The organism is Methylocystis sp. H4A, from assembly GCF_015709545.1.
In the GTDB taxonomy this organism is placed as follows: domain Bacteria; phylum Pseudomonadota; class Alphaproteobacteria; order Rhizobiales; family Beijerinckiaceae; genus Methylocystis; species Methylocystis silviterrae.
The window spans coordinates 131,274-236,798 of the sequence record NZ_JADNQY010000026.1 but is presented as its reverse complement, the minus strand read 5'-3'; the positions used below and the strand labels follow the sequence as shown (position 1 = coordinate 236,798).

133 protein-coding genes and 1 pseudogene (1 of these 134 cut by a window edge) are annotated in these 105,525 nt (G+C 61.2%); 89 read left to right on the top strand and 45 right to left on the bottom strand.

The window, feature by feature from the left end:
- Positions 1-331, top strand: the 3' end of a protein-coding gene (locus IYW40_RS14315) for a L,D-transpeptidase (RefSeq protein ID WP_196400998.1). Its footprint begins 419 nt before the window's first position; the window shows 331 of its 750 coding nt (coding positions 420-750); its start codon lies beyond the left edge, outside the window; it ends in the stop codon at positions 329-331.
- 130 nt (positions 332-461) lie between these two features.
- Here IYW40_RS14315 and IYW40_RS14310 read toward each other — a convergent pair whose 3' ends face one another.
- Positions 462-1,517, bottom strand: a complete 1,056-nt coding sequence (locus tag IYW40_RS14310; protein ID WP_196400997.1) for an alkene reductase — start codon at positions 1,515-1,517, stop codon at positions 462-464.
- A 211-nt stretch (positions 1,518-1,728) separates the two neighbouring features.
- Here IYW40_RS14310 and IYW40_RS14305 point away from each other — a divergent pair, with 211 nt between their 5' ends.
- The gene (locus IYW40_RS14305) at positions 1,729-2,418 is read left to right on the top strand and encodes a hypothetical protein (RefSeq protein WP_196400996.1); all 690 of its coding nucleotides are present in this window, start codon (positions 1,729-1,731) and stop codon (positions 2,416-2,418) included.
- Positions 2,419-2,727: 309 nt separating this feature from the next.
- Here the strand turns inward: IYW40_RS14305 and IYW40_RS14300 are convergent, their stop codons facing one another.
- Positions 2,728-3,147, bottom strand: a complete 420-nt coding sequence (locus tag IYW40_RS14300) for a DUF3617 family protein (protein ID WP_196400995.1) — start codon at positions 3,145-3,147, stop codon at positions 2,728-2,730.
- 216 nt (positions 3,148-3,363) lie between these two features.
- On the opposite strand from IYW40_RS14300, the gene IYW40_RS14295 reads away from it, so the two are divergent.
- A complete protein-coding gene (locus tag IYW40_RS14295) occupies positions 3,364-3,963 on the top strand; it encodes a pentapeptide repeat-containing protein (RefSeq protein ID WP_246720806.1) in 600 nt (199 codons plus the stop codon).
- A 143-nt stretch (positions 3,964-4,106) separates the two neighbouring features.
- Positions 4,107-4,946, top strand: coding sequence for a cytochrome c (locus IYW40_RS14290; RefSeq protein ID WP_246720805.1), 840 nt, complete (start codon positions 4,107-4,109; stop codon positions 4,944-4,946).
- A gap of 1 nt (position 4,947) precedes the next feature.
- Here the strand turns inward: IYW40_RS14290 and IYW40_RS14285 are convergent, their stop codons facing one another.
- Positions 4,948-5,817, bottom strand: a complete 870-nt coding sequence (locus IYW40_RS14285; RefSeq protein ID WP_246720804.1) for a serine protease — start codon at positions 5,815-5,817, stop codon at positions 4,948-4,950.
- A 326-nt stretch (positions 5,818-6,143) separates the two neighbouring features.
- Here IYW40_RS14285 and IYW40_RS14280 point away from each other — a divergent pair, with 326 nt between their 5' ends.
- The 12 genes from IYW40_RS14280 (at position 6,144) to IYW40_RS14225 (ending at position 16,558) form a co-directional block, all read left to right on the top strand.
- On the top strand, positions 6,144-8,018 hold the full coding sequence (locus IYW40_RS14280; RefSeq protein ID WP_196400992.1) for a methanol/ethanol family PQQ-dependent dehydrogenase: 1,875 nt from the start codon (positions 6,144-6,146) through the stop codon (positions 8,016-8,018).
- 110 nt (positions 8,019-8,128) lie between these two features.
- Entirely contained in the window at positions 8,129-9,034 is a 906-nt protein-coding gene (gene moxJ / locus IYW40_RS14275; protein WP_196400991.1) for a methanol oxidation system protein MoxJ, read from the top strand.
- Between the two features lie 35 nt (positions 9,035-9,069).
- Positions 9,070-9,651 carry a cytochrome c(L), periplasmic gene (moxG, locus tag IYW40_RS14270; protein WP_196400990.1) on the top strand — a complete coding sequence of 194 codons (582 nt, stop codon included), beginning with the start codon at positions 9,070-9,072 and terminating at the stop codon, positions 9,649-9,651.
- A gap of 69 nt (positions 9,652-9,720) precedes the next feature.
- Complete coding sequence (locus IYW40_RS14265) at positions 9,721-10,011, top strand: methanol dehydrogenase [cytochrome c] subunit (RefSeq protein ID WP_018406704.1); 291 nt, start codon at positions 9,721-9,723, stop codon at positions 10,009-10,011.
- A gap of 130 nt (positions 10,012-10,141) precedes the next feature.
- Positions 10,142-11,173 carry a MoxR family ATPase gene (locus IYW40_RS14260; RefSeq protein WP_196400989.1) on the top strand — a complete coding sequence of 344 codons (1,032 nt, stop codon included), beginning with the start codon at positions 10,142-10,144 and terminating at the stop codon, positions 11,171-11,173.
- Positions 11,170-12,015, top strand: coding sequence for a DUF58 domain-containing protein (locus IYW40_RS14255; protein WP_196400988.1), 846 nt, complete (start codon positions 11,170-11,172; stop codon positions 12,013-12,015). Before IYW40_RS14260 ends, IYW40_RS14255 begins: the two co-directional genes overlap by 4 nt.
- Before the next feature lie 8 nt (positions 12,016-12,023).
- A complete protein-coding gene (locus tag IYW40_RS14250; protein WP_196400987.1) occupies positions 12,024-12,917 on the top strand; it encodes a nonribosomal peptide synthetase MxaA in 894 nt (297 codons plus the stop codon).
- On the top strand, positions 12,914-13,915 hold the full coding sequence (locus tag IYW40_RS14245) for a vWA domain-containing protein (RefSeq protein WP_196400986.1): 1,002 nt from the start codon (positions 12,914-12,916) through the stop codon (positions 13,913-13,915). The genes IYW40_RS14250 and IYW40_RS14245 overlap by 4 nt, the downstream gene beginning before the upstream one ends.
- Positions 13,912-14,520, top strand: a complete 609-nt coding sequence (locus IYW40_RS14240) for an MxaK protein (protein WP_196400985.1) — start codon at positions 13,912-13,914, stop codon at positions 14,518-14,520. The genes IYW40_RS14245 and IYW40_RS14240 overlap by 4 nt, the downstream gene beginning before the upstream one ends.
- Positions 14,520-15,524 carry a VWA domain-containing protein gene (locus IYW40_RS14235; protein WP_196400984.1) on the top strand — a complete coding sequence of 335 codons (1,005 nt, stop codon included), beginning with the start codon at positions 14,520-14,522 and terminating at the stop codon, positions 15,522-15,524. Before IYW40_RS14240 ends, IYW40_RS14235 begins: the two co-directional genes overlap by 1 nt.
- Positions 15,521-16,045, top strand: coding sequence for an SRPBCC family protein (locus IYW40_RS14230; protein WP_196400983.1), 525 nt, complete (start codon positions 15,521-15,523; stop codon positions 16,043-16,045). Before IYW40_RS14235 ends, IYW40_RS14230 begins: the two co-directional genes overlap by 4 nt.
- Before the next feature lie 135 nt (positions 16,046-16,180).
- On the top strand, positions 16,181-16,558 hold the full coding sequence (locus IYW40_RS14225; RefSeq protein WP_246720803.1) for a hypothetical protein: 378 nt from the start codon (positions 16,181-16,183) through the stop codon (positions 16,556-16,558).
- 6 nt (positions 16,559-16,564) lie between these two features.
- Here the strand turns inward: IYW40_RS14225 and IYW40_RS14220 are convergent, their stop codons facing one another.
- Positions 16,565-17,197: a response regulator transcription factor gene (locus IYW40_RS14220; RefSeq protein WP_175094107.1), complete on the bottom strand. Its 633-nt coding sequence runs from the start codon at positions 17,195-17,197 to the stop codon at positions 16,565-16,567.
- Between the two features lie 109 nt (positions 17,198-17,306).
- On the opposite strand from IYW40_RS14220, the gene IYW40_RS14215 reads away from it, so the two are divergent.
- The 3 genes from IYW40_RS14215 to IYW40_RS14200 all read left to right on the top strand — a co-directional run bounded on the left by IYW40_RS14215 (position 17,307) and on the right by IYW40_RS14200 (position 20,026).
- Entirely contained in the window at positions 17,307-18,695 is a 1,389-nt protein-coding gene (locus tag IYW40_RS14215; RefSeq protein ID WP_196400982.1) for an ATP-binding protein, read from the top strand.
- Positions 18,696-19,225: 530 nt separating this feature from the next.
- Positions 19,226-19,495, top strand: coding sequence for an usg protein (locus IYW40_RS14205; RefSeq protein WP_123174873.1), 270 nt, complete (start codon positions 19,226-19,228; stop codon positions 19,493-19,495).
- Positions 19,496-19,504: 9 nt separating this feature from the next.
- On the top strand, positions 19,505-20,026 hold the full coding sequence (locus IYW40_RS14200) for a hypothetical protein (protein WP_246720802.1): 522 nt from the start codon (positions 19,505-19,507) through the stop codon (positions 20,024-20,026).
- A 230-nt stretch (positions 20,027-20,256) separates the two neighbouring features.
- On the opposite strand, the gene nifA (IYW40_RS14195) is transcribed toward IYW40_RS14200, so the two are convergent.
- The gene (nifA, locus tag IYW40_RS14195; RefSeq protein ID WP_196400981.1) at positions 20,257-22,005 is read right to left on the bottom strand and encodes a nif-specific transcriptional activator NifA; all 1,749 of its coding nucleotides are present in this window, start codon (positions 22,003-22,005) and stop codon (positions 20,257-20,259) included.
- 787 nt (positions 22,006-22,792) lie between these two features.
- Between nifA (IYW40_RS14195) and IYW40_RS14190 the strand changes: the two genes are divergently transcribed.
- Complete coding sequence (locus IYW40_RS14190; RefSeq protein WP_123174874.1) at positions 22,793-22,999, top strand: TOBE domain-containing protein; 207 nt, start codon at positions 22,793-22,795, stop codon at positions 22,997-22,999.
- A 24-nt stretch (positions 23,000-23,023) separates the two neighbouring features.
- Here IYW40_RS14190 and IYW40_RS14185 read toward each other — a convergent pair whose 3' ends face one another.
- Together IYW40_RS14185 and IYW40_RS14180 are read right to left on the bottom strand one after the other, a co-directional pair.
- The gene (locus tag IYW40_RS14185) at positions 23,024-23,449 is read right to left on the bottom strand and encodes a group III truncated hemoglobin (RefSeq protein WP_175094102.1); all 426 of its coding nucleotides are present in this window, start codon (positions 23,447-23,449) and stop codon (positions 23,024-23,026) included.
- A gap of 44 nt (positions 23,450-23,493) precedes the next feature.
- Complete coding sequence (locus IYW40_RS14180) at positions 23,494-23,931, bottom strand: response regulator (protein WP_196400980.1); 438 nt, start codon at positions 23,929-23,931, stop codon at positions 23,494-23,496.
- 516 nt (positions 23,932-24,447) lie between these two features.
- On the opposite strand from IYW40_RS14180, the gene IYW40_RS14175 reads away from it, so the two are divergent.
- From IYW40_RS14175 to IYW40_RS14145, 7 genes are all read left to right on the top strand, one after another.
- Positions 24,448-26,934: a TonB-dependent receptor gene (locus tag IYW40_RS14175; protein WP_196401067.1), complete on the top strand. Its 2,487-nt coding sequence runs from the start codon at positions 24,448-24,450 to the stop codon at positions 26,932-26,934.
- 11 nt (positions 26,935-26,945) lie between these two features.
- On the top strand, positions 26,946-27,629 hold the full coding sequence (locus IYW40_RS14170) for a Fe2+-dependent dioxygenase (RefSeq protein ID WP_196400979.1): 684 nt from the start codon (positions 26,946-26,948) through the stop codon (positions 27,627-27,629).
- Between the two features lie 5 nt (positions 27,630-27,634).
- Positions 27,635-28,318 (top strand): Fe2+-dependent dioxygenase, encoded by a 684-nt coding sequence (locus tag IYW40_RS14165; protein WP_196400978.1) that lies wholly within the window; start codon positions 27,635-27,637, stop codon positions 28,316-28,318.
- Positions 28,315-29,127: a tonB-system energizer ExbB gene (gene exbB, locus IYW40_RS14160; protein WP_196400977.1), complete on the top strand. Its 813-nt coding sequence runs from the start codon at positions 28,315-28,317 to the stop codon at positions 29,125-29,127. The genes IYW40_RS14165 and exbB overlap by 4 nt, the downstream gene beginning before the upstream one ends.
- Before the next feature lie 3 nt (positions 29,128-29,130).
- A complete protein-coding gene (gene exbD, locus IYW40_RS14155) occupies positions 29,131-29,556 on the top strand; it encodes a TonB system transport protein ExbD (protein ID WP_196400976.1) in 426 nt (141 codons plus the stop codon).
- Positions 29,553-30,344 (top strand): TonB family protein, encoded by a 792-nt coding sequence (locus IYW40_RS14150; protein ID WP_196400975.1) that lies wholly within the window; start codon positions 29,553-29,555, stop codon positions 30,342-30,344. The genes exbD and IYW40_RS14150 overlap by 4 nt, the downstream gene beginning before the upstream one ends.
- Positions 30,345-30,598: 254 nt before the next feature.
- Positions 30,599-30,763 carry a NepR family anti-sigma factor gene (locus tag IYW40_RS14145; protein ID WP_210327291.1) on the top strand — a complete coding sequence of 55 codons (165 nt, stop codon included), beginning with the start codon at positions 30,599-30,601 and terminating at the stop codon, positions 30,761-30,763.
- 211 nt (positions 30,764-30,974) lie between these two features.
- On the opposite strand, the gene IYW40_RS14140 is transcribed toward IYW40_RS14145, so the two are convergent.
- The 3 genes from IYW40_RS14140 to IYW40_RS14130 all read right to left on the bottom strand — a co-directional run bounded on the left by IYW40_RS14140 (position 30,975) and on the right by IYW40_RS14130 (position 32,268).
- Positions 30,975-31,163 carry a hypothetical protein gene (locus IYW40_RS14140; RefSeq protein ID WP_196400973.1) on the bottom strand — a complete coding sequence of 63 codons (189 nt, stop codon included), beginning with the start codon at positions 31,161-31,163 and terminating at the stop codon, positions 30,975-30,977.
- A gap of 169 nt (positions 31,164-31,332) precedes the next feature.
- Entirely contained in the window at positions 31,333-31,530 is a 198-nt protein-coding gene (locus tag IYW40_RS14135; protein ID WP_124739796.1) for a CsbD family protein, read from the bottom strand.
- Between the two features lie 273 nt (positions 31,531-31,803).
- Positions 31,804-32,268 carry a J domain-containing protein gene (locus tag IYW40_RS14130; protein ID WP_196400972.1) on the bottom strand — a complete coding sequence of 155 codons (465 nt, stop codon included), beginning with the start codon at positions 32,266-32,268 and terminating at the stop codon, positions 31,804-31,806.
- A 227-nt stretch (positions 32,269-32,495) separates the two neighbouring features.
- Between IYW40_RS14130 and IYW40_RS14125 the strand changes: the two genes are divergently transcribed.
- The 3 genes from IYW40_RS14125 to IYW40_RS14115 all read left to right on the top strand — a co-directional run bounded on the left by IYW40_RS14125 (position 32,496) and on the right by IYW40_RS14115 (position 34,944).
- Entirely contained in the window at positions 32,496-32,966 is a 471-nt protein-coding gene (locus IYW40_RS14125; protein ID WP_196400971.1) for an SRPBCC domain-containing protein, read from the top strand.
- 57 nt (positions 32,967-33,023) lie between these two features.
- On the top strand, positions 33,024-34,130 hold the full coding sequence (locus IYW40_RS14120; protein ID WP_196400970.1) for an aminotransferase class III-fold pyridoxal phosphate-dependent enzyme: 1,107 nt from the start codon (positions 33,024-33,026) through the stop codon (positions 34,128-34,130).
- Between the two features lie 172 nt (positions 34,131-34,302).
- The gene (locus IYW40_RS14115; RefSeq protein WP_246720801.1) at positions 34,303-34,944 is read left to right on the top strand and encodes a hypothetical protein; all 642 of its coding nucleotides are present in this window, start codon (positions 34,303-34,305) and stop codon (positions 34,942-34,944) included.
- 32 nt (positions 34,945-34,976) lie between these two features.
- Here IYW40_RS14115 and IYW40_RS14110 read toward each other — a convergent pair whose 3' ends face one another.
- The 3 genes from IYW40_RS14110 to mtnC form a co-directional block, all read right to left on the bottom strand.
- Complete coding sequence (locus IYW40_RS14110) at positions 34,977-35,225, bottom strand: hypothetical protein (protein ID WP_244434944.1); 249 nt, start codon at positions 35,223-35,225, stop codon at positions 34,977-34,979.
- 127 nt (positions 35,226-35,352) lie between these two features.
- The gene (locus IYW40_RS14105) at positions 35,353-35,682 is read right to left on the bottom strand and encodes a 2Fe-2S iron-sulfur cluster-binding protein (protein WP_196400968.1); all 330 of its coding nucleotides are present in this window, start codon (positions 35,680-35,682) and stop codon (positions 35,353-35,355) included.
- Positions 35,683-35,740: 58 nt separating this feature from the next.
- On the bottom strand, positions 35,741-36,427 hold the full coding sequence (gene mtnC / locus IYW40_RS14100) for an acireductone synthase (RefSeq protein WP_196400967.1): 687 nt from the start codon (positions 36,425-36,427) through the stop codon (positions 35,741-35,743).
- A gap of 218 nt (positions 36,428-36,645) precedes the next feature.
- Here mtnC and IYW40_RS14095 point away from each other — a divergent pair, with 218 nt between their 5' ends.
- Positions 36,646-37,272 carry a class I SAM-dependent methyltransferase gene (locus IYW40_RS14095; RefSeq protein WP_196400966.1) on the top strand — a complete coding sequence of 209 codons (627 nt, stop codon included), beginning with the start codon at positions 36,646-36,648 and terminating at the stop codon, positions 37,270-37,272.
- Between the two features lie 18 nt (positions 37,273-37,290).
- Here the strand turns inward: IYW40_RS14095 and IYW40_RS14090 are convergent, their stop codons facing one another.
- Positions 37,291-39,318 (bottom strand): thioredoxin domain-containing protein, encoded by a 2,028-nt coding sequence (locus tag IYW40_RS14090; protein ID WP_196400965.1) that lies wholly within the window; start codon positions 39,316-39,318, stop codon positions 37,291-37,293.
- A gap of 206 nt (positions 39,319-39,524) precedes the next feature.
- The gene (locus IYW40_RS14085; RefSeq protein WP_196401066.1) at positions 39,525-39,827 is read right to left on the bottom strand and encodes a hypothetical protein; all 303 of its coding nucleotides are present in this window, start codon (positions 39,825-39,827) and stop codon (positions 39,525-39,527) included.
- 329 nt (positions 39,828-40,156) lie between these two features.
- On the opposite strand from IYW40_RS14085, the gene IYW40_RS14080 reads away from it, so the two are divergent.
- The 12 genes from IYW40_RS14080 to IYW40_RS14025 all read left to right on the top strand — a co-directional run bounded on the left by IYW40_RS14080 (position 40,157) and on the right by IYW40_RS14025 (position 51,370).
- Complete coding sequence (locus tag IYW40_RS14080; protein WP_175094078.1) at positions 40,157-40,636, top strand: hypothetical protein; 480 nt, start codon at positions 40,157-40,159, stop codon at positions 40,634-40,636.
- Positions 40,637-40,886: 250 nt separating this feature from the next.
- Entirely contained in the window at positions 40,887-42,671 is a 1,785-nt protein-coding gene (nifA, locus tag IYW40_RS14075) for a nif-specific transcriptional activator NifA (protein ID WP_246720800.1), read from the top strand.
- A gap of 230 nt (positions 42,672-42,901) precedes the next feature.
- Positions 42,902-43,096 (top strand): 4Fe-4S binding protein, encoded by a 195-nt coding sequence (locus IYW40_RS14070; protein WP_018406744.1) that lies wholly within the window; start codon positions 42,902-42,904, stop codon positions 43,094-43,096.
- A 26-nt stretch (positions 43,097-43,122) separates the two neighbouring features.
- A complete protein-coding gene (locus IYW40_RS14065; protein WP_196400964.1) occupies positions 43,123-43,878 on the top strand; it encodes a 4Fe4S-binding leucine-rich repeat protein in 756 nt (251 codons plus the stop codon).
- A 12-nt stretch (positions 43,879-43,890) separates the two neighbouring features.
- A complete protein-coding gene (sufB, locus tag IYW40_RS14060; RefSeq protein WP_123174896.1) occupies positions 43,891-45,378 on the top strand; it encodes a Fe-S cluster assembly protein SufB in 1,488 nt (495 codons plus the stop codon).
- A 27-nt stretch (positions 45,379-45,405) separates the two neighbouring features.
- The gene (sufC, locus tag IYW40_RS14055) at positions 45,406-46,164 is read left to right on the top strand and encodes a Fe-S cluster assembly ATPase SufC (RefSeq protein ID WP_018406747.1); all 759 of its coding nucleotides are present in this window, start codon (positions 45,406-45,408) and stop codon (positions 46,162-46,164) included.
- Positions 46,165-46,167: 3 nt separating this feature from the next.
- Positions 46,168-47,490, top strand: a complete 1,323-nt coding sequence (gene sufD, locus IYW40_RS14050) for a Fe-S cluster assembly protein SufD (protein WP_196400963.1) — start codon at positions 46,168-46,170, stop codon at positions 47,488-47,490.
- Positions 47,491-47,957: 467 nt separating this feature from the next.
- Complete coding sequence (nifB, locus tag IYW40_RS14045; protein WP_123177378.1) at positions 47,958-49,469, top strand: nitrogenase cofactor biosynthesis protein NifB; 1,512 nt, start codon at positions 47,958-47,960, stop codon at positions 49,467-49,469.
- A gap of 34 nt (positions 49,470-49,503) precedes the next feature.
- Entirely contained in the window at positions 49,504-49,728 is a 225-nt protein-coding gene (locus tag IYW40_RS14040; RefSeq protein WP_014892097.1) for a 4Fe-4S binding protein, read from the top strand.
- A gap of 10 nt (positions 49,729-49,738) precedes the next feature.
- Positions 49,739-50,077 carry an iron-sulfur cluster assembly accessory protein gene (locus IYW40_RS14035; RefSeq protein WP_196400962.1) on the top strand — a complete coding sequence of 113 codons (339 nt, stop codon included), beginning with the start codon at positions 49,739-49,741 and terminating at the stop codon, positions 50,075-50,077.
- An 11-nt stretch (positions 50,078-50,088) separates the two neighbouring features.
- The gene (locus IYW40_RS14030) at positions 50,089-50,622 is read left to right on the top strand and encodes a tetratricopeptide repeat protein (protein WP_196400961.1); all 534 of its coding nucleotides are present in this window, start codon (positions 50,089-50,091) and stop codon (positions 50,620-50,622) included.
- A complete protein-coding gene (locus IYW40_RS14025; RefSeq protein ID WP_196400960.1) occupies positions 50,612-51,370 on the top strand; it encodes a 4Fe4S-binding leucine-rich repeat protein in 759 nt (252 codons plus the stop codon). Before IYW40_RS14030 ends, IYW40_RS14025 begins: the two co-directional genes overlap by 11 nt.
- 55 nt (positions 51,371-51,425) lie before the next feature.
- Here IYW40_RS14025 and IYW40_RS14020 read toward each other — a convergent pair whose 3' ends face one another.
- Positions 51,426-52,262 (bottom strand): folate-binding protein YgfZ, encoded by an 837-nt coding sequence (locus IYW40_RS14020; protein ID WP_196400959.1) that lies wholly within the window; start codon positions 52,260-52,262, stop codon positions 51,426-51,428.
- A 508-nt stretch (positions 52,263-52,770) separates the two neighbouring features.
- Here IYW40_RS14020 and nifH (IYW40_RS14015) point away from each other — a divergent pair.
- The 9 genes from nifH (IYW40_RS14015) to fdxB all read left to right on the top strand — a co-directional run bounded on the left by nifH (IYW40_RS14015) (position 52,771) and on the right by fdxB (position 61,424).
- Positions 52,771-53,658, top strand: a complete 888-nt coding sequence (gene nifH, locus IYW40_RS14015) for a nitrogenase iron protein (protein ID WP_196400958.1) — start codon at positions 52,771-52,773, stop codon at positions 53,656-53,658.
- A gap of 79 nt (positions 53,659-53,737) precedes the next feature.
- Positions 53,738-55,240: a nitrogenase molybdenum-iron protein alpha chain gene (nifD, locus tag IYW40_RS14010; protein WP_018406757.1), complete on the top strand. Its 1,503-nt coding sequence runs from the start codon at positions 53,738-53,740 to the stop codon at positions 55,238-55,240.
- A gap of 66 nt (positions 55,241-55,306) precedes the next feature.
- Complete coding sequence (gene nifK / locus IYW40_RS14005; protein ID WP_196400957.1) at positions 55,307-56,866, top strand: nitrogenase molybdenum-iron protein subunit beta; 1,560 nt, start codon at positions 55,307-55,309, stop codon at positions 56,864-56,866.
- Between the two features lie 78 nt (positions 56,867-56,944).
- A complete protein-coding gene (gene nifE / locus IYW40_RS14000; RefSeq protein WP_196400956.1) occupies positions 56,945-58,615 on the top strand; it encodes a nitrogenase iron-molybdenum cofactor biosynthesis protein NifE in 1,671 nt (556 codons plus the stop codon).
- A gap of 4 nt (positions 58,616-58,619) precedes the next feature.
- On the top strand, positions 58,620-59,996 hold the full coding sequence (gene nifN, locus IYW40_RS13995; RefSeq protein ID WP_196400955.1) for a nitrogenase iron-molybdenum cofactor biosynthesis protein NifN: 1,377 nt from the start codon (positions 58,620-58,622) through the stop codon (positions 59,994-59,996).
- Between the two features lie 19 nt (positions 59,997-60,015).
- Positions 60,016-60,411, top strand: coding sequence for a nitrogen fixation protein NifX (gene nifX / locus IYW40_RS13990; RefSeq protein ID WP_123174907.1), 396 nt, complete (start codon positions 60,016-60,018; stop codon positions 60,409-60,411).
- 9 nt (positions 60,412-60,420) lie between these two features.
- Complete coding sequence (locus IYW40_RS13985) at positions 60,421-60,891, top strand: NifX-associated nitrogen fixation protein (RefSeq protein WP_196400954.1); 471 nt, start codon at positions 60,421-60,423, stop codon at positions 60,889-60,891.
- Positions 60,892-60,899: 8 nt separating this feature from the next.
- Positions 60,900-61,100 carry a CCE_0567 family metalloprotein gene (locus IYW40_RS13980; RefSeq protein WP_124739816.1) on the top strand — a complete coding sequence of 67 codons (201 nt, stop codon included), beginning with the start codon at positions 60,900-60,902 and terminating at the stop codon, positions 61,098-61,100.
- A gap of 24 nt (positions 61,101-61,124) precedes the next feature.
- A complete protein-coding gene (gene fdxB / locus IYW40_RS13975) occupies positions 61,125-61,424 on the top strand; it encodes a ferredoxin III, nif-specific (RefSeq protein WP_014892110.1) in 300 nt (99 codons plus the stop codon).
- Between the two features lie 55 nt (positions 61,425-61,479).
- Here fdxB and IYW40_RS13970 read toward each other — a convergent pair whose 3' ends face one another.
- The 4 genes from IYW40_RS13970 to IYW40_RS13955 are packed head-to-tail and all read right to left on the bottom strand — an operon-like array spanning position 61,480 to position 63,427.
- Positions 61,480-61,794 carry a hypothetical protein gene (locus IYW40_RS13970; RefSeq protein ID WP_026222706.1) on the bottom strand — a complete coding sequence of 105 codons (315 nt, stop codon included), beginning with the start codon at positions 61,792-61,794 and terminating at the stop codon, positions 61,480-61,482.
- Positions 61,795-61,796: 2 nt separating this feature from the next.
- Positions 61,797-62,051, bottom strand: a complete 255-nt coding sequence (locus tag IYW40_RS13965) for a hypothetical protein (protein ID WP_026222707.1) — start codon at positions 62,049-62,051, stop codon at positions 61,797-61,799.
- A 15-nt stretch (positions 62,052-62,066) separates the two neighbouring features.
- A complete protein-coding gene (locus tag IYW40_RS13960) occupies positions 62,067-62,921 on the bottom strand; it encodes a sulfurtransferase (protein ID WP_196400953.1) in 855 nt (284 codons plus the stop codon).
- Between the two features lie 50 nt (positions 62,922-62,971).
- The gene (locus IYW40_RS13955) at positions 62,972-63,427 is read right to left on the bottom strand and encodes a hypothetical protein (RefSeq protein ID WP_196400952.1); all 456 of its coding nucleotides are present in this window, start codon (positions 63,425-63,427) and stop codon (positions 62,972-62,974) included.
- A gap of 144 nt (positions 63,428-63,571) precedes the next feature.
- Between IYW40_RS13955 and IYW40_RS13950 the strand changes: the two genes are divergently transcribed.
- Positions 63,572-65,176, top strand: a complete 1,605-nt coding sequence (locus IYW40_RS13950) for an FAD-dependent oxidoreductase (RefSeq protein WP_196400951.1) — start codon at positions 63,572-63,574, stop codon at positions 65,174-65,176.
- Positions 65,176-65,634: a Rieske 2Fe-2S domain-containing protein gene (locus IYW40_RS13945; RefSeq protein ID WP_196400950.1), complete on the top strand. Its 459-nt coding sequence runs from the start codon at positions 65,176-65,178 to the stop codon at positions 65,632-65,634. The genes IYW40_RS13950 and IYW40_RS13945 overlap by 1 nt, the downstream gene beginning before the upstream one ends.
- A gap of 250 nt (positions 65,635-65,884) precedes the next feature.
- On the opposite strand, the gene IYW40_RS13940 is transcribed toward IYW40_RS13945, so the two are convergent.
- The gene (locus IYW40_RS13940; RefSeq protein ID WP_196400949.1) at positions 65,885-66,475 is read right to left on the bottom strand and encodes a hypothetical protein; all 591 of its coding nucleotides are present in this window, start codon (positions 66,473-66,475) and stop codon (positions 65,885-65,887) included.
- A 265-nt stretch (positions 66,476-66,740) separates the two neighbouring features.
- Between IYW40_RS13940 and IYW40_RS13935 the strand changes: the two genes are divergently transcribed.
- The 12 genes from IYW40_RS13935 (at position 66,741) to IYW40_RS13880 (ending at position 73,159) form a co-directional block, all read left to right on the top strand.
- Positions 66,741-67,061, top strand: coding sequence for an iron-sulfur cluster assembly accessory protein (locus tag IYW40_RS13935; protein ID WP_014892118.1), 321 nt, complete (start codon positions 66,741-66,743; stop codon positions 67,059-67,061).
- 64 nt (positions 67,062-67,125) lie between these two features.
- Positions 67,126-67,425: a NifU family protein gene (locus IYW40_RS13930; protein WP_196400948.1), complete on the top strand. Its 300-nt coding sequence runs from the start codon at positions 67,126-67,128 to the stop codon at positions 67,423-67,425.
- Positions 67,426-67,437: 12 nt separating this feature from the next.
- Positions 67,438-68,625, top strand: a complete 1,188-nt coding sequence (gene nifS, locus IYW40_RS13925; RefSeq protein WP_196400947.1) for a cysteine desulfurase NifS — start codon at positions 67,438-67,440, stop codon at positions 68,623-68,625.
- Between the two features lie 36 nt (positions 68,626-68,661).
- On the top strand, positions 68,662-68,877 hold the full coding sequence (nifT, locus tag IYW40_RS13920) for a putative nitrogen fixation protein NifT (protein ID WP_018406774.1): 216 nt from the start codon (positions 68,662-68,664) through the stop codon (positions 68,875-68,877).
- Positions 68,878-68,881: 4 nt separating this feature from the next.
- Positions 68,882-69,745, top strand: coding sequence for an SIR2 family protein (locus tag IYW40_RS13915; protein WP_196400946.1), 864 nt, complete (start codon positions 68,882-68,884; stop codon positions 69,743-69,745).
- A gap of 406 nt (positions 69,746-70,151) precedes the next feature.
- Positions 70,152-70,454 (top strand): nitrogen fixation protein NifZ, encoded by a 303-nt coding sequence (locus tag IYW40_RS13910; RefSeq protein WP_014892123.1) that lies wholly within the window; start codon positions 70,152-70,154, stop codon positions 70,452-70,454.
- A gap of 11 nt (positions 70,455-70,465) precedes the next feature.
- The gene (locus IYW40_RS13905) at positions 70,466-70,705 is read left to right on the top strand and encodes a nitrogen fixation protein NifZ (protein ID WP_026222711.1); all 240 of its coding nucleotides are present in this window, start codon (positions 70,466-70,468) and stop codon (positions 70,703-70,705) included.
- A 17-nt stretch (positions 70,706-70,722) separates the two neighbouring features.
- Positions 70,723-71,079, top strand: coding sequence for a hypothetical protein (locus IYW40_RS13900; protein ID WP_196400945.1), 357 nt, complete (start codon positions 70,723-70,725; stop codon positions 71,077-71,079).
- Positions 71,080-71,104: 25 nt separating this feature from the next.
- Positions 71,105-71,368, top strand: a complete 264-nt coding sequence (locus IYW40_RS13895) for a hypothetical protein (protein WP_026222712.1) — start codon at positions 71,105-71,107, stop codon at positions 71,366-71,368.
- The gene (locus tag IYW40_RS13890) at positions 71,365-72,576 is read left to right on the top strand and encodes a DegT/DnrJ/EryC1/StrS family aminotransferase (RefSeq protein ID WP_196400944.1); all 1,212 of its coding nucleotides are present in this window, start codon (positions 71,365-71,367) and stop codon (positions 72,574-72,576) included. Before IYW40_RS13895 ends, IYW40_RS13890 begins: the two co-directional genes overlap by 4 nt.
- A gap of 29 nt (positions 72,577-72,605) precedes the next feature.
- Positions 72,606-72,914 carry a 2Fe-2S iron-sulfur cluster-binding protein gene (locus tag IYW40_RS13885; RefSeq protein WP_109024514.1) on the top strand — a complete coding sequence of 103 codons (309 nt, stop codon included), beginning with the start codon at positions 72,606-72,608 and terminating at the stop codon, positions 72,912-72,914.
- A gap of 14 nt (positions 72,915-72,928) precedes the next feature.
- Positions 72,929-73,159 (top strand): hypothetical protein, encoded by a 231-nt coding sequence (locus IYW40_RS13880; protein ID WP_175094048.1) that lies wholly within the window; start codon positions 72,929-72,931, stop codon positions 73,157-73,159.
- Positions 73,160-73,227: 68 nt separating this feature from the next.
- Here the strand turns inward: IYW40_RS13880 and IYW40_RS13875 are convergent, their stop codons facing one another.
- Complete coding sequence (locus IYW40_RS13875) at positions 73,228-73,503, bottom strand: aldehyde dehydrogenase (RefSeq protein ID WP_210327290.1); 276 nt, start codon at positions 73,501-73,503, stop codon at positions 73,228-73,230.
- Between the two features lie 213 nt (positions 73,504-73,716).
- Here IYW40_RS13875 and IYW40_RS13870 point away from each other — a divergent pair, with 213 nt between their 5' ends.
- Positions 73,717-74,157 carry a Rieske 2Fe-2S domain-containing protein gene (locus tag IYW40_RS13870; protein WP_196401064.1) on the top strand — a complete coding sequence of 147 codons (441 nt, stop codon included), beginning with the start codon at positions 73,717-73,719 and terminating at the stop codon, positions 74,155-74,157.
- A 35-nt stretch (positions 74,158-74,192) separates the two neighbouring features.
- Positions 74,193-74,360 carry a hypothetical protein gene (locus IYW40_RS13865; RefSeq protein ID WP_014892132.1) on the top strand — a complete coding sequence of 56 codons (168 nt, stop codon included), beginning with the start codon at positions 74,193-74,195 and terminating at the stop codon, positions 74,358-74,360.
- A gap of 30 nt (positions 74,361-74,390) precedes the next feature.
- Here the strand turns inward: IYW40_RS13865 and IYW40_RS13860 are convergent, their stop codons facing one another.
- Both IYW40_RS13860 and IYW40_RS13855 read right to left on the bottom strand, forming a co-directional pair.
- Positions 74,391-74,657 carry a hypothetical protein gene (locus IYW40_RS13860; protein WP_123174923.1) on the bottom strand — a complete coding sequence of 89 codons (267 nt, stop codon included), beginning with the start codon at positions 74,655-74,657 and terminating at the stop codon, positions 74,391-74,393.
- A gap of 24 nt (positions 74,658-74,681) precedes the next feature.
- Complete coding sequence (locus IYW40_RS13855; RefSeq protein ID WP_196400942.1) at positions 74,682-74,924, bottom strand: hypothetical protein; 243 nt, start codon at positions 74,922-74,924, stop codon at positions 74,682-74,684.
- A 150-nt stretch (positions 74,925-75,074) separates the two neighbouring features.
- On the opposite strand from IYW40_RS13855, the gene IYW40_RS13850 reads away from it, so the two are divergent.
- Positions 75,075-75,557, top strand: coding sequence for a hypothetical protein (locus IYW40_RS13850; protein WP_348644280.1), 483 nt, complete (start codon positions 75,075-75,077; stop codon positions 75,555-75,557).
- Positions 75,558-75,600: 43 nt separating this feature from the next.
- Here IYW40_RS13850 and IYW40_RS13845 read toward each other — a convergent pair whose 3' ends face one another.
- Positions 75,601-75,927: a hypothetical protein gene (locus tag IYW40_RS13845; RefSeq protein ID WP_196400940.1), complete on the bottom strand. Its 327-nt coding sequence runs from the start codon at positions 75,925-75,927 to the stop codon at positions 75,601-75,603.
- Between the two features lie 161 nt (positions 75,928-76,088).
- Here IYW40_RS13845 and IYW40_RS13840 point away from each other — a divergent pair, with 161 nt between their 5' ends.
- Positions 76,089-76,517, top strand: a complete 429-nt coding sequence (locus IYW40_RS13840) for a Rieske (2Fe-2S) protein (protein WP_196400939.1) — start codon at positions 76,089-76,091, stop codon at positions 76,515-76,517.
- Between the two features lie 220 nt (positions 76,518-76,737).
- Here IYW40_RS13840 and IYW40_RS13835 read toward each other — a convergent pair whose 3' ends face one another.
- A complete protein-coding gene (locus tag IYW40_RS13835; protein ID WP_196400938.1) occupies positions 76,738-77,451 on the bottom strand; it encodes a dienelactone hydrolase family protein in 714 nt (237 codons plus the stop codon).
- A gap of 141 nt (positions 77,452-77,592) precedes the next feature.
- Positions 77,593-77,961 carry an SUF system Fe-S cluster assembly protein gene (locus IYW40_RS13830; RefSeq protein WP_124740198.1) on the bottom strand — a complete coding sequence of 123 codons (369 nt, stop codon included), beginning with the start codon at positions 77,959-77,961 and terminating at the stop codon, positions 77,593-77,595.
- A 225-nt stretch (positions 77,962-78,186) separates the two neighbouring features.
- On the opposite strand from IYW40_RS13830, the gene IYW40_RS13825 reads away from it, so the two are divergent.
- Positions 78,187-78,537 (top strand): (2Fe-2S) ferredoxin domain-containing protein, encoded by a 351-nt coding sequence (locus IYW40_RS13825; protein ID WP_014892140.1) that lies wholly within the window; start codon positions 78,187-78,189, stop codon positions 78,535-78,537.
- A gap of 14 nt (positions 78,538-78,551) precedes the next feature.
- Here the strand turns inward: IYW40_RS13825 and IYW40_RS13820 are convergent, their stop codons facing one another.
- From IYW40_RS13820 to IYW40_RS13810, 3 genes are read right to left on the bottom strand one after another with little or no spacing between them, the layout of a single operon-like run.
- Positions 78,552-78,992 (bottom strand): SufE family protein, encoded by a 441-nt coding sequence (locus IYW40_RS13820; protein ID WP_196400937.1) that lies wholly within the window; start codon positions 78,990-78,992, stop codon positions 78,552-78,554.
- Positions 78,989-79,459 (bottom strand): ankyrin repeat domain-containing protein, encoded by a 471-nt coding sequence (locus IYW40_RS13815; protein ID WP_196400936.1) that lies wholly within the window; start codon positions 79,457-79,459, stop codon positions 78,989-78,991. The genes IYW40_RS13820 and IYW40_RS13815 overlap by 4 nt, the downstream gene beginning before the upstream one ends.
- A gap of 55 nt (positions 79,460-79,514) precedes the next feature.
- Complete coding sequence (locus IYW40_RS13810) at positions 79,515-79,946, bottom strand: response regulator (protein ID WP_196400935.1); 432 nt, start codon at positions 79,944-79,946, stop codon at positions 79,515-79,517.
- Positions 79,947-80,322: 376 nt separating this feature from the next.
- On the opposite strand from IYW40_RS13810, the gene nifH (IYW40_RS13805) reads away from it, so the two are divergent.
- The 11 genes from nifH (IYW40_RS13805) (at position 80,323) to IYW40_RS13755 (ending at position 89,168) form a co-directional block, all read left to right on the top strand.
- The gene (gene nifH, locus IYW40_RS13805; protein WP_196400934.1) at positions 80,323-81,210 is read left to right on the top strand and encodes a nitrogenase iron protein; all 888 of its coding nucleotides are present in this window, start codon (positions 80,323-80,325) and stop codon (positions 81,208-81,210) included.
- Positions 81,211-81,282: 72 nt separating this feature from the next.
- Entirely contained in the window at positions 81,283-81,984 is a 702-nt protein-coding gene (locus IYW40_RS13800) for a nitrogen fixation protein NifQ (RefSeq protein ID WP_196401063.1), read from the top strand.
- A 137-nt stretch (positions 81,985-82,121) separates the two neighbouring features.
- On the top strand, positions 82,122-82,442 hold the full coding sequence (locus IYW40_RS13795; protein WP_196400933.1) for an iron-sulfur cluster assembly accessory protein: 321 nt from the start codon (positions 82,122-82,124) through the stop codon (positions 82,440-82,442).
- A 95-nt stretch (positions 82,443-82,537) separates the two neighbouring features.
- The gene (gene nifV / locus IYW40_RS13790) at positions 82,538-83,725 is read left to right on the top strand and encodes a homocitrate synthase (RefSeq protein ID WP_196401062.1); all 1,188 of its coding nucleotides are present in this window, start codon (positions 82,538-82,540) and stop codon (positions 83,723-83,725) included.
- A gap of 26 nt (positions 83,726-83,751) precedes the next feature.
- Positions 83,752-84,528, top strand: a complete 777-nt coding sequence (gene cysE, locus IYW40_RS13785; protein ID WP_246720799.1) for a serine O-acetyltransferase — start codon at positions 83,752-83,754, stop codon at positions 84,526-84,528.
- Positions 84,525-84,866, top strand: coding sequence for a nitrogenase stabilizing/protective protein NifW (gene nifW, locus IYW40_RS13780; RefSeq protein WP_196400932.1), 342 nt, complete (start codon positions 84,525-84,527; stop codon positions 84,864-84,866). Before cysE ends, nifW begins: the two co-directional genes overlap by 4 nt.
- 29 nt (positions 84,867-84,895) lie before the next feature.
- Positions 84,896-85,738, top strand: coding sequence for an electron transfer flavoprotein subunit beta/FixA family protein (locus IYW40_RS13775; protein ID WP_196400931.1), 843 nt, complete (start codon positions 84,896-84,898; stop codon positions 85,736-85,738).
- A gap of 22 nt (positions 85,739-85,760) precedes the next feature.
- Positions 85,761-86,864, top strand: a complete 1,104-nt coding sequence (locus IYW40_RS13770; RefSeq protein WP_196400930.1) for an electron transfer flavoprotein subunit alpha/FixB family protein — start codon at positions 85,761-85,763, stop codon at positions 86,862-86,864.
- An 11-nt stretch (positions 86,865-86,875) separates the two neighbouring features.
- Entirely contained in the window at positions 86,876-88,183 is a 1,308-nt protein-coding gene (locus IYW40_RS13765; RefSeq protein WP_123174936.1) for an FAD-dependent oxidoreductase, read from the top strand.
- A gap of 31 nt (positions 88,184-88,214) precedes the next feature.
- Positions 88,215-88,511: a ferredoxin family protein gene (locus IYW40_RS13760; RefSeq protein WP_014892152.1), complete on the top strand. Its 297-nt coding sequence runs from the start codon at positions 88,215-88,217 to the stop codon at positions 88,509-88,511.
- 39 nt (positions 88,512-88,550) lie between these two features.
- Positions 88,551-89,168 carry a glutathione S-transferase N-terminal domain-containing protein gene (locus IYW40_RS13755; RefSeq protein WP_196400929.1) on the top strand — a complete coding sequence of 206 codons (618 nt, stop codon included), beginning with the start codon at positions 88,551-88,553 and terminating at the stop codon, positions 89,166-89,168.
- 122 nt (positions 89,169-89,290) lie between these two features.
- Here the strand turns inward: IYW40_RS13755 and IYW40_RS13750 are convergent, their stop codons facing one another.
- The 4 genes from IYW40_RS13750 to IYW40_RS13735 all read right to left on the bottom strand — a co-directional run bounded on the left by IYW40_RS13750 (position 89,291) and on the right by IYW40_RS13735 (position 91,379).
- Complete coding sequence (locus IYW40_RS13750) at positions 89,291-89,716, bottom strand: group II truncated hemoglobin (RefSeq protein ID WP_175095892.1); 426 nt, start codon at positions 89,714-89,716, stop codon at positions 89,291-89,293.
- An 11-nt stretch (positions 89,717-89,727) separates the two neighbouring features.
- Positions 89,728-90,597, bottom strand: a complete 870-nt coding sequence (locus IYW40_RS13745) for a xanthine dehydrogenase (protein WP_196400928.1) — start codon at positions 90,595-90,597, stop codon at positions 89,728-89,730.
- An 80-nt stretch (positions 90,598-90,677) separates the two neighbouring features.
- Entirely contained in the window at positions 90,678-90,992 is a 315-nt protein-coding gene (locus IYW40_RS13740; RefSeq protein ID WP_123174941.1) for a hypothetical protein, read from the bottom strand.
- Positions 90,993-91,046: 54 nt separating this feature from the next.
- Positions 91,047-91,379, bottom strand: coding sequence for a Rieske 2Fe-2S domain-containing protein (locus IYW40_RS13735; protein WP_018406809.1), 333 nt, complete (start codon positions 91,377-91,379; stop codon positions 91,047-91,049).
- Positions 91,380-91,459: 80 nt separating this feature from the next.
- Between IYW40_RS13735 and IYW40_RS13730 the strand changes: the two genes are divergently transcribed.
- Genes IYW40_RS13730 through IYW40_RS13720 form a run of 3 tightly spaced genes read left to right on the top strand, consistent with a single transcriptional unit; the run spans position 91,460 to position 92,375 of the window.
- Positions 91,460-91,702: a hypothetical protein gene (locus IYW40_RS13730; RefSeq protein WP_029649183.1), complete on the top strand. Its 243-nt coding sequence runs from the start codon at positions 91,460-91,462 to the stop codon at positions 91,700-91,702.
- Positions 91,699-91,917: a type II toxin-antitoxin system HicB family antitoxin gene (locus tag IYW40_RS13725; protein WP_196400927.1), complete on the top strand. Its 219-nt coding sequence runs from the start codon at positions 91,699-91,701 to the stop codon at positions 91,915-91,917. The genes IYW40_RS13730 and IYW40_RS13725 overlap by 4 nt, the downstream gene beginning before the upstream one ends.
- Positions 91,914-92,375 (top strand): hypothetical protein, encoded by a 462-nt coding sequence (locus IYW40_RS13720; RefSeq protein WP_196400926.1) that lies wholly within the window; start codon positions 91,914-91,916, stop codon positions 92,373-92,375. Before IYW40_RS13725 ends, IYW40_RS13720 begins: the two co-directional genes overlap by 4 nt.
- Before the next feature lie 120 nt (positions 92,376-92,495).
- Here IYW40_RS13720 and IYW40_RS13715 read toward each other — a convergent pair whose 3' ends face one another.
- The 3 genes from IYW40_RS13715 to IYW40_RS13705 are packed head-to-tail and all read right to left on the bottom strand — an operon-like array spanning position 92,496 to position 96,464.
- On the bottom strand, positions 92,496-93,098 hold the full coding sequence (locus IYW40_RS13715) for a DUF938 domain-containing protein (RefSeq protein ID WP_196401060.1): 603 nt from the start codon (positions 93,096-93,098) through the stop codon (positions 92,496-92,498).
- A 16-nt stretch (positions 93,099-93,114) separates the two neighbouring features.
- On the bottom strand, positions 93,115-94,812 hold the full coding sequence (locus IYW40_RS13710; RefSeq protein WP_196400925.1) for an ATP-binding protein: 1,698 nt from the start codon (positions 94,810-94,812) through the stop codon (positions 93,115-93,117).
- Positions 94,809-96,464: a SagB/ThcOx family dehydrogenase gene (locus IYW40_RS13705; RefSeq protein ID WP_196400924.1), complete on the bottom strand. Its 1,656-nt coding sequence runs from the start codon at positions 96,462-96,464 to the stop codon at positions 94,809-94,811. The genes IYW40_RS13710 and IYW40_RS13705 overlap by 4 nt, the downstream gene beginning before the upstream one ends.
- A gap of 276 nt (positions 96,465-96,740) precedes the next feature.
- On the opposite strand from IYW40_RS13705, the gene IYW40_RS13700 reads away from it, so the two are divergent.
- The 4 genes and pseudogenes from IYW40_RS13700 to IYW40_RS13690 all read left to right on the top strand — a co-directional run bounded on the left by IYW40_RS13700 (position 96,741) and on the right by IYW40_RS13690 (position 98,731).
- Positions 96,741-97,703 carry a PDR/VanB family oxidoreductase gene (locus tag IYW40_RS13700; RefSeq protein WP_196400923.1) on the top strand — a complete coding sequence of 321 codons (963 nt, stop codon included), beginning with the start codon at positions 96,741-96,743 and terminating at the stop codon, positions 97,701-97,703.
- Positions 97,704-97,706: 3 nt separating this feature from the next.
- A pseudogene (locus IYW40_RS22270) lies at positions 97,707-97,953 on the top strand (hypothetical protein); the annotation flags it as partial.
- Between the two features lie 59 nt (positions 97,954-98,012).
- On the top strand, positions 98,013-98,207 hold the full coding sequence (locus tag IYW40_RS13695; protein WP_246720798.1) for a photosynthetic reaction center cytochrome c subunit family protein: 195 nt from the start codon (positions 98,013-98,015) through the stop codon (positions 98,205-98,207).
- A 266-nt stretch (positions 98,208-98,473) separates the two neighbouring features.
- Entirely contained in the window at positions 98,474-98,731 is a 258-nt protein-coding gene (locus tag IYW40_RS13690; protein WP_246720797.1) for a hypothetical protein, read from the top strand.
- A 332-nt stretch (positions 98,732-99,063) separates the two neighbouring features.
- On the opposite strand, the gene IYW40_RS13685 is transcribed toward IYW40_RS13690, so the two are convergent.
- From IYW40_RS13685 to IYW40_RS13650, 8 genes are all read right to left on the bottom strand, one after another.
- Positions 99,064-99,357, bottom strand: coding sequence for a hypothetical protein (locus tag IYW40_RS13685; RefSeq protein ID WP_196400922.1), 294 nt, complete (start codon positions 99,355-99,357; stop codon positions 99,064-99,066).
- On the bottom strand, positions 99,354-99,995 hold the full coding sequence (locus tag IYW40_RS13680; protein ID WP_196400921.1) for a cytochrome c oxidase subunit 3: 642 nt from the start codon (positions 99,993-99,995) through the stop codon (positions 99,354-99,356). Before IYW40_RS13680 ends, IYW40_RS13685 begins: the two co-directional genes overlap by 4 nt.
- The gene (locus tag IYW40_RS13675) at positions 99,988-101,601 is read right to left on the bottom strand and encodes a cbb3-type cytochrome c oxidase subunit I (protein WP_196400920.1); all 1,614 of its coding nucleotides are present in this window, start codon (positions 101,599-101,601) and stop codon (positions 99,988-99,990) included. The genes IYW40_RS13680 and IYW40_RS13675 overlap by 8 nt, the downstream gene beginning before the upstream one ends.
- Entirely contained in the window at positions 101,598-102,560 is a 963-nt protein-coding gene (gene coxB, locus IYW40_RS13670) for a cytochrome c oxidase subunit II (protein ID WP_196400919.1), read from the bottom strand. Before coxB ends, IYW40_RS13675 begins: the two co-directional genes overlap by 4 nt.
- Positions 102,557-103,339 (bottom strand): SCO family protein, encoded by a 783-nt coding sequence (locus IYW40_RS13665; RefSeq protein ID WP_196400918.1) that lies wholly within the window; start codon positions 103,337-103,339, stop codon positions 102,557-102,559. Before IYW40_RS13665 ends, coxB begins: the two co-directional genes overlap by 4 nt.
- A gap of 396 nt (positions 103,340-103,735) precedes the next feature.
- Positions 103,736-104,773, bottom strand: a complete 1,038-nt coding sequence (locus tag IYW40_RS13660; protein ID WP_196400917.1) for a hypothetical protein — start codon at positions 104,771-104,773, stop codon at positions 103,736-103,738.
- Positions 104,770-105,255, bottom strand: coding sequence for a cytochrome c (locus tag IYW40_RS13655; RefSeq protein ID WP_196400916.1), 486 nt, complete (start codon positions 105,253-105,255; stop codon positions 104,770-104,772). The genes IYW40_RS13660 and IYW40_RS13655 overlap by 4 nt, the downstream gene beginning before the upstream one ends.
- On the bottom strand, positions 105,252-105,525 hold a 274-nt coding region (locus IYW40_RS13650), incomplete at its 5' end, for a quinol:electron acceptor oxidoreductase subunit ActD (protein WP_196400915.1). The genes IYW40_RS13655 and IYW40_RS13650, both read right to left, overlap by 4 nt.

Sequence of the window (105,525 nt, the reverse complement as noted above, 5' to 3'; positions counted from 1 at the left end):
CAAGAGTAAGCAGGAATGGCCGGACTGGTATCCGCCAAAGGAAATGATCGAACGCAGGCCCGACCTTAAGCGGCAGTTGGTTGAGCTGCAAAGCGGTCTGGGCATGCATGGCGGTCCCGGCAATCCGTTGGGAGCCCGCGCGATGTATCTCTGGCAAGGGGATCGAGATACGCTCTTTCGCATCCACGGCACGAATGAGCCATGGACCATTGGGAAGAGCCAATCGTCTGGCTGCATCCGGATGATCAACCAGGACGCGATGGATCTCTACCAAAAAACCGCCCCTGGAACCCGCGTCGTCGTTCTTCCCGCCAAAGTGGCGCGCCGGTGAGCCTCTCCGGCTAAGGCCATGCCAGGCAGCCGAATGCGGATGGGATGCGCCTGGTGATCGCGCACGTTAGCTCGCTATCGTCTGGCGCTCACGCTCGCAACAGAATTTCCTTGGGCGGGGCGAACCCCGCTCATCCCAGCAAGGCCGGATAATCCGTGTAACCGTCCGAACCCTTCGTATAGAAGGTCGCCGGTTGGGGTTCATTCAACGCCGCATGCCTGCGAAAGCGCTCGGGCAGGTCCGGGTTGGCGATGTAGAGCTTGCCGAACGCCGCCGCGTCGGCGTCGCCCGCGGCGATCACGGCTTCAGCTGTCTCTGCGGTATAGCCCTCATTGACGATATAGGGGCCGCCGAATTGCTCCTTGAGAACGCGTCCGAGCGCGTCGGGTCCCGCATGTTCGCGGGCGCAGATGAAGGCGACGCCGCGCTTGCCGAGTTCCCGCGCGACATATCCGAAGGTCGCCTTTGGGTCGGAATCGCCCATTGAGTGGGAATCGCCGCGCGGCGCCAGATGCATGCCAACGCGGCCTGCTCCCCAGACGGCGATAGCGGCGTCCGTCGCTTCAAGCATGAGGCGCGCGCGGTTTTCGACCGGGCCGCCATAGCGATCTGTTCGCGTGTTCGCGCTGTCCTGGAGAAACTGGTCGAGCAGATAGCCATTGGCGCCGTGCAACTCCACGCCGTCGAAACCGGCCGCCTTGGCGTTTTCCGCGGCGCGCCGATAAGCCTCAACGATTTCCGCGATCTCGGAAAGCGGCAGGGCGCGGGGGATCGGATAGGGCTGGTAGGGGCGCAACAGGCTCACATGGCCGGCGGGCGCGATCGCGCTGGGCCCGACAGGAGGCGCGCCGTTGAGATAGATCGGATGCGACACCCGGCCGACATGCCAGAGCTGCAGCATGATCCGTCCGCCAGAATCGTGAACCGCCTCCGTGATCCGTCTCCATCCGTCGGTCTGCGCCTCCGACCAAATCCCCGGCGTGTCGGGATAGCCGACGCCCATCGGCATGATGGATGTCGCTTCAGTGAGGATGAGGCCCGCGGAAGCGCGCTGCACATAATAGTCCCTCATGAGCGCGTTGGGGACGCGCCCTTCGCTGGCGCGGCAGCGGGTGAGAGGCGCCATGATGATGCGGTTTGGCAATTCCATCTCGCCGAGACGCACGGGCTGAAACAAGATCGACATTCGGATGCTCTGCCTATGGAAGGACGTAATTTGATCGGAAGGGGTTCACTTGCTCGGCACCGCGCGCCGATCTTTACAAATGTCTAACATCGTCCCAGCCTTATGTTTTGAACCGTTGAGACAAGCCTGAAAGTTTCTACGGGATTTTCCGATACTGACAATGCCACGCGAGGTGTTTGGTCTGGCGAACACCGAGAGACTGGAGTGAAAGATGAGCAAGACCCTTCTCAGCGACTGGACTCTCGCCGCATTCAAACAAAGGGAGGAAGAGCGTCGTAGAGAAGAAAATCGTCGTGGAAGAGAGCAGGTTGATACTGTTCCGTTCGCGCCAGCCGAGGCGGCGCCGCGTGACAACGAGACGCTGCGCAGCGAGTGGACGATCGCTGCTCTGCAAAAACGATTTGCCGCTTTGGAGCAAAGACTCGCCGCTGTGGAACAAAGAGAAGAAGAGCATCGGCGATCTGAACGCGTCGAGGCTGCAGCGCGCGCCCGGCGAGAGGAAGAGCCGGAACAGGTCGTTTTGGGCGCCTCCAACAATGTAGCTCCGGATCAGAGTCATGCGCGCCGGCAAGAGATCGAACAAGCGCAATTTGCCCAGGCAGCGTTTGAACCGCCAGAGGCAGGAACGATCTTGCACGCCCACGAGCAAGTATTTGAGCAAAATGCTCCCGAGATTGTGAGAGATACTCAAGGATACGAAAGCCGTTTGGAAGTCCGTCCTGCTCGCAGTCGCGGGACGATCGTGTACAGATTCGTTTCTGTCGTCATCACGGCTTTGATCGCCGCAGCGATAGGTTTCGGGGTCGCCATCTTCACGGTGCCGATCGAGAAAGCGACGCAATTCCATACCTACGTAAACCGCGCGCTTGACGGTTTGCACTCATTACAGAAAAAACGCTGAGCTACAGGCGGATGCCTCTCCGACTTTGCCCGCGCGCTCGTCGCTCGGGCTCAAATGTTCGATGATCGCGCATCGAGCTCCGGCAGCGCAGCTTCGAGCTATTTTCACGAACCTGCGTAAGCGGTCCGCTGCATAAGTTCGAAAGGATGCATGCGGCCATTCGCCCTGCCAAACTCGGAGCAGAGCCAATGCCTAAGACCTACGACGACATCGTCATCGGCGCAGGACAGAACGGCCTCACCTGCGCCTGCTATCTCGCTAGAGCATAGCGTTCGGCGCCGCAGTCCCGACTGGGATTGTCTGGAGCGGCTAGTTCGTGCAGCGTTCGGACAGAAACTTCGCGTCGATCGTGAAGCCTGAGCGACGGGAACTCGCCGTCGTTTTCGACTGCGCGCGATACCAGCTCTGGAAATCGCCGGTGAACAGCAGACTCGTGACGTCGCGCGCGTCCTTCGGGCCGCATTCGATGGTGACGATGATCTGATCATTCGCGCGCGTAACAGAAGGCTTCGCGCAACTTTCATCCTGGGCGCCGATGATGCTATCGCCGTCTTCGATACAGACGTCATTGGTCTGCAGCCCGATCTCCGGCGAGATCGTCGAAATGCGCCATAGGCCCGGCCGGCGCTTTGGCGGTTCAGCGTCGCTCGCGAATGCAGGCGAATTCGCGCCCGCAAACAGCGAAAGAGCGACGACGAGTCCGGAGGGAAAAAGTTGCGTGCGTTGCATCTTCACTCCTTATCGCGAAAGCGCATGGCGATCTACGTCCTACCGCGCCGTGGCTGATGGCTGCCGCTGTTTCCCTACATCCACGGGAGATTGTCCTGTTGCATCTCTTAGCCTGACGAACATAGGCTTTGAGAGCCTATATGCGACGGGGTTCGACTGATGAGATTACCCAATCGAAGACGGATCGGTCGCTGCGTTGCGCTTGTCGCCGGAGCAATGCTTTTCGTCTTTCCGCCAGTGACCCCAGTCTTCGCAGCTGAATTGTCGCGCGCGCAGGTCGAGCAAAAGGTCGCCGCAGCGCATGGTGAGCCGATCGATCTTTCAAATCTCGATCTCTCAGGCGTCGATCTGTCCGGCCTCAACATGCATGGCGCAGACTTCTTCTCCACCAAGCTCGCGGGCGCAAAGCTTGCGAAGGCCGATCTGTCAGCGGCGAATTTCACGCGCGCCGATTTGCAGAACGCGGACTTTTCGGGCGCTCAGATGAAAGCCGCGACGCTCTATGCCGCGCTTCTCGACGGCGCGACATTTGCCGATGCCGACCTCTCGAATGCGCGCATCATTGGCGGCGGCAAGGGCGTGAACTTCCACAATGCGAAGCTGATCGGCGCGGATCTCGGCGCCGATCCCGCCAATCAGGGTATGGTTCCCGTGCGCGCCGAACTCCCCGACGCCAATTTCGACGGGGCGGACCTTACGCGAGCCAATCTTACGCATGCGGTTCTTACTGGCGCCAATTTCACCGCGGCGATCGTCACCGGCGCACGTTTCGACTACGCCGTCCTCGATGGCTCGAATCTTTCTCTCGGGCGCTGACACCTGCGGCGTCGTGCCGAACGTTCCTGCTTCGTCCGGGAATAGTTCCTCGAGACGCAAAGAGAAGGTTGCATTAAGTGCGCCGTATCCGACAACACCGCGCCTGCATCATGAGCGCCAAAGGTTCGCCATCGTGTCTGGCTATGCCAGTCGCTCTGCTCGCATTCTGCCTGATCGGTCCTACCGCCGATGCAGGCGAAGTCGAACGCGGCCGCTACCTCGTCGACGCGCTGGCCGCCTGCGATAACTGCCATACGCCGCGCGGCGCAGCAGGCTACGATCTCTCCAATCGTTTTTCCGGCGGCGCGCAGACATTCTCCGACAAATTCTATGTCGTGCGGGGTCCAAACATCTCGCCGGATAAGGACACCGGCGTCGGCGCATGGACCGACGAAGAATTGCGCGCCGCGATCGTCGACGGCATTGGCCGGAATGGTCGCCTTGCGCCCGTCATGCCGTCGGACTCGTATAAGCCGCTAACGCCGAGCGATCTTGACGCGATCATCGCTTTTCTGCGCTCGGCGACGCCGATCCGCGCGCCGCTTCTGGCGCCGCAGCAGCGCAGCGGCGAATGGGCGCCCCACCCGATGCCCGGAGCGGCGGCCCCCTTCGATGAAGCGTCTCTTGCCGAAAAAAACACGCGCGGCCTCTATGTCGCGTCGCTCGCCCGCTGCATGTCGTGCCACAGCGAGGAAATCGACGGCGCGCCTGATTATCAAAATCGGCTCGGCGCGGGCGGAAAGACCTTCCGCAACGCCGCCGGCGTCGTCGTCGCGTCCAACATCACCTCGCATCCGGCAAAGGGCGTCGGCGCCTGGTCGGAAGATGAGTTGAAGCGCGCGATCACACAAGGCGTGGCGCGTGATGGCGCGCCGTTGAGGCCGCCGATGTCGACGCTCTCCAAGGCGCATTTTTCGAAAATGTCGCCCGATGATCTCGACGCGCTCGTCGCCTGGATACGGACGATTCCACCAAAGGAATGAGCTAACGCGGCTTCGACGCGGCGTCACGGATCGCCTCGGCGAGTTCGCCTTCGAAAAGCATCGCCGAACCGTAATGCGTCTCGATATCGAAAGGCCGCTTCTGATTCATGTCGAGCGAAGCGCTATGCATGGCGATCAGACGGCCGTCTTCGGTGAACAGGCCGGAACCCGAGCCGCCATAGCCGTCGTTGCAGTCGTGACGCACGCGACGAGTGTGACCTTCGGTGGGTTCGTCGATGCGATAAACATCGCATGACTCGGTGGTGGCCACGAGGCGGGAATTGGCATGTCCGGCCGGCGAGACCATCACGACCTTGAACCGCGCGCCGGTGGCGATATCGCTCGCGTCCGGCGCGGGCTGCGGTTTCACGGTTTGGGGCGTTGGCTGAAGCAGGCGCAGCAAGGCCCAGTCGTCTGTGATGTGCAGGGCTTTCGATTCGACGGACGCGCCGATGCGCAGGCTGTCCTCATCGAAATAGTAATCGCCGCCGGCGATCCTAAAAAAGCAGTTCGTCACCGGATGCGTAGGGGCGAGACGCCGGTCGACGAAATTATGCGCGTTCATCACGACGAGGTCATGCGAACCGATGAGCCAGGCGGCCGCCGCACGCTCCAGCGTTCCGAAATCGGAGTAACACATGAGCACGCCGGCGCCGGCAAAGCGACTGGCGTCAGCCTCGGTCATCGCTTGCCGCCTGTCGTCGGGGTAAAGCGCGGCATGGGCTGTTTGCGCGCCGATGCGCGCAAGCGTCGCGCCGAGCAGCATGAGCATGATCAGGGCCGCCGGGAGAGCGGACGAGCGCAGATTCGCCGGAGTGAGCAGGCGATGGCGGCGCGCAGGCGAATACATTGGCTCAAGAGTTTTTGACATTCGATGCTTCTGATGAGGAGGGGATGATCGCCCTTCAACAAAATCTGTGCGCGATTCTGCGTCAAGCGCCACGACGGCAGGAAGTATGGGTAATCGACATGCCAATCATTCCCGAGACACATTACCGATAAATCGTGAAGACTCGGCCTTGCGCTTAAACTTATATGCCGGCGGATCGTCTCTCGAATTTGCGCGCGAACGCGCAGCGAGAATAAGCGACCGTCAATGAACCATGGCGGCTTGCATTTTGCCGTCTATTTGCGGGGCGACGTCGCCGTCGAAGACGCCGTGAAGGCGTTCGGGCGAGGTTGCAGGAGGACTCGTCGATGAGGAAATTGCTGAATTCCGTGTCCCTGTTGTCCGTGCTGATCGCGGCGCCGATCGTGACGATGTCCGCTGCGACTGCCGAGGATAAGCTCGAGGCTCTGACGAAGAGCGAAGACAACTGGGCCATGCAGGGCAAGAACTACAGCTCCAACCACTACAGCACGCTGACCCAGGTCAACGCCGATAACGTCAAGAACCTAAAGGTCGCCTGGTCGTTCTCGACCGGTCTGCTCAGCGGTCACGAAGGTTCGCCGATCGTCATCGACGGCAAAATGTATGTTCACACGTCTTTCCCCAATAATACGTTCGCGCTCAACCTCGACGACCCGACCCGCATTCTCTGGCAGCATAAGCCCAAGCAGAACGCTGCGGCGCGCGCCGTCGCCTGTTGCGACATCGTCAATCGTGGTCTCGCCTACTGGCCCGGCGACGGCAAGGCGCCCGCGCTGATCGTGAAGACGCTGCTCGACGGCCACGTCGTCGCGCTGAACGCCAATACCGGCGAGGAATACTGGAAAATCGAAAATTCCGATTTCAAGGTCGGCTCCACGCTGACTGTCGCGCCGCACATCTATAAGGACATTGTGCTCATCGGCAGCTCGGGCGCGGAACTGGGCGTGCGCGGCTATATGACCGCCTATGACGTGCGCACCGGCGAGCAGAAGTGGCGCGCCTATGCGACCGGTCCGGATTCGGATGTGCTGATCGGCGACGACTTCAACAAGGCCAATCCGCACTACGGCCAGAAGGGCCTCGGCACAGCAACCTGGGAAGGCGACGCCTGGAAGATCGGCGGCGGCACCAATTGGGGCTGGTTCGCTTACGATTCGGGCACCAACCTCGTCTACTACGGCAGCGGCAATCCGGCGCCGTGGAACGAGACCATGCGTCCTGGCGACAACAAGTGGACGATGACCATTTGGGGCCGCGATCTCAACACGGGCGAGGCGAAGTTCGGCTATCAGAAGACGCCGCACGATGAATGGGACTACGCCGGCATCAACTTCATGATGCTCAGCGAGCAGAAGGACAAGGACGGCAAGCTGCGCAAGCTGCTGACCCATCCCGACCGCAACGGCATCGTCTATACGCTGGACCGTACCGACGGCACGCTGGTCTCCGCCGACAAGATCGATGACACGGTCAATGTGTTCAAGAAGGTGGATCTGAAGAGCGGCCTGCCGGTGCGCGATCCGGAATATGGCACGCGGATGGACCATCTCGCTAAGGACATCTGTCCCTCGGCGATGGGCTATCACAACCAGGGCCTCGACTCCTATGATCCCAACAAAGAGCTGTTCTTCCTCGGCGTGAACCACATCTGCATGGACTGGGAGCCCTTCATGCTTCCCTATCGGGCGGGTCAGTTCTTCGTCGGCGCGACGCTCAATATGTTTCCGGGTCCGAAGGGCGATCGTCAGAAGGCTGAAGGCCTCGGCCAGATCAAGGCCTACAACGCCATCACCGGCAAGTTCAAATGGGAGAAGATGGAGCGCTTCGCTGTTTGGGGCGGCACCGCCGCCACTGCCGGCAATGTCGTCTTCTACGGAACGCTCGACGGCTTCATCAAGGCCCGTCACAGCGACACCGGCGAACTGCTGTGGAAGTTCAAGCTTCCGTCCGGCGTCATCGGACATCCGATCGTCTATCAGCACAAGGGCGTCGAATATCTCGCGATCTTGTATGGCGTCGGCGGTTGGCCGGGCGTTGGCCTCGTGTTCGATCTCCAGGATCCGACGGCCGGTCTCGGCGCGGTTGGCGCCTTCAAGCAGCTCGCTAACTACACGCAGATGGGCGGCGGCGTGATGGTGTTCTCGCTCGACGGCAAAGGCCCCTACGACGATCTGAGCGTGGGCGAATACAAGGCGAACTAATCGCCGTTCGTTCCATCGATCTCATCCGCCTGAGGCGGTTACGAGACGCCTGTTCGGACGCGCCCCCATGCGTCCGAACAGGCGATCGAAATGATCACGGAAAGAAAGCCATGTCGCGATTCACTCGCTTGCCCGTCGGCGCATGCTGCGCGCTCGTCATCGCTTTTGCGGCCATGAGCGCAGAAGGCGCTTCGCTCGGCGTTACTGGCGACGCCGTCTTGAACGCCGCGACCGCTTCGACGGCAGAGCCGTCCGATCCCAATACGCTTCGCATCTGCGCGGCGAAGAATCAGCCGCCGCTCTCGTTGGAAGACGGCTCGGGACTTGAGAACAAGATCGGCGTTGCGCTCGCCGACGCCATGAAACGTAAGCCGCAATTCGTCTGGTCGCAGCAGCCGGCGATCTATCTCGTGCGCGATTCTCTCGACAAGAAGCTCTGCGACGTCGTCATCGGCCTTGATACCGGTGATCCGCGCGTCGCGACGTCGAAGCCGTACTATCGCACCGGCTATGTCTTCGTCAGCCGGGCCGATCGCGACCTCGACATCAAATCCTGGTCCGACGCACGTCTGAAGAAGCTCGGCCACATCGCCGTCGCCTTCGGCTCTCCGGGCGAAACGCTGCTCAAGGATATGGGCAAGTACGAAGACAACATGGCCTATCTCTATTCGCTGGTAAATTTCAAATCGGCGCGCAATCAATACACGCAGATTGATCCCGCCCGCATGGTCGGGGAGGTGGTCAGCGGCGCCGCCGATGTGGCGGTCGGCTTTGCCCCGGACGTCGCGCGTTACGTCAAAGCGTCATCGGCGCCGCTGCGGATGACGCTGATCGAAGACGATGCGGCGAAGAGCAGTGGCGAAAAAGTGCCGCAGCGCTTCGATCAATCGGTCGCGGTGCGGCGCGACGACAAAGCCTTGCTGGCTGAAATCGATCAGGCGCTCGTCGCCGCTCGGCCAAAGATCGACGAAATCCTCAAAGCGGAAGGCGTTCCTCTTCTTCCCGTCACCCAATGATGCGCCGCGCGCAAACGAAAAGCAGGACGAAATACGTGTCGAATAGCAAAAGAAGCGTTTCCCTGTCCCTCATCGGCGCTGCGGCCTGTTTGGTTGCGCTCGGCGCCATCGCGCAGACCGCAGGGATCACATTCCGCAACACGATCACGGGCGAGGTGCTGAACTTTGATGACGCGCTGCCGGAGGGAAAGGACACCGCGGGCGTCAAGGAATTCATGACGTCGGGCAAGAATCCCTATAACGAGGATGCAAGCTGTCTGAAGCTGGGCGAACAGCTCTTTCTTTCCGCCTGCTCCGGCTGTCACGGCCACCTCGCCGAAGGAAAGATCGGCCCCGGCCTCAACGACGCCTATTGGACCTATCCGCAGAACGAAACCGACGAAGGCCTGTTCTCGACGATCTATGGCGGAGGGCAAGCGTCGATGGGGCCGCAGTACCAGAACCTCACGCTCGATGAGATGCTGAAGGTCATGGCCTGGATCCGACATCTCTTCAAGGAAGCGCCGGAAAAGGCGACCTGGCTGACGGACGTTCAGCGCAAGTCTTTCAAACCCTACGCGGGTCACGAAACCCTGCCCGACAGCCCGCCTGGAAAGTGCCAGGAGAAGGCGAAGTAAGTTCTACGCCGCCGTCCGCCGGAGGCGCAAACACCGAGGCGCTAGCCTCGCAAAAAGGAGGAAACAGGGATGCGTAAGATGCATTTCGCCGCGGCGCTCACCGTCGGCATTCTATTTAGCGCCGGGAGCGCGCTCGCCTATGACGGCACCAAGTGCAAGGCGCCCGGAAATTGCTGGGAACCCAAGCCCGGCTTCCCGGACAAGGTCGAGGGGTCGAAATACGATCCCAAGCACGACCCCAAGGAAATCGCCAAACAGCAAGCGTCAGTTCAGGCTATGGAAGAACGCAACAAGAAGCGGGTCGAGAACTTCAAGAAGACCGGCAAGTGGGAATATGACGTGAGCAAGATTGCTCAATAAGTTTCATCGCGACAAAAGCGCGATGATCTAGCGGCCACGATCTGGAGCCGGCGTATTCGACAACAGCGCATCGGCTCTATTCCCGAGATCGTGGCCGCCTATTTTATGTTTGGCGCGCTAAGGTCAAGCCTTGAACGAAACTCTGCACGTCGTCCAGAAGCTCTCCGATTGGCGCGCGCGCGCCCTTGAGTTTGAACAGGAAATTCAAAAGGCGGTCATCGGGCAAGCGCGCGTCGTCAGGCTCGTGACGATCTGCATTTTCGCGCGCGGCCATGTGCTGATCGAGGGCGATGTCGGGGTCGGCAAGACGACGCTGCTGCGTTCCGTATCGCGCGCGCTCGGCGGCGATTTCGCTCGCGTCGAAGGCACGGTCGACATGATGCCGAGCGACATTCTCTATCATACCTATCTGGGCGAAGACGGTCGCCCGCGCGTCGATCCATCCGAGCTTCTCCGCCATGCGGAGACGCTGCCCGTCTTCTTCTTCAATGAGATCAACCGCGCGCGCCCGCAGGTTCATTCGCTGTTGCTGCGGCTGATGGCCGAGCGCAGCGTGTCGGCGTTCAACCGCGTGCATCACTTCCCCTATCTCAATGTGTTCGCTGATCGAAACATGGTGGAGCGGGAAGAAACCTTCGAACTGCCGGCGGCTGCTCGCGACAGATTTCTCATGGAAATTCTTATGGCCGCGCCGGACGATGAGGACGCGCGCCGCAGGCTGGTTTTCGATCCAGCGTTCCATGATACGGAAACGCTGCTCGAGAGGGTGAGCCCCGGAACGCTGGACTATCGCGAGACGCCTGCCATCGCGCGCGCGATCCAGACACATGTGAGATCGAGCGACGCGCTTGAACGCTACGTGCTGAACCTCTGGCAGGCGCTTGTCGAGCCAAGTTCGGCCGGCGTGTCGCTGCCGGACGTCGACCTCGACAGTCTCGTCAAGGGCGGCGCGAGTCCACGCGGACTGGCGGCGCTTGTGCGCGCCGCGCGGGTGCGCGCCTGGCTCGAAGGGCGCGATTATCTTGTTCCGGAAGATGTGCGCGATGTCTTCATTGAAGTCATGGCGCACCGCATCTTTGTCGATCCGATCCACGCTCTGCGCGGCGACGATATCGTCAAGCGGCTGTGCCGCGCGGCTTTCGACGCGACGCCCGTTCCATGAATACGATCGTCGATATCCTATATCGACCGCGCGGTCGCTTTGCCGCCAACCACGTCGGCGCCCACACGTCGAGCGAGGTAGGCGGCTTTGGAGTCTTTCGCGACCAGGCGCCTTTCATGCGCTATCCGGACGCCCGCCGCATCGACCTTCGCGCGACGCTGCGCGATCCGTTCGGCGCGACCTATGTGCGCAGCTTCGAGCAAAGGGCGGCGATCGACGTTTACGCGCTCGTGGACCTTTCCGCGTCGATGGGGTTCGCCGGAGCCGTCAACCGATTTCAGGTCGCCGTCGATCTTTGCGGCGCGCTGGCGTATTCGGCGACGCGCAACGGCGATCGCTTTGGCGCGTTCGCTTTCAAGGAATCGCTGATCGGTCGCGCGACGTTGCCGGCGACCCGTTCGAGTAGGGCGGCGCTCGCCGGCGTCGAAAGGATCGGCGTCGAAACGCCCAGCGGATCGAGCGCCAAAGGCGTGCTCGACGCCGCGGTGGCTCTCGGCGCCACGCGCAAGCTCGTGCTTCTCATTTCCGATTTTCGCTGGCCCGCGCATTTGATTGAGCAGGCGTTCGAGGCGCTTGCACTACATGATGTCGCGCCGCTCGTTCTGATCGACTCTCTCGAAACCGCGCCGCCAAAATGGGGCGTGTTGGAGCTTTGCGACAGCGAGAGCGGCCGCCGTCAGCTCCTAGTGATGAGGCCCGCGCTCCAGCGGCGCTGGGTCGAAGCCGAGCAGTCCCGTCGCCGAAATCTCGCCCGCGCGTCTTCAAGACGCAGCCGTGCGCCGATTTTCATTCAGGACGGTTTCGACGCCAGCGATCTCAGCATGCGGCTGACGGCGGCGTGAGGCCTGCGATGCGCATGGCATGTGTCGCCCTCATGCTCGCCGCGGCGCTTCCTGCATGTGCGCAGGAAACGACGGTGCGCATCCACTCGACGCGCCCGTTCGGCTATTTCGTGGGCGATCTCATCCATGCGCGCATTGACGTCTCCGCGCCCGCGGACGCCGTGCTGTCGCGCGCCTCCTTGCCCAATCCAGGCCCGCTCACCGGTTCGCTCGATCTCCGGGACGTCAAACTCAGCGAGACGTCAGGAAACGGCGCGCGCCTATGGCGTCTCGACCTCACATATCAGAATTTCTATGTCGCGCTCGATGCGCGCGACATCGAGATTCCTGGGTTCGAGCTCTCCATTTCGACGGCGACAGGCGCGCAGACTATCGCCGTTCCCGCATGGAGGATTGGCGTTTCTCCTTTGCGGGAGATTGCGCCACAGAAGCGAGAGCAGGCGTCGGATTATCTGCGTCCCGACGGTTCGTCGGCATTCGTTGACGAAGCCACGCCGCTCAATCTGGCGTTCGGCGCCGGCGTCGCCGCCCTGCTGGCGCTCGCTCTTGTGGCGCGCGATCGCGCCTGGCCGCCATTCCAGCTACGGCAGGCGCGAGTCTTCTCAGCGCTCGCGCGTGAAATCTCGACGCGGCGCGGCGCTGGTGACGCCCATTTAGCCGCGACGATTCAATCGGTGCATCGGGCGCTCGATCGGGCCAATGGCGCAATTCTGCTGTCAGCCGACCTTCCGGAGTTTCTCCGCAGACGTCCGGAATTCAAACCGCTGCGGGTCGACTTCGAGCAATTCTTCGAAACCTCGAAGCGGCTTTTTTTTGGCGGCGAAAGCTCGAAGGACGACTATGCCGCCGAGCAGCTCGCGCAATTTGTCAGCAGGCTCGCGAGGCAGGAGCGCGCAGGATGAGCGGCTTCGGCTTTGAGCACATCGAGCCGCTGTTCCTAGCGCCTCTGGCGCTGCTTCCGCTGCTGCGGTCCGTCTTGCGCGGCGCGACGATCCCCTCGCTCCTCGCAGCGCCGGTCGATGGCCTTTCCATCGTCGCCGGCATTCTTCTGAAGTTCTGCGGCGTCGTGGCCATCGGCGCCAGCCTACTCGGCGCGGCTGGCCCCTATGTCGCGGGCGCGGACGTCGAGCGCTTTTCCGAGGGCGCGCAGATTGTCATGCTGATCGACCGCAGCGGCAGCATGAACGAAACCTTCGCGGGGCGAACGCCGTCTGGGGGGGAAGAGTCGAAGGCCGCGGCGGCAAGGCGCATTCTCAAGCGCTTTGTCGAAGCGCGCCGTCACGATCTCGTGGGCGTCGCGGCGTTTTCGACGGCGCCGATGCTGGTGACGCCGATTTCGGATCATATCGGCGCCACCGAAGCCGCCATCGACGCGATCGACCGTCCGGGCCTCGACTATACGAACATTGCGCGTGGGCTCGCCATGGCGCTCTCGATGTTCAAGACGAGCCAGGCTGATCTGTCGCGCGCGGTCCTGCTGATATCCGACGGCGCCGGCGTCATCGATCCAAAGCTGCGCGACGATTTAAAGGCGGAATTCCGCAAGACGAACGTCAGCCTTTACTGGCTGTTCTTGCGCACCCAAGGCAGCCGAGGCATCTCCGATCAGCCGGCGGGCGACGATGAGTCGCCCCAGGCTGCGCCGGAACGCCATCTCGACCTCTTCTTCAAATCGCTCGGCGTTCCTTACCAAGCCTTCGAGGCTGAAGGCGCCGAGGCGACGGAGGAGGCTTTAAAGCAGATCGACAGGCTCGAACGCCATCCCGTCCGATATGTCGAAAAATTGCCGCGCACGGATCTGAGCGCGTGGGGCTTCGGGCTGGCGCTCGCCGTGACGCTGCTTCTCCTTGCCGCGAAGCTCGCAGAGGTCAGGCTGAGCGTCGGGGACAACGCGCGATGACGGCCTTCGAGATGAGGGTCACGATCGTGCGCAACAAGGCGCGCGCGCTTTGGCGAGAAGCAAAATCGTCGATTCTGGTCGCGCTCTTTCTCGCGCTGATCCTCGCGACGGCTGCATTGCTTACCCAATGGCGCGGCGCCGTCGACGCCAATGACGCGATCGAGGCGATGCGCGCGGGCCGCGACGTCGCCGTCGACGCGAACGACAGTCCGGAAACGATTCTCGCGCGCGTCGCCTATCTTGCGGCGCGAAGCGAAGTCGATCGCGCCCGAGCCTTGGTGGAGGCGCTCGATCGCAGCGGGGGCATCGAGGCGCGCGCGCGGGGTCATTATCTCTTGGCGAACGCGCTGCTGCGCAAGGCGTTCGATCATATCGAACGCTCGGAACTCGAAGCGGCCAACCCGTTCGTCAATCTCGCCAAGCGCGAATATCGACGTGCGCTGCAGCTCGCGCCCAACTATTGGGACGCGAAGTTTAATTTCGACGTCGCGGCGCGGCTCGTCCGGGATTTTCCGGATTTCGAGAGAAAGAGCGGCGACGAATTGAGCGCCGATCCCAAGAAGCTCTGGACCGATATTCCCGGCAAACCGAAAGGACTGCCGTGATGCGCCCGGATGTGCGCGATCCCCGCGTCGCTCTTCTCGCGCTGGCGACGCTGTCGCTCGCAGCCACTTTCTTCGCGCCAAAGATTATGATCCGGCGGCCGTCATTCGATTTTCTCGCCATCGTCGACATCACCGGCAGCATGAATGTTCGCGATTACGCCGTCGCTGGCCGGCCGGTCAGCCGTCTCGACGCCGTGAAAGCCGCGCTTCGCGCGATGCTCGCGGAATTGCCCTGTCCATCGCATGTCGCGCTCGGCGTTTTTACCGAACGCAGGCCATTCCTGCTGTTCGAACCGATCGACGTCTGCGCAGATTTCACGCCTCTGCAAGCTTCGATTGAGGCGCTCGACTGGCGCATGGCATGGGAAGGCGACAGCCGAATTTCGGCAGGCTTTTTCCGCGCGATCGATATGGCGAGAGAATTGAAAAGCGACCTGCTGTTTTTCAGCGATGGCCAGGAGGCCCCGCCGCTTCCGGCGCGCGGCGCGCCGACGTTCGAAGGGCGTGCGGGCGAGGTGCGCGGCCTTGTCGTTGGCGTTGGCGGCTATGAACTTTCGCCCATCCCGAAATTTAACGACAGGGGCCGAGAGGTCGGATTCCACGGGGCCGACGACGTTCCGCACGAGAGCCGCTTCGGCTTGCCGCCTGAAGGCGCGGAGCGGCGCGAGGGCTACAACGCCCGCAACGCCCCCTTCGGCGCGTCAGCGGCGGTCGGCGTCGAGCATCTGTCTTCCGTAAAGGAAGACTATCTTCGTTCGCTCGCCGAAAAGACCGGGCTTTCCTACGCCCATCTCGAAGACGGCAAGCGACTGTGGAAGGACTATGCCGCGGTCGCCTCCGTCCGACCGCGTCAAGCAGCGCTCGACCTGCGTCCGTTCTTTGGGGCCGCGGCTGCGGTTCTCACGTTCATGGCCGCCGCCGCAACGTTTTTCGCGCAGGCTTTCATTCAGATGCGCCGCGCCGGGCCGTTCTATCGCTTTACACAACCAAGGAGATCCAAATGAGGAAGCTGCTAGGGCTCTTCGCCCTTCTGATTTGCGCGCCTGCGCTCGCGCATGGACCGACCCCGATCAAGGTCGACGAGACGATCGTCATCGCCGCCGATCCCAAGGCCGTATGGGCTGTGGCCGGTAAATTCGATGGGCTCGCGAACTGGCACCCTGACGTTCAGAGCGTGACGGCCAAGGGTGGAGACGCCGCCGGCGCGGAGCGCGAAATCACCCTCAAGAAGGGCGGCGTTCTGAAGGAAGGGCTCGATGAATATGACGCTTCGGCGTTCAAACTGTCCTGGCGCATGTCTGATCCAAATCTCGATGCGCTGCCCGTGAGTTCCTACACCGTCACCTTCACGATCGAACCTGCGTCGGCGGGAGGGAGTTTGGTGAAATGGTATGGTCGTCTCTATCGCGGCGACACGAGCAATGAGCCGCCGGAAAACCTCAGCGATGACGCCGCGCGCACGGCGATGGCGAGCTACTTGCGCGACGGTCTTCAGGGCCTGAAGAAGAAAGTGGAAGGGAAGTAGCTCCGCGATGCGCTTTCGCGAAGCGATCATTCTTGCAGCGCCTGCGCGCTCTTCGCCTCATGCGGCGAAGAGAGGCGCGCCGCCGAGCAGGATGATCTGATCGAGTCCGAGGCCCGTAACGGCGCTGACGTCTGGTTGCGCGCCACCGATCGCACGGAACCCGCGCTCTGGCTCGCGCAACGCGAAGCCGGCGGCGCTGTCGGCGTGCGCGAACCTGCGGTCGAGCGCATACGCGCGGCTCTGCTCTCGGCGCAGCCGCATTTCCTAGAGTCCGATCGGATGCTCGCCAACCGCACCGCTCAGGTCGGGCAGATGCTCGCGGTCGACGGCCATGCCGAGGACTTTGCGCAGCTGATCAACTCGCTTGTAGAGGTTGCCGCGACCACCGGCCAAAAGCAGACCTATGGCCAAGTCTGCCAGCACTATTACAATCTACGCCACAGCGGGGTTGGACGGGAGGAGGCGCTGCGGATGCTCGCCGCCCGTTATCGAACGCAGAAGCAATTCAGATAGCGGCGCCTAAACAAGTTTCATGGCAACCTTGTTTTCAACCGCGATACGCAGAAGGTCCGCTTTCGAACGCGCGCCGAGCTTGCGCTTCAGCAGAATGCAATTATTCGCGACGGTCTTGTAGGAGACCTTCAGAATATGCGCGATCTCGGTCATATCCTTGCCGTCGGCAAGATTGCGCAGGATCTCGATTTCCCGGCCGTTCAGCGCGTCGAGGGGGTTGCTGGCGCGGCTCTGGTCGGCGAACGCGAGCTTGAGCGCGAGAGTGTTCGACAGATAGCGCTCGCCCGCCGCGACGGCGCGGATCGCCTTGATAAAGACGCGTGGGTCCTCGTTCTTCGCGACATAGCCGCGCGCGCCGCCCTCGATCGCCCGCGCCGCAAATACCGGATCGTCGTTCATGGTGAAAATGATGATTTGAGCGTTCGCGTCCCGCTTCAAGATGCGGCGCAGCAGTTCGAAGCCGGAGACGCCGGGTAGATTAATGTCGAGCACCACGACGTCGGGCGCTGCGGACGCGTAGGAGTCAAGCGCCTCGTTGGCGTCATGCGCCTCGAGCACTTCGATGTCTTTTTGTCCCGAAAGCATGCCGCGGCAGCCCTCGATCACCATGGGGTGGTCGTCGACGATGAGAATGCGCATCCTTATTCGCTTGTTTGAGAGCCTGAACCTATGTTGTGAAAACCGCTAGTCTTGTCAATCGACTGTAAATGGACGTCAACGGTTAAGCATGGAGACGGGGGCGTTCATCATGCGCGGGGTTTCGCTTAAAGCCAGACTGGGCGGGTTGATCGGCTTCGTGCTCGTCGCGACCTTGCTGATCAATCTTGCAATCCAGCTTCTTCACGCCGGCCCGCGCGTGCGCGCGGAAGCGGGAAGCAATCTCAGATTGATGCGGGAAGTTGTCCTAACAACGATAGCAAATCTTCCCGAAAACGAAGATCCGCTCCCCGCATTGCGGCGTCTCTACGCGTCGCTGGGGAACCTTCGCCATGCTGATGTTGAGATCCTCGCCGCCAACGAGACCGCTCCGCGCGATTGGCTGGAGAAGATCCGCCATTCCGGTCAGGACGTGCCGGAATGGTTTGTGAAGCTCGTTGGCGCCTCGCCGCGCGTCTTGACGATTCCCGTGACGGTCGGCGGGCGCGCCTACAGCAATATTGTGGTGATTTCGAACCCCTTCGACGAACTCGAAGAGATCTGGTCCGACATGCTATGGCTTGCGGCGATCAGCCTCGCCGTCACGATCATCTTCCTGACGCTCGTGCTCCTGTTCCTGCGCTCCTCGCTTGCACCTTTCGATGCGCTGAAGTCCGGCCTGGCGCAATTGGAGGCTGGCAAGAGCGGCGTGCGCCTATCGGCCAGCGGCGCGACGGAATTCCGATCGATCGCCGCCGCCCTGAATTCGCTCGGCGCGACGCTTGATCGCGTCAGGCAGGAGAATCGCGAACTCGTCGATAGGCTTTTTCAGGTGCAGGAAGGCGAGCGCAAGGATATCGCGCGCGATCTGCATGATGAAGCCGGTCCTTGTCTGTTTTCGATACGCGCAACGTCGGCCGCGCTACAGGAGCTTCTCTCGCATCCCGCTCCCGATCTGGGCCGACTGAGACAGATGAGCGTAACGATCGACAAGGCGAGCGAGTCGCTTCAATCGCTGTTCAGAGGCCTGCTCGGCCGGCTGCGGCCAAAAGGCCTCGAGGAACTTGGTCTGGAACCGGCGCTGAAGGCGCTTTTCGCCTCATGGGCGCTTACCCATCCCGAGGTCGATCTGCGGCTCGTCGCTCGCCACGATCTCTCATCCCTCGACGAGGAGACGGCGCTGGCGGCCTACCGTGTGGTGCAGGAGGGCGTAACCAATATCTTCCGCCACGCGGGCGCGGATCAGGGCGAGGTCACTCTGGAATTCGGCTTGGACGCGTCAGCGGACTCCTCCGGGCTCGACGCGGAAGCGCCGCCCCAACTGAAAATCACGATCGAGGACAATGGCGTCGGCATTTCGGAGCGCTTTGCTCCAGGCATGGGTCTGCTTGGCATGAACGAGCGCGTGCGCGCGCTGGGCGGCGCGCAGCGAATCGAAAGGCGGGAGTCTGGCGGCACGCGGATTACGGTGTCGCTTCCGCTGCGGGACGACGGCGAGTGATTTGAGGCAAGGAGCATATGCGCCCGACGCCCGTCCGGAGCGGGAAATATTGGAAGCGTGGATGACGAAATTTTGAAGGTGTAACGATACGCGCCCTTCATTATTCTCTACCGGAGCCGTCGTATCGGGCGGACTACGTAAATTGGAGGAGCAACGCCATGGCTTGGTCGCAGCCGATCATCGTCGAAATCTGCGTCGGTATGGAAATCACCAGCTACGAATCGGCTGAGATCTGATCAGCCTGTCGCGGCGGTTCGATATTGGGCTCGCCTAAGTTGAAGCAACAGGCCGCGCCTGGTCGACCGAGTAAACTGAGCTGGCGCCGTCGCTTGCGACGGCGCAGCTGTTTTCTGCCTGCGTTCCGAACGCAGAGTTCCTCTGAGCTGCGCCGGCATTGAGCCCTGCATTTTTGGCACTCATGCACGGCTGCTGATAGCATATTGTATTTTCAGGCCTTTGCCTTTCCCGGCGCTTGCGCTCCGAGGATTTGCTCCTAATCTGAAAGGAATCAGATCGTCAAGGAGCAGGCCATGGCGTCCAGCGGCTTCCGTTTGCAGCTTCAAGGTTACGGCCTGACGACGGCGAATATACTCTATCGTCTGCCGGACTATCCGAAGATCATCCAATCCTACATCTGGCAGGAATATGATCTTCATCCCGAGTTTCCAGAGCTGCGCAAATTTCTCGATTTCTGGATGCGCAGCCTCGATGGCCCGCTGCATTCCGTCACCGTCGCGCATTCGAACCTCATCAAACCGGCTGAGTTGAAGCTCCTCGACAAGGAATTCAAGGTGCACTGAAAAACTAATATGGCCGCCGTCTTGCGCAACGAGCTGGGTCGAGACAAGATCGACGCGGGTTGGAGCGAGGGCGCCGTGAGGGACGAGAGCGATACGAAATCATGGATGGGAGTCTGGGAAGCGGCCGCGCTGATCGTCATCGTGGCGACGGCTTTCCTTCTCGCGCGACAATACCGGGAAAGCCTTTATGTCGATGAGCCGCTGGAGCCTCTTTCGCTGGCTTTGGAGCGCGAAGCCGCAGAGGTGAACGCGACGCTTCCAGAAATGGTCAGCGAGGGCGTTCGTCTCGATAAGGCGACCGCGGGTCCGGGCAACGCCTTCAATTACAGCTATACGATCGTTGACGATGAAGCGGCGAGAACTCTGATCGGCAACGCCAAGAAGCTCGCCGATTTGAAGACCCAGCTGCAGGAGCGCGTGTGTCTGACGATGCCGAATCACCGCTCAAGCGGCGCCATCATCCGATATTCGCTGAAGGACAATAAGGGCGAGATGATCGCCGACGTCTCAATTGATGCAGGCGACTGCTGAAAGGGCGAGGCGCGCCGGCTTTGGCGCGCGACCGCGCCGGTCTCGCCCGCCATCGAAGCCTGATCTGGGGATCCTACGTCGTCTCGATCGCATGCGTGTAGCATTCGAGGCCCCCGCGTTCGGCTTCGAGCGCGATCTTTAAGGCCGGCTCGCGTCTAATGAACGGGTCGGCGGCGCCACGATTGTCGCCTTTCAGGCAAATTGCGGAGGTCCTGGCAGCGCCGAGGCGCTCAGAACTTCTTTACTTCGACGCCATGTTTTTGCAGCGCGTAGCCGATCTGACGAGGGGTGAGTCCAAGCAGCCGCGCCGCCTTCGCCTTGACCCATCCCGCGCGCTCCATGGCGTCGACCAATCGTTCGCGATCGGAAGGCCCGTCACGCTCCACGGCGGTGCAATTTTCGGCGCCGGGACAGGTCTCGGGCGAAGAGTCGGCGTGGGGGCGCTCACTCGTCGTCATCGGCGGCGGCGGTGGCGCAGGCTGACGGTCGCGCGGCGGCGCCAGGGTCGGCAAGATTGCGACGGGCGCATGAGGCGCTGAACGCTCCAGCGAGCCGCTCCAAAGCACCGAAGAGAGACAGCCGTCGTTGCGACAGGAGAAGTCCTTGTCGGTGATGACATTCCCTTGCGCCAAAGTCGCCGTCCGAAACACGCAGTTTTCCAGCTCTCGGATGTTGCCGGGAAAGGCGCAGGCGGTGAGCACATGCAGGGCCGACTCCGAAAAGCTTAGCCGTCCGCCTTGCTCCGCATTGAAGCGACGCAGAAATTCATTGGCGAGAGGTTCGAGATCGCCCTTGCGGTCGCGCAGCGGCGGCACGAAGATGGGCACGACGCTGATGCGATAGTACAAATCAGCGCGAAATTCATTGCGCTTGACCGCCTCTTCGAGATTTTTGTTCGTCGCGCACACGAGTCGAACATCGACCTTCTGCGTGCGCGTGCCGCCCACCCGTTCGAATTCGCCTTCCTGTAAAACGCGCAGCAGCTTAGCCTGAAACGCCGGCGTGATTTCGCCGATCTCGTCCAGAAACAATGTGCCGCCGTCGGCCAGTTCGAAACGGCCCTTGCGCATGTTCACTGCGCCGGTGAAAGCGCCGCGCTCATGGCCGAAGAGCTCCGACTCCAGCACGCTCTCGGGGAGCGCCGCGCAATTCAGCTTGATGAAGGGTTTTGAGCGGCGCGGCGAGAGATTGTGTATCGCCGCGGCAAACAGCTCCTTGCCGGTGCCCGACTCGCCGCGCAGAAGAACGGTGGACTTGGCCTTGGCGACGACGCGAATCTTATCGATCACCGCGCGCAGCGCCGGGCTGTTGCCGACAACGCCGTTGATGCCGCTGATCTTGGCTTCAATCTGCGGAAGGCGGTCGCCTTTTTCGAGCCAGGCCTTTTCCTGCATCAAACGTTCGCGGTCGCGTGCGATGAGCTTGTGCAGCCGAAGGGTCTGGCCGACGAGATTGGCGATCATCGTCAGGAAGCGAACGTCATGGTCGAACAGCGTCACCGAACGATCGTCGTAGACGCGATCCACCGTCAGCGTCCCGACAACGGCGTCGCCCTCCTTGATAGGGACGCCGATCAGCGAGAAAGGCCGGCCGTCGGTCGGTCCCCATTCGGAAAAGTCGGAGCCTTGGAAGAGCGGTGAGGCTGCGACGTTCTCGACGACGAGCGGCATTTTCGTCGCGACGATCTGCCCCACGGCGCGTTCGGGCAGCCGGTCGAAGAAACGCTTGGCGGAATCTTCGCTCCAGCCCGACCCAACCACAACCTCGGGCCCGCCCGCCGCGTCAAGCAGCGCGACCAAGCCATGGCGCATATCAAGAAAGCTCGAAAGCAGCGCCAGCACGCCCGCAAGCGTGGTTTCCAGACGGTTTGGCGACGCCAGGAGCTTCGATATTTCGTAGATGCCGACGAGAGCAGTGTCTCTCACATCGAATTCGCGCGCCTTCGGCGCGCACGCGCCGCCTGCCAGCTGCAAACCCATACTTTTTAGCCTCACGACATGCGTGGGTGTTTTCAAAGGTTTTGACGCAAACATCGTGCCATGCCGCCCTTATGCCCTTAGCATCATGAAAACAACGGCCTGCAATTGCGTGGAAATCGGCTAGGGCGCGCATGCTTGATCAACTCTTGCGCCTTCTGCCGTCTCCTCTGGCGCCGCCGCCCGATTGATCGGCGACCGGCTCCATCCAAACCGCACTCTCGCCGCAACCGACATTGATGTCGCCTTGCCGACGCCGGCGCGAAGATTTGCGATGCGCTGAGCGTCACGCGCATCGTAACAAGCCGTTAGCGGAATTGCAGGCGCTTCCGTGCCTTATGCGGCATTTCGCCGCCACGGCGTTAACGCGTTCGATGCTTTCAACACTCCCGATCCACCGCGCAGCGGCGCAACCTATTGAGCGCAATCTTCGATGATTTGGCCAAGGAAGGCCGGGAATGCCGAGCGATCTGTACGAGTTGCGACACGGGGGCGCCAAGCCGCCGTGGTTCAATGCAGTCGAAGCTGGCGCCGCGAACGGCGGATCCGACGCGAAGGACATGATCGCGCTGCTGCCTAGATTTGTAACAGGCTGGGTAGTTATTGGTCGTTTATACAGAAGGCGTTTGGTATGCGCCGCGCGTTGCCGATGTTATAGACGCGATCGTGCAGTCCCATTTCATCGAAGGAAACCCGGTAGAGCGGCTGTTTATTGTGCCGCAGCCGTAGCGACGTCGGGCGCCGTCGAGGGAGGCCATAGCGATAACCGCTTTTCTTAGGAGCCGACGACATGAAGATTTCCGCGCGTAACAGCCTTCCCGGGACCGTCAAGCACATCCAGAAGGGCGCAACCACGGCGCATGTGACGATCGACGTCAACGGATTGACGGTCACAGCTTCAATCACCAACGAATCCGTCGAGGAACTTGGACTCCGCGAAGGGTCCAAGGTCAAAGCGGTCATTAAGTCGTCGGATGTGATGATCGCGGTCGACTAACGCTCGTGGGCGGCCGATGGGACGCTATTGCGCCGGAACGCGCGACGGCTTTCCATCGGCGTCGACGAAGGGAAACAGCCCCGACTGGAAACATTGCGTCATGTGGGCGGCTTTGGCGATCGCCTGCTCGGCCTGCGTCTTCGGCAGCGCTTCATTGGCGCTTTCGCTAAAGAGTTCGAGCCAGCGCGTAAAATGCTGAGGCTCAATCGGCAAATTGATATGCGCGGCGAAAGGCTGGCCCTGATAGCGCTCCGTGCCGAGCAAGGTCCTGGACCAGAAATTCGCGACGATGCCCATATGCTGGTCAAGACCGTCGATCGTCGCAAAGATCGGAGCCAACAGCGGATCTTCGGCGCCCTTCGCGTAGAATCGACGCACGCAATCGTCGATCGCGATCTCTAACTTGTCACGTTCGGCGCCGTCCTCTATCGGCGGAATGGCGGGCTCCATGGCGACCTCCCTGCAATAAACCTCGAATGCGGGCTGTTTCGGCGCTAACGCATGTTCAGAACGGCCCGCGGCATTGTGACGGCCTTTTTCCTGGCGTTCAGCAGAGCGTCGACCTTATCGCGCAGCAGCTCAACCCGCAGCGGCTTCGCCAGAAAGCCGTGCGCGCCCTCAGCGACGCACTCCTGGCCGAATCCGCTGGAAATCTGATCGACGATGACGATGATTTTGGTTTCGGGAACGCGCGCCAGAAACTCCTGAATGAGATCCAAGCCGTTGACGCGAATGACGCCTTCGGCAAGCACCAGTACGTCCGGCCTTATTTGCTCCGCTTTTGCGAGCGTTTCGGACGCGCTCGCGAGTTCATGCGCCTCATATTCGTCGTGGAGCATGAACTCGATCGCCGCGCGAAAGGTTTCATTGTCGTCCACGACAAAAACGCGCCTGCGTTCGATGGCTTTCGCCACCTTTACGCCGATCTGCATGGCAGCCTCGCGCGGTGATTGACTCACGATTCTGAAAGCAAGTTGCGTGCCGCATGCGGAGCGCTGCGAAGCGGCGCGATCGCCATGGCTTCCCAACGGGATGGCGGCCGTCGCACCGCTGTCTGCGGCATGGGCCGCTTAAATTTGGCGGGCTCACGCCAACGGCCAGATCAGCCAAACCGACGAACCCTACCGCCGCACTTCACAGCGCGACCCTCTGCGCCTTTCGGCGCAACGAACATAATATTCTCCGTCAAAGTAGCGCCACCTAGTTTGGAATTAAAGCGGTTCCAAACTAGACGTGTGGCGGAAAGACAACAATCGCCAAAAAAATTGTTGTATGTGTCTGAAACTATACAGATTACAATACTTCCATTCAAACGTTTCGACTGTTGACCGCGATCACCGCCAAATTTAGCTTCGATCAACTTCTTCGCACCACGCGAAAGTAGACAACGCATAACCCCCCTTGGCGGTTCCCCGATGAGCGACGTGAAATCTCCACTTTCTCTACGAATGCTGACTCAGTCGCTTCCGCGGACTCGTGCTGGAGATCTGACGTCGGTGAAGGCGCTCAGCGTTGCTGCGGCGCTTGCGTCGAGCGTCAGCGCATCGGCTTTAGCGCAGTCCGCTTCGACGACGCTGCCGCCCGTTAAAGTCGATGCGCCGCAGGAGAAGCCGCGCGCGGCGGCGCCGGCGAAACCCAAGCCCATCGCCGCCGCTCAGCCGCAACCGGCGCGTCATGCGGCCGCCAATCAGGCCTCAGGGCAGCGGCGCGGCGCGCCGGGCGCTTCAAGCGCCGGCGGCCAAGGCGCGGGGGGCGGAGGCCTTCCGGTCTTCGCTACGGCGCCCAACGCCAATCCTTACGCCGATCCGGTTGCGCCCTATAAGGTCGATCGCCTGTCTTCGCCGAAATTCACCGAGCCGGTGCTCAACACACCGCGCACGATCACGGTGCTCACCAAGGAAGTGCTCGACGACAAGAACGCCTTCACGCTGCGTGAAATCGGTCGCAGCACGGCGGGCGTGACGCTGGGGACGGGCGAAGGCGGCAACGCCTTCGGCGATCGCTTCTTCATTCGCGGCTTCGACGTTCGCAACGACATCTTCGTCGACGGCGTGCGCGATCCTGGCGTCAGCATTCGTGAGAACTTCTATACCGAGCAGGTCGAAATTCTGCGCGGACCGGGATCGACATTCGCCGGTCGCGGCACTGCGGGCGGCGCGATCAACATCGTAACGAAACAAGCGACCGACCGTGATTTCGTCGAACTCAAAGCGATTGGCGGCTTTTCCGACCACATGAAGCGGGTGACAGCTGACGTCAACAAAGTGATCAGCCCGATCCTCGCGGTGCGCGTCAACGCGCTTTATCACGACTCGAATGTCGCCGGCCGCAGCTTTGTCACCGACTATCGCGACGGCGTCGCCGGCTCAGTGGTGTTCAAGCCGCTCGAGGACCTGACGCTGACCGCTCAATACACGCATGTCTATCAGAATGGCTTGCCGGACTTCGGCGTGCCGTACAACCGGGTCTGGAACCGGCCGTTCTCCGAAGGCGTTACGCCGCGCTCCAACTGGTATGGCTTTGTCGATCGCGACTTCCAGGTTGCGATGCAGAATTTCGGCACCTTCACAGCCCACTATCGCTACAACGACAACCTCGTATTCGACAATCGGTTCCGGCAGAGCCGCTCCGTTCTGGACTATATCGGATCGCTGACGGGGAGCGCGGATCTATTCGCTTCGACGGTGAGAATCGGCGCGCAAAGCCGCTACCAGGTGGTGAACACGCTCGACAACCAGACGGAGGCGACGCTTAAAGTCGAAACTGGCCCGGTTAAGCACGCGCTAGTCGCCGGCGTCGAATTCGCCCGCGAAGGCGTAACGCGCACCAATTATCAGGGCCTCGCTTCCGAGTTGAATGGGATTCCCACCGGTAATACGGTGACCTGTAACCTCTATCTTCCGTGCACCTATCTGCCGTTCCTGAACACGCCCTACCGCAATACCAATCCGACGCGGATCGCGGTCGATACGAAATCGGGCTATCTGATCGAAACCGCGAACTATCAGGACGTCGTGATCGTGAACGGGGGCGCGCGCTTCGACGATTACAACATCACGAGCCGCACGGAGACCCTTTCGACATTCGCCAAGAGCCATTCAGGTCTTTTCAATTGGAACGCCGGCGTCGTCTTCAAGCCGCTGCCGAACGTCAGCGCCTACGCCGCCTACGCGACCTCGGCGACGCCCGTCGGAGCCGAGCTCGACGGCGGCGCGGCGAATTACGGCGGCTTGAACACGGCGTCGCAAATCTTTGCGCCGCAACTCAACAAGGCGGCGGAGGTCGGTCTGAAATGGGAGCTGTTCGACAGGCATCTGCTCGCGACAGCCGCCTTCTTCAAGACGGATGTAAGCGGCGCGAGAGAAGTGAACTCCGGCGTCACCACCGGCGACGCGTCCTATTACGTCCAGGGCGTCGATCTTGAGGTTGCGGGCAATATCACCGACAAGTGGATGATGCTTGGCGGCATCGTGCTGATGGACTCGCGGGTGACCAGCTCCTACGCGCGAACGAATATCGGTCTTCAACTCGCCAATATCGCGCATGAGTCCTTCAGCCTGCTGTCGAAGTACAAATTCGGCGACCTTATCGGCCTCGCTCCGAACGCGCTCGAATTCGGCGGCCAGGCCATCTATCGTTCTAGGATCTATGGCGGCAACAATATTGTCGCCAATGGCGGCACGGCGTTCAACAGATATGGACTGCCGGCGCCGACCGCCGCCAATCCTTTTTTGAACGTTCCGACGATCCTGCCTTCTTACTGGCGCTTCGATATTTTTGCGGAGGCGAAGATCGGCCCTAACATCACGATGAAGTTCTCGGTCAACAATCTCTTCGACCGCACGATCTATGACGCCTTCTATCAGACGGCGACGCCCTTCGCGCAGATGTCGCCCGGCCGCTCCGTCTATCTCGAAACGCGCGTCATGTTCTAGGAGCCATATCGATGCTTGCTCACATACAAGGCGCGCTCGACAGACAGGAGGTCGACGTCCTTCGCGAGGCGATGGCGCAGGCGACGTGGGAGGACGGCGCCTCCACCGCCGGGGCGAACGCCGGCGAGGCGAAGCGCAATGAGCAACTTCCGCCTGACTCTGAAATCTCGCGCGGGCTCGGCAGGCGGCTACTCTCGTCGCTCCTCGCCAATCCCGCTTTCGTTTCAACGGCTGTCCCGCTGCGCATCTATCCGCCATTGTTCAACCGCTACGGCGTCGGCGACCACTTCGATCCGCATGTCGACAATGCGATACGCGGCGACGCCCTGACCGGCGCGCGTATCCGCGTTGACCTCGCCGCGACTGTGCTTCTTTCTGATCCCGACGAATATGAGGGCGGCGAACTGATCGTCGAAGACATCTACGGATCAAGGCGCTTCAAGCCGCCGGCGGGCGACCTCATTCTATATTCGGCCGGCAGTCTGCATATGGTGACGCCTGTCACGAGCGGCCTACGTCTTGCCTCATTTTTGTGGCTGCAAAGCATGATCCGCGCCGACGAGGCGCGCAGCCTCGTTTGCGATCTCGACGAATCGATACAAGAGCTCGCGCCGCGCGTGGGCGCAGACGATCCGGATCTGCGCAAGCTGGCGACCGTCTACCACAATCTCATCCGCTACTGGGGAGAAGCATAGCGCTGATGCTTATTTGCATATCCGAAGTTCTTTCCAAGCAGCAGGTGGCCTTTTTCCGCGCGGCCATGGACCGGGCGGCGTGGGAGGACGGTCGCGCGACCGCCGGTTCGCAATCCTCTCTGGTGAAGAACAATCTCCAACTGCCGCAAGCCGGCGACGTCGCGCGCGAACTTGGCGAGCATGTGCTCGAGGCGCTTGCGCAGTCGTCGACGTTCGTCTCCGCGGCGCTGCCGTACAAGATTTTTCCGCCGCTCTTCAATCGCTATGGCGTTGGGCACGATTTCGGATTGCACGTCGACAATGCGATCCGCGGCATTCCCGGAACGCCAATTCGCATTCGCACGGATCTTTCTTGCACGCTGTTCCTCTCGGAGGCGGACGAGTATGACGGCGGCGAGCTTGTGATCGAAGATCGGGTCGGGCAGCAGGAAGTGAAACTTCCCGCAGGCGATCTCGTGCTTTATCCTTCGACGAGTCTTCATCTTGTCAAAGGCGTCACACGCGGCGAGCGCATCGCCTCGTTTTTTTGGATGCAGAGCATGATTCGTGACAATGTGGCGCGCGCTTTGCTCTTCGATCTCGACCAGGCCATCCAATCCCTGACGACTCGGCTGGGCGCCGGCGATCCTGCCTGCGTCAAATTGTCGGGCGTTTATCACAATCTGATCCGAACATGGGCTGAAGCATGAAACGTTCTTTGCAGTTTCTCGTGATCTCAATCATCGCGCTTCTCGCTGCGCAGAGCGTCGCAGCCGCACCGGGGTCGCCAGCGCTCGACGCAGCGATTGCGGCCACCAAGCCTCATGATCTTTCGGTGTGGACGATGTTCGTCAACGCCGACATCGTCGTGAAGTTCGTAATGGTCGGCTTGTTGCTGGCGTCCGTCGCGACATGGACGATTCTCATCGCCAAAACGATCGAACTGAAACGGTCGCGCGAGCGCGTGATGACGGCGATACGCCGCCTCTCCGAAGCGCGCGGCCTCTCCGAGGCGCGGTTGGCGCTTGGCGGCGGCGACCGTTTGACGCAGGCGCTGCTTGGCGAGGCGACGCGGGAAATGAAGCTTTCGTCCGATATTCTTGCCGCGCCGGGCGTGAAGGAGCGCATTGCGGCGTGCTTCGCAGAAATCGAACGCGCCGAAGCGCTTTCGATCAAACGGGGCACCGGACTGCTCGCCTCCGTCGGATCGACGGGGCCCTTCATCGGACTGTTCGGCACCGTCTGGGGCATCATGAACAGCTTCATCGGCATTTCCAAAGCGCAGACGACCAATCTGGCCGTCGTCGCGCCCGGCATCGCCGAAGCGCTGCTGGCGACGGCGATCGGGCTCTTCGCCGCCATTCCGGCGGTGCTCATCTACAATCATCTTGCGCGCCAGGCGTCGGCCTATCTCGAGCTCGTTTCTAATCTCTCCGGTGAATTGCTTCGCATCGTCTCGCGCGATCTCGACCGCGCCGGACATGCCGCTGCCACAAACAAGATTCACGCGGCGGAGTAGATCATGGCCGTTCATCTCAAAAGCGATCTTCAGGAAACGCACGAAATCAACGTCACGCCGTTTATCGACGTGATGCTCGTGCTGCTCATCATCTTCATGGTGGCGGCGCCTCTCGCCACCGTCGATCTTCCGGTCGATCTTCCGGCTTCCAACGCCGCGCCGCATGAAAAGCCTGATAAGCCCATTTACGTGACGATTCAGGGCGACCTCGCGCTCGCCCTGGGCGAGACGCCCGTCAAACGCAACGATCTTGTTTCAGCGCTCGACGGGCTCCTCGGCGACAAGTCGAAGCGCATCTATTTGCGGGCCGACTCCAGCGTGCCCTATGGCGAGATGATGGCGATCTTGGAGCGTCTGCGCGCCGGCGGCTATCTGCGCGTGGCGCTCGTCGCGCTCGACGCCGGCGGCAAGGAGCAGGCAACGCAATGAGCGCCGCCGCCGCTCTCCAGAAGCCGCAATCGAACGGCAAGCTTTGGGGCGCCGCAGTCGCCCTCGCGCTGTTTCTGCACGTCGGCGGCGCCGTCGCCGCGCTGGTGACCTTGCGGGGCGATCTCGACGAGGACGCGTCCGGCGCGCCGGCGATCGAATTGTCGCTCGAGCCCGCCGCGCCGCGCGACGCGGAGGCCGCGGATCTACCGCCCGGACCCCTCTCGGACGAAGCGGCCGCCGCTGCGCCTTCCGTCGCCGCATCGGAGGCGAAGGAGGCGAATGAAGAGCGGATCACTCACGCCGAATCCGAAGACGCCGAGCTCACGCACAACGTCCGGCCGGAGAAGCCGATCGAGGAGGAGAAGACGCATCAGGCGCAGCCGGTCGTCTCGGCTGAGTCTGCCGCTTCGGAGGCGACCGCGCCGCCCAAGTCCGACGCCGACCGACAATCCGACAGGCCCGTAGCGCCTGTTCAAGGGGCTGACGCCGTCGCCAACGCTGTCAAGCTGACGTGGCAAAAGGCTTTGCTCTCGCACCTCAACCGACACAAGCGCTATCCGGGCGCCGCCGGTCGTCGATCCGCCGAAGCGAGTGTTTCTTTTACGCTCGACAGGCGCGGCCATGTCGTCAGCTACAGCATCAAACGTTCTGCGGGACATCCACTCTTCGACGACGCTGCGCTCGCGATGATGAAGCGGGCCGACCCCGTTCCGCCGCCGCCGCCGGTGATCGCGGACGAGGGGCTGACCTTCGAAGTGCCCGTGCAATTTCGCGTCGGCAAAAAATAGATGCGGCTTGATCGAACGCGGCGCTTCGATCGTCGGAGGCTTTCGATCCGCCGCTAAGAAGAACGCAGCTGCGACTGAACCTTGTGGAGGCAAATTTTGGGTTCTCCACAACGCTTCTTTGCGGTTAAGCTTTTCTATTCCTTAAAAAATTTGGAGCATGGTCGGAACAGATTTTCGAATCGGCGCTTCATTCCCCGTGCGGAGAGCTGCTCATGCCGCCACTTGAAAACCGAGCGAGACTGACAGAGACGACAATGAGACGAAATCGATACACACGCGATGCGGTTGATGTGGAGCCGAGCGTGAGGCGGCTCGGTGAGCAGCTTAGACGCCAATTTTCCGATATTGCTTCGGAGCCGCTGCCTGACGACATGCTGGCCCTGCTGGAAGAGCTTAGCCAGATAAGCGCGGTCGAGTGACGCGCAGAAAGATTTCTCGAATCTCAGCGCATCTTGTTCGGACGAACCGCGAAGTCCAATTTGATCAGGAGACCTTTGAGGTCCTCGGGCGCCGGGTTCATGATCAAGTCGAGATATAAAAGTGAGAAGCGCTTTGCGAGCGCCTCGCTCATCGAGCGCCGAAGCAGCGCTCTCTTGCCCTGTCTAAGGGTGAGTTTTGGAGAAGCGGCAGTCATAGCGAACGCGCCTCCTGCTTGAACAGCGACTGCAACGCGGAGAGTTCATCGCGCATGTCTTTGCCCGCGGACATCCGTTCGGCTGATCGATCCGTAAAGCGGAATGCGCCGCCGCCTCGGACTGTGCGCGATCTGCCGCGCTTCGATCGATACTCGACGGTGAACGGGCGAACGGTTTTCTTCATCGATAGACCTTCGTCTTGAGGACGCGTCTATAAAACCTCGGCGTCAAGCCAGATGTTCCGGCGCTCCGAATGCTGGACGCGAATTGCTGGACACATTGCTCGCGTCGCATTTGAAAATGAAAACGCCGGCGAAGCTATCTCGCCGGCGTCCTGCAATGATGGGCTGGAGTTAGTGGCGCGACATCCAGCTGTCGACCTGCTCCTTCGCCTTGTCCTTGGCGACGCCGTAGCGCTCCTGGATCATGCCTTCGAGCTGCTCGCGGTTCCCGTTGATGCGCGTAATGTCATCATCGGTGAGCTTGCCCCATTGCTCCTTCACGTTTCCGGTGAACTTCTTCCAGTTGCCTTCGATCGTGTCCCAGTTCATGAATTCCTCCTAGTCGGGAGGCGCCCGCAATCGCGGAGGACGCCTTGGAAAGCCGACCCCGGGCCTAGCTCTCACGAGCATTAGAACTTTTCGCTGGCTTAGATGTTCCCTGTCGACTTGTGCTCTCGCTATAAATTGGCAGTCTAGCCCATGTCTGGAACGATCACTTCTCGCTCGCCAAGCTTAAGAATTCTGGCCTGTTCCCACGCGCGTCTCGATCTCAGATTGGCGGCCGGGTCTTCGCCAAAGTCGGTCATCAATTACGTCAAACCGTTACGTGAGGTTCCTGAGCAGCGCGTCGCGCGCCTCGACGATACGACGGTAATCTTCGTCGCTGCCGCCGGCGTCGGGATGCGCGGTCTTGGCCAACTGCCGGAAGGCGGCGTTGATCTCGGACAGATTGAGCAGGCCCTCGAACGGCAGCCCTAAAATTTCGCGATGTTCATGGTCATCGTCGATATCCGCCCGAAACAATAGCGTCCGGCGCTTTTCTCGCGCCTCGAGACGCAGATTGAGCTGATCTTCCTGCCATCGCTGGCGCGACATAACGAGACATTCGCCAAAGGCGATCCGGCCCAGCGTTTCAAGTTCGTCAAGGCTGAACGGTCCCACGACGCCATAGGGCGGCGCCAGAGACGCCTTCCTGCCGCTCTCGTCATGTTGGATATCGCCGATGGTCGCCATATCCAATATTCCCATCGAGCCGTTCCAGACGACCCATTCCTCTTTGTCCGTCATACGGAGCGCTCATGCGTGACCCGACCCCGCGCTTCGCCTTTTTGTACAAAAGCGTTCGCGAGAGCTGTGCCGTGAGCCATGCATGTTCGGAGCCAAAGGCGCACGCTACGCGTGAACCTGAGCCGCGGGATCGCGCTTAGAATGAGACAATCGCTTGATGTCGAATTCCGCGCCGCGGCGTCTTGGCGTGAGCCTTGCTTGCTAGGCGGTAACGGGAGCAGGACTCGGTGCTTGACGCTACACAGACACGCAGTCTCACGACGGAGAAGGACCTCGAACATCCGATCGAGGCCGTTTGGCGCGCGATGACAGATTCCGAATGGCTCGCCGTTTGGTTCTTTCCAAATGACGTTGAGCCGGTGGTCGGCCACAAGTTTACGATCTGGAGCCGCCCGATCGAGCGTTGGGACGGCGAGTTCAAATGTCAGGTTCTCGCTGTGGAGCCCGGCCGTATGTTGCGTTTCAGCTGGTCGGGCGGTGATGACGAGCTGAAGGGTTTTGGCCGATACATCGACACGACAGTTACATGGACGATCTCGCAGCTGCCGAATGGCGGCACGCATTTTGTTTTTATGCAGGACGGAATCGACGCTGCCCCTACGGCGGACGCGGTCTACGACGTCATGCTCAAAGGCTCGCAGAGCGTGTTGAACTCTCTCGCCAAAAGACTCCCTGACCTCATTGAACACGGCGCCTGAAACGCCACGCTTGCCCGAGCTCATCGGAGCGGCGACCAATGGCGAGCTCAGAGCAACATGTCAGCCACATTCTCAGATTCAACGAGCGAGCCTAACGGACCAATCCAACCGGCCGTCGTCGGCGACACATGCGTCGGGGGCGCGCCGCTCGACTTTTCCGGCGCATTGCTCTTCTTTCCGGAGAATTTTGCAGGATCAACGCGCCGCACGGATGCGCCGATAGGTTCGCCGCAATCAGCGGCGGAAGCAGCGGCGCTTTCGGATGCTTTATGCGCGAAGATTTCGCCCGTTTCTTTTGGCGACCGCGTGTTTTTGCTTCCCTCCGAGCGCGACGCCTGGCGTTCCGCCGTCGAAATGGCTCGGCGTTACCATCGCCTCGTCGGTCGCCCCAAGCGCCGACGGTTCATTGTCTGCGTCGGGCCTGCTGATGCAACGGCCAGCCTTCCGCCTGGCCTTGAGGGCGACGACGAGATCGTCACTCTCCGAACCGACGATCACGCTGCAGTGCAGACGGAAGTCGACGTGAGGACCGCGGGAATACTGATCGCGCCGGTCAGGACGCAAGCCGGTTTTGAGGTCGTTTCAGGAAGCGTCCTCGCTAGACTGCGCGAGACCGCAGACGAATATGGGCTCATACTCGGCTTCGACGAAACTTTTTGCGGCTTCGGCCGCTCAGGCATGCTTTGGGCGCACGAATGGACCGGCGTCACCCCGGACCTGATGGTCGCCAGTCACTCGCCTGCAGACGCCCCGCCGCTGGCTGCGCTCGTCGTCACGCAAAGACTGGCGCGAGGGGCGCTCGGCGGCTCGACGCTTGCTGACGAGGCCGCGCTTCTGGCCGGGCACGCCCTAATCGACGCTCTCTCGACGCCAGGCTTTCAGGACCGCGTGCAGAACCGAAGCTGGTATCTCGAAGACCGGCTGTCCGCCTTGTTTTATCGGCGTCGTGCAGCCTTTACGGCGCTGGATGGCCTTGGACTGATGCAGGCGCTAACGCTCGCGGGAGACGCGGAGCCCATGCGCGCGAAGCTGGCCACGCACGGGCTCCTCACGCGCGCGATGGGGTCGGTCCTGGGTTTATTTCCTCCGCTCACAGTCGAGGAACGCGACATCGACGTGGCGATATCCGCCATCGAAATGGTTTGTGCGCAGGAGGAACGATGAGCGCGCGAGGCAATTTCTTCCGCTGACTGCGGCGTTAGATGACGCGTTGAACGATCGCGTGGCGCGACGCTTGCTTTCAAATGGCCTGGCATTGAAAACCGCTGACCAAGCCCGCGCGGCGGCAAAGTCATTTCACGATCGGCGGGCGGACAAGTTCGACATCATGATCGCGATGAATACAGACGATGCCAATTTTCGGGTCGTCGGGCGAGACCCTGTTCCTCCCTCGCTGAGGCGATTCATCTGGGACATTCAGTCGATGGTCGAACTCGCCGAAAGCGAGCGGGAGATTTTGCTGATCGGCCGCGATCTCATGGCTCGGCTCTTCACGACGGACGATTGGCTGCCAACGGTCTTCGCCGTTCCAAATCCCGCCGGAGGCCAGCAATTCCAGATCTATCGCGACGGGCTCGAGCGGTTCTCCGTCGTGAGCACAATCTTGTCAGGCGGCGCCTGCGTGACAATCTCTCAGCCTTCCGTTTGGGAGATTGCGGGCGTGCTGCGCGGCGCCGTCAACCGCCAGCAACTCGATGCTTCTTCGACGAACAGCGCGCAGGCCGGCGTGTCCCGTCTATTGCAAGCGAGCATCGTGGAGGCCCGCTCGTCCGGGAGCGGAGAGGTCTTCGAGCTTCGCAACACGCTGGATGATCAAACATCCATCATCTTCCATGTTTATGGGGGCGACATCGGCCGGATCAGTCGCCGATCCGGCGCATCAGGCGGAAGCGGCGACGCGCCGCCATTGGGCTACGCCAATTCGGACATCGATCCTCCCTACGATATCTTTTCAATTCAGAACGAGATCCGAGATTGAGGAGACTGACCCCATAGGAGAGAATGTCTTTGCTATGAGGGATCGAAATATTCGATCTTTTGGCCCGGGTCTCTGTTCGGGCAGGGAATTTCCTTGAACAGCACTTCGGCGAAGGCCTTCAGGCCCGTGTTCGTGCGCAGAGACAAGCGATTGGGGTCGGAGGTCCAGCTTTGATAAGTGACGATCCCACGGGTGATGCTGATCACCGTGTATTTTTCCGAGTTGATTTCGCCGCCCTTCGTCCGATAGCACTTCCCGGGCAGAACGCTTTCTTCCTTCATTGGCATGGATGCTCACCCTGCATCTTGGCGCTGCGTGCATGGCGAATGAGCAAGTTCCAGACCATATAGAGGTTTCCCGGGAGCGTTTGCTGCAACGCCATCGACGTTCGAAACCGTGCGGGTCGAACTAAATGCCAGTCGCATCCTCCGGTGCGATGCGGATCGCCATTCCGTCGAACGTCTCGTCGAACCTGATTTGACAGGCGAGACGCGAATTGAATTTGCGATGGCTGGCTGTCGCAAGCATCCGGTTTTCCGCCGGTCCGGACTCGGCCATTTCAATCCCCTGAGGCAAGGTGAGATAGACATGGCATGTCGCGCAGGCGCAACTGCCGCCGCATTGCGCGACCAGCTCTTCGACGCCGGCGCGCCGGATCAATTTCATCAGCGAGACGCCATTCTTGCCGGTGATTTCCTGTCTGGCGCCGTCTCTGGTTTCAAGAGTGAACTTGGCCATCTTTCACCATCTGCCCGAACTCCTCAGCAATGTTTGGCGGAGGCAGCGCGGGAGCGCGTCACGACCCAAAATTCAATGACGCAAAATCAGGGCAAACCGCATGGCGACTGTCTGCGGAACCCTCTCGCGCGATAAGCGTCGTCGCAAGGCCCGCCGACTGCGCGGCGTCTAATTCCTCCCCATCGCCCGACAGCGCCAGCACCGATCCCGAAGGCAAATCGAGACGCTCACAGATCGCGCGGTAGGAGGCGGGTTCGATTTTCTGACCGATGGATGTGTCGAAGAATTCCTCGAACAGGCTTGTGAGATCGCCCGAGGCGCTGTGGCTCAGCAAGAGTTGCTGCGCCAATCTCGAATAGGATGAGTAAACAAACAGGCGACGGCCCGATGCCGCCCATGATCTCAGCGATTCTGCGACGTCCGGATAAAGCTCACTTTTGAGCGCACCTGCCTCATAGCTCTCTCGCCAGATCAGGCCCTGTATCGTCTTCAGCGGGGTCGCCTTGCGATTCTGCTTCATCCAGCGCAGCAAGAGCGCTTCGGCTTCCTCGAGCTTCAAGTCGAATCCGCCGAGGAGACGCCCCGTTTCCTCCAAGGCGTCTTCCACATCCGGGTCCGAGGCATGTTCCGCGATGAAGGCGCCAAGCCGCGCCTGCGCGAGCGGCACGAGAGTCCCGGTCGCGAAAGCCATCGGAACGGCGGCGCCTTCGAGCTCGATCAGGACGGCGCGCACCGGTTCACTCATCGCGGATCCGTTTGGTGTAGAATTGTCGCAGTCGCGGCGCCGGCCGCCTGTGCTTCAGCCGTTCCCAAAGTTGGCTCTGGCAAGCATCATATGTGCCGTGTCCTCCCGCGCGAGGCTCCAAGGCGATCGTGTCGCTCCCTGCGCCACATCGACGGGTAGGCAGCGCGACGTGTTCGCGGCGTCGGTCGATAGCGAGACGATTGTTCGGAGGCCCCACAATGGCTGCAAGCTTGGAAGATTTGAAAGCGGTCACGGGCGGTACGCTGCAGCATTACAATCATCGCGCCGAGTCGTTCTGGGAGGGAACGCGCAGCCACGACGTCACACAAAATATTGCGGCGATGCTCGGCCACATTCGCGGCGAGCCTCCTTTCACCTTGCTCGATTTCGGTTGCGGGCCGGGACGCGATTTGAAGGCGCTCGCCGAACTTGGCCATGTCGCGGTCGGGCTTGATGGAGCGCAGCGTTTCGTCGAAATGGCGCGCATCCACAGCGGTTGCGAGGTGTGGCTGCAGGATTTTCTCGCGCTCGATTTGCCTGAACGCCACTTTGACGGAGTCTTCGCCAATGCGTCGCTGTTTCATGTGCCGCGCAGTGAATTGCCACGTGTCCTGCGCGCGCTCCACGCCACTCTGAAGCCGGGGGGCATCCTGTTCAGCTCCATTCCGCATGGGGCGGATCAGGAGGGATGGAGCAATGGACGCTATGGCGTGTTTCACGCCCCCGAAAGCTGGCGTGCGTTCGGCTCGGCGGCGGGCTTCGTCGAGGTCGAGCGCTATTACAGGCCCAGCGGCGCGCCGCCGGGCGAACAGCCCTGGCTGGCGAGCGTATGGCGGCGCGAATAGGCGGCGTCGTTAAGTGCGTCAGGTCTCGCGCAGAGCCGCCGCGAGCGCGTCCGGCTCGACGATCGGCAGCGAGCAGACCATTCCTCGGCAGACATAAGCCGTGGCGCGATCGCTGAGCAAGGTTTTGCCGAAAGCCGGATGCGCGCGAGGCAGCGCGGCCCCGGGTGCGATGACGTTCAAAACCCGGCCGGGCCGACTGACGCCGTAAACCACTCTCTTCAGCGCCGCCGTATCCGCGGCGTCCGTTTCGCCAATCACGACGATCTGCAACGCCTCTCGCAGCATGTCCATGCCGTTCAACAAAGACGAAAAACCAAGAACGCGCTGGCGAATCGTTCCGGCAAAGTCGTTCGCGCTTGCCTCGGCGCGTTCGCGGTAGACGCTCTCGCCCATCAAATAATAGAGCGGCGCCAGCACCTGCAGCATCATGCCGTTGCCGGAGGGAAGGGCGGAGTCCTCGGCGATTTTCACGCGCGCGATCAGCGTATCAGCGTCGTCGGCGGCATAGAAATAGCCGCCATGTCGATCGCGATAATGATGCTCCACATGCTCGACCCAGCGTCGCCCGCATTCGAGATAGGACGGCGCGCCGGTGGCTTCGTAGAGCGCCAGCGCCGCTCGGCACATTGCGCCGTAGTCATCGAGGACCGCCATATGACGAGCGCGTCCGCATCGCCAGGAATGGAGCAGACGACCATCGTCCGTGGTCATCGCGCTCTTGACGAACTCGAAGGCCTCGATGGCGATGTCGAGCCAGTCCCCACGTTCGAACACGCAAGCCGCCTTCGCGATGGCGGCGATCGTCAATCCATTCCAGTCCGCCAGAACCTTATCGTCGCATCCTGGCCTCACGCGGCGCTCACGCGCCAAGAACAATTCGGCGCGGTCTCGCGCCAATGCCGCCTCGGCCTCCTCGTCCAGCAACTCGATTGATCCAAGGCGATTGAGGACGGACTTGCCGTGCTCCCAATTGCCTTCGCGGCTGACGCCATAGGCGCGTTCGAAGACCGGCGCGCGTGCGCCCAGCGCGTCTCGTATTTCGGTTTGGCTCCAACTGTAGAACTTGCCTTCTTCGCCGTCGCTGTCGGCGTCGAGACTGCTGGCGAACCCGCCGCCTGGCGCGCGCATCTCGCGCGTCATCCACTCGATCGTTTCTGTCACGCGCAAGCGATACAGTTCACGCCGTTCGTCTTGCCAGACCTCCGTCAGCAGTTCGATCAGCTGCGCGTTGTCGTAGAGCATTTTTTCAAAATGCGGCACGAGCCATCGATTGTCGGTCGAGTAGCGCGCGAAGCCGCCGCCCAAATGATCGTAGACGCCGCCTTGCGAAATATGATCGAGCGTCAAAACGACGGCTTGTCGCAACGAGTCGCGGCCCGTCCGCTTCCAGGCCCTCCAGAGAAAGTCGAGGCTGGTCGCCTGCGGGAATTTTGGCGCCGCCCCGAAGCCGCCGTCGACGTGGTCGAGCCGTTGCTCCAACTGCGCGCAAATGCTCTCGACGAGGTCGGGAGAGACCGGCTCTCCGGGAGTCGTTTCGGACAGGCTGGCCAGTCCCGCGCTGAGCTCGGCGACATTATGTTCGATGGCGTTCGCGCGCGTGCGCCACAGCTCCGCGATGGTTTTTAAAACCTCGGCGAAGCCGGGTCTCCCGCCCTGCGCAAAGGGCGGAAAATATGTGCCGCCCCAGAAGGGCTTGCCCTCCGGCGTCAGAAACATCGTTAAAGGCCAACCGCCGCGCTGACCCATCATCATCAGGGCTTGTTGGTACAGATAGTCGACGTCCGGCCGCTCTTCGCGATCCACCTTCACATTGATGAAAGATTCGTTCATCAACGCCGCTATGTCGGGGTCCTCGAATGATTCATGGGCCATCACATGGCACCAATGACAGGCGGCGTAGCCAGAAGAGAGCAATATCGGTTTGCCCGTCTGTTTGGCGAGCGCGAGCGTTTCCGCGGTCCAAGCCTGCCAATGCACCGGGTTGTGCTGGTGCTGCAACAAATAGGGGCTGGTCTCCTGACCGAGCCGGTTGCTCTCGACGCTCATGGAGCCGTCCTCCCTGTGCGGATTACATACGGCTGCCGAACGTCAAGCGCCATTCGCTGCTGGCGGATTTCGCCGATGCGCCGCAGGCGAGAAAACTCGTCGGGCGCAAAGAGCAGAGGGGCGGCTGGGAAGAGGCGTTTCCGGGGAGAGAGAGTCGCGCGCGGCGCTTGGTTCCGCCTTGATGGTTCGCTGGCGCCGCGCGGTGGTTAATGTGGGGCGGCTTCGTTGCTCGGGAGCACGTCGCGGATACGCTTGCCTTCCACCCAGACGAAAGCCCCCTCGGGTTCGGCGCAGGCGATGTCCTGTTCGGCGATCAGCTTGTCGCAGAGCATGATGCAAATGGCGTCGATCGGCGCGTCTCTGTCGTTTTCCTCGGTCATGCGGTCGATGGAGATTTCACCCATCTCCTCGTCGTCGACCAAATGGATGATAAACACTTCCTCATGGCCCGGAGAGCCGTGCGCGTTCACCCGGAAGGTTTCCCCCTTGTAGCGGAATTCGCGTATCATTCCTGGCCCTTTGTTCATTTGCTTGGTTGTGTCCGCGATTGCGCGCCTTGGCGTTCCGCGGCTCTCGCGTGCCCGGCGCGCACGCAAACTGCGTGCCATTTGTGCGTCATGGACCTTCGTTTTGTACGAAGAGGCGCCAAAATTGCTCTTCAAGCAGGCAAGAGGCGCTTGGGAGATCAATAAAGCGCCATGCCAATTCCGACGGTCTTCTCGCTCGTGATCGTACCGCCGTCGGCGTCGGAGCGGGCGCGAAAATCGCCGATGCGTTTGCAAACCGCCGTCTGCGATGCCCTCTCCCTATGTGGCTCAGCGATTGCTTTGAGCCGGCCATGAACACTCCGCGCGTCGACGCTGACGTTGTGAACTTCGGCGAACTCGACCCAAAGACCAACGAACTCCTGCAGCAGGGCGTCGTCGCCTATCGGACCGACCGTGAGAAGGCCGACAACCTGTTCAAGCAGGCGTTGGCGCTGACGCCGCAGGAACTCGCGCCCTATTACTGCCTCTACAAAATCCACACCTACATGGGCAGTCTCGACTACGCCGCTGACGTCGCTGCTCAAGGCATGAAGGAGGCCACGCGTCAGGCGGGTTGGCCGAGCGATCCTACGGCTTGGCCGGCGACGGCCGAGGCGCATGACGGGCCGGCGCGCTTCGCTCTCTATACGCTGAAGGCGCTAAGCTTCATCGAATTGAAGCGCGGTCGCAACGAAACCGCAAAGGAATATCTCGATATCCTCTCCCGCGCCGATCCGCAGGGCAGCGTCGGTTGGAAAGTGATCGAGGAATTGGCGCAGGGCAGCGTGTAATCGATGCGCATGACACGGCCATGTCGCAACCTCAACAAATCGTCGCGCGAATGTCACGCTTCGGCCGTGGCAGCGCCGCCGTTGTCGCAAACCCGACATTGGGCGCTGCGCTGGGGCGACACGACGCTGCTTTGCGTGGTTCTTGCATAAAACAAACTATGAACCGCGTGAGACGATCGGAATCGATCCTCGCATGTGCGAACGGAAACCTTGGCTTCGCGCTAACGGCGGCTGTTCGAGGAAGGCGGCCATGGACGACGTAGCCACTTCACGCTCTCTGCTCACAGAAGGCATGGCGGCAAAGCCGCCGCGCGCGAGACCCCCGTCCGCCGATACGGCGCTGCTCGGCATCTATGAAATCTCAAAAATTCTGACCGCGCCAGCCCGCCTCGAGCAGACGCTGGGCAACGTCGTCGCCGTGCTCAGCTCCTTCCTCGACATGAAATTGGGGATGATCACGATCCTCGATCAGCATGGCAATCCGGAGATCGTCGCGACCTCGGGTTGGACCAGCCGTGACGGCAGCAAGCCGATTGACACGCTGCCGGCCAAGGTGATCGACCGGCTTGTCGCCACCGCCATGCCTGTCATTGTCGAGGACGTGTCCCGCGACGCCTTGTTCGCGACGGCCGCGGAGACGATCACCCGGGCGGTCGGCGCGAAAGTCTCCTTCCTCGCCGTTGCGATCAAGAGTGATAGCCGCGTCGTCGGGACGTTGTCGATCAATCGCACGTCAGAAGATTGGATCTCCTACGCTTTCGACGCCGATCTGCGCTTATTGACGATGATCGCCAATCTGATCGGCCAAACGGTGAAGCTGCACCGCATGTTTTCGGCCGACCGGCAGCGGCTGCTAAACGAATGCAGCACGCTGGAAAAGGCGCTGGTCTCGTGCCTGCCGAAGGAGATTCGAGGAGAGCGGCCCGACGTCGCCGGCATCATCGGCGAGAGCCCGGCGATCATGGAAGTGCTCGACACCATCGCCATCGTCGCGAAGTCCAATTCGACCGTGCTGCTGCGCGGCGAGAGCGGCACAGGCAAGGAGCTTTTTGCACGCGCGGTGCACGACCTGTCGCGCCGCAGCGCCAAGCCCTTCGTCAAGCTGAACTGCGCCGCGCTGCCGGAAAGCGTTCTTGAATCGGAGCTGTTCGGTCATGAACGCGGCGCGTTCACGGGCGCCGTCGCACAGCGTGCGGGTCGTTTCGAACTGGCCAACGGCGGCACGCTGCTGCTCGACGAAATCGGCGAAATCTCTCCCGCCTTCCAGGCGAAGCTGCTGCGCGTGCTGCAGGAAGGCGAATTCGAGCGGGTCGGCGGGGCCAAGACCTTAAAAGTCAACGTCCGCTTCGTTTTCGCCACCAACAAAAATCTCGAAGAGGCCGTCGAGAAGGGCGAGTTCCGCGCCGACCTCTATTACCGCATCAGCGTCGTGCCGGTGTTCCTGCCGCCGCTGCGCGAACGGCCCGGCGACGTTTCGCTGCTGGCGCGCAATTTCATCGAGACGTTCAACAGCGAAAACGATCAAAAGCACGAACTCTCGGCGAGCGCCATCGAGACGCTGCAACGCTGCTACTTCCCGGGCAACGTGCGCGAACTGGAAAATTGCGTGCGCCGCACGGCGACTTTGGCGCGCGACGAAACCATCGTCGATCATGACTTCGCCTGCGCCTCCGGCAAATGCCTCTCGGCCTTGCTGTGGACCAGCAGCGCCAGCGGCGCCTATCCGCATGCGCATCCCGAACCGGCCGGGATGCGCGCCCCCGCTCCGCCTGAGGAGATCGCGTCCGTAAGCCACGGCGCAGCTGCGTCGATTCCGACCTTCGTCAAGGAGAACTCGTCGCCGCTGGACGCCGCCGGGGCGGAGGAGAGCGACGGTTTCGCATCCTCCCGCAAGATGATCGATCGCGAGCGCCTCATCGAAGGCATGGAGAAGGCCGCCTGGGTCCAGGCCAAGGCTGCGCGTCTGCTCGGCCTGTCGCTGCGCCAGGTCAACTATGCGCTGAAGAAATACAACATCGAAATAAAGCGCATCTGACCGCGTCAGGCGATTGTCGCATTTAGAACATTTGTTCAGTTCATGCGGCCCAACGACCCCTGGAGGGGGACAAATCAGACCGGCCTTGGCAGGCGAGCTTGCAGGCGCCGATGCGAGCATCTGCTTTCGTTCCGCGGCTTGCCGCTGGAGGCAAACAGGCGTGGTTCGCGACTGGCATGCGATTTGAAGGGAGTGGAAAAGCTTGCAGTGAATCCATGAGGAATCGCGACATGGCGTACAAAATTATCGCCTCACAATGCACGGTGTGCGGGGCTTGCGAATTCGAATGTCCGAATGCGGCGATCCGCCTCAAGAACGACATGTACATCATCGACCCGAAGAAATGCACCGAGTGCGAGGGGCATTTCGACAAGCCGCAATGTGCGGTCGTCTGCCCTGTCGAAAACACATGCGTGCCGGCATAGCGCTCTAAGCGCGGCTGAGCGGGGCGATGCATCGCATGGATCGCATGGACGCCGTCGACTGGCTAGGAAACTTCCTGTCCTGCCGCGATTGTCCGCATGTCGAGATTCGCGAGAAAGGCCTTTGCGATCTCGGCCAGATTTGCGTGCGCGACCGAAGGGCCCGCCGCATAGACAGGTTCTTCGCCGCGAGTCCGCAGGAATCTGCGAAATATCTCGATCATCCCTATTTTGAACTGCGCGTCGGCGCGGTGAAATATGCGAGCGTCTTTCAGTTGCGCGCGCTGATCGATGACGAGGAGCCAGACGTCAGAGCCATGGTGGCGCAACGTCTGCCGTTGCGACTCGCAGAAAAACTGATCGGCGACAGCGACCGCAAGGTGCGCATGGCCATGGCCCAGCGCGTCGAGGGCGCAGGCCTCGTGAAGCTGCTCTTCGATGAAGACAGCGGCGTGCGCCTGATTGCCGCGCGTCGCGCGCCGCCCGATATCCTCGCCGGCGCGACGAACGATGACGACCCGCAGGTGCGATGCGAAGCGGCGCGCCGGATCGCCCTCGACAAGCTCCCGGCCATGGCGCGCGATCCCGAAGCCCGCGTGCGCATGATTATTGCAGAGCGATTGGCGTCGGCGCAGCTGGGGCTGCTCGTCGCCGACGACGATTTACGAGTCCGCTTCCTGGTGGCGGAGCGATGCGGGACGGAATTGCTGGCGCGTCTGCGCGACGATCCTGATCCGGAAGTGAGGCGCCTCGTCCAGGCGCGCCTGGACGAAGCGCAACAGTGAACGGAGAGCGAAATGGCGGCGGTGCAAGAGACAGTTGAACAGGTTCGCCGTGTCGGCGCTGATCAATATAAATACGGCTTCGTCACCGACATCGAGTCCGACCTCGCCCCAAAAGGTCTTTCCGAAGAGGTGATCCGCTTCATTTCAGCGAAGAAGGACGAGCCGGAATGGATGCTGGAATGGCGGCTCGAAGCCTATCGTCGCTGGCTGACGATGACCGAGCCGAAATGGGCGCGCGTTGACTACCCGGCGATCGACTATCAGGATCTCTATTATTATGCGGCGCCGAAATCGACGGCGGGTCCGAAATCGCTCGACGAAGTCGACCCGGAGCTGCTGCGCACATACGAAAAACTCGGCATTCCGCTGCATGAGCGCGAAATCCTCGCCGGCGTCGAACGGCCGGAGGGCGAAGAGCGCCCGCGCGTCGCCGTCGATGCGGTATTCGACTCGGTCTCGGTCGCAACGACATTCAAGGAGGAGCTGAAGAAGGTCGGGGTGATCTTCTGCCCGATCTCGGAGGCGCTGCGCGAGCATCCCGAGCTGGTGCGCAAATATCTCGGCACCGTGGTGCCGACCTCTGATAACTATTTTGCGACGCTGAACAGCGCGGTGTTTTCGGACGGCTCTTTCGTCTATATCCCGCCCGGCGTGCGCTGCCCGATGGAATTATCGACCTATTTCCGGATCAACGAAAAGAACACCGGGCAGTTCGAGCGGACGCTCATCATCGCTGACAAAGGGTCCTATGTCAGCTATCTCGAAGGCTGCACGGCGCCCAAGCGTGATGAGAACCAGTTGCATGCGGCGGTGGTCGAACTCGTGACGCTCGACGACGCCGAAATCAAATATTCGACCGTGCAGAATTGGTATCCTGGCGACGAGAACGGCAAGGGCGGAATCTATAATTTCGTGACGAAGCGCGGCGATTGTCGCGGCGCCAATTCGAAGATCAGCTGGACGCAGGTCGAGACCGGCTCGGCGATCACCTGGAAATATCCGAGCTGCGTGTTGCGTGGCGATAATTCGCGCGGCGAATTCTACTCGATCGCGATCTCCAACGGTCGCCAGCAGGTCGACTCCGGCACCAAGATGATTCATCTCGGCAAGGGCACGACGAGCCGCATCATCTCCAAGGGCATTTCGGCCGGCCGCTCGTCGAACGCTTATCGGGGGCTCGTCTCGGCGCATCGTAAGGCGGAGGGCGCCCGCAATTTCACCAATTGCGACTCGCTGCTCATCGGCGACGCCTGCAGCGCGCACACGATCCCCTACATCGAAGCGAAGAATCCGTCCTGCGTGTTCGAGCATGAGGCGACGACTTCAAAGATCTCGGAGGACGTTTTGTTCTACTGCATGCAGCGTGGCCTATCGCAGGAAGATGCGACCGCGCTGGTGGTCAATGGGTTCGTGCGCGACGTGTTGCAGCAACTGCCGATGGAATTCGCGGTCGAAGCGCAAAAGCTGATCTCGGTCAGTCTCGAAGGCAGCGTCGGCTGACGCCTCTATAAGAGTGGGAGTGGTGGAATGACGGCGCTACTGGAAATTCGCGACCTCAAGGCCGAGATTGCCGGCAAGCAGATCCTGAATGGCTATGACCTCACCGTGAAGGCGGGCGAGGTGCATGCGATCATGGGGCCGAACGGCTCGGGCAAATCGACGCTGTCCTATGTGCTTTCCGGCCGGCCCGGCTATAAAATCACCGAGGGACAGGCGCTGCTCGCCGGCGCCGATCTGTCGCAGATGAGCGTCGACGAACGCGCCGCCGCCGGACTGTTCCTCGCCTTTCAATATCCGCTCGAGGTGCCGGGCGTCGCAACGATGACCTTTCTGCGCGCCGCGCTCAACGCGCAGCGCAAGAAGCGCGGTGAGGAGGAAATGTCTTCGCCCGATCTGATCAAGCGCGTCAAGGAGCTCGCCAAGATCCTCGACATGGACATGGAGATGCTGCGGCGTCCGGTGAACGTCGGCTTTTCGGGCGGAGAGAAAAAGCGCGCCGAGACGCTGCAGATGATGCTGCTCGAACCAAAGCTGTGCATCCTCGACGAGACCGACTCGGGACTCGACATCGACGCGCTGAAAGTCGTCTCCAACGGCGTCAATCAATTGCGCTCGAAGGACCGCGGCATCGTTGTGATCACCCATTATCAGCGGCTGCTCGATTACATCACGCCGGACGTCGTTCATGTGCAGTCTGCCGGCCGCATCGTGCGGACCGGCGGGAAGGAGCTTGCTCTGGAGCTCGAGGAAACGGGCTACGCGCGCTACCAAAGCGAGGCGGCATAAGTCATGGGCAACGCACCGACCACTCGCAAACTCACCGACGCCGAGGCTCGGCTGGCGGAAATCTTCGCCATGCAGCAAAGCGCCGGCGCGCCGCAGCTTGCGAAGCTGCGCACCGCCGCCTTCGACGCGTTTTCGAAGACCGGCCTCCCCAACCGACGCGACGAGGCGTGGAAATACACGGATTTGCGCGCCCTGCTGCGCGACGTGAAGCCCCTGGCCGCGCCGCCGGAAGATAGCGCGAAGCAAAGCGCCCGGAGTGCGGCGGTTCTTGAGGGCGTCTCGGCGCGGCGGCTCGTCTTCGTCGGCGGCTATTTCGTTCCGGAGCTTTCCGATCTTGGCGATTTGGAAGCAGGGTTGAGCGTCGTGTCGCTGTCGGAGGCCTTAGCCAAGGGCGACGCCGGGACGACGGCACAGATCGGGAATGTGGGCGAGGTCGACGATCCGGCCTTTGCGCTCAACACCGCCTTCATGGGCGAAGGCGTCGTTATTCGGGTCGGCGCCGGCGTATGCGTGGACAGGCCGATACAATTGGTTTTCGTGGCGGGCGCGCAGCCGGCGACCTATTTCCTGCGCTCGCTTGTCATTGTGGAAAAAGGCGCGCGGGCGACTCTGATCGAGAGCTTTGAGGGCGAAACGGCGCAGGAATACCATGTGAACGCCGCGACCGAAATTGTGCTGGAAGAGGGCGCGTCCCTCGAGCGACTCAAGATCAGTCGCGAAGGCGCCGCCGCCATGCATGTCTCGACATTCGTCGCCTCACTCGCCGCCGATGCCCAGCTGAGCGATTTCGGGTTCAATCTCGGCGGAGCCGTGTTGCGCAATCAGTCCTTCATCAACATTAACGGGCAGGGCGCCCATGCCGGCCTGCGCGGGGCCAACATATTGAAGGGCAAGGAGCACGCCGACGCGACCTTGTTCCTCGATCATGCGGCGGAACGTTCGGAAAGCAAGGCGCTGTTCAAATCCGTGCTGGATGATTCGTCGCAGGCGGTGTTTCAGGGGAAGATCCTGGTTCGGCCCGGCGCGCAAAAGACCGACGCGCGCATGATGGCCCGTACCCTGTTGTTGTCCGAAGGGGCGCAGGCCAACTGCAAGCCGGAGCTGGAAATCTTCGCCGATGACGTGCAATGCGCGCATGGTTCGACCGTCGGCGCGCTGGACGAGAACTTGATTTTTTACCTGATGGCGCGGGGGATTCCCCAAGCGGAAGCCCAATCGCTGCTGACGGAAGCCTTCATTGGGGAAGTGATCGACGCCGTGGCGAATCGCAGCGTTCGAGATGCTCTATCGGCGCTCGTTTCCGAGCGGCTGAGAATGCGACCATAATCCAACAACCTGTGAGCGACGCATCCATGACGTCGCTCGGTTGCGTCGTGACGTTCCGATTTGGACGTAAAATCCACGGTAGCCGCTCGTCTATCTGGACAATGCGGCGTCGGCGCAAATGCCTCGACATGGATAATGCGGCAGATGCTCGTCTGAGCGAATGAGCAGCCCAGCGCCACCGAACCTGTCCACGATGTTGAATCTGTAACAAGTGTCGCCACACAGAATGTAGGGACGTGTTTGAATATTTACATTGTTGGTTCACGATATATCTCTGATTAATAAAGGGAATTGTTAGTTGAGGCGCTGGCATGGTTGTTGCGATCCCTCCGACAAACTGATGCAACGGTGCGTCTCAGCCGAGAGTCGGCATAGGCGACTTTGCAGCGATAGAAGGAAGCAAAGCCATGACGTCTCTGGATGTTGGAACGGCGGAGGCAGCTGAAGGGGTGAACGCGGCGGTCGCCATGGGCGACGTGATGCAGAAGATCGCCGAGCACAAGGGTTGCGGCACGTCGGGCGGCAGCGGCAAGGCGAGCTGCGGTTCTGGGGCCGGAGAGGGCGACCTGCCGACGGAGATTTGGGAGAAGGTCAAGAACCACCCCTGCTACAGCGAAGAGGCGCACCATCATTATGCGCGCATGCACGTCGCCGTCGCGCCCGCTTGCAACATCCAGTGCAATTATTGCAACCGCAAATATGATTGCGCCAATGAATCGCGCCCCGGCGTCGTCAGCGAGAAGCTGACCCCGGAGCAGGCCGCGAAGAAAGTTTTGGCCGTCGCCTCCACCATTCCGCAAATGACGGTTTTGGGCATCGCCGGCCCGGGCGATCCGCTCGCCAATCCGGAAAAAACCTTCAAGACATTCGATCTGATCTCGCGCACCGCGCCAGATATCAAGCTTTGCCTGTCGACCAATGGCCTCGCCTTGCCGGATCACGTCGACACGATCGCCGGCTACAACGTCGATCACGTCACGATCACCATCAACATGGTCGATCCGGAAATCGGCGCGAAGATCTATCCCTGGGTGTTCTGGAAGCATAAGCGCTACACCGGCGTCGAAGCGGCGAAGCTTCTCACCGACCGACAGCTGCAGGGCCTGGAAATGCTCACCGAGCGCGGCATTCTGTGCAAGGTGAATTCGGTGATGATCCCCGGGATCAACGACAAGCACCTCGTCGAAGTGAACAAGGCCGTCAAATCTCGCGGCGCGTTCCTGCACAACATCATGCCGCTGATCTCGGCTCCGGAGCACGGCACGGTGTTCGGCCTCAACGGCCAGCGCGGTCCGTCGGCGCAAGAGCTGAAGGCGCTGCAGGACAGCTGCGAAGGCGAGATGAATATGATGCGCCACTGTCGCCAGTGCCGCGCCGACGCGGTCGGCCTGCTCGGCGAAGATCGCAGCGCTGAGTTCACCACCGAAAAGATCATGGCGATGGAGGTCGATTACGATCTCGAGTCGCGCAAGGCCTATCAGGAGAAGGTCGAAGAAGAGCGCGTCGCCAAAGTGGCCGCGAAACAGGAAGAGCTGGCGACGCTGGCCGGCGCGGCGAGCGACATCAAACTGCTGATCGCCGTGGCGACGAAGGGTTCGGGCCTCATCAACGAACATTTCGGTCACGCCAAAGAGTTCCAGGTCTACGAACTCTCGACCTCGGGCGCGAAATTCGTCGGACATCGCCGAGTCGATCTCTACTGCCAGGGCGGATATGGCGACGAGGACAGTCTGGAGACGGTTATCCGCGCTATCAACGACTGCCATGCGGTGTTCGTCGCGAAGATCGGCGGTTGCCCGAAGAACGACCTGATCAAGGCCGGAATCGAGCCCGTCGATCAATTCGCCCATGAGTTCATCGAGAAGTCGGCGATCGCCTGGTTCAAGGCCTACCTCGACAAGGTGAACAGCGGCGAAATCGAACATCAGGAGCGCGGCGACGCCGAAATTCGACAGGGCGCGCTGATCAACGCGGCCTGAGAATGCGTCAAGGAACCAAGCTAAGGAGCAAGACATGACGCTTAAGATCATCGCGTCGCAGTGCACGAGCTGTTCGGCCTGCGAGCCGGAATGCCCGAATGTGGCGATCACCGAGAAGAACGGCACATTCGTCATCGATCCGAAGAAATGCACGGAGTGCATCGGCCATTTCGACGCGCCGCAGTGTGCGGCGGTCTGCCCGGTCGACAATACCTGCGTGATCGACAACGCCTATCCCCGTTACCAAGCACCGGCTTGAGGAGGCCGCAATGAAATTTACGCTTACGCCGGCAGCACAAAAATTCATCCGGCGAATGATCCAGTTCAGCGTCAACCCAGGCGGAGGCTTTCGCTTGATGGTGTCGCCGGGCGGGTGCTCTGGGCTCAGCGCGCTGTTTGACGTCGAAGCCGCGCCGCGCGCCGGCGATCAGGAATTCGTCGTCGAAGGCGTGAAGTTCTTCCTGCCGGCGGAAAGCCGCCTGCTGCTCGATGGCGTCACGATTGACTTCGCGGATTCCTCTTCGAGCGGCGGGCTGGTCTTTCACGATCCAAAAAACACGGGATCGTGCAAGAGCTCCAGCGGGCCTGTCGTGGAGCATGTGCATTAAAGGCGCGCGTCATGGTGAATGGCGAGCAAGCCGCTCTAAGCCCCGACGAGAAGGAACTTCTCGCCGGGGCGCTGCTTGGCGAGGGCCTGCCGCTGGAGGCCGAAGAATTTCTCCATCTCGCCAGCGAAACCTACGCCGACTCTGAAACGGCGGAGCGTTACTTACGTCAGGCCCAGCAATGGGCCCCGGATCATGCCGCGGTGTTGATCGGCTTCTATCGCTTTTACTTTTACAAAGGCAGATTGCGAGAAGCTTTGGAGATCGCCAATCGCTGTCTGGAAAAAGCGGCGCGCGAAAACAACATGCCGCGAGATTGGCGACGCGCCTCGGCGCAGGACGCGGTTTTCGATCGTTATGACGAAATGCTGCCGCGCTTCTTCCTCTTTACCTTGAAGGGCTACGCCTATTTGCAGATGCGTCTGGGCGAGCTCGAGGAAAGCCGGGTCGCCATCGCAAAACTTCTCGAACTCGACCCAACTGACAAGATTGGCGCCAAGGTGCTTCTCGGCATTCTCGATAGAATCGGCCTCGAAGATGACGCGTGAGATCGACGAAGCGCGCGACTGGCGCGGTCTGGATATCGATTGTGCGAACTGCACGCATCGAGACCTGCTGGCCGCGGGGCGGTGCGAATTGCGCAAAGCCTGTGTGCACGACCGATATGCTCGGCGCATCGATCGCTTCTTCAATTGGAATCCCGAACTCGCCGACGGCTATCTCTCGCATCCACATTTCGAAGTGCGCGCCATAGCGGCGAAATTCGCCAATCCGTTTCTCTTGCCGCGCTTATTGTCGGATCCCGATGAAACCGTGCGCTGGGAAGCCGTGCGGCGATTGCCTGCGCGCTATCAATGCGAATTGCGCAACGATCCGCATCGCGAGGTGCGCATCCGCGTCGCAACTCTGCTTGATGATCCAGACCTTCTGCCGATGATGCAGGATGAGGATTATTACGTGCGGATCGTCATCGCGCGGAAGGTCGCGCCGGCGCTGCTGGTGATGATGTTCGATGACCCGGAAGTGGAAGTGCGCCGGATTGTCGCGCAACGGATCGACGCCCAGTGGCTCGGGCGAATGTGTCGAGATTCGAACGCTGAAGTGCGCCTTGAAGCGGCGCAAAGGATGACGCCCGAACAATTGTTGGATTTGAGAGACGACGCCGACTGGCGCGTGCGCCATTACATCGCGACCAGACTGAACGTGGAAGAAATCGGACATTTGATCAATGACAGCGATCCGCTCGTCGCGGAAGCGGCCCGCGAGCGTCTCGCGGGCGAGGCATTGAAGGGATGACTGCCTGCCGTCGACGTCGCGCCATTGGCGCCGCCGCATCCGTTTTAAGCCGGCTTCAACTCGCAGCCCGCCCCACGACGAATTCCAGGGACGCGCCGCCGGCTGTCAGGACCGTTCCGGCCGCCATTGCGTCGGCGAGCCTGTCCAGGCGGATCAACGCGAGGCCCCTATCGCCGCTGTGTGAGCCCGCCACGCCGATTTCGATCTCGCCCGCCATGACTTTAGTTCCGGGCGCCGGAGCCTCGCCTTCCACATGGTAAGGCGTGACGCGCTTGCGCGCGAGGTTGCGATGCTTCGTGCGTGAGACCACTTCCTGGCCGATATAGCATCCCTTGGTGAAATCGACGCCGGCGAGCAGGTCCATGTTCGCTTCGTGAGGAAATGCGGCGCCATAGGCGAAATCGACCCCGCCTTGCGGAACCCCCGCGGCGATCCGCGCCGCTTCATAGTCTTCGCGGGCGTCTTCCGCCTTCGTGCCGCGCGGCGCGATCAGTCGCCAGCCCAGCATCTCGGAGCGCGGGTCCCGCGCTATCGCCAGCGCGGGAATATCCGGTCGCGCTTCCCCGAGAACGGCGAAGGCTGCGAATTCACTGCTCTTGGATGTGACGCTCACCGTCGCGCGCAGCTTGTACATGCCGAGGCGGCGCAGGAGATCCGGCTCCAAGCTGCTCGGACAATCGAGAAAATATCGGCGCGTCTCGCCCTCGCCTTCGACGAAGACCAGGAAGTCGACCAATATCTTTCCCTGCGGCGCCAGGAGCGCGCTGAAGCGGGCGTCGCCCGGGGCGAGTTTGGCGATGTCGTTGGTGACGAGATTATGCAAGAATTTCGTCGCGTCGGCCCCGGCAATTTCGACAACGCCGCGATCCTGCAGGCTGATGACTGCTGACATTGTGTCTTATGCTCCAACCGCGTCTGTAAGCCGCCGCGGTTTGTCCTAAGCGCGCGACTCGCCGGATTGATTCTGGAAGCAACGATCTTGCCATGGCTGCACCCCCCAAACCGGAAGGCGCGCGGCGCGCTTCAGTTCGGGTTCGACATTGCGCCGCCTTTCTCAAGACAGCGGGCCTTTCAGAACCACACTTCAACGGAGAAAAAGCGCCCGAAAACTTTCGACCGCCGTTGGCAATAACTTTGTCGCCCACATCACATCGTTGTTAGCTTTTTGACATCGAACGACCCGCTGCAGGTCATCCACAAATAATTGATTCTAATATGTGTTTGTTTGGCGGCCGCTCTCCGCAAGTGCTGGCATGGACATTGCGAAAGAGGGACCGGCTCGAAAGAATCGAGGGCCGTCGCAGAGAACCTCTTACTGGGAGTTCTTCTCTAACTCGGCAGCGAAGCAAGGCGCCGCGAGAGAGCTGCGGCAGTGAGTAGGGGCCCAAGAGGAGATAGACATGTCGTCACTACGGCAAATCGCATTTTACGGCAAAGGGGGCATCGGCAAGTCGACGACGTCCCAGAACACGCTCGCCGCTCTGGCCGAGATGGGTCATCGCATTTTGATCGTCGGCTGCGATCCGAAGGCGGACTCGACGCGCCTCATCCTGCACGCCAAGGCGCAGGACACCATCCTGAGCCTCGCCGCCAATGCGGGCAGCGTCGAGGATCTGGAAATTGAAGAAGTGATGAAGGTTGGCTATCTCAACATTCGTTGCGTCGAGTCGGGCGGACCGGAGCCTGGAGTTGGCTGCGCGGGCCGCGGCGTCATCACCTCGATCAACTTCCTCGAGGAAAACGGCGCTTACGAGGACATCGACTATGTGTCCTACGATGTGCTCGGCGACGTGGTCTGCGGCGGTTTCGCCATGCCGATCCGCGAGAACAAGGCGCAGGAAATCTACATCGTCATGTCTGGCGAGATGATGGCGATGTATGCCGGCAACAACATCTCCAAGGGCATTTTGAAATACGCCAATTCCGGCGGCGTGCGCCTGGGCGGTCTGGTCTGCAACGAGCGTCAGACCGACAAGGAGCTGGAGCTTGCGGAAGCTCTGGCGAAGAAGCTTGGCACGACGCTGATCTACTTCGTGCCGCGCGACAATATCGTGCAGCACGCGGAGCTGCGCCGCATGACGGTGCTGGAATATGCGCCGGAGTCGCAGCAGGCGAATCATTACCGCAGTCTTGCGGTGAAGATCCACGCCAACCAGGGCAAGGGCATCATTCCGACGCCGATCACGATGGACGAGCTCGAAGATATGCTGATGGAGCACGGCATCATGAAGGCGGTCGATGAGAGCCAGATTGGCAAGACCGCGTCCGAACTCCAGGCGATCGCCTAACCCGTCAGCGCATGAGCGTCGACCTCCCGCCAAGCGGGAGGTCGAGCTGAAATCCAGAAAGCATTAAAGGAGACATCAAATGAGTGTTTCGCCCACATTGAGCGTTGCGGAGATCAAGGACCGCAACAAAGCGCTCATCGAAGAAGTTCTGAAGGTTTACCCCGAGAAGACCGCCAAGCGCCGCGCCAAGCACCTCAACGTGCATCAGGAAGGCAAGCCGGACTGCGGCGTGAAGTCGAACATCAAGTCCATCCCTGGCGTCATGACCATTCGCGGCTGCGCTTACGCCGGCTCGAAGGGCGTCGTCTGGGGTCCGATCAAGGACATGATCCACATCAGCCATGGCCCGGTGGGCTGCGGCCAATATTCCTGGGCGGCGCGCCGTAACTATTACATCGGCACGACTGGCATCGACACTTTCGTCACGATGCAGTTCACGTCCGACTTCCAAGAGAAGGACATCGTCTTCGGCGGCGACAAGAAGCTCGCGAAGATCATGGACGAGATCCAGGAGCTGTTCCCGCTGAACAACGGCATCACCGTTCAGTCGGAATGCCCGATTGGCCTCATTGGCGACGATATCGAGGCCGTGTCGAAGGCAAAGTCGAAGGAATACGATGGCAAGACCATCGTCCCGGTGCGTTGCGAGGGCTTCCGCGGCGTTTCTCAGTCGCTCGGCCATCACATCGCCAACGACGCGATCCGCGATTGGGTGTTCGACAAGATTGCTCCCGACGCCGCGCCGCGCTTCGAGCCGACGCCTTATGACGTCGCCATCATCGGCGACTACAACATTGGCGGCGACGCCTGGTCGTCGCGCATTCTGCTCGAAGAGATGGGCCTGCGCGTGATCGCGCAATGGTCGGGCGACGGCAGCCTGGCCGAACTGGAAGCGACGCCGAAGGCGAAGCTGAATGTTCTGCATTGCTACCGCTCGATGAACTATATTTCGCGCCACATGGAAGAAAAGTATGGCATTCCGTGGTGCGAATATAACTTCTTCGGCCCGAGCAAGATCGCCGAGTCGCTGCGCAAGATCGCCAGCTATTTCGACGACAAGATCAAGGAAGGGGCCGAGCAGGTCATCGCCAAATATCAGCCCTTGATGGACGCGGTGATCGCCAAATACCGTCCGCGTCTGGAAGGCAAGACGGTCATGCTGTTCGTCGGCGGCCTCCGCCCGCGTCACGTGATCGGCGCTTACGAAGACCTCGGCATGGAAGTCGTCGGCACGGGCTATGAATTCGGCCATAACGACGACTATCAGCGCACCGCCCAGCATTACGTTAAGGATGGAACGCTGATCTACGACGACGTGACCGGCTACGAATTTGAAAAATTCGTCGAGAAGATCCAGCCCGATCTCGTCGGCTCCGGCATCAAGGAAAAATACGTCTTCCAAAAGATGGGCGTGCCCTTCCGTCAGATGCACAGCTGGGACTACTCGGGCCCCTACCATGGCTATGACGGTTTCGCGATCTTCGCGCGGGACATGGACATGGCGATCAACTCGCCGGTCTGGAAAATGACCAAGGCGCCTTGGAAGACCGAGGAACTGCCGCTGCTCCAGGCCGCGGAATAAATCAGCGCCGGCGCGTCGCGAAGGCGCGCGCCGGCTCCCCGAAATGCATGACGCGAGGGTTCGACCATGCCGCAGAGCGCAGAACACGTCCTAGACCATTTCGACCTCTTCAGAGGTCCCGAGTACCAGCAGATGCTGGCGAATAAAAAGAAGATGTTCGAAAACCCGCGCGATCCGGCCGAAGTGGAACGCGTTCGGGAATGGGCCAAGACCCCCGAATATCGCGAGAAGAACTTCGCGCGCGAGGCGTTGACGGTCAATCCGGCCAAGGCCTGCCAGCCGCTCGGCGCGGTCTTCGCCGCCGTCGGTTTCGAGCAAACGATTCCCTTCGTTCATGGCTCGCAGGGCTGCGTCGCCTATTATCGCAGCCATCTGTCGAGACACTTCAAGGAGCCGAGCTCCTGCGTGTCCTCGTCGATGACGGAGGACGCGGCGGTGTTCGGCGGCCTCAACAACATGATCGACGGCCTAGCCAACACCTACAACATGTACAAGCCGAAGATGATCGCCGTCTCGACCACCTGCATGGCGGAAGTCATCGGCGACGATCTGAACGCCTTCATCAAGACCTCGAAGGAAAAGGGTTCGGTTCCGGCGGAATACGACGTTCCCTTCGCTCACACCCCGGCCTTCGTCGGCAGCCACGTCACCGGCTACGACAATGCGCTGAAGGGCATCATCGAGCACTTCTGGGACGGCAAGGCGGGCACGACGGCGAAGCTTGAGCGCTCGGCGAATGATAAGATCAACTTCATCGGCGGCTTCGACGGCTACACGGTCGGCAACATGCGCGAAGTCAAGCGCATCTTCGGCTTGATGGGCATCGACTACACAATCCTCGCCGACAACAGCGAAGTCTTCGACACGCCGACTGACGGCGAGTTCCGCATGTATGACGGCGGCACGACGCTGGAAGAGGCTGCGAGCGCGATCAACGCGAAGGCGACGATCTCGATGCAGGAATATTGCACCGAGAAGACGCTGCCGCTGATCGCCGCGCATGGGCAGGAAGTCGCCGCCTTCAATCACCCGATTGGCGTCTCGGCGACTGACAAACTCCTCATGACGCTGTCGCGCATCACCGGCAAGCCGATCCCCGAAGAGCTGGCGCGCGAGCGTGGTCGTCTCGTTGACGCGGTGGCCGATTCGAGCGCCCATATTCACGGCAAGAAATTCGCGATCTACGGCGATCCGGATCTGTGCCTCGGCCTCGCCGGCTTCCTGCTGGAGCTTGGCGCCGAACCGACGCATGTGCTCGCCACGAATGGCAGCAAGGCTTGGGCGGCAAAAGTTCAGGCGCTGTTCGACTCCTCGCCGTTCGGGCAGAATTGCCACGTCTATCCGGGCAAGGATCTCTGGCACATGCGCTCGCTGCTGTTCACCGAGCCGGTGGATTTCCTGATCGGCAACACCTATGGCAAATATCTCGAGCGCGACACCGGCACGCCGCTGATCCGCATCGGCTTCCCGATCTTCGATCGCCATCATCACCACCGCTATCCGGTGTGGGGCTATCAGGGCGGCTTGAATGTTCTGGTGTGGATCCTCGATCGTATTTTCGAATCGATCGACGCCACCACCAACGTGCCCGCGAAGAGCGACTATAGCTTCGACATCATCCGTTAAGACGATTTGGCTCCCGCTTTGCAGCGGGAGCCACAACTTGCTTGCAGTGACGCTGTCGCAACGTGAAGGAGAAGAGGCATGAGTTCGCTTTCGGCCACGATCCAGGACGTTTTCAACGAGCCGGGCTGCGGTAAGAACGCGAACAAATCGGAAGCCGAACGCAAGAAGGGATGCACCAAGCAATTGCAACCCGGCGGCGCGGCCGGCGGTTGCGCCTTTGACGGCGCCAAGATCGCTCTTCAACCACTCACCGACGTCGCCCATCTCGTGCACGGCCCCATCGCTTGCGAGGGCAATAGCTGGGACAATCGCGGCGCGAAGTCCTCCGGCTCGAATCTGTGGCGCACCGGCTTCACCACCGACATTAACGAGACCGACGTGGTCTTCGGCGGCGAGAAGCGGCTGTTCAAATCGATCCGCGAGATCATCGAAAAATACGATCCGCCGGCGATCTTCGTCTATCAGACCTGCGTGCCCGCAATGATCGGCGACGATATCGACGCCGTGTGCAAAGCGGCGCGCGAGAAATTCAATAAGCCGGTCATTCCGATCAACTCCCCGGGCTTCGTCGGGCCGAAAAATCTCGGCAACAAGCTTGCGGGCGAGGCGCTTCTGCAACATGTGATCGGCACGGAAGAGCCGGAATATACGACGCCCTACGACCTCAATATCATCGGCGAATACAATCTTTCCGGCGAATTGTGGCAGGTGAAGCCGCTGCTCGACGAGCTCGGCATTCGCATTATGGCCTGCATCTCCGGCGACGGAAAATATAAGGAGGTCGCCTCCTCGCATCGCGCCAAGGCGGCGATGATGGTGTGCTCCAAGGCGATGATCAACGTGGCGCGCAAGATGGAGGAGCGCTACGGCATCCCCTTCTTCGAAGGGTCCTTCTACGGCATAGAAGATAGCAGCGACTCATTGCGCGAGATCGCGCGCATGCTGATCGAGCGCGGCGCGCCCGCTGAATTGATGGATCGAACCGAGGCGCTGATTGCGCGGGAAGAGGCCAAGGCCTGGGCGGCGATCGCCAAATACAAACCGCGCTTCGAGGGGAAGAAAGTGCTGCTGATCACCGGCGGCGTCAAATCCTGGTCGGTCGTCGCCGCGCTGCAAGAGGCGGGTCTCGAACTTGTCGGCACGTCGGTCAAGAAGTCGACCAAGGAAGACAAGGAGCGCATCAAGGAGCTGATGGGTCAGGACGCCCATATGATCGAGGATATGACGCCGCGCGAAATGTACAAGATGCTCAAGGATGCGCGCGCCGACATCATGCTTTCGGGCGGCCGCTCGCAGTTCATCGCGCTGAAAGCCTCGATGCCCTGGCTCGACATCAACCAGGAGCGGCATCATGCCTATATGGGCTATGTCGGCATGGTGAAGCTCGTCGAAGAAATCGACAAGGCGCTTTACAATCCCGTTTGGGCGCAGGTGCGCAAGCCGGCGCCTTGGGAGAAATCCGGCGAGAATTGGCAAAGCCGCGCGATGGCGCAGGCGGAAGCCGAGGCGGCGGCGCTCGCCGCCGATCCGGTGAAGGCGGAAGAGGTTCGCCGCGCGAAAAAGATCTGCAATTGCAAGAGCGTCGAGCTCGGGGTGATCGAAGATGCGATCCTCGCGAACCACCTCTCGACTGTCGAGGGCGTGCGCGACGCGACGAACGCCTCGGGCGGCTGCGGCGCCTGCGCCGTGCGCATCGAGGAAATTCTCGAGCGGATGGTCTCGGCCTCTCACGCGATCGCGGCGGAGTAACGCAATGGCGAACGTCTCCGTCAGCAAGAAGGCCTGTTCGGTCAATCCGCTCAAGATGAGCCAGCCCATCGGCGGCGCCCTCGCGTTCATGGGCCTGCGGGGCGCCATGCCGCTTCTGCATGGCTCGCAGGGCTGCACGTCTTTTGGCCTGGTGCTGTTCACGCGGCACTTTAAGGAAGCCATCCCGATGCAGACGACCGCGATGAGCGAAGTCGCGACGGTCCTCGGCGGCTATGAAAATGTCGAGCAAGCGGTGCTCAACATCTACAACCGCACGAAGCCGGAGATCATCGGCATTTGCTCGACGGGGGTCACCGAGACGAAGGGCGACGACGTCGACGGCTACATCAAAACTATTCGCGAGAAGAACGCGGCGGTCGCGCATCTGCCAATCGTCTATGTCTCGACGCCCGACTTTAAGGACGCGTTCCAGGACGGCTGGGAGAAGACCGTGATGCGCATCGTCGAGACGATGGTCGAGGCGCCGAAGAGCGCCGCACGGCGCGATCCGACAAAAATCAACGTGCTGCCTGGTTGTCACCTGACGCCCGGCGATCTCGATGAATTGCGCACGATCATCGAGGATTTCGGCTTGGAGCCGACTTTTCTGCCCGATCTCGCCGGTTCGCTTGACGGCCACATACCGGATGATTTCACCCCGACGACGATCGGCGGCGTCGGCGTCGAAGAAATATCGATGATGGGTCAGGCCGGCTGGACGATCGCGATTGGCGCGCACATGCGGCGCGCCGCCGAAGCCATGCAACGCAAGACCGGCGTTCCGTTCCGGTTATTCGAGCGGCTGTGCGGGCTTGAGGCCAATGATGCGCTGATGACGTTCTTGACGGACATCAGCGGCCGACCGGCGCCGATGAAATATCGTCGCCAGCGCGGCCAGCTCGTCGACGCGATGCTGGACGGTCATTTCCACATCGGCGGGCGCAAACTCGCGGTCGGCGCCGAGCCGGACCTGCTCAACGAGATCGGCGGGCTGCTGACCGAAGTCGGCGCGCAACTTCTTGTCGCGGTGACCACCACGCAATCGCCGGTGCTCGAACGACTGCCGACCGAAGAGGTGCTGATCGGCGATCTCGAAGACCTCGAGAATTTGGCGAAGGCCAAGGACTGCGATCTGATGGTCACCCATTCACACGGAAGGCAAGCGGCCTCACGCTTGAAGATACCCTTCTTTCGCATGGGCATTCCGATGTTCGACCGCCTCGGCGGCGGGCATCAGTTGATGGTCGGCTATCGCGGCGGTCGCGATCTGATCTTTGACATCTGCAATCTGTTGATGGCCGATCACGAAGACAACCACGAACCGACACCCGACAGCTGGCGCGATGGCGTCGGCCCGTCACACGCCGCAACCTCGCACTAGGGGCGAAAACGGAGGCGCTATGAAAGTCGCATTCGCAACCCAGGATTTGAAACGCGTTGACGCGCATTTCGGCTGGGCCAAGAACATCGCGATCTACGAGATCGGTCCGGAAGGTCACGAATTCGTCGAGGCGATCCAATTTGACGGCGATCTCAAGGAAGACGGCAATGAGGACAAGCTCGCGCCGAAGATCGACGCGATCAAGGACTGCGCCATTCTTTACATCGCCGCGATCGGCGGCTCTGGCGCGGCGCGAGTCGTCGCCAACAACATTCATCCGATGAAGGTCAATCAGCCGGAAGCCATCTCGGACCTCCTGGACAAGCTCCAGGAAGTGTTGAGAGGCGTGCCGCCGCCATGGCTGCGCAAAGCATTGACCAAGGGAAAAGAGCGCGTGCTCGATTTCGAAGAGTGAGGAACGCCCATGTCTGAACCTACCGCCGTGCTCGAAAAAACTCCGGTCGCCGAGCTTCCGTTCATGAAGGAGCTCATCAAGGTCTGGCGCGCCCAGGACACACATGGGACCTGGGAGACGAAAGGCGACCTCGATCTCTTGGCTCCCTATGTCCTCGATAAAGAGGCGCGCCGTGCGCTGCCGATCATCGGCGATCCCGACCCCGAGACGATCTGGCGCATGGAGCTCTTCTTCAACGCCATCTCGCTCTCGATCGAACGCGCCACGGGCGTCATGATCTCGCCCATGCTGAAGATGAGCCACGAGGGTTTCGGCCGCATGGTGCTGATCGGCGGACGGTTGATCGTCGTGAACAAGCAGCTGCGCGACGTGCATCGCTTCGGATTCGACAGTTTCGAAAAGCTCGCGGCGGAAGGCGACAAATATATTCAGTCCGGCGTCGAGATGATCGAAAAATTTCCAGACGTCGCAAAATACTGAGGTCAGTGATGAGCGAGATCGACGATCTGAAGCAGGAAATCAAAAAACTTTCGGCAAAGGCCATGCAGGCCAAAATGGATCTGCATGATCTTTCGGAAGAGCTGCCGATCAATTGGCCCACCATCCCCGAGATTGCGCAAAGGGCGCATGAAGCTTTCGCCGAGCTGGAGAAGAAGCGCGCGAAGTTGAAGTCCCTGGAGACGGTCTAACTCGAGAAAAGAAAGTATACGGCCATGTCACAAGCGACGCGCGATGGGCGCGATTGGTGTCCAGAATACCTTGTTGCGATCGATCCGGGTAAATGCATCGGTTGTGGACGCTGTTTCAAGGTGTGCGGTCGCGACGTGATGACGCTGAAAGGTTTGAACGAGGACGGCGAACTCGTTGCGTTGGACGACGATGAGGACGAAGAAGTCGAAAAGAAAATTATGGTGATGAATGATATCGGCGCCTGCATTGGCTGCGGCGCCTGCGCGCGCGTGTGTCCGACCAATTGTCAAACGCATGCGGCGGAAGACGTCGCGCTGGTTTGAGTAGAAAAAATGCGAGCCTCCGTCGAGGAGGCTCGCAACGCCAAGCCTGAATTAGCTACTCGATGCCCTGTTCGCGCGCCTTCCACATGGCGGCGATGCGAAAGCGCTCAGCGATCGCGATTGGATCGGCCAGCATCATCGCCTGAGCGTCGGCGAGCGCCTTCCTGACGGTTGCGGTCTCTTCCGCGTTCAGCGCCACGCGGCCGGCGACATGGGTCGCGTCCGGCATGATCGACCAGATTTTTCGCTTCGCGGGGTGCATCTTCACCTCGGTGAGATCGACCGCTTCGAGAGCGCCGTCAAGATAGAGCGCAAAGCCTTTCACTTCGAGTTTTCGTCCATCTTCAGTGATCTTCACGAGAGTCGTCATCGTCACTCTTCCTGTTGCGCGAGCCAGCCATAGCCGCCCTGATCCCAAAGTTGGGCGAGCAGCTTATCTGCATTCCAATCGGGAAACTGGAGCTTCAATTCGTCGTAATCCTTGAGAAAGCGCGCGGCGTCGTCGCCGTGCAATTCAGCGATCATTCCGTCGGCTTTGTTGTGGAGCGTGAAGCGCGTCCGATCGGCCGCGGTGGAGAGAGCATATTCGTCTCCCGTTTCGAGCTCATGGTCATCGCGAACGCTCACGCGCTGCACTCCTTCTTAAGCCGCTACCGCCGCTTGTTCGGCGCGCTCCCACTCCGCCCACGATCCGTCGTAGACGGCGACATCGCCCCGTCCGAGGAGATAGAGCGCCAGGGCGTCCATGCAGGACGTCATGCCCGAAGCACAAGTGGCCACGATCGGCTTGCTGAGATCGACGCCGGCTGCTTCGAACCGCGCGCGCAGCCCCTTGGAATCGAGGAGCACGCCTGTCTGCGGATCGACCAGATCGGCCCAAGGCACGTTCACAGCGCCCGGAATATGTCCGAGTTTCTTGAAGGGAAAGACGTCGGCTTGCGAGCCGTCGAATTTGCCCGGCCCGCGCCCGTCGACAATCTGCTCGCCGCCGTTCGCGACAGCGCCTTTCATTTGATCGAAATTGCGGACGAGTTCCGGCCTGAAGTTCGGCGTGAAGGTCCTGGGCTGCGGACGCACCGGCGACATTTCGGTCGGATGTTTGGCGGCGACCCATTGGTTGAATCCGCCGTCGAGCATCGCGACGTTGTCGTGGCCGAAGACGCGGAACATCCACCACACGCGCGCCGCCGCCGAACCGCCGAAGAGTCGGTCGTAGACGATCACGCGGTCGCCGTCTCCGATGCCGAGCAGTCCGACCTTTTTGGCGAAGTCCGCCGCATCCGGCAACATGTGCGGCAGATCGGAACTCGAATCGGCGATGTGATCGATGTCGAAATGTACGGAGCCCGGCAAATGCCGGCCGCGATATTGATTGCGGCCGTCGAGATTGGTGCTCGGATGATGCCAGGTGCAGTCGAGAATGCGAATGTCGCCGTCGCTCAGATGCTCGGCTAGCCATGCCGCGCTGACGAGCGCGCCGGTCAGGGGTTCAGCCATCGGTCGGACCTCTTGTCTGCAAGTTCACAATAGTCGCGCGTCGCCATGCGTCACGGGGCGACGGGAAGCGGATAGCCGGAGCGCGGACGCGTGCCGTAATAGTCGGGCCGCTCCGGCCAGTCGCCCTGCTTGATGGTGAATTTGACCACCTTCACCGGGGCGCCGGGCGAGCAGGAGACCTCGGCGAATTTGATTTCACGATCGCCGCTGCCGGCGGAAAAATCCGCGACCACCGTGCCATCGGCCTTGCGTGCGCGCGCAAATCCGGGCGTGCCGGTTGTGGACGCCGGAACGGAATCGGCGACGAACAAGGGTGTCTCAGCGCCGTCGGTGGTGGGACCAAACGCCGGCGAGGCGAACGTAAAGGCCGCCAGCACGCCACTGCGGTCGACCGCCATGTTCGCCGTCGCGGGGCGCGCGACGGAGTAGACGGTCAACGTGCCGCCGCTCAGCAATTCCTTCAACTCGTCCGGCGAGCAGTTGGCGAATTCGTTGGCCAGATTCATCTTCGACTCCTTAGCTGTGCAACTCCGGCCGGGAGGTTCAAGTTTCGTGCCATGACGTCCGATCGCGCAGCCGTTCGCGCGTCGCCGAGAATCTTGCACAGTAATTGCTATCCCCTGCATCGAACAGGGAGCGGACGACGCAACATGTTGGACGTGGCGATTATCGGCGGCGGTTTATGCGGGTTGGCGCTGGCGCGAAAGCTCCACCTGCGCGGACAAGACGTTGCGATCTTTGAGGCGCGCGATCGCCTTGGCGGGCGCATTCTCACGGCGCCGCGCGGCGACGGCGGCGGCTTGGACCTTGGCCCAACCTGGTTTTGGCCGAAGACGCAGCCGCTGATCGCGCAACTCGTCAAAGAACTGGCGCTGCCTGACTTCGCGCAGCATGACGAAGGCGCCGTGCTGCATTTGCGCGAGGCCGAAAAAAGCGCCGAGCGCATCGAAGATAAGCGACTTTACGACGACGCGCGGCGTCTGCATGGCGGGATGGCGATCCTGGTGGAGGCTTTGGCCAGCGCACTGCCCGCGGCCAGCGTACATCTCGGTCACGAGCTGGCGAGCCTGCGCGATTGCGGCGACCATGTCATGCTCGCTTTCAAGACCGGCGAAGAACCCATGGAGATTGCGGCGCGCCGCGTCGTGCTCGCTCTGCCGCCGCGCTTGCTGTGCGAGGCCGTTCGCTTCACGCCGCCTTTGGACGAGGCGACGGACCAAGCCATGCTTGGCGCCGAGACCTGGATGGCGGCGCAGGCGAAGGTTGCAATGGAATATCGCGACGCCTTTTGGCGCGAGCAGAATCTCTCCGGCTCAGCCTTCGTCACGCATGAGCAAGCCGTGATCGGCGAAATCTTCGACGCCTGCGACATGGCGGCGGGCCTTCATGCGCTCGGCGGCTTTCTTGCCCTCAACGCCGACTTGCGCGAGTCCTTCGGCGTGGGTCTGCCGGTGTTGCTTGAGAGCCAAATCTGCAATGTGTTCGGCCTTAATGTCGAACCACTGCACATTCACTATCAGGATTGGGCGAAAGAGCGACTGACGTGCAGCGCGGCCGACCGCGCGCAGCAGGGCGGCGACGGTTCGCACGACGTGGCGAATCCTCTGTTGCGCCAAGCGTTGTGGGATAAGAAGCTGTTTCTCGGCGGCTCGGAAACCGCGGCGCGCAACGCCGGCTACCTGGAAGGCGCTTTGGACGCCGCGAGACGCATCGAGCGCGTCTTGGCTGTGCTCGAGGCAAAAAAGGCGACCTCCGGCGACGCCCTCTTTGACGATATGCCGGTGAACGAGGCGAGTCTGGCGCGTTTCTCCGCTTGGGTGGACGCGCGCGCCGACGAGGTTTTCGAAAATTATCGCCGTCGGCTCAATCGCGCCCTGGCGTCGCAAGAGCGCGACAATCTTACGCAGGTGGCTGTGCTCGGGGCGATGGAGGAGGTGTTCCAACAGGCGCTGAGCCAGTTGGCGACGCTGCCCTTCGACATGGACGACGTCGCGATCGAACGCGGCCGCACGGCGCTGACGCCGCGCATCCAAAAACCTTTTGGCGACTTGCTGCAGTCGATCATGGACGACGTGGTCGCCTTCAACCAGACTTCCTGCGCCCTTTCCAACTTCCCGGACGAACATAAATTGTCTCAAGAATACACCCGGGTCATCATGCAGGACATCGCCGCGGCCTGGCGGGAATTTTCGCTTGCGGCGAATGGACTGTTGTTGGCGAAGCGGCGCGAAGCGCAGAGGCAGGAGGTGTCGTGATGAGCGAGCAGGGAACGACGATCGAGCAGGACGACGCGGCGCCGGAAGCGGTCGTCTACGCCTTTTGCGCAATGAGCGACATTCCAAGCCAGAAGGCGCGCGGCTTCAACCTCGTGCGGCTGGACGACAACGGCGAAGAGAAGCCGTTCCCGATCGTCGTCGTGCGCTGGGGCAAACAAGTGTTCGGCTATCTCAACAAATGCCCGCACGACGGCGTCAATCTGGACTGGGAACGAAATACGTTCCTCGAGCCTAATTACGGACTGCGCTTGATGTGCGGCAAGCACGGCGCGCTGTTTGAGCTTGGCACTGGCATGTGCATCGAGGGTCCGTGCAAGGGACGCGGCCTCGTTCCGGTCGATCTCGTCGTCGTCGACAACGACATCTGCGTCGTCGGCGTCAAACTAGCTGAGGATGTCGACGAAGACGCCGAGGAAGGGGAATGCGCCGGCGAATGAAGCGGGCGTGATCCGCCCCCACCTTTCCACTCAGCGGAAAGGTCGCGTCGATGCGCGGAGCTGCGCAGGGTAAAGGCCGCGATTCCCGCGGCGTCCTCTCAACCGCATCACGATTGATAGATCCCTAGCGCGCGCCTTTCGCGAAAACCGGCTTCACGTCTTCGCGACGCGCTCTAGCGTAGTTGACAGGAGAGGCGGGCGCCCGGGGCCGGCTTCAACCGCCGACCCCCGGGTCCATGGTGCGCGCGCGTCAAACCGGCCGGTTTTCGTTGCGGTTTTTGACCGGCTCCATACGCTCGACGCCCTGCTGATATGCGATGATTTCGTAAGCGTCGTTGAACTTCAGCGCGGTGTCGAGAAGAACGTCGAGCTTGCCGCCGGTGTCGAGCTTCTTGATGTCATTCTTGTCGACCATGGCGAGATCCATCATCTCTTTCCAAACCGTCGACTCGTCGCAGGGCAGCACGTTGTAGGTGATCTCGCCGAGCTTGACGCGGAACTTCGCGAGCAGATCGATATTGTTGCAGAACATGAAGTAAGCGCCAGTGGGCGAGAGAAGGTCGCCGATCACTTCATGGGCCGTTTCGAGATAAGCGAAATTGTGCAGATAGCCGGCGAGGATCTGGATCGTCGCTTCGCCTTCGTTCGCGTAGGTGAGCACCTGCTCGATGCTAAAGTCCGGCGGGCGCTTCTCGTCGGCGAGCTGCGCCTGGAATTTGAGCGCGATGTCGCCCCGAAAACCGAAACGTCCCGGCTTGCCGGTCGGCCCCTTAAGCACTGCGTTGAGCAGGCGGCCCTCCCGATCCAACCGAGCAAGGGCAGTCTTCTCAATTTGAGTCATCGACAGTTCTCCGCTTTGCATCCGTACGCAGCATCCGCGCGGGGGATCCTTCGTTACGCCGCGCCTCATGCAAAAACTTCGCCGGAGTTTCGAAGCGTCCATGACGCGATCGGCGCGACGGAAGCGACACGGAGCGGTGGGCAATGTGCGAAACATGACAAAACCGCCCGAAATTCCGGGGCTCGCGGGCCGTTTAGCGCGCGATTGTCGCGGCACATGAATTGCTTTGAGTGAGGCAGCCGCATTTGGATACTGGAAGAGCGACATGATCAACCTGACCGACAGCGCCCTAAATGCAGTGCAGACGGCTATTTCCAGCGCCGCCGATCCCGTCGATGGGCTGAGGATCATGGTGGAGGCCGGCGGCTGCGCTGGCTATCAGTACAAAATGGGTCTCGTGCGCGAAGCCAGTCCTGACGACACGGTGATTGAGCGCAGCGGGGTCAAGGTGTTCATTGACAACACCAGCCACGAACTCCTGACGGGCACGACCATCGACTATGTCGTCGCGGTGCAGGGCTCGGGGTTCACCTTCGACAATCCGAACGCGCAATCGAGCTGCTCCTGCGGCAAGTCGTTCGGATAATTTCGGCCCGACGTCACAATTCATGAGAGCGCGTCCGCGGGACTGCGTTGCGGAGGACGAAGCTATGTTGCGCGACAACCAGAAGAACGAAGAAGCTGGCCAGCTCGAAACCGCTCCGTCGCCGGAGCGCGAGCAGGTCATTCGCGCCGTCATCGACGAGATTCGCCCCAATCTGCGCCGCGACGGCGGCGATTGTGAGCTCATCGAGATCTGCGGCAACAAAATCATGGTGCGACTCACAGGCGCCTGCGTGCTCTGCAAGTTGAGCAGCGCCACGCTCGAGGGCATCCAGGCCAAGCTGATCGAAGAGCTCGGCGAATTCGTGCGGCTCGTGCCTGTGCCGGGTGCTGCGGCGCGTCTTTGAGCGAGAGTGTCGATGCGGCGCGTCTATCTCGACAATAACGCGACGACGCGCGCCGACCCTGAGGTCGTGGCGAAGATGCTGCCGTTTTTCAGCGAGGAATTCGGCAACGCTTCGTCATCGCACGGCTTCGGCGTCGAGGTCTCGGGCGCGGTCCGGGAGGCGCGGCGCAGCGTACAGGCGCTGCTCGGCGCGGCGCATGATCACGAAATCGTGTTCACCTCAGGCGGTACGGAATCGGACAATGCGGCGATCTTGGCCGGGCTCGCGGCGCGCGAGGGTCGCGACGAGATCGTGACCACCGCCGTCGAGCATCCGGCGATCCTGTCGCTCGTCGAACATCTGCAAAAGACTCGCGGCGTCACCGTGCATCTCATTCGCGTCGATGCGCGCGGGCGCATCGATCTCGACGCCTTTCGCGCAGCGCTGGGGCCGAAGACCGCGATCGTCTCGGCGATGTGGGCGAACAACGAAACCGGCACGCTGTTTCCCGTCGAAGAGCTGGCGCGTCTCGCGCATGAGGCAGGCGCTTTGTTTCATACCGACGCTGTGCAGGCGGTCGGCAAGATTCCGATCGATCTGAAAACGACGCAGATCGATTTCCTTTCGCTGTCCGGGCATAAGCTGCATGGCCCGAAGGGAATTGGCGCGCTTTATGTGCGTAAGGGAACGAAATTCGCTCCGTTCCTTCGCGGCGGCCATCAGGAACGGGCGCGCCGCGGCGGGACGGAGAACACACCGGGGATCGTCGGACTGGGCGCCGCCGCCGAATTGGCGCGATTGCGCCTGCAAGAAGACGCCGTCCATATCGCGGCCTTGCGTGACAGGCTCGAAGCCGGCGTGACGCAGCGGATCGGCCAGTGTCAGGTTTCCGGCGACGTCGACAATCGGCTCGTCAACACGTCCAATATCGCCTTTTCCGACATCGAGGGCGAAGCGATATTGACCCATTTGGATCGCGCCGGCATCGCCGCCTCAACTGGCTCGGCCTGCACAGCGGGATCGACCGAGCCTTCGCATGTGCTGCGCGCGATGAACGTGCCGGATGAGGCCTTGCATGGCGCGATACGCTTCTCCCTGTCGCGAGAAAACACGATTGAAGAGATCGACGATGTGCTGGAGACGCTGCCCGGCATCGTCGCCAAGTTAAGGGAAATCGCGCGGGCCTCGCGCCATACGGAAGCGCAGCTGCTCACGAACTAGCGCGGGCGCGATGACCGCGCCAAAGGAGTCGATGTAATGAAGATCATGATCCGCCGTTCGCCAGAGACCGGCTTGTCGATCTACGTCCCCAAAAAGGACCTGGAAGAGCCGATCGTCGAAACCGAGCACGAGAGTTTGTGGGGCGGCTGGATCAAGATCGCCAACGGCTGGGTTCTCGATCTTCCCGAAATGGCGGCCGGCACTTCGCTTCCGATAACGGTCAATGCGCGCAAGCGCGGCGAAGGGGAGTGAAGCGATGAACGCGCCATTTGACAGCTATGTCCTCCTTGAAGGCGAGAAGGCTGAGGAAGCGCTCGGCAAAATCGCCGCTGAGCTGAAGACGGGGACCGTTATTCCCTATATCGGTCCTGGGTTGACGCAGCTCACGCCCACCGAGGTGCCGATGACGCCCGAGACGCTCGCCGCGTTTTTCGGGACAAAGGTTGCGCTGCCAAAACGCGCCAAGGGCAACTGCTGGGCAAGCGCGCAGCACATCGAGAACATGAAGCATCGTTCGACCGTCTCGACATTGATGTCGCAGGCCTTTAACGACGGCATCGCGCCGACGCCGCTGCACGTCTACCTTGCGTCGCTGCAGCTGCCGATGATCGTTGACAGCTGGTACGACGCGACGATGCGTTCGGCGCTCGAAGGCCGTAGCGACTGGGGCGAGATCCAGGGCATCACCCGCGCCGGCATCGGAGAGGACCGTTGGTACCGGTTCTACGAAGCCGACGGAACGGAATCCACCAAGGAAAAAGCCGACGCCTGGAAGACCGTCCTCTATAAGCCGCATGGCAGCATTGCGCCCGCCAAGAATTTTCTGATCTCCGACGCGGATTACGTCGAGGTGCTGACAGAGATCGACATTCAGACGCCCTTGCCCGAAGCGGTAAAGAATCGCCGCTCCGAGCGCAGCTTCCTGTTTGTTGGCTGTCGCTTCCACGATCAATTGTTGCGCACGTACGCCCGGCAGATCATGAAGCGCTCGACGACGACGCATCACGCCATCGTCGACCCGGCCGTGCTGACGAAAAACGAGCTGAAGTTCCTCACCATCCAGGGCATCATACCGATCGCGCTGCCGATCGATCGCGCTTGCGAGATCCTGATCCGCTAAGGGATCGTTGCCTTACTCTTACGCCTGGCGCGGCGGCGGGCGAGCCTGCCAAAGCGCTAGGTGATTTTGTGCGCGTTCGGCGGAACATGCATGGCCGAAACTGCCGTCGCGCCTTCAACGCAGAAGCGTAGCCAAACAAATTTCGACCGATGTTGCATTTTTTACATTCATTCTTGACTGCCATGTCTCGCTTGTCGGCAAAGGTACAGGCCTGCAGCCCCTTTTCGGTTGGCCTCTTCACACTACAGCGTGGCACGCATGTTGCCTCTTGTCCGGCGAAGCGACAAATGTGACTTTGCGGTTCCGTCACGCAGTTCGACGGCGCCGACTCAGGTCGATGACGAGACGATTCCCGGCGGCTTGAGCAGCGTGCAACTGCAGGCCGACACCACGGAAGAAGACAGCGATGAGCAACATCGTTCGCGACAGTGAAGTTTGTGAACTGACTGCGCCGCCCGTCTTTTCCTTCGGCGAGAAAGTGAAGGCGAAGCGCACGATCCGCAACGACGGGACATACGCCGGTAAGGAGATCGGCGAGGTTCTCGCCAAGAAAGGCGAGGAAGGCTACGTCGTGAGCATCGGCACCTTTCTCCAACAATTCTATATCTACGGGATTGAGTTCACCGAAAGCGGCAATCGCGTCGGCATGAAGCGCAAGGAACTCGAGTCGGCTAATCCGCGCGATGACGTCGATCTCCCGCTGCCTTGAGGAGTGTGAACGTGTTCGAACCACGAATGCCGAAATATCAATGGGGTCAGCGAGTGAAGACGCTCGTCGATCTGGTCAATGATGGGAGTTATCCGGACGAGAAACCGGAGGCGCTGCTCGTCGCCAACGGCGGTTTGGGCGAAATCGTGCAGGTCGGATCGCATACTGATACGAATACGCCGATCTATCTCGTTGAATTTCCCGACGGCCGTGTCGTCGGTTGTCTCGAGGAAGAGATCGCGCCCTTGTAAGAGGAGCGATGGCGAGCATGCGATCGACGGTCACGACACTCGGTGGCGCCGCATCGGCTCAGCCGAATGAATTCGACTACAAGCGCATCGTGCGCGCCTTGGAACAACGGCGTCGCTACCGCTATGTCACGCCAGTCGTGACGAAAACTGCGAACGGCTATCGCATTCAAAGCCCGTGTTGTTCTCGGAACGTCGATCCGGATGGCGGCGTCATCGACATCGCCTTGGTGCTCTTCGACGAACGCAAAGGCAATTGGCGCCTTCTTCGCAAGGACCATGCAATCGGCGTGTGGGAGCTGGACAGCGAGTTTCTACGACTTGCGGAGTTGCTCGACCATCTCAAAGAAGACGCCGAGCGGCGCTTCTGGCAGTGAGTTCGATCTCGACAGAGGATAGATGATGGCGATCAGCGACGTGGAACTGACAGAGATCGAAAGATTGCTTGGGGCCGAGGCAACGCCGGCGCTGTCGGAGTTGCGCGCCAAATTCTCCCATCTCTCCTGGACGCGCTGCGACGTGTCGGACGTGATCGAAACGCCCTTTCGCAGCTTCACGACCTGCGACGTGCATCTGCTGGACGGCGCCGATCATTGCGTGACGGTTACCGACGATCCGGCGCGCGCCACCGGCGTTATCGTCGCCTTTCGGGGGAGTTTGCGATGAATGCGCGGGCCCAAGTGGACGATAAACTCGAAGCGAAGCCGCCGGTTCCCGCTGAGGCCTTGGGCGGCGATCTCATCCCCCTTTCCGACCCCGACATCACGCTCGACGACATCGCCGCGGTCGAGGCGGTGCTGCGCTCCAGCCGCTTGTCCAGCGGACCCGTGATGGAGGCTTTCGAAGCCGCCTTCGCCGCCTATCTCGGGCGCAAATACGCGGTGGCTGCGCCAAGCGGCACGATGGGGCTGCTGCTCGCGCTCGCCGCCTACGAGATCGGTCCGGGCGATGAAGTGATCGCCTCTCCGCATTCCTTCCGCGAAACCGTGCATGCGATCGCGCTTGCTGGCGCCAAGCCGGTGTTCGCCGACATCGACTATTGGTCCGGCGTCATCGCGAGCGGAAAAATCGAGGCGCTGATCACCGACAAAACGCGCGCGATCGTGGCGAGCAACACCAACGGCCATCCGGCGCAATGGGCGGAGCTGCGCGACATCGCAACCAAGCATCGGCTCGTGCTGCTCGAAGACTCCACCGAAGCAATCGGCTCCAAATACAAGGGCGCGCTGGTCGGCACGTTCGGGGACGCCTCGGTGTTCGATTTCTCGCAGCCGGGGCCGTTGGTCTGCGGCGAAGGCGGCATGGTGGTCACCGACGACATCGACGTCGCGGTGGCGATGCGGCGCTTCCGCGCGCATAGACCGAGCGAGCGAGCGTCGGTCGTGGTGGGCTCCAGCGCGCCCTATCAGGCGGCGATGAGCGACATGAGCGCGGCGCTGGGCTTGGCGCAGCTGCGAAGGCTCGAAGAAATCCTCGAGAAGCGTAAGCTCATCGAGCACTACTACTTCAAGCACGTCAAATCCTTCGAAGGCATCAAGGATCCCTTCATCGGGCCAGAGGTCGATGAAGTGCACTGGTTCCTTTACGTCGTTCACCTCGGCACGCGCTTCAGCAAATCCAGCCGGGACTCGATCGTCGAGGATTTGCTCGTCGAAAAGGTGGAAGCCGCCGCCTACAGCAATCCCTTGCATACGCAACGGCGCTATTTCGACTACGGCTATCGTCGCGGCAGCTTTCTCGTCACCGAAAAGGTTTCGGACCGCGCCGTCGCGATGCCTTTCCACGTCCATCTGCAAGAGCGCCAAATCGCATTCATCGTGCAGACGATGAAGGAAGCGTCGATCAATGTCGGCGCGGGCGCCGCCATTTACTAATCGTCTAAATGCCAACCAGGAGTATCGAAATGCCGACCGTAACCATCATGCCCTCCGGAAAGACGGTGGACGCCGCCGAGGGCGCGACCTTGCTGCAGATCATCATGTCGAGCGGCGAGGAGATCAATCACAAGTGCGAAGGAAAAGCGCAATGCGGCTCTTGCCACATCTACGTGCATGAAGGCCGCAAGGGCATTTCGAAGATCGCGCGCGAAGAGAACGAAAGGCTCGACACCATCGTTGGCATCGGCTCGAAGTCCCGCCTGGCGTGCCAGGCGAAGATTCTCGGCACGGAAAACGTCAAGGTTGAACTGCTCGGCTTCGCGTCGGGCTTATAAGGGAGGAGGGAGAAATGTCTTCCGACATCGTCATGCTTCATGTCCGCTTTGCGCCTGACGGCGGCGTCGTTGAAATCAGCGAGCGGCCGACGCCGAATTCCGCACAGGCTTGGTTCGACTGGGTCAGTCTGAACGCGCCCGACGGCTATCAGGCGCTTTCTGGCGGTCGTGGCGTGTTCCGCATTACGCGCGACAAGCTCGAAGAACTGCGCGCGAGCATCGCCGCCAACACTGCGGCGGCCTGATCCGGCCGATCGCATCGCGTAAAAGGATCCCTTCCGCGAAGGACGCATTGCGGAAGGGAAGCTTGGTTTCAGGTCAGGAAGGTTTCGGCGAAACGGGCGCGCTTTTCGGCCGTATCGAGTCCCTTCGCAAGGGGCCATTTGTTGTCGTAAAAAAGCGAATTGACGGCGCGGCTGACTTCCTTGCCGCGCAAATACCAACGCACCACGCCATCGGGAAAAATCACCGCGGGGCCGTCTTCGCGATGCACGATGCCGTCTTCGATGCTGATCTGCGTCCCGGCGTAGAGGTAGCACCCGGCAAGGCGCGAAAGATCGTCTTGATTGCGTTCGTCAACCTGGAGCATGACCACTTTTCGCCTCCGCTGAAAGCCATCGATTCCTACGACGAAGCAATAATCGCGCTTGGCGGACGGTTCGGCAAGAATAATGCTTGTTCGCGCCTTGAACGCTGCGCGAGGAAGGATGTTCTCTTTCAGACATTGTCGCGCGCCGAAATTTCCGCTCTGGAGCACGATGTGCGTGCGACGGAGCGGATAGACGACGACGGAGATTTTGGCATGCAGGGCGATGTGAATCTCTACGTCATTTGCGCGCTTGACAGTCTGGAGCGCGGCCAGGCGGCGCCCTTCAGCCTGTCACGTGTCACGGATGAAGGAGAAACGCGCCCCTTTTCGATTTTCGTCGTTCGGACGGAAAACGATCAATGCGTGGGCTATGTGAACATCTGCCCGCACCAGGGCTCCTGGCTCAACATCGGCGACGGCAGATTCTTTAGCGAGGACGGTCAAAGATTACGTTGCGGCAGGCATAAGGCCGAATTCGACGTAGAAACGGGTGTGTGCGTCACGGGGCCATGCGTGGATAAAATGATTGAGCCCGTCGCGCTCGTCGTCATGGATGGCGATGTGTGCCTGTGTGGCGTCAAACTCGCCGAAGAAGAGATTTCCGACGACGACGATCTGGACGAAACGATGGAGATCATGATCCATCCAGGCTGAGTGGCGCAGCGGATGGCAAGTATGAAAGGCACCTGATGACCGTGGCTGAATTGATCGTGAAATTGGCGGAGTTGCCGCAGGAGGCCGTTGTGCTGATCGACAGCGACGGCGGGCTTTCTCGCGTCAGCGGATTGGACTTCGTCGAGGGCCAGGGGCCAGGCGCTCCGGCGGAAGTCATCCTCGCGCCGAGTCTCGACGAGTGAAGGTTAGCCTCCCGGCTGTCGCCTGAGCTTTCAATCGGGGTTTGCTGAAGTTTCTTCGTGCAGCGGTATTCCGAAGAAAGCCTCGTCGTCGCCGCCCCATGCCTTATGCAGCGCGAAAGCTTCGCGCCACCGGATCTGCTCGGCTTCCGTCGCAGCGCGATGCGTCACTTTCCCGGCCGGCTTTTCGGCGAGTAGAAACGCCTTACCGTTGCGCAAGAATCGATTGAGGTCCTTCGTGTCGATCGGGCGGACTACGCAGCGCGGGTCTTCATCGATCAGAATGGTCGTCGGCAGCATGAGCGCAGCTCCCGTTGCGATGGATCAAAAACCTTCCGCCTTGCTTCCCCAGGGATGCGATCCGGGGACGAGCGACGCCTTGATGCCAGCCTTTTCAATGTCGGCGAGGGTTTTGTAATAGGTGCCTTCATGCATGAGCGCGCCGCTCTTGGTCATGATCGCCACATAGCGCGCCACTGTATCGGCTTCGCATAAATAGCCGCCGCCTGGATCGCTCGTGCTACGCGCGTTGCCGTCCCAGTCGATGAAAAAGCCTTCGGCAGCCATGTTCCCTCTCGCGTTGATGTTTGAATCCCTCTCGCCGGAGGGCAGCAAGTTTCTTGCCAATGCCTTCGGCGCTGCAGCGGGAACGAGACTTGCTTGCAAAAGGCATGTTCGCGCGCAATGCACCCAAGCGCGCAATCGAAGGAGAAGCAGGTGGCTGACCTCGCGCATAGAAATGCATCGCTTGACGACATGAAAGACCTTTGGGCCTTGATGCGGCAAACGGCTGCCGACATTCCGTGTTCGATTGAAAGCGAAAGCGATCAGGAGCGGGCGCTGACGGAAATCATGAAGTGCTGCACGGCCGAATTCTCGCCGGTTATTCTCGATGCGAAGCGTAATGTCGTCGGGGCCTTATTGGCGCGTCGCGATGAACTCGATTGGGGTCTGCGCAACACTGAAACAATCAACGTCTCGCTGGCGGCGGTGTCCGCCGACCATCGCGAGAACGGCGCATTTAAAGTGCTGATCGACGCGATATTGAAGCGCAATGCGCCGGTCTATGTCGAAGTGAAAGCCGGCGACGCGCAGGGGTTAGCTGCGGAACTCAAAGGCTGCGGCTTCTCCGTGACAAAGAAGGAAGACGGCGCGGAGCTCTACAAATGGGAGCCGGCGGCGGAAGCCAAAGCCGCCTGAGATCGCTTTCAAAGCGTGGTGCGGGCGCGTCTCGCGCCGCGCTCTAGGCGCTCTCGTCTTGCGCTCCATAATCGGCGTAGGCTTTTTCCAGCAAGGCGACACAGGTTTTCAGACGCTGATACTCCGCCTTGTCGACCAGGACATTCTCCGCATCCGACGCCGGGCAGCCGGGCGTTGGCGGCTTGGCGGCCTGGATCGCCTCGAACATAGCGGCTTGCAGGCGGAAGATGCGCTCGCTGGCGCGTTCGAGATAGGGCAGCGGATTGGCGCGAATATTCGCCTCATGCAGCGCGTCGAGTTCCAGCAATTTTCCGAAGCGCCGCTCGGTGAGGCGGTTCGACAAGCCGAAATCATGTTCGATGACGCTCATGATCGTCACTCCTTGTTGGCCGGATCTTTTGGCCAGAAGTTCTGATGGGCTTCAATCCTTGCATCACAGCGCGCAACGCATGGCTCGTCAATTGCACGGGTAGGGCGCGTCGCTGAGACAGTGTTGTTTTGCAAGGTGCGCGCCAAACGAGGAGCCGGCGGATGAACGAACTCTATGCGATTTGTCAGACGGGCGAGATCGAGGATGGCGACGCCACGGGCTTCATTCTGATGCGGATCGAGGAGACCGGCGCGCCAAAGCCCTGGTCGATCCTGATCACGCGCAAAGGCAATAATTTCTACGGTTTCGAGAACGCCTGTCCGCATAAGGGCGAGCGTCTCGACTCGGAGCCAGGGCATTTTCTCGACGAAGAAGGGAATTTCCTCACCTGCGGCCATCACCAGGCGCAGTTCGATCTCGACACGGGACATTGCTTCATCGGTCCCTGCCAGGGCAAGAAGTTGCAATCCATTCAAATCGTGATTGACGACGGCGACGTTTGCCTCACCGGCGTGGAGCTCGCAGAGGAGGATGGGCTGGGTCTCGAAGAGCCGGACGAGGCTCCCGAAGTCATGATCACGTCTGACTGAGGCGACACCGCCAGCGTCGATCATGCTTATGGGCGGAGCGTTCGAGAAGGCGCCGCCTTCCTGCATCACATTGACGGCCGTGCGCCGGTGTTGCGCGAGGATTCAAACCAACCGCGAAACGACGAACCCTTCGTCGTAACCTCGTAATCAAAAGTTTGTCGGGCGCGTTCGTTGGACGACGGCGCCGCATGCGCCAAGACGCTTGCGGCGAAGCGCGTCCTCACGCGTCCGGCGGACCCATGTCATCGCCGCTCTTCTTCTTTTTCTTGTCGACCTTGGCCTGCGCATAGGAGCCGGAGTTCTTCAGCGCGATCGGCTTCTGACCCTCGACATATTGCGAGATCCAAAACAAAGTGCGCTCGCGCGCCGATTGCGCGGCGGCTTCGTTGAAACTCTCCGCGGCGTCGAAATTGAAGCCGTTGCGGGCCTCGGGATAGGAGAAGGCGCTTACGTCGGGTCGCTGCGCGCGAAATTGGACGATTTCTTCCATCGGCAACGACGGATCATTCTCGGGCAGGTGCAGCAGCGTCGGAATTTTGCGCTTCACCCAGCGTTCCTCTGAAATTCCGGCCGGATAATAGCTGATCGCACAGGCGACGTCGCTGAGACTATTGGCCGAAACATAGGCGAGATAGCCGCCCCAATCATAGCCGACGATCGCCACCTTGCCGACGCCCTTCACGGCGTCGATAGTGGCTTGAATATCTTGTAAGGCGGTCGTGACGGAAGCGCCGTCGCTCTCGCCCTCCTGAGGCGCAAGCGCTGGCGCGATCGCGACATAGCCCTCTGCTGCGAAGCCTTCGACTTCCTTTTGCAGATGTGGCGTGACGCCGTAGACGTCCGGCAGCACCACGACGGCGCCCTTGGGAGCATCAGTGGGTTCGGCTCGATAGGCGGAAAAACTGCGCCCATCTCCGGAAGTGAGTTCGATCATGACGGCCTCGATGTGCAGCAAAGTGACGGAAGCTCTCGAACGAGAGACGGCGGAATCATGTCACGCCTGCACATCCCATTGCGAATATCATGCCTGCATGACGAGACGCATCGTTTGACGTTTCGCCAAGTGGCTCTCGACTCAGGAGTCGAAAAATCCCAATTCCAGCTTCGCTTCGTCGCTCATCATGCTCTGATGCCACGGCGGATCGAACACGAGATTGATTTTTACGCTCGCCACTCCATCGACCGCATCGACAGCCTTCTTCGTCATCCCGACCATTTCGCCGGCGACGGGGCAGCCCGGCGCCGTCAACGTCATGTCGATGTCGATGTCGCGTCGATCGATAACGTCGATGCGATAGATCAGTCCCAGATCGTATATGTTCACCGGAATTTCCGGGTCGAACACGGTCCGCAGCGCAAGGACGACTTCTTCATAAAGCGCCTGCGCCTCGGGCGAAGAATCGCTGCGGCCGACGCGACTGTTCGGCTCGGAAAGCTGTGTCATGTCGCTTCGTGGTTCCATCTGAGTATCCTGCGTGGCGCGAGCCGCGTTCGCGACTGCTCAGTTCAAACGAGCAAGTAAGGCGCCAGTCAGCTTTGCTGAGGCTGGACTGAAATTTGCAATCATTCCACGTCCACGGTCCGCGGCGTCATGGTTGAGCGCCTTCGTTTACGAAGCGCATTTCTCACAGAGCGCCGTGTTACAATCCTCACAAAGGCTCGGTGCAGTATGTCGGATACGCCTGAAGAAGAATTTGAGCTGCCTCAACTTTACAAGCGACATGTCTTTGCTTGTTTCACGCAGCGGCCGCCGAACCATCCGCGCGGCAGCTGCGGCTCGCTCGGCGCGCAGCCGCTTTGGGAGCGGCTCGGCAAGCGCGTCGAAGCGGACGGCGGCGGCGAAATTGGCTTCACCTCCGCGGGGTGCATGGGCTTTTGCTCAGCGGGGCCCCTGATGGTGGTGTATCCCGAAGGCGTCTGGTATCGGCCGACGACGGCCGAAGACATTGACGAGATTTACGACTCGCATCTCAAGGGCGGCAAGCGCGTCGACCGCTTGGTGATGATCTTGTCGCGCTGAGCGCTCCCGAGCGTTCAAGACACCGCGCTGGAGGCCGCGAGCAACTCGCGCGCCTCCGCGTGGATGCGCCCGACCATCGACTTGAAGCCGTTGGAGCGCTGCGGCGTCAGATGTTCGCGTAGGCCGAGACGCTCGAATAACGCGACAGGATCCGCCTTCAGGATTTCCGCGCCAGTCTTGCCGGAGCAGAGCGCCAGCAAGATTGCAACAAGGCCGCGCACGATATGCGCGTCGCTGTCGCCGCGGATCATCAACGCCGGTTCGCCGCCGTTTGCGTCGGAAATCGTCGTCGCCAGCCAGACTTGGCTGGCGCAGCCGGAGACTTTATTTTGATCGCTCTTCAACGCATCAGGAAGCGGCTCGAGCATTTTGCCAAGTTCGATGACATAGCGGTAGCGGTCTTCCCAATCGTCGAGCAGCGAGAAGTTTTCGATGATGTCGTCGATCGTCGTCATGTTTCGACCATTCCTTCAGCTTTGAGCCGATCACGGCGCTGGCGCGACGCAACGCGCAGTATTTTCAGGCATTCGATGTTCGCCGCGAGATCAAGCGCCGAAAATCCATCGACGTTCTCTTCCAGGGGATCTGCGCCAAGCGCCAGCAAAAGCGTCACGACTGCCGTCTTGCCTGCGGAAGCCGCATAGATCAGCGCCGTCGAGCCGTCGGGATTGCGATGGTGGACATTGGTCCCGGCGGCGGAGAGCAACTCGATGGCCGCGACGCTGTCCTGCTTGCACGCCAACCAAACCGCGTTGTTGCCGTCGCGCGTCATGGCGTCGAGATCCCCGCCCTCTGCAATGATTTCGCGCAACGCCTCGACGTTCGCCTCTGCCGCCGCTCGAAGAAGCGGCGTGAGGCCGTCGGCGCCGACGGCGTTCACGCCTTCCGTTCGAAAGCCTTGCGTCGTCAACCATTGCGTCAACTGCGGGGTAATGCCGTCACTCCATCGCAGCGCCGACGAGACGTCGGCGTATTGACTAAAGCAGTCCTAATTGCACGAGCGGCTTGGCGCCGCCGCGCCCGAGCACCGTGTCAACCTTCTGCCGCACATTCTCGATCTTCAGCGGTTTCACCAATATGCCATGCGCGCCATGTTTCATGGCGTCCACCGCAACCGCCTCGTCGGCTTTATCGCAGACGATCAATATGCGCACGCCGGCGAAACGCTCCGTCAATTCCGTAAGGATCGACACGCCGTTGGTCTTTAGAAAGGAAGCGCCGAGCAGAACGACATCCGGCTTCAGCCAACCGACGCCCTTATCATAGGCTTCCTGGATGCTGGCGATTTCATGGGTTTCGATCTCGTCGTGCAGCATGAACTGAAGCGCGGCGCGCACGATCTCGTCTTCGTCGAGGACGAACACCCGCCGTTGATCGACCGCCTTCGCGGTTTCGACGCCAATCTGCATCCTTGCTCCTTTCGAAGATACGCCGCCAAATGCCGTGCAAAACTAATGAAGCAAGCTCTGTTCCAGATATCGCGGACCAACGAGCGGGGTGCGATGTTCTGTTCACAACAAATGTCGTGACTGTCGGCTTCCTTCACATAAACAGCCGATGTGGGATACGCTCATCGATTGATCAAATCACAATAAATCAAAGAACTAGCCACTAATGCCGCACTGGCACGGCCGTTGCTACCTGTCGAATGCGAGTGAGGGCTGAACGCACGCCTACGTTACGCCGAGCGATGTGTTCCTTCCCATAACCCGCGACCAGTTTCTGATGCATAGGAACTGCCCAGTAACTCTGGGTAGCTGTCGAAGGGCTCAAGAGGAGACAGACATGTCGTCACTACGGCAAATCGCATTTTATGGCAAAGGGGGCATCGGCAAGTCGACGACGTCCCAGAACACGCTCGCCGCTCTGGCCGAGATGGGTCATCGCATTTTGATCGTCGGCTGCGATCCGAAGGCTGACTCGACGCGCCTCATCCTGCACGCCAAGGCGCAGGACACCATCCTGAGCCTCGCCGCCAATGCGGGCAGCGTCGAGGATCTGGAAATTGAAGAAGTGATGAAGGTTGGCTATCTCAACATTCGTTGCGTCGAGTCGGGCGGACCGGAGCCTGGAGTTGGCTGCGCTGGCCGCGGCGTCATCACCTCGATCAACTTCCTCGAGGAAAACGGCGCTTACGAGGACATCGACTATGTGTCCTACGATGTGCTCGGCGACGTGGTCTGCGGCGGTTTCGCGATGCCGATCCGCGAGAACAAGGCGCAGGAAATCTACATCGTCATGTCCGGCGAGATGATGGCGATGTATGCCGGTAACAACATCTCCAAGGGCATTTTGAAATACGCCAATTCCGGCGGCGTGCGCCTGGGCGGTCTGGTCTGCAACGAGCGTCAGACCGACAAGGAGCTGGAGCTTGCGGAAGCTCTGGCGAAGAAGCTCGGCACGACGCTGATCTACTTCGTGCCGCGCGACAATATCGTGCAGCACGCCGAGCTGCGCCGCATGACGGTGCTGGAATATGCGCCGGAGTCGCAGCAGGCGAATCATTACCGCAATCTTGCGGTGAAGATCCACGCCAACCAGGGCAAGGGCATCATCCCCACGCCGATCACGATGGACGAGCTCGAAGATATGCTGATGGAGCACGGCATCATGAAGGCGGTCGATGAGAGCCAGATCGGCAAGACCGCGTCCGAACTCCAGGCGATCGCCTAACCCGTCAATGCATGAGCGTCGACCTCCCGCACGCGGGAGGTCGACGTTATGTTGTCAGCGGAGCGTGACGTGATGGTGCACGCCTTCCCCAATATCGAGAGCGACGGCGCCGCATCCACGGCGACGGATAGCGGGCCAGGCGTCCGTGACGCCGAGAGCGCCTATCGCGATCTGACTGGCGTTTTGCCCGAAGCGGCGAATATCGATGGCGATGCGCATTTCGACCGCCACGTTCTGGCGTCAATCCTCGCCTTAGCGTCGGGCGAGGGCGGAAGTCTCGCGGCGCAAGCCGGTCTGACGGACGCTGAACTCGGCGATCTCTTTTCTCACTGGTTTTCTGCGCGAGGAATCGAATCTTCCGGCGACCGCGAGACGAGTGTCGTCGACGCGGACGAAATAGAAATGGTGCGGAATCTCCTTCTTGAGAATCGCTCCAGCGAGGGCGACTATGGTCGCTGGCTCGCCGCCATGATCGCGCGCCGCGCCATGGAGCCCAACCATCTTTGGGAGGACCTCGGGCTTCGCGACAGATCTGAATTGACGCGGCTGATGGCGCGCCATTTCGCGCCGCTCGCCCGACGCAACGACAAGAATATGCGCTGGAAGCGATTCATCTACCGCATGATGTGCGAGAACGACGGTTTCGTCATGTGCAGCACGCCCGTGTGCTCGAACTGCGCCGATTACGCGCTCTGCTATGGCGCGGAAACCGGGACGAGCCGCGTCGCGTCGGCAGCGCAATCGCCCGCGACGCCTGCCGGACAGACAGTGTAAGTTCATTCGAACAACTTTTGTCGAGTTTTCGACAATCTCCTAATTTGCTGGTCGGACTGGCGGTTTTTACCCGCGTTGGGGATGGCATGTCGATTGCTTGAAACAGGCACAGGCAAGTTCATCTCGGAGGCTCCAGTATGATCACGGTCTCGCAGGCAGCCGTCGCCGCGGTAAAGGATGCGATGGTGCGGGCCTCTCAACGAGAGGGTGGTCTGCGCATCCTGGTCAAGGAAGGCGGCTGCGCCGGCTACGAGTATGTCGTCGATCTTGATCCGCAGCAGAGAAACGACGACATCGTCGTCGAGGCGGACGGCATACGCGTGCTGATCGATCCGGCCTCGCGTCCGCGGCTCGAAGGCATGACGCTCGGCTTTCGTCAGGATCTCGCCGGATCCGGCTTCACCTTTGAGAATCCCAACGCAAGCTCCACCTGCGGCTGTCAAAAATCCTTCAACTGAAGGAGCGCCCGAATGCGTGGAGCGGTAGTGCGGTTGTTCCTTGGTTGCATGGAAGCGGGCGCCTCGAGCGTTCGTATGAGTCGATGACGACACATATGCCCCGAAAGAGTTCGCTCCCTCCCGTCGCTTCGCCGACGCCGAGAGCGCTGGATGTGGTGTTGAACGACACCACGCTTCGGGACGGCGAACAGGCCCCGGGCGTCGCCTTCACCTGCGAAGAAAAGCTCGAAATCGCACGCGCCTTGGCGCGCGCCGGCGTTACCGAACTCGAAGCCGGAACGCCAGCGATGGGCGGCGTCGAGATCGCGATGATCCGAGCGATCGTCGACGCCCAATTGCCGCTGCGAGCGATCGCCTGGTGCCGGATGCGCGTCGAGGACGTCGATGCGGCGCTGGCGTCGGGCGTCTCCATGGTCAATCTCTCCGTGCCCGTCTCCGAGACTCAAATCAGAGCGAAATTGCGCGGCGGGCGCGCCCAGGCGCTGGAGATGACGCGGCGCGTTGTCGCCTACGCGCGGGACAAGGGTCTCGACGTCGCGGTCGGCGGCGAGGATTCTTCGCGCGCCGAGCCCGAATTCCTGATGGAGACGATGGCCGTCGCGCAAGCCGCCGGCGCCCGCCGATTCCGGGTCGCCGACACGTTGAGCGTGCTCGATCCTTTCGCCGCTTTCGATCTGATCGCTAAACTGCGCGCGCAGAGCTCCCTCGAGATCGAAATCCACTGTCATGACGATCTCGGCCTCGCCACCGCCAATACCCTCGCGGGCATCAAGGCGGGCGCGACGCATGCTTCGGTCACCGTGATGGGGCTCGGAGAGCGCGCCGGCAACGCGCCGCTCGAGGAAGTCGCGGTGGCGGCGCGTCAGTTGCACAAATATGAAACCGGCATTGTGCTCACCGAATTGCGGAACGTCGCGGCGCTCGTCTCCGCCGCGGCGCGACGGCCGATCCCGCTCAACAAATCCATCGTCGGCGAGCACGTCTTCACACATGAATCCGGCATTCATGTCGACGGACTGCTCAAGGACCCGCGCACCTATGAAGCCTTCGATCCAAGCATGCTCGGCCGCGCGCATGAGATCGTGATCGGCAAACATTCCGGCTCGGCGGCCGTCACCGCGATACTGCGGCAATTGGATTTAGCGGTCAGCGTTGAGGAACTCGGCGAGATCGTCTCCTGCGTGCGCGCCCATGCGCTTGATCACAAGGGGCCGGTCAGCGGCGAGGCCTTGACCTCGATCTGGCGCAGCGTCTGCGCGAGCACTCACGCGAGAGGCATGTGAGCGTCATGCTCGAACGAGTCGCCACGATGACGAACCAGGCAGCGCAAACCGAGGCGGCGGCCGCGGCGCCCGAGCCGACGCGTTTGCAGCTGATCCGCGAGGACCTGGCGTGCGTCGCGACGCGCGATCCCGCCGCCCGCGGACGCTTTGAGACGCTGCTCACCTATCCCGGGCTGCACGCCGTCATTTGGCATCGCCTCGCCAATTGGCTGTGGATCAACGATCATCGCTTCTGGGCGCGTCTCCTCTCCTGGTTCGCGCGCTTTCTGACCAATGTGGACATTCATCCCGGCGCGACGATTGGCCGACGCTTTTTTATCGACCATGGCGCCGGCGTCGTCATCGGCGAGACGGCGGTCGTCGGCGATGACGTGACGCTCTATCACGGCGTGACGCTCGGCGGCGTCTCCTGGTCGCCGGGCAAGCGCCATCCGACGCTCGAGGACGAAGTGATCATCGGCGCCGGCGCGAAAATTCTCGGTCCCATCACGATCGGCCGCAATGCGCGCGTCGGCGCCAATTCCGTCGTGATCGAAAGTGTGATGCGCGACGCGACTGTGGTGGGAATTCCGGCGAAGATCGTGCATCGCGACATCGGCCGCTGCACGTTCGATGGCCGCATCAACCTCAATCACCATCTGATGCCGGATCCAGTCGGCGAGGCATTCGCGGTCCTGCTCGATCGCGTCGAGTTCTTGGAGACGCGGGTGTCGCATCTGCAAAGGCGTCTGCGGGAACGCGAACGGACCGTCAAGGCGCCCGATGGCGCCGCGCCAAAGGCGGAGCCCGCGGAAATCATATGAAGGAGACCAAAATGTCGGAGCCCGCCGTTCTGGAGCAATTGAAAAAGGCGTCCTGCGCCGAAGAGTTCTTCTCGCTGCTTGGCGTTGAATATGATCCGAAAGTGGTCAATGTCGCGCGCCTCCATATTCTGCGGCGCATGGGACAATATCTCTTCAGCGAGGATCTAGCCGAGCTGGACGACGCGACGGTGACCCTGCGCTGCAAGGACTTTTTGGAGCGCGCCTATCAGGACTTCCTGACATCGACGCCGATCGACGAGCGTCTGTTCAAAGTTCACAAAGACGCCGTCAAGCCGGCGGCGCCGCCGTCATTGGTGCAGCTCAACGTTCTGAAGTGAACGCTTAAGGATCAACGGGGACAACTCTAATGCATATCGTCGTCTGCATGAAGCAAGTGCCCGACTCGGCGCAGATCCGCGTTCACCCGGTGACCAACACGATCATGCGCCAGGGCGTTCCGACGATCATCAATCCATATGATCTGTTCGCGATCGAAGAAGCGTTGCGGCTGCGCCAAAAATTCGGCGGCGCGGTCACCATCCTCACCATGGGTCCGCCTTCCGCCGAGGACAGTCTGCGCAAGGCGCTGACCTTTGGCGCCGATCGCGCGGTGCTGTTGACCGACCGCTTCTTCGCCGGCGCCGACACGCTGGCGACGACATACGCGCTGGCGACGGCGATCCGCAAGATCGGCGTGGAGTTTGGCCCGCCTCACGTCGTCTTCACCGGCAAGCAGACCATCGACGGCGACACCGCGCAGGTCGGCCCCGGCGTCGCCAAGCGGCTCGGCCTGATGCAGCTCACTTATGTCTCGCATATCGACAACGTCGACCTTGAGGCGGGAACGATCGACGTCGAGCGGCGCAGCGAAGGCGGCGTTCAGAAACTGCGCAGTAAAATGCCCTGCCTGATCTCCGTCCTCGAAGGCGTCAACGAGATGCGCATTGGTTCGCTGAGCGATGCGTTGACGGCGGCGCGCGCGACGATCATCAAATGGAGCGCGCAGGACGCCGGCGTCGAGGACATCACCAAATGCGGACTGCGCGGCTCGCCGACGATCGTCAAGCGCGTCTTCGCGCCGAAGCCGCGTGCGGAAAAGGCCCAGTTCATCGAACTCGGCGACAAGCCGGGGGACGCCTTCGTCGATGAATTGTTCAAGCGCCGGCCGAAACTCGAATCCGAGCTCGGACAATTGACGCGCGGCTATTGATCTCGAAACAGGAGCGCGACACATGAATGACAAGGCAAAGGCTCCTGCTCCGGCGGGGCGCGCGGCGGCGAAAAAAGAGCTGCCCGAACATCTCAAAGCCTACAAGCACGTCTGGGTCTTCATCGAGCAGGAGCGGGGACAAGCGCACCCTGTGTCTTGGGAGCTGATGGGCGCGGGTCGGATTCTCGCCGATAAGCTCGGCGTCAATCTCGCCGCGGTCGTCGTCGGCGCGCGCAACGAGGCGACGCAGGCGGTCGTGCGCGAAAGCTTCAACTATGGCGCAGACCTCGCCTATCTTGTCGCGGACGACATCCTCACGGATTACCGCAATGAGAGCTACACCAAGGCGATGACCGATCTCGTCAACGCCTATCAGCCGGAAATCCTGCTGCTGGGCGCGACGATTCTAGGACGCGATCTTGCCGGCTCGGTGGCGACGACGCTGCTGACCGGCCTCACCGCCGATTGTACGGAACTCGACGTCGATGCGGAAGGTTCGCTCGCCGCGACGCGTCCGACGTTCGGCGGCTCGCTGCTCTGCACGATCTTCACGCTCAACTATCGCCCGCAGATGGCGACCGTGCGCCCGCGCGTGATGCCGATGCCGGAGCGCGTCGAAAAGCCGATCGGCCGCGTGATCGAACATCCACTCGGTCTGGTGGAAGACGACATTGTCACCAAAGTGTTGTCGTTTCTGCCGGACCGCGATTCGACAAAATCCAACCTGGCGTTCGCCGACGTGGTCGTCGCGGGCGGCCTCGGCCTCGGCTCTCCGGAAAATTTCCAACTCATCCGTCAGCTGGCGAGCGCGATCGGCGCGGAATTCGGCTGTTCGCGCCCGCTGGTGCAAAAGGGATGGGTCAGCTCTGACCGGCAGATCGGCCAGACCGGTAAGACGATCCGACCCAAGCTTTATATCGCCGCGGGCATTTCCGGTGCGATCCAGCATCGCGTCGGCGTCGAGGGCGCGGATTACATCGTCGCGATCAACACCGACAAGAATGCGCCAATCTTCGATTTCGCCCATGTTGGAATCGTCACCGACGCGGTACGGCTTTTGCCTGCACTCACGGAAGCGTTCTCGAAACGATTGTCTCCGCATCAGCGCGACCGTCTAGCGAGCTAGGGGAGATAGGCATGATCGAAGAAAGATTCGACGCGATCGTAGTTGGTGCCGGTATGGCCGGTAACGCCGCCGCCCTGACGCTGGCGCGCAAGGGTCTCAAAGTCCTGCAGTTGGAGCGCGGCGAATATTCCGGCTCCAAGAATGTGCAGGGCGCGATCCTCTATTCCGACATGCTCGAGAAGCTTGTCCCGGATTTCCGTGAGGACGCGCCGCTGGAGCGCCATCTCGTCGAGCAGCGCTTTTGGATGATGGACGACAACTCCCATACGGGGCTCCATTACCGCTCGGACGAATTTAACGAGGAGCGTCCTAACCGCTACACGATCATCCGCGCGCAATTTGATAAATGGTTCTCCAAGAAGGTTCAGGAGGCCGGCGCGGTCGTGCTGTGCGAAACCACGGTCCTGGAACTGTTGCAGGACGCCTATGGAAAAGTCATCGGCGTGCGCACGGACCGCAAGAACGGACAAGTCGGCGCCGACGTCGTCGTGCTGGCGGAAGGCGTGAGCGGGCTGCTCGGCACAAGAGCCGGTCTGCGCAAGACGCCTGACAAGAGCAATGTCGCTCTAGCGGTGAAGGAAATGCACTTCCTCCCGCAGGAAACCCTGGAAGCCCGCTTCAATCTACGCGGCGACGAAGGCGCCGTCATCGAGGCGGTCGGCACCATCTCGCAAGGCATGACTGGGATGGGTTTCATATACACAAATAAGGAATCCATCTCGCTCGGCATCGGCTGTCTCGTCGCGGACTTCGAGAAGACTGGACAGACGCCGTACGGACTGCTGGAAAAGTTCAAGCAGCATCCGTCGGTGGCGGCGCTCATCGCAGGCTCCGAAGTCAAGGAATACGCCGCGCATCTGATCCCCGAAGGCGGCTTCAAGGCGATCCCGCAGCTCTATGGCGATGGCTGGGTCGTGGTTGGCGACGCCGCGCAGTTGAACAACGCCATACATCGCGAAGGCTCAAATCTAGCGATGACCTCCGGACGGATCGCCGCGGAAGCGATCTTCCAGATCAAATCGCGCCGCGATCCGATGACCAAGGAGAATCTTGCGCTCTACAAGAAGATGCTCGACGAATCCTTCGTCATGAAGGATTTGAAGAAGTATCGCGACATGCCGGACCTGCTTCACATCCAGGCGCAGAACTTCTTCCTGACCTATCCGCAACTCGTCTCCAAGGCGATGACGAATTTCCTGCGCGTCGACGGCACGACAAAGCGGGAAAAAGAGAAGACCACGTTCCGCTCCTTCCTCGCGGCGCGTTCGCTGACCGGACTGGTCGGCGACGCGTTTCGGCTGGCGCGCGCGTGGAGGTAGTTGGGATACGCTCGAGCAACGGAGAAGGACAATGAGCGCAGAAGCAGCTGTCCGAGTAGAGGACAAGCTTTACCTCAATCGCTATCTCGTCGACGCCGGCCGCGCCCACATCAAGGTGCGTCCGCACACCACGCCCTCGCCGCAACTGCTCAGCCTGCTGAACGTCTGTCCGGCGCACTGCTATGAAATGAACTCGACGGGGCAAGTCGAGATCACGACGGACGGTTGCGTCGAATGCGGCACGTGCAGGATCATCGCCGAGCCGAGCGGCGACATCGAATGGAACTATCCGCGCGGCGGCTACGGCGTGCTGTTCAAATTCGGCTGAGATGATCGACCCTGATCGGACGCGCAAGGCGAGCCGGGAATGAAATTCTACATGACGCCCGGATCCTGCTCCACGGGCATACACATCCTGCTCGAAGAGATCGGGCTGGTCTTCGAGGCCTATATCGTCAATCTGGTCAAGGGCGATCACCTCAAGCCGGACTATTTGGCGATCAACCCGAATGGGACGATCCCCACTCTGTTGCGTGACGACGGCGTCGCGCTGACGGATTTTCACTCCATAGCCCTATGGCTTGCGCAGACCTATCCGCGCCGCAAGCTCCTGCCCGAGAGCGCGGATGCGCGCGAGGCGGCGTTGGCCGCCATGCATTTTTGCGTTCAGCATATCCACGGCGAAGGCTTTCGACGCGTGTTCACGCCGGAGCGCTACGCTGGGCGTCAGGCCGACGTCGAAGCGATCAAGTCCGAAGGACGCGAGATCGTCGCGTCGGCGCTGATCGCGATCGATACGGAACTCGCGGGCAAGGACTATGTCGCTGGCGGCTTTTCGATCGCCGACGCGGCGCTGTTCTATGTGGAGTTTTGGGCCGACAAGACGGGCATGACGCTGCCGCGCAATTGCCAGGCGCATTACGCGCTTATGAAAACGCGCCCGGCCGTCCGGCAGGTGCTCGCTGAAGAGGGCTATCGCAGCTGATCCGAGGCGCGCTTCAGCCGATCGGCCGTGTGAGAGGCACGTAGTTTTCCACGCCATGCGACATCGCGGCCGGCGCCGCCGACATAGAGCGCATCAACGTTGACGGATACGCCGCTGCGCGCTCAATGGCGCTTGTCATGCGCATTATCCGGATCGTTGCGCATCCAATCGGCCAGCTTTGCGAGATTTTCGCGCAACCCTTCGCGTATGCCGACGTCTTCGATCGTCGCATCCAGCGCACCGTTCATGCACAGCATCCAGGCGTCGCGCTCGGCCGGACCGATGCGCAAATGGCTATGCCGCATGCGCAGGCGCGGATGTCCCTTCTTGGCGGAATAGTCCTTGGGGCCGCCGAGCCATTCGGCCAGATAGACCTTCAAAATGGCGCGTGTCGGTCCAAGATCGTCGGCGTGAACGGCGCGTATGCCGCGCGCTTCCGGTAATTCGTCCATGTTGCGGTAGAAGGTTTCGACAAGCCGCTCGACCGTGTCAAAGCCGCCGATCCGATCGTATATGGATACGGTATTGTCGATAGTGGTCGTCGTCACGGCCTCAAGCCTCAGTGATAACTTACGGTGATGGGCCGCGCCCAATGGCGTGCGTGGGCCGCCCTGGCGATCACGCGATAGGCGGCGTCCGCTATGGCGCGCCCATATTCGTCGGTGCCTGTCCAAGTCGAGGCGCGCCCGCGCGGATCGACCTCGACGAGTTTCACATTTTGCGGCACGACGACCCCGTCGCGGGCGATCCCGCGCAGGAAGCCGTCCATCGGCGAAAGGACGCGGTGACCGTCGAGGAGGCCGAGGAGGTAATCCTTGAAGATTCGCGCGCCAACGTCGAGCGGCGTGCGCCAAACGCCGTCTCGGGCGGAATAAACGAAGCGGCCGCGGCCGACGCCGCCAAGGTAGCGTGGAACATGATCGTTGGGCCGAGTTTCGCCGGTGTCGACGAGTTCGCCGGCGTGGTCGGGATGCGTCTCGATGGCGACGTCGCAGTTCAATCCGGCAGCGAAATGCGGGCCGAGCCCGATGGCGAGATTGGCGATCTTGCGCAGATTGGTCGTCATGCGGTTCTTTTGCATTCGCGCGTCGATCAACACGTCAGGCGTGCGGAGCGCGAGGAGATCGGTCAGTTGCAGCGAGGTCACGGCGACGACGCCCGTCACGGTCAACACCCGTACGATTTCCAGCGCGGTCTCGCCGCGGTAGCCTTGAATGCCGTCGACCTCGGCGCGATCCTGGAACAGAGCGTCGTGGAACGACATGCCACGCCGAATGACCGGCGGGTAAGGGTCGTGACTGAGCACGACGCGGTAGCCCTCCCGCGTCAGACGCGCCGCAACTGCCGAAGCAATCTCATTCGCGCCCAGAACGATCACGAAGGGCGCGCTTCGATTGGACAGAAATTCGCAGAATCGCACCTGTGTCATCGTCCCCCCGCGACTCGGCGAAAGCAAGACGCACGCCAACGACTAAAGCGGCGCGCGTCTTCGCGGCGTCGCCGAATGCGCTACAAAGCCACGTAAACGAATTTGCCCGCCTTCAGTCCGGGGTAATTTTCGCGCAAGGCGTTTGCGATCTTTCCGACGAGCGTCTTGTCGGCGGCGGCCGAGACGCCGACGAAATCAGTTCCCTGCATCCAGGTTTCGAAGAAACAGTGCAGCGTCTCGTCGTAGTCGGAGCCGGTGGGATTGGCGGTCTTGTCGCTAAGATCGGCGACTCCCGCGGCGCTGACCTCGAGACGCCAGTCCCGGTCGTCTTCGACTGACGCCATCAGCCTGGCGAGATCGTCATTCGTCCAATCGGTCTTCAGATCAACCGCCATGCTCGCCACCTTCCTTGCGTGATCGCGGTCTCGCAATATGCGGACCAGCGTTGTTCAGGGTTCCGCGAAGATCGGCGCGACGCCTTCGGCGTCGATATAGACGACGCCGTCTTCGATCCGCACCGGATATTCAGCGAGCGGCGTCGCATGCTCGTGGGTGGGCTGACCGCTGTTCATGTCCCACGACCAGAAATGCAGCGGACAGGTCAGCGTCGTCCCATCGAAATCGGCGTCGGCCAAGGGAACATTGGTGTGCGGACAGACTCCCTGAAACGCTTTTACGACGCCGTCTTCCGGCCAAGCGAGAACGATGAGTTGCGCGTCGGCGATGACAACGCGCATTCCGCCCTCCATGAGCGTGTCTTCCTTGCAGACGCGAACAAACATGAGGGCGCTCCGTAAGGCTGGCTGCGAATTTGCATCGACGGCGAGCAAGATTCGAGCCGAAACCGACGGGAGGCGACGCCGTGCATAACAAGCGTTTGGAGGCGTTTCGCAATGATCCCGGCGGCGCCTGGACGCCCGCCGATTTTGAAATCACCGCCTCGCAATATGCGATCAAGTTCCGCAAGGTGACGGGAACGCATGTCGTGTTCACCCATCCTTCGGTGCCGAATTGCGTCGCCATTCCCATGAAGGCGAAGGTAAGAAGCGTTCACGTGAAGGCCTTCGTCGCGATGGTGGACCTCATGGATGAGTTGGACAGATGAGCGAGGCGCCCGTCTATCGAACCGAGCTGGGCCGCGGACCACCAGAGGAGGGCGGCTATTTCGTCGTGTCTTACCCGGAGATTCCCGGCTGCTTTGGCGTCGGCGGCACCGAGGCCGAGGCGGTGGAGGACGGGCGCCGGGCGCTGATCGCCGTGCTCGACGCGCTGAAGGCCGTCGACCGGCCGCCGCCAGAGGCGCGGGGAGAGAGCGTGTGAGGACGGAAAATTATGGCTCCGCCACGGCGGCGTTGCAGGAGTCTGCAGGCTGCGTCAACGCTGTGCCGGCGCTTCCCGTCCCCATGGGATTCCGTCTGTTGGCGCTGCGTTGCTTTCACAATGATCCTGATCCGCCTGCCTTCGCCTGGCTCAATCAGCGTATCTTTCGCACTCCCGACCGCATGGGTCGGCACGGACTGTTTTTTGGCGCCGCCTTTCGGCCGGAAATCATGGATTGGCTGATTGCCCGCGTCGGCCGGCCGTCGTCGCGCGAGAGCGGCAAGCCGCAGCGCAATCCCGACTGGCCAAACATCTTCTGGCGTAGCGCGGAACGGGCGTGGCCCGACGATACGCGCACCACGGAATGGTCGATCGAGGTCGCCTTTGCGAGCGAGGATATGGCGAACGCCTTTCGCGAACGCTGGCGCGAGCGACTGTCCGGCGGATTCGATGGCTGAAACGGGCTTGGAGCGCGCTGCGAAAAAGTGGGAACCGGGTTTTCGCATAGAGCGCGCTCAAACTTTGGATATCGATCAATTTATCTGCATTTAGGCGATTCCGCTCAAATGCAGCGTGATCTATGCGCGGCGGAAGATTACGCTGAGATTGTTGGCCGGCATTTCAATGACAGCAGGGTCCCAGAATCCGTTGCGCGAGGCGCAGTCGGCGACAGCCTCCAAGTCGCGCAGTCCGAAGGCCGGATCTTTCGTCTTCAGCCAAGCCTCGAATTCAATATTGCTCGGCGCCGTCTCGACGCCCTGGCGCCGATAGGGACCATAAAGATAGAGCGGCGCATTGCTCGGGAGGATTCTCGCTGCGCCTTTGAACAAGCCTTCCGTCGCCGACCAGGGCGAGATGTGGAGCATGTTGATGCAGAGGATCGCGTCGGCTGTGTGGAGGGGCCAATCGTCCTCGCGCGCATCGAGCGTCAATGGCGCGCGAAGATTGGCGAGACCGAGCGATAGGCGCCAGGCCGCGATGCTACGACGCGCCGCGGCGTCGGGATCGGAAGGCCAAAAGACGAGATGCGGCAAATTTTCCGCGAAGAATGCCGCGTGTTCGCCCGAGCCGCTGGCGATTTCGAGCACGACGCCTTGCTGCGGCAGAAGCGGACGCAACACGTCAAGGATCGCTTCGCGATTGCGCGCGACCGAGGGCGACTTCAGCCGCGCCTCTTCCATGCTCACGTCCTAACCGCTATGCCGCATGCGCCGTGTCGAGGCCGCGGAAGATGGCGCAGCGGCGGAAGACGGGGAGGCTCGGCGGCACATTCTTCTGGTGGCAGAACTTCGCCGTGAGCTTCGCCAACCCCTTTATATCGCGGCCCGTGGCGGCGGGGAAAATCTCGACGAGTTCGTCGATGAGCGCGTCATCGACTTTGAGCGCGAATTGCTCGGTCATCACGCGCCAGATACGGCGCTTCGCGTCAGCGTCTGGCGGGTTGTATTTGATCAGCGCGATGCAGCGCGAGACGATCGCCTCGTCGATGTCGTCGACGCGGTTCGTCGTCAGGAAGAGCAGACCATTGAAATATTCGAGCACGCGCAGGAAAACGCCGACGACGGCGTTCATGGCGATGTTGTCGTCGCGGCGCTTGATGTAGACGTCGGCCTCGTCGATCAGCATCACCGCTCCCCAGCGCTGGGCCCGGGTTAAAATCTCCTTCAGCGCCGTCTCCATTGTGCCGACGTTGAGGCCCAATTGGCCGGAATGCACGCGGTACAAGGGACGCTGGATGATTTCCGAATAGACTTCCGCCGTCAGCGTTTTACCAACGCCGGGCGGTCCGGCGCAAAGCACCGTGGTGCCGCCGGATTTGCCTTGGACGATGTCGTCCATCAGCACGTCCATTTCGGCGGTCAGAATGTCGATGAGATCCGTCTGCTCCTCCGGCAGCACCAGCTTGCTCTTCAACTCGGGCTGATAGCGATAGAGCCGCATCTCGTCGACATGCACCCAGACGTGATGGTGCAGATCGAGATGGAACATCAGAATATAGGGATGCACGGGAACTTGCGTGAAGAGTCCCGGCGGAATCTGTTCGCGCAACTCGGCGATTTCGTCCTCGCCGGAGAAATTGTTGCTCTTGCCCGCCTTGCGCAGAAAATGCCCGAGCACGTCGCCCGGCGCCTCCAGCGTCAGGTTGCGCGCCGAAAGCACCGCCTCGTCGTTGACGAGTCGCGCCTCGCCGCCGCTCGTCGAGAGCACGATGACGTCCTTGCGCGTCCAGTCCGTGTCGCGATGCGTCGAGTTGGGGTCTTCGGCGTGAAAGCCGGAGCCCTTGCCGGAGAACTGCGCGCCATAGCGGCCGCGCCAATCGAAATACGTCTCGCTCGCCGCGTCGAAGGCCTCGATCAAAGCCGGCGTCTCGCGCAAGAAGCCCTTGGCGGCGAGGATTTCGCTGATCGTTCGGCCGACGACATCGGGCGCCATGATGCGCATGAGATTGGTTTGCAGCGTGCCCTTGGCGTTGGCCTTGAGTTCCACCAGGATCTTGCCGGCCTCGTCGTTGGAGGCCGGCACATAGTCGAAACGCGTCACGACATAGGGGAGCGCCTTGGCGGCGACGCTCGCCGTGAACAGCCAGCCGCGTAACCCGTCGGTCGTCAGATATTTGACCAGCGCCGGCAACACGTCTTCGAGATCGCCGGCTTCGAAGCGCTTGCCCTGCGACTCGAGCGCCGAGCGCAGCGTCGCGAGCTGCGCGGCTCTGGCGCGCAACTCGGGACCCGATTGCTGATACAGCTCTTCGAGGAAATCGAATTCAGCGCCGGAGAGATGCGCGAGATCGAGTTCGACTCTGTCGCCGAAACGCAGTTGCGACGAGAGCCCCGAATGGGCGGGAAAGCGCGCAATCAGCGCTTCGACATGCGGCCTTTCGATTTGGATGTTCATGTTCGCTCGCGCATCTCTTCGGGGTAGGCGGGGAGCGTCAGCATGCGCGGGTCTTCCAGCGCGGCGCCGACGGTGAAGTGGTAGACGTCCTGAAAGGCGTATTGCTCTGGCGACAGTCCGAGCATCGCGTGGATCTCGTCGTCGAAGAAGCAACCAATCCCCGTGCCGGAGAGGCCAATGGCGCTGGCCCAGAGATAGAGCGCTTGGCCGATCGCGCCGGCCTCCCAGTGCAACCGGCGATAGCCGAAGCCGCCGTCCTCTTGAAGCGTGTGGTCGAAATCGGCGATCATCGCGACGGCGAAACAGCCTTTGCCGGCGATCGCCTGGCGGCAGGCGTTCATGCTCGCCTCGCGTTCGACGGAGCCTTGCCGCAGGCGAAAGAGTTTAAGCGGTCCGATCTCGATCGGCGTCCAAAGCAACGCCAGCGCCGACATCTCGCGCAGCCGCGCCGTGGTTTCGGCGTCGCGCTGCAGCAGATAGAGACCCGGCTCCACGCCCTCGACGCGATGCACGAAGAGCAGCAGATTTAGGCGCGGCGGCCAGGGGAAGGGCGCCATGCAAGGCTCGGCGCCAGGAAGCGTCGACGTCAGCATGGCGCAAAACGCCTCCTGCGAGAGGCGGGCGACGCCGTCCATGCGCTGCGCGCTGCGCCGCCGCCGCACCACGCGCCCGATGTCGGGCAGCGGAAAGGGGAAGGCGGGTTTCGGCGCAACGCGTGACAAAGGCTCCAATGTCGGCGTGCGGGGCTTGACGCAGAACCGGGCCGCCCGGTCGACAAGCGGCCAGCCGTCGTGGTCGTCGCTCAAGCGATTTGCGGCGCCCGACCATGTTCGCGGCGCGCGCGCAAGGCTGGAGACGTCAATGGCGGGGGGCGCGTTCCCATCCACGGCGATCCACAAGAGCGCATCGGGATGTTCTTCCTCGCGCCGATGTGAAGCGTCAGGCCGATCGAGGCCGAGCAGCGCCGCGACGTCGGCGTCGCCCGGTTCGCACAAGAGATGCGCGCGCCAGCCCAGCGCGGCGGCGGCCTGCGCGGCGGCGCCGATCGCATGGCCGACGTCGAGTTGGCAATAGCGAAACGCCCGCTCGCCATATTTCCAGCTCTCGCGCCAGGGGACGGAACCCAGTCCGAGCAGAAAGCCGCCCTCAGGCAGAACGAGCGGCGTTTCAAAATCAGCGCGCCGCTCCAGCACATGATCTTCCTGCGCGTAGTGATAAAGCGCGGCGGTCTCGCCGAGCCCCTCGGCGGCGTTGGCGAGGAGATAGGTTTCGGTCGGATGCAGATTGCCGGAAGACGGATTGTTGCGAAGCGCCCACGTCGAGCCTTCGTAACTTTTCCAGGCGCTGATCCCGAAGCCGAGCTCCATGAACAGGCCGAGCGCCATGCGGTCGAGCGGCGCGGAGCGCAGCGCAGGGCCGGGGAAAGGCGCGGTCTCTTCGCGATCGCGTAGCGGCAGTTCGACGCGCGGCGCGCCCTCGAAGCGCCGGAAGGGCGAAGGCTGCGAGGTCCAATCGAGAAAGGCCGGCCCAAGCGCATATCGCGTCGGGGCATGTTTCGTGCGCCTGTGATAGCCGCGGATATCGCTCGGCAGTGCGTCGGCGTCACGCATTCGGTCGTTCAAAGTCTGGAGTTCGATCTCGGCTTCAGCCATGCGGCCTCCTCGTCGCTCTCTTAATTCAAGAAGCGCGCCCAGTTTGGCTGGCTGACGATCACAAACAAGATCAATGACTTTCGCCGATCTGGGGAGGAACACGCCGAGATGGCGACGAAGAATGTCGCACAAGACCGCCACAGCGGAGACGCAACCCTGGGCTTTTGGCCGATAGGTGACATTGTCGGTTCACCGCGGCTCGGGCCTGCGGCGACCCCAAGGGTATGCTTCTTGCTACTTTCTGCGCTCTGTTCCGCATCTTGATCGGACGACGCGATGGACGATACTCTGCGTGAAGTCACTGTGGCCAAGAAGACGGACGAGGCCCACAATATGGCCTCGTTCGAACTGGTCGATCCCACCGGCGCTGAACTGCCGACCTTCTCGCCTGGCGCGCATGTCGACGTCACGCTTCCCGGCGGTTTGGTGCGGCAATATTCTTTGTGCAACAGCGCCATGGAACGCCATCGCTACGTCATTGGCGTGTGGAACGACGCCAACAGCCGCGGCGGCTCCAAGGCGCTGCATACGCAAGTGAATGTCGGCGACAAATTGCAGGTGGGCTTGCCGAGAAACCGGTTTCGCGTGCCGCGGCAAACGAAGCGCGCGATCTTGATGGCGCGAGGCATCGGCGTGACGCCGATCCTGAGCATCGCGGACCATCTCAAGCGCCAGGATATTCCCTTCGACTTGCACTACGTCTACGCGATGATGTCGCCAGGTTCATTCAACGAGATGATCGCGACATCGAATTTCGCGGAGAATACGAAATTTTATTATGAGGCGAGCGAACTCAATCAGCTGCTCAATCCGGTGACCCTTCTGCAGGACCAGCCGGAAGAGACCCAGCTCTTCATCTGTGGCGTGGATTGGTGGCAGGATCCGATCATCCACCTCGCCGAGCAGAAAGGCTGGGCGAAGGAGCGAATCCACGTCGAAAGATTCACCGCGAAAGTTCCGCCGGCCGTGCTCGACAAGGTCTTCGAAGTCAAGATCGCCAGCACGGGCGCCGTGTATAAAGTCCCCGGCGACAAGACCGTCACGGCTTTCCTCGAGGAGCAGGGTGTGAAGATTCCCACGTCCTGCGAACAGGGCATGTGCGGAACCTGCAAGATCCAGGTCATTGAAGGCGAGGCGGACCATCGCGACAAGCGTCTCTCCGATCAGGAAAAGGCGGACGGCTTTTTCCTGGCCTGCGTCTCGCGCGCCAAGAGCGACCTGCTGGTGCTGAATCTGTAAACGCTGACGCGCGGCCGTCGTCGCGGCGCGGACGCAGACGCCGCATTCGCCGCTCGAGACGATCATGCCGCCTGCCGGGAGGTCTTCAGACAGGGCTCGCGTTCTTGCTTCGCGGCATCAATCTTGCCGAGCCGTGCGCGCGCCTGCCTATGGGCTCTACGCCATTTGTCGTCTCTCGGACGACGCGGTTGATATCGAAGGCGGCTCCTTTGCTGCCTTGGAACGGCTGCGGGAGCGATTGGCGGGCGCCTATGGTGCCGTCGTCCTTCTCGCGGTCAATTGCACCTTCTGTCACGCACTCGAACATTCTTGGAATGGTCTCAGAGTGCGCCGCAGCGCGCGACCGCCTGGAACGGCTTACAGATCATGCGCGAGGTGAACGCCGTCTATCTGGAAACGCTGAAATCGCTCTGTCCTGCCAATCGGTTAGGGCCGCTCGGCGACAGCACGAAGGACAATTGCGGGACCTGTCATCAGGGCGTGAGCAAACCGCTTTACGGTTAGAGTAAGTAGAAGGACTTTCCCGAACTCGGCGGCAAGGCCGCGCGCTGACCGTCGGCTTTCGCCCGGCCGACGGCCACGTCGGCCGGGCGCTTTTTAGCCATTTTTGACAAGGATGGTCGCGCACGTCTCAATACCGGCAGTTTGGAGCTTTGCTTTCGTTTCGCTGGGCGCAAAGCAGGGAGGATGACGCCGTGTGCACAGTGGAAAGCGCGCTTCAAGATGATTGCGTCAGCGTCGTTCAAAGGCAAGACGACGAAGGCGCTTATATGATTCGGATCGGAACGCTCGAGACCGTCGTCACCATTCGATTACGCCGGACATGGGGATCGCGGACAGCGTTCCGCCTGAGCCACGCGATTAAAACGCCGCGCCAGCCGAGCCCCTTTTGGAGCTGCGCGTCGGAGGCGGATACGCCCGGCGACGCTTTACGGAAAGCGATCAGCGGCTTCACGATGCATTATCTCAAGGCGGTGGGCGAGGGCTATGCGCCAGCCGAAGACTGGCTCGTTCCGGCCGGAAGCTAGGCGCGCCGGCATTGCGAGGAGCGCAAGCGACGAAGCAATTCAGGGAAGAGCGGCTCATGCGCGCTCCCGCCTCGCGCGAAATCTCGGCGGCTTTCGCTTCGCCGAGTTGGTTGATGGCCGCCCGGTGCAGCCGCGCGACTGCATCCCGGGGATCATATGCATCGGCGGCGCACAGAGATAGCGCGCAAGTTCCGCGTCTTCAAAACGTCGCGGCGCAGCGGCGCACCTGCCCTTCGTGGAGGCGAAAGTCATACCGCTGCGCGCGCGGCAAGCCGCCCGACGCGCACTGCGCTTATCCGGAGATGAAACGCGCGGCCGAGCAAGAAGGAACCCTATGGGACGGCGATGACTGTCGGATAGAGCGTGCGCGTCATCGGATCGAGGGCGCCGAGGCCAAGAAGAATGATGAGCCACAGAAGCGCCGCGGCGGCGAACAGCCAGACGACCGCGCCTTCTTGACGCAGGTCCATGAATCCGAACGCCGCCACGCCTACCATCGTCGCCGCAATGATGGCGCCGCCGCCGCGTCCCCAACCCGGGAAGGCAAAGGTCGCGGCAAGCTCTGCGGCGAGAAGCGCAAACATCAGCGACGCGACCGAGATGAGACGAAGGGCGACCGCTGTCATGAGGCCCGTCCTATGAGATAGATGAGCGGAAACAGAATAAGCCAGATGATATCGATAAAGGTCCAATAGAGTCCGACGACGCGAACGGAATTATGGCGCTCGGCGGTGAACTGTCGCGCCTTCGAGATCATCCAGGCGAGAAGCGCAAGTCCGACGAGAAGATGAAGGCCGTGAAGCGCCGTACTGAAGAAGTAGAAGGCGAAGAAGAGTTGGGCGCCGCTTCGCGACGGTCCGTGGACTGAGAAATTCGCGCCTGGGAACAGACCCTTCTCAAGATCCATTCGCCACTCCACCCCGAATTTGAGGCCGATGAAAGCGGCGCCGAGCGCCCAAGCGATCAGCAGCCAGAGAACCATTCCGCGACGGCTTCCGAATTCGACGCAGGCGAGGCCGATGCTGTAGGCGAAACTGCTCGCGATCAGCAGCGCCGTATTCGTCACGCCGATCGTCAGCTCGGTCTGTCGGCTGCCGGCGTCGAAGGCGCTTGGATCGGAAAGACGGGCATACATCCACGCAAGGAAGATCGGGCCGAAGAATAGCGCCTCGGTCGCGAGAAAAAGCCAAATCCCCGAGATCGCCGTTTCGCGCTGATGCTCGGCGCTCGAGAACTGAAATTCGTGAGCGGCGGCGTCACTCATGGATCACAGCCTCCGGTTGCTCATATTGATAGGGGGCTTGCGTTACGATCGGCGTCACGTCGAAATTTTCCGTCGGCGGAGGAGATGGCGTCGTCCATTCGAGCCCCGTCGCGCCCCACGGATTCGCCGAGGCGCGTTCGCCATAAAGCAGCGACCAAGTGAGATAGCCCAGCGGCAGCAGATAGCCTATGGCGAGCACCATCGCGCCGGCGGAAGACAGCAGGTTCAGCGGTTCGAAGTGTGGCGGGTAGGCGAAATAACGTCTCGGCATGCCGAGATAGCCCAGCACGAACTGGGGAAAAAAGGTGAAGTTGAAACCCACGAAGATGATGATCGCGGCGGCGCGGCCCCACATCTCCGGATAGAGACGCCCCGTGATCTTCGGCCACCAGAAATGAAGACCGGCGAAATAGGCCGAAACCATGCCGCCGACCATCACATAATGGAAATGCGCGACGACAAAATAGGTCTGCGTGAGATGCACGTCGGCGGCGAGCGCCGCGACGAAGAGGCCGGTCAGTCCGCCAGTCGTGAACAGGCCGATGAAGCCGATTGCGTAAAGCATCGGCGAGTCGAAATGGATATAGCCTTTGTGCATCGTGCCGATCCAGTTGAAGACTTTAATGGCTGACGGCACTGCAACTATATAACTGAGCAGCGAAAAGACGATCGCCGAAAAGAGCGAGGTTCCCGCGACGAACATGTGATGGCCCCAGACGAGAAAGCCGATAACGGCGATCGCGATGCTCGCCCAGACGATGAATTTATAGCCGAACAGCTCCTTGCGGGAGAACGCCGGCACGATCTCGCTGATGACGCCGAAGCCGGGCAGGATCATCACGTAAACGGCGGGATGCGAATAGAACCAGAAGAGATGCTGAAAGAGCAGCGGATCGCCGCCGATCGCCGGATCGAAGACGCCGATCCCAAAAATGCGTTCAAACGCCAACAACAGCAGAGTCATCGCGAGCACCGGGGTCGCGAGGACGAGGATGACGCTGGTCGCGTAGAGCGACCACAAGAAGACCGGCATTCTATACCAGCCCATGCCCGGAGCGCGGAGCTTGTGTATTGTAACGATGAAATTGAGCCCCGTCGCGATCGACGAAAACCCGGCGATAAAGATGGCGATGATCGCGGCCACGACGTGTCCCTTCGAGTAGAGAGACGTCAAGGGCGTATAAAACGTCCAGCCGGTGTCGACGCCGCCGGCCGCGACGGCATAGAGCGCGACGAAGCCCGCGGCCATGAACAGATACCAGCTCAGCAGATTGAGCCGCGGAAAGGCGAGGTCCCGGGCGCCCAGCATCAGCGGCGTCAGAAAATTGCCCAGCGTCACCGGCACGGCAGGGACGAGGAAGAACCAGACCATCAATATGCCATGCATCGAGAAAAGCCGATTATAAGTCTCGGCCGACCCGAGCAGCCCATGCGAAGAAATCAAATTATAGCGCATGAGAAAGGCGGCGAAGCCGCCGGCGAAGAAGAAGAAGGTGATGGCGATGAGATAGAGAATCGCGATGCGCTTATGATCGGTCGTGAGCAGCCAGCTGCGCAGCGTATGGCCATCTTCAAGATAGGAAACATGCGCCGCCGAATGCGTCATGTCCGGCCCCCCGATTTGAGCGATTTGATATAAGCGATGAGCCGCAGCACGTTTTCTTCGCTGATCTGTCCTGCGAAGGACGGCATGATCTGCGGATAGCCGGCGACCGGAGTCTTGTCGGGCGTAAGGATGCAGTCGCGGATGAATTTATCGTCCGCCGTTACAGTCGCGCCGGTCTGCAATTTGACTGAGCGGCCATACAGCCCGCTCAACGCCGGCGCGGCGACGCCGGTCGTCTCCGGCGATCCGCCCACCCCGCCTTCGCCGTGACAGCCGCTGCATCCATGCGCCGTGAAGAGTCCTTTGCCAGCGGCCGCCATGTCTTCGTGGCTTTCAGGCCCTGCGCCGCTTGCCAGCCACTTTTCAAAATCCGGCTGCGACATGGCGACGACCTCTCCCGTCATCGAGTAATGGCCGACGCCGCAAAGCTGAGTGCAGAAGAGTTGGAAGGCGCCGGTCCTGTCGACCTGAAACCAGAGGGTTTGGTAGCGGCCTGGCAGAACGTCGTGCTTGATGCGAAACGCCGGCACGGCAAAATCATGAATGACGTCTTCCGACGTCATGACGAGCTGAATTGGCCGGTTGACCGGTATGTGCAGTGCGTTGATCTCGCGCTGGCCGCCCTGATGCTCGACCTTCCACATCCATTGTTTGCCGACGACGTAGATCTGCAATGCGTCGTCGGGCGGCTGGAAAAGGCGCACGTAAAGATCGCCACCCCAAATAAACAGGGCAAAGAAGATCGCCAGCGTCGCTACTGTCCAGCTGATCTCGAAACGCCAGGTCTTGCGCGTTCGCGCGCCGCGAGAGACGCCGCTGCCGGCGCGATATCGAACCATGTAGAGAAGGATGAGCCCGAAGACGAGGGCGAGAACCGCGTATGACACGAGCAAAAGCGCGAGGAGCAGAAAGTCGACTTCACGTCCTTCGACCGTCGCGCTTGGCCAGTAGCCATTCATGCGCGCGCTCCTTTGCGGAACTCGCGATAGAACATCGCCGCAAGCGCTAGGGTCATCCCGACCGCGCCGATCCGCAGGAATTTCATGATGGCGAATGTGTACCGGCCGGTCGTCGAATCGAAATCGAAGCAGAGCAACAGCGCCGGGGATGCGCGCGGCGCAACATTCTGCGTGGCGGCGGCTTCGACCGCGCCGCGCATTTCTTCGTGAGAGGAGCCAATGCCGGAGAGATAACTTGAGACGACGCCATGCGCGGTAATGACAACGGCGCCGATCGGATGAATGAAGGTCTGCGGACGCGCGCCGTTGCGATAATTATATCCGACAGCCTCGGCTACGGCGCGAATGGTCTCCGGCGTTCCGGTAAGATAGCGGAATCCCTCAGTCGCGCCGATTGGCGCCGCCGCGGCGAAATCGATCTCGCGCGCCTGTCGTGCCGCGTCGGTCGTTTCTATCGGATCGATGCTGATCGCGACGAAGACATAGTCAGAGCCCGCCGACAATCCCGCTTTCTGCGCCGCGCGCAACAGTGCGAGGCGCGTCACGCCGCAGAGCTTGTCGCAATGGAAGTAGCCGAGCACGAGAATGACCGGCGCGCGATCGAACACATCACCAATGCGAACGTCTTGTCCATCCGCGTCGGTGAACGCGCTTTCTAACGGCAGGCGGGCGCCGAGTTTCTGCTTGTATGCAACGCCCGTTATGTCGGGCGTCCGTTGCGCATAGACCGGGAGGCTGTTGAGAAGCAGCAACGCCAGTAGCGTAAGAAGCGGCTTCATTCGCATTCTCCTTTGGTGACGGAGAAGTGAGGGGCGCGGTGGCCGGCCAATCCGCGATGCCTTCCTGTGCGATCTTTCGCATCGCGGCAGCGATTGGAATATGCGCTGCGCCTTTGGCCTGATTAATCCAGCCTGCGCTGTTCAAGCGCGTCAATTCGCGCCGGTGAAAGTCCGTCCAGTCCTCCGCCGGATTGATCTGCAGTCGCGGCTCGGGGAATGACGGCAGTGGCAAATTCATTGTCCGATCAATCATGGCGTCGGGATAGAGCGCCCATGCGAGAAGGGCCAACAAGACGATTCCCAGGACCGTCGAAGCGAAGCCGATGGCGATAAAGCCGCCGCTGATATCGCTTCCTTCGTGCGAAGCTGGCGCAAGGTCTTTTTCGTCCATTGCGCTCACGCCTCGACTCGAATCCAAATACGCTTTGTCAACCGAGAGGTGAGCGCCGACGTGCAAGCCATGGCCAGCAAGGCTGAAAGCGTAAGTAGCGCGATCACCCCTGAACGAGCGCCGGCCGCCGGAGCGACCAGCCAGAACTGATGAAGAATGCCGCCGACGATGGTCGACGCCGCGGCAAATCCCACGGCCTTTGGCGAATGTTGCGCTCTGGCCGAAAGCAGTGTGAAGAAGGGCGCAATGAAATGCGTAAGGACGATAAGCCCGGCGATGACGCCCCAGCCCTCACGCCCGCGCGGGAGATACCAAGCGACTTCATGCGGCAGGTCGGACTGCCAGACGATGATGAGTTGCATGAGCGCCAGATAGCTCCACAGAATGACGAAGGCGAGAAGCAGGCGCGCAAGCTGGCGCAAGGCCTCGGGGTCTGGCGAGGACGAAAATATGAGGGCGAGCGTCGCGGCGGAGAGAGCGAGCGCGCCAATCTCGCTGATGAAGCCGAGACCGAAGAGGCTCGAGGCGAAAGTCGGATCAAGCGACATGTCGGCGTCGATGACGGCGAAGGTCGTCGTCAGCGCGAGAAGAATGAGCCCTGCTGGCGCAAGCCGCGCGAGCTCATCGGCGTCATCGTTGGCGCGCGTGATGAGCACAGCGAGAATGAGCCAGATCAGCAGATAGATCACGCCGCGAAGCACAAAGGCGGGACCGTTCAGATAGAGCGCGTTGTCGAACTGCGGCGCGCCGCTTTGAAGCCACGGATAGACGCGGTTGGCTGTCAGCGCGTAAGGAACGATGAACAGCGGAGCGAGAAACACGCTGCGCGCCCCGGCGGCGAGGATGCCGTGAACGGCCTTTCCCCAGCGGCCGCCTGTCAGCGCGTGGATCAGCGTCAGCGCCATGGCGCCGAGCGGCCAGGCGATCCATATGCTGAGCGCCGTCAGCCAAGCGAATCCAAAGCTCCCGGGCGCCAACGCCCATCCGAGAAAGGCTCCGGCATAGCCAACGGCGCAAACCAGAATCAGGAGGATGCGGCTCACGGCGCGGTCTCCGCTTTTGCGGCTGCGAGATCGGTCGCCGACGCATTCTGGCTTTTTTGCAAGGCGCGAATATAGGCGGCGATCGCCCAACGATCGGCGGGCGGCACGCGCGCGGCATAGGCATACATGGCGCCGTGGCCTTGCGCGATCACATCGACGAAATGGCGCGTCGGCGCTTGGAGCAGTCGTTCGCTGTCGAAGGAGGGCGGCGCTGGAAAGCCGCGCTGGACAATCATGCCTTGGCCGTTGCCAAGCTCGGAGTGACAGGGCGTACAAAAAATTCGATAGCGCTGCCGCCCCCGCTCGATGAGCGCGAACGTCAGTGGCGGCGCGCTCGGTTTGCGGTAGAGAAAGGCGACGGTGTCGGGCGGCGTCTGTGCTGGCCCGACGAGCGGCGAATAGCTTCGTTGCTTGGGCTGATTGCTCATGTCGCTGCAGGCGCCCAGCGCGCAAAGAGCGATGACGGCGATGGCTCGGTTCACAGCTCGGCCTCTTCGATCATGCGCGCGTCGCAGCCTTGCATGATGTCACGCGACCGCGCCAAAGCATCAGAATTGGCCGTGCGCACGACGATCACCCAACGATCGATCATCGCGTCGCGGATCGCCCTGGTTCTATCGACGGGGTCGTAATAGCGGGTGAAGCCGCAAAGCGCGCCGGCCCCAATGATCGTGGCGAGCACGGCGGACAAGATGCCCACCTCGAAAGCGATGGGGATGAACGAAGGCCAGGAAAACGGCGGGCGCCCGCCC

Excerpts from the sequence above, each read along its gene's own strand:
- IYW40_RS14310 (WP_196400997.1), bottom strand. The coding sequence starts at position 1,517 with ATGTCGATCTTGTTTCAGCCCGTGCGTCTCGGCGAGATGGAATTGCCA.
- IYW40_RS14305 (WP_196400996.1), top strand. The coding sequence starts at position 1,729 with ATGAGCAAGACCCTTCTCAGCGACTGGACTCTCGCCGCATTCAAACAA.
- IYW40_RS14300 (WP_196400995.1), bottom strand. The coding sequence starts at position 3,147 with ATGCAACGCACGCAACTTTTTCCCTCCGGACTCGTCGTCGCTCTTTCG.
- IYW40_RS14295 (WP_246720806.1), top strand. The coding sequence starts at position 3,364 with ATGCTTTTCGTCTTTCCGCCAGTGACCCCAGTCTTCGCAGCTGAATTG.
- IYW40_RS14290 (WP_246720805.1), top strand. The coding sequence starts at position 4,107 with ATGCCAGTCGCTCTGCTCGCATTCTGCCTGATCGGTCCTACCGCCGAT.
- IYW40_RS14285 (WP_246720804.1), bottom strand. The coding sequence starts at position 5,817 with ATGTCAAAAACTCTTGAGCCAATGTATTCGCCTGCGCGCCGCCATCGC.
- IYW40_RS14280 (WP_196400992.1), top strand. The coding sequence starts at position 6,144 with ATGAGGAAATTGCTGAATTCCGTGTCCCTGTTGTCCGTGCTGATCGCG.
- moxJ (WP_196400991.1), top strand. The coding sequence starts at position 8,129 with ATGTCGCGATTCACTCGCTTGCCCGTCGGCGCATGCTGCGCGCTCGTC.
- IYW40_RS14265 (WP_018406704.1), top strand. The coding sequence starts at position 9,721 with ATGCGTAAGATGCATTTCGCCGCGGCGCTCACCGTCGGCATTCTATTT.
- IYW40_RS14255 (WP_196400988.1), top strand. The coding sequence starts at position 11,170 with ATGAATACGATCGTCGATATCCTATATCGACCGCGCGGTCGCTTTGCC.
- IYW40_RS14250 (WP_196400987.1), top strand. The coding sequence starts at position 12,024 with ATGCGCATGGCATGTGTCGCCCTCATGCTCGCCGCGGCGCTTCCTGCA.
- IYW40_RS14245 (WP_196400986.1), top strand. The coding sequence starts at position 12,914 with ATGAGCGGCTTCGGCTTTGAGCACATCGAGCCGCTGTTCCTAGCGCCT.
- IYW40_RS14240 (WP_196400985.1), top strand. The coding sequence starts at position 13,912 with ATGACGGCCTTCGAGATGAGGGTCACGATCGTGCGCAACAAGGCGCGC.
- IYW40_RS14235 (WP_196400984.1), top strand. The coding sequence starts at position 14,520 with ATGCGCCCGGATGTGCGCGATCCCCGCGTCGCTCTTCTCGCGCTGGCG.
- IYW40_RS14230 (WP_196400983.1), top strand. The coding sequence starts at position 15,521 with ATGAGGAAGCTGCTAGGGCTCTTCGCCCTTCTGATTTGCGCGCCTGCG.
- IYW40_RS14220 (WP_175094107.1), bottom strand. The coding sequence starts at position 17,197 with ATGCGCATTCTCATCGTCGACGACCACCCCATGGTGATCGAGGGCTGC.
- IYW40_RS14215 (WP_196400982.1), top strand. The coding sequence starts at position 17,307 with ATGCGCGGGGTTTCGCTTAAAGCCAGACTGGGCGGGTTGATCGGCTTC.
- IYW40_RS14205 (WP_123174873.1), top strand. The coding sequence starts at position 19,226 with ATGGCGTCCAGCGGCTTCCGTTTGCAGCTTCAAGGTTACGGCCTGACG.
- IYW40_RS14200 (WP_246720802.1), top strand. The coding sequence starts at position 19,505 with ATGGCCGCCGTCTTGCGCAACGAGCTGGGTCGAGACAAGATCGACGCG.
- nifA (WP_196400981.1), bottom strand. The coding sequence starts at position 22,005 with ATGGGTTTGCAGCTGGCAGGCGGCGCGTGCGCGCCGAAGGCGCGCGAA.
- IYW40_RS14190 (WP_123174874.1), top strand. The coding sequence starts at position 22,793 with ATGAAGATTTCCGCGCGTAACAGCCTTCCCGGGACCGTCAAGCACATC.
- IYW40_RS14185 (WP_175094102.1), bottom strand. The coding sequence starts at position 23,449 with ATGGAGCCCGCCATTCCGCCGATAGAGGACGGCGCCGAACGTGACAAG.
- IYW40_RS14180 (WP_196400980.1), bottom strand. The coding sequence starts at position 23,931 with ATGCAGATCGGCGTAAAGGTGGCGAAAGCCATCGAACGCAGGCGCGTT.
- IYW40_RS14175 (WP_196401067.1), top strand. The coding sequence starts at position 24,448 with ATGCTGACTCAGTCGCTTCCGCGGACTCGTGCTGGAGATCTGACGTCG.
- IYW40_RS14170 (WP_196400979.1), top strand. The coding sequence starts at position 26,946 with ATGCTTGCTCACATACAAGGCGCGCTCGACAGACAGGAGGTCGACGTC.
- IYW40_RS14165 (WP_196400978.1), top strand. The coding sequence starts at position 27,635 with ATGCTTATTTGCATATCCGAAGTTCTTTCCAAGCAGCAGGTGGCCTTT.
- exbB (WP_196400977.1), top strand. The coding sequence starts at position 28,315 with ATGAAACGTTCTTTGCAGTTTCTCGTGATCTCAATCATCGCGCTTCTC.
- exbD (WP_196400976.1), top strand. The coding sequence starts at position 29,131 with ATGGCCGTTCATCTCAAAAGCGATCTTCAGGAAACGCACGAAATCAAC.
- IYW40_RS14150 (WP_196400975.1), top strand. The coding sequence starts at position 29,553 with ATGAGCGCCGCCGCCGCTCTCCAGAAGCCGCAATCGAACGGCAAGCTT.
- IYW40_RS14145 (WP_210327291.1), top strand. The coding sequence starts at position 30,599 with ATGAGACGAAATCGATACACACGCGATGCGGTTGATGTGGAGCCGAGC.
- IYW40_RS14140 (WP_196400973.1), bottom strand. The coding sequence starts at position 31,163 with ATGAAGAAAACCGTTCGCCCGTTCACCGTCGAGTATCGATCGAAGCGC.
- IYW40_RS14135 (WP_124739796.1), bottom strand. The coding sequence starts at position 31,530 with ATGAACTGGGACACGATCGAAGGCAACTGGAAGAAGTTCACCGGAAAC.
- IYW40_RS14130 (WP_196400972.1), bottom strand. The coding sequence starts at position 32,268 with ATGACGGACAAAGAGGAATGGGTCGTCTGGAACGGCTCGATGGGAATA.
- IYW40_RS14120 (WP_196400970.1), top strand. The coding sequence starts at position 33,024 with ATGTCAGCCACATTCTCAGATTCAACGAGCGAGCCTAACGGACCAATC.
- IYW40_RS14115 (WP_246720801.1), top strand. The coding sequence starts at position 34,303 with ATGAATACAGACGATGCCAATTTTCGGGTCGTCGGGCGAGACCCTGTT.
- IYW40_RS14110 (WP_244434944.1), bottom strand. The coding sequence starts at position 35,225 with ATGAAGGAAGAAAGCGTTCTGCCCGGGAAGTGCTATCGGACGAAGGGC.
- IYW40_RS14105 (WP_196400968.1), bottom strand. The coding sequence starts at position 35,682 with ATGGCCAAGTTCACTCTTGAAACCAGAGACGGCGCCAGACAGGAAATC.
- mtnC (WP_196400967.1), bottom strand. The coding sequence starts at position 36,427 with ATGAGTGAACCGGTGCGCGCCGTCCTGATCGAGCTCGAAGGCGCCGCC.
- IYW40_RS14095 (WP_196400966.1), top strand. The coding sequence starts at position 36,646 with ATGGCTGCAAGCTTGGAAGATTTGAAAGCGGTCACGGGCGGTACGCTG.
- IYW40_RS14090 (WP_196400965.1), bottom strand. The coding sequence starts at position 39,318 with ATGAGCGTCGAGAGCAACCGGCTCGGTCAGGAGACCAGCCCCTATTTG.
- IYW40_RS14085 (WP_196401066.1), bottom strand. The coding sequence starts at position 39,827 with ATGATACGCGAATTCCGCTACAAGGGGGAAACCTTCCGGGTGAACGCG.
- IYW40_RS14080 (WP_175094078.1), top strand. The coding sequence starts at position 40,157 with ATGAACACTCCGCGCGTCGACGCTGACGTTGTGAACTTCGGCGAACTC.
- nifA (WP_246720800.1), top strand. The coding sequence starts at position 40,887 with ATGGACGACGTAGCCACTTCACGCTCTCTGCTCACAGAAGGCATGGCG.
- IYW40_RS14070 (WP_018406744.1), top strand. The coding sequence starts at position 42,902 with ATGGCGTACAAAATTATCGCCTCACAATGCACGGTGTGCGGGGCTTGC.
- IYW40_RS14065 (WP_196400964.1), top strand. The coding sequence starts at position 43,123 with ATGCATCGCATGGATCGCATGGACGCCGTCGACTGGCTAGGAAACTTC.
- sufB (WP_123174896.1), top strand. The coding sequence starts at position 43,891 with ATGGCGGCGGTGCAAGAGACAGTTGAACAGGTTCGCCGTGTCGGCGCT.
- sufC (WP_018406747.1), top strand. The coding sequence starts at position 45,406 with ATGACGGCGCTACTGGAAATTCGCGACCTCAAGGCCGAGATTGCCGGC.
- sufD (WP_196400963.1), top strand. The coding sequence starts at position 46,168 with ATGGGCAACGCACCGACCACTCGCAAACTCACCGACGCCGAGGCTCGG.
- nifB (WP_123177378.1), top strand. The coding sequence starts at position 47,958 with ATGGGCGACGTGATGCAGAAGATCGCCGAGCACAAGGGTTGCGGCACG.
- IYW40_RS14040 (WP_014892097.1), top strand. The coding sequence starts at position 49,504 with ATGACGCTTAAGATCATCGCGTCGCAGTGCACGAGCTGTTCGGCCTGC.
- IYW40_RS14035 (WP_196400962.1), top strand. The coding sequence starts at position 49,739 with ATGAAATTTACGCTTACGCCGGCAGCACAAAAATTCATCCGGCGAATG.
- IYW40_RS14030 (WP_196400961.1), top strand. The coding sequence starts at position 50,089 with ATGGTGAATGGCGAGCAAGCCGCTCTAAGCCCCGACGAGAAGGAACTT.
- IYW40_RS14025 (WP_196400960.1), top strand. The coding sequence starts at position 50,612 with ATGACGCGTGAGATCGACGAAGCGCGCGACTGGCGCGGTCTGGATATC.
- IYW40_RS14020 (WP_196400959.1), bottom strand. The coding sequence starts at position 52,262 with ATGTCAGCAGTCATCAGCCTGCAGGATCGCGGCGTTGTCGAAATTGCC.
- nifH (WP_196400958.1), top strand. The coding sequence starts at position 52,771 with ATGTCGTCACTACGGCAAATCGCATTTTACGGCAAAGGGGGCATCGGC.
- nifD (WP_018406757.1), top strand. The coding sequence starts at position 53,738 with ATGAGTGTTTCGCCCACATTGAGCGTTGCGGAGATCAAGGACCGCAAC.
- nifK (WP_196400957.1), top strand. The coding sequence starts at position 55,307 with ATGCCGCAGAGCGCAGAACACGTCCTAGACCATTTCGACCTCTTCAGA.
- nifE (WP_196400956.1), top strand. The coding sequence starts at position 56,945 with ATGAGTTCGCTTTCGGCCACGATCCAGGACGTTTTCAACGAGCCGGGC.
- nifN (WP_196400955.1), top strand. The coding sequence starts at position 58,620 with ATGGCGAACGTCTCCGTCAGCAAGAAGGCCTGTTCGGTCAATCCGCTC.
- nifX (WP_123174907.1), top strand. The coding sequence starts at position 60,016 with ATGAAAGTCGCATTCGCAACCCAGGATTTGAAACGCGTTGACGCGCAT.
- IYW40_RS13985 (WP_196400954.1), top strand. The coding sequence starts at position 60,421 with ATGTCTGAACCTACCGCCGTGCTCGAAAAAACTCCGGTCGCCGAGCTT.
- IYW40_RS13980 (WP_124739816.1), top strand. The coding sequence starts at position 60,900 with ATGAGCGAGATCGACGATCTGAAGCAGGAAATCAAAAAACTTTCGGCA.
- fdxB (WP_014892110.1), top strand. The coding sequence starts at position 61,125 with ATGTCACAAGCGACGCGCGATGGGCGCGATTGGTGTCCAGAATACCTT.
- IYW40_RS13970 (WP_026222706.1), bottom strand. The coding sequence starts at position 61,794 with ATGACGACTCTCGTGAAGATCACTGAAGATGGACGAAAACTCGAAGTG.
- IYW40_RS13960 (WP_196400953.1), bottom strand. The coding sequence starts at position 62,921 with ATGGCTGAACCCCTGACCGGCGCGCTCGTCAGCGCGGCATGGCTAGCC.
- IYW40_RS13955 (WP_196400952.1), bottom strand. The coding sequence starts at position 63,427 with ATGAATCTGGCCAACGAATTCGCCAACTGCTCGCCGGACGAGTTGAAG.
- IYW40_RS13950 (WP_196400951.1), top strand. The coding sequence starts at position 63,572 with ATGTTGGACGTGGCGATTATCGGCGGCGGTTTATGCGGGTTGGCGCTG.
- IYW40_RS13945 (WP_196400950.1), top strand. The coding sequence starts at position 65,176 with ATGAGCGAGCAGGGAACGACGATCGAGCAGGACGACGCGGCGCCGGAA.
- IYW40_RS13940 (WP_196400949.1), bottom strand. The coding sequence starts at position 66,475 with ATGACTCAAATTGAGAAGACTGCCCTTGCTCGGTTGGATCGGGAGGGC.
- IYW40_RS13935 (WP_014892118.1), top strand. The coding sequence starts at position 66,741 with ATGATCAACCTGACCGACAGCGCCCTAAATGCAGTGCAGACGGCTATT.
- IYW40_RS13930 (WP_196400948.1), top strand. The coding sequence starts at position 67,126 with ATGTTGCGCGACAACCAGAAGAACGAAGAAGCTGGCCAGCTCGAAACC.
- nifS (WP_196400947.1), top strand. The coding sequence starts at position 67,438 with ATGCGGCGCGTCTATCTCGACAATAACGCGACGACGCGCGCCGACCCT.
- nifT (WP_018406774.1), top strand. The coding sequence starts at position 68,662 with ATGAAGATCATGATCCGCCGTTCGCCAGAGACCGGCTTGTCGATCTAC.
- IYW40_RS13915 (WP_196400946.1), top strand. The coding sequence starts at position 68,882 with ATGAACGCGCCATTTGACAGCTATGTCCTCCTTGAAGGCGAGAAGGCT.
- IYW40_RS13910 (WP_014892123.1), top strand. The coding sequence starts at position 70,152 with ATGAGCAACATCGTTCGCGACAGTGAAGTTTGTGAACTGACTGCGCCG.
- IYW40_RS13900 (WP_196400945.1), top strand. The coding sequence starts at position 70,723 with ATGCGATCGACGGTCACGACACTCGGTGGCGCCGCATCGGCTCAGCCG.
- IYW40_RS13895 (WP_026222712.1), top strand. The coding sequence starts at position 71,105 with ATGGCGATCAGCGACGTGGAACTGACAGAGATCGAAAGATTGCTTGGG.
- IYW40_RS13890 (WP_196400944.1), top strand. The coding sequence starts at position 71,365 with ATGAATGCGCGGGCCCAAGTGGACGATAAACTCGAAGCGAAGCCGCCG.
- IYW40_RS13885 (WP_109024514.1), top strand. The coding sequence starts at position 72,606 with ATGCCGACCGTAACCATCATGCCCTCCGGAAAGACGGTGGACGCCGCC.
- IYW40_RS13880 (WP_175094048.1), top strand. The coding sequence starts at position 72,929 with ATGTCTTCCGACATCGTCATGCTTCATGTCCGCTTTGCGCCTGACGGC.
- IYW40_RS13875 (WP_210327290.1), bottom strand. The coding sequence starts at position 73,503 with ATGCTCCAGGTTGACGAACGCAATCAAGACGATCTTTCGCGCCTTGCC.
- IYW40_RS13870 (WP_196401064.1), top strand. The coding sequence starts at position 73,717 with ATGCAGGGCGATGTGAATCTCTACGTCATTTGCGCGCTTGACAGTCTG.
- IYW40_RS13865 (WP_014892132.1), top strand. The coding sequence starts at position 74,193 with ATGACCGTGGCTGAATTGATCGTGAAATTGGCGGAGTTGCCGCAGGAG.
- IYW40_RS13860 (WP_123174923.1), bottom strand. The coding sequence starts at position 74,657 with ATGCTGCCGACGACCATTCTGATCGATGAAGACCCGCGCTGCGTAGTC.
- IYW40_RS13855 (WP_196400942.1), bottom strand. The coding sequence starts at position 74,924 with ATGGCTGCCGAAGGCTTTTTCATCGACTGGGACGGCAACGCGCGTAGC.
- IYW40_RS13845 (WP_196400940.1), bottom strand. The coding sequence starts at position 75,927 with ATGAGCGTCATCGAACATGATTTCGGCTTGTCGAACCGCCTCACCGAG.
- IYW40_RS13840 (WP_196400939.1), top strand. The coding sequence starts at position 76,089 with ATGAACGAACTCTATGCGATTTGTCAGACGGGCGAGATCGAGGATGGC.
- IYW40_RS13835 (WP_196400938.1), bottom strand. The coding sequence starts at position 77,451 with ATGATCGAACTCACTTCCGGAGATGGGCGCAGTTTTTCCGCCTATCGA.
- IYW40_RS13830 (WP_124740198.1), bottom strand. The coding sequence starts at position 77,961 with ATGACACAGCTTTCCGAGCCGAACAGTCGCGTCGGCCGCAGCGATTCT.
- IYW40_RS13825 (WP_014892140.1), top strand. The coding sequence starts at position 78,187 with ATGTCGGATACGCCTGAAGAAGAATTTGAGCTGCCTCAACTTTACAAG.
- IYW40_RS13820 (WP_196400937.1), bottom strand. The coding sequence starts at position 78,992 with ATGACGACGATCGACGACATCATCGAAAACTTCTCGCTGCTCGACGAT.
- IYW40_RS13810 (WP_196400935.1), bottom strand. The coding sequence starts at position 79,946 with ATGCAGATTGGCGTCGAAACCGCGAAGGCGGTCGATCAACGGCGGGTG.
- nifH (WP_196400934.1), top strand. The coding sequence starts at position 80,323 with ATGTCGTCACTACGGCAAATCGCATTTTATGGCAAAGGGGGCATCGGC.
- IYW40_RS13800 (WP_196401063.1), top strand. The coding sequence starts at position 81,283 with ATGGTGCACGCCTTCCCCAATATCGAGAGCGACGGCGCCGCATCCACG.
- IYW40_RS13795 (WP_196400933.1), top strand. The coding sequence starts at position 82,122 with ATGATCACGGTCTCGCAGGCAGCCGTCGCCGCGGTAAAGGATGCGATG.
- nifV (WP_196401062.1), top strand. The coding sequence starts at position 82,538 with ATGCCCCGAAAGAGTTCGCTCCCTCCCGTCGCTTCGCCGACGCCGAGA.
- cysE (WP_246720799.1), top strand. The coding sequence starts at position 83,752 with ATGACGAACCAGGCAGCGCAAACCGAGGCGGCGGCCGCGGCGCCCGAG.
- nifW (WP_196400932.1), top strand. The coding sequence starts at position 84,525 with ATGAAGGAGACCAAAATGTCGGAGCCCGCCGTTCTGGAGCAATTGAAA.
- IYW40_RS13775 (WP_196400931.1), top strand. The coding sequence starts at position 84,896 with ATGCATATCGTCGTCTGCATGAAGCAAGTGCCCGACTCGGCGCAGATC.
- IYW40_RS13770 (WP_196400930.1), top strand. The coding sequence starts at position 85,761 with ATGAATGACAAGGCAAAGGCTCCTGCTCCGGCGGGGCGCGCGGCGGCG.
- IYW40_RS13765 (WP_123174936.1), top strand. The coding sequence starts at position 86,876 with ATGATCGAAGAAAGATTCGACGCGATCGTAGTTGGTGCCGGTATGGCC.
- IYW40_RS13760 (WP_014892152.1), top strand. The coding sequence starts at position 88,215 with ATGAGCGCAGAAGCAGCTGTCCGAGTAGAGGACAAGCTTTACCTCAAT.
- IYW40_RS13755 (WP_196400929.1), top strand. The coding sequence starts at position 88,551 with ATGAAATTCTACATGACGCCCGGATCCTGCTCCACGGGCATACACATC.
- IYW40_RS13745 (WP_196400928.1), bottom strand. The coding sequence starts at position 90,597 with ATGACACAGGTGCGATTCTGCGAATTTCTGTCCAATCGAAGCGCGCCC.
- IYW40_RS13740 (WP_123174941.1), bottom strand. The coding sequence starts at position 90,992 with ATGGCGGTTGATCTGAAGACCGATTGGACGAATGACGATCTCGCCAGG.
- IYW40_RS13735 (WP_018406809.1), bottom strand. The coding sequence starts at position 91,379 with ATGTTTGTTCGCGTCTGCAAGGAAGACACGCTCATGGAGGGCGGAATG.
- IYW40_RS13725 (WP_196400927.1), top strand. The coding sequence starts at position 91,699 with ATGAGCGAGGCGCCCGTCTATCGAACCGAGCTGGGCCGCGGACCACCA.
- IYW40_RS13715 (WP_196401060.1), bottom strand. The coding sequence starts at position 93,098 with ATGGAAGAGGCGCGGCTGAAGTCGCCCTCGGTCGCGCGCAATCGCGAA.
- IYW40_RS13710 (WP_196400925.1), bottom strand. The coding sequence starts at position 94,812 with ATGAACATCCAAATCGAAAGGCCGCATGTCGAAGCGCTGATTGCGCGC.
- IYW40_RS13705 (WP_196400924.1), bottom strand. The coding sequence starts at position 96,464 with ATGGCTGAAGCCGAGATCGAACTCCAGACTTTGAACGACCGAATGCGT.
- IYW40_RS13700 (WP_196400923.1), top strand. The coding sequence starts at position 96,741 with ATGGACGATACTCTGCGTGAAGTCACTGTGGCCAAGAAGACGGACGAG.
- IYW40_RS13690 (WP_246720797.1), top strand. The coding sequence starts at position 98,474 with ATGATTCGGATCGGAACGCTCGAGACCGTCGTCACCATTCGATTACGC.
- IYW40_RS13685 (WP_196400922.1), bottom strand. The coding sequence starts at position 99,357 with ATGACAGCGGTCGCCCTTCGTCTCATCTCGGTCGCGTCGCTGATGTTT.
- IYW40_RS13680 (WP_196400921.1), bottom strand. The coding sequence starts at position 99,995 with ATGAGTGACGCCGCCGCTCACGAATTTCAGTTCTCGAGCGCCGAGCAT.
- IYW40_RS13675 (WP_196400920.1), bottom strand. The coding sequence starts at position 101,601 with ATGACGCATTCGGCGGCGCATGTTTCCTATCTTGAAGATGGCCATACG.
- coxB (WP_196400919.1), bottom strand. The coding sequence starts at position 102,560 with ATGAATGGCTACTGGCCAAGCGCGACGGTCGAAGGACGTGAAGTCGAC.
- IYW40_RS13665 (WP_196400918.1), bottom strand. The coding sequence starts at position 103,339 with ATGAAGCCGCTTCTTACGCTACTGGCGTTGCTGCTTCTCAACAGCCTC.